93 protein-coding genes, 2 tRNA genes, 1 pseudogene and 1 riboswitch (1 of these 97 running past the window's edge) are annotated in these 106,550 nt (G+C 65.0%); of the genes and pseudogenes, 47 read left to right on the top strand and 49 right to left on the bottom strand.

Annotated elements, in window-relative coordinates; genetic code table 11:
- A partial coding sequence (locus XW59_RS21795; protein WP_137327074.1) for a TetR/AcrR family transcriptional regulator occupies nt 1-552 on the top strand: 552 nt, incomplete at its 5' end.
- A 62-nt stretch (nt 553-614) separates the two neighbouring features.
- Here the strand turns inward: XW59_RS21795 and yidC are convergent.
- Genes yidC through rpmH form a run of 3 tightly spaced genes read right to left on the bottom strand, consistent with a single transcriptional unit; the run spans nt 615 to nt 2,952 of the window.
- On the bottom strand, nt 615-2,441 hold the full coding sequence (gene yidC, locus XW59_RS21790) for a membrane protein insertase YidC (RefSeq protein WP_047147554.1): 1,827 nt from the start codon (nt 2,439-2,441) through the stop codon (nt 615-617).
- Nucleotides 2,442-2,450: 9 nt separating this feature from the next.
- Entirely contained in the window at nt 2,451-2,798 is a 348-nt protein-coding gene (rnpA, locus tag XW59_RS21785) for a ribonuclease P protein component (RefSeq protein WP_047147555.1), read from the bottom strand.
- 19 nt (nt 2,799-2,817) lie between these two features.
- A complete protein-coding gene (gene rpmH / locus XW59_RS21780; RefSeq protein ID WP_047147556.1) occupies nt 2,818-2,952 on the bottom strand; it encodes a 50S ribosomal protein L34 in 135 nt (44 codons plus the stop codon).
- 389 nt (nt 2,953-3,341) lie between these two features.
- On the opposite strand from rpmH, the gene XW59_RS21775 reads away from it, so the two are divergent.
- The 4 genes from XW59_RS21775 to XW59_RS21760 all read left to right on the top strand — a co-directional run bounded on the left by XW59_RS21775 (nt 3,342) and on the right by XW59_RS21760 (nt 7,387).
- Nucleotides 3,342-4,106 carry a TVP38/TMEM64 family protein gene (locus tag XW59_RS21775; protein ID WP_047147557.1) on the top strand — a complete coding sequence of 255 codons (765 nt, stop codon included), beginning with the start codon at nt 3,342-3,344 and terminating at the stop codon, nt 4,104-4,106.
- Nucleotides 4,107-4,157: 51 nt separating this feature from the next.
- Nucleotides 4,158-5,585 carry an FAD-dependent oxidoreductase gene (locus XW59_RS21770; protein ID WP_047147558.1) on the top strand — a complete coding sequence of 476 codons (1,428 nt, stop codon included), beginning with the start codon at nt 4,158-4,160 and terminating at the stop codon, nt 5,583-5,585.
- Between the two features lie 29 nt (nt 5,586-5,614).
- Nucleotides 5,615-7,099, top strand: a complete 1,485-nt coding sequence (locus tag XW59_RS21765; RefSeq protein ID WP_047147768.1) for a HAMP domain-containing sensor histidine kinase — start codon at nt 5,615-5,617, stop codon at nt 7,097-7,099.
- A 211-nt stretch (nt 7,100-7,310) separates the two neighbouring features.
- Nucleotides 7,311-7,387: transfer RNA gene (locus XW59_RS21760), tRNA-Arg, on the top strand.
- Between the two features lie 190 nt (nt 7,388-7,577).
- Here the strand turns inward: XW59_RS21760 and XW59_RS21755 are convergent.
- From XW59_RS21755 to XW59_RS21745, 3 genes are all read right to left on the bottom strand, one after another.
- Complete coding sequence (locus XW59_RS21755) at nt 7,578-8,831, bottom strand: DUF5996 family protein (RefSeq protein ID WP_047147769.1); 1,254 nt, start codon at nt 8,829-8,831, stop codon at nt 7,578-7,580.
- A 97-nt stretch (nt 8,832-8,928) separates the two neighbouring features.
- A complete protein-coding gene (locus tag XW59_RS21750) occupies nt 8,929-9,864 on the bottom strand; it encodes a pirin family protein (protein WP_047147770.1) in 936 nt (311 codons plus the stop codon).
- A 250-nt stretch (nt 9,865-10,114) separates the two neighbouring features.
- Complete coding sequence (locus tag XW59_RS21745; protein WP_047147559.1) at nt 10,115-11,008, bottom strand: LysR family transcriptional regulator; 894 nt, start codon at nt 11,006-11,008, stop codon at nt 10,115-10,117.
- Between the two features lie 150 nt (nt 11,009-11,158).
- Here XW59_RS21745 and XW59_RS21740 point away from each other — a divergent pair, with 150 nt between their 5' ends.
- Nucleotides 11,159-11,803, top strand: coding sequence for a hydrolase (locus XW59_RS21740; RefSeq protein WP_047147560.1), 645 nt, complete (start codon nt 11,159-11,161; stop codon nt 11,801-11,803).
- Between the two features lie 2 nt (nt 11,804-11,805).
- A pseudogene (locus XW59_RS29885) lies at nt 11,806-12,033 on the top strand (hypothetical protein); the annotation flags it as partial.
- Between the two features lie 164 nt (nt 12,034-12,197).
- Here XW59_RS29885 and XW59_RS21730 read toward each other — a convergent pair.
- From XW59_RS21730 to argH, 4 genes are read right to left on the bottom strand one after another with little or no spacing between them, the layout of a single operon-like run.
- Nucleotides 12,198-13,034 (bottom strand): ABC transporter substrate-binding protein, encoded by an 837-nt coding sequence (locus XW59_RS21730; protein ID WP_047147561.1) that lies wholly within the window; start codon nt 13,032-13,034, stop codon nt 12,198-12,200.
- Nucleotides 13,035-13,058: 24 nt separating this feature from the next.
- Nucleotides 13,059-13,835 carry an amino acid ABC transporter ATP-binding protein gene (locus tag XW59_RS21725; protein WP_047147562.1) on the bottom strand — a complete coding sequence of 259 codons (777 nt, stop codon included), beginning with the start codon at nt 13,833-13,835 and terminating at the stop codon, nt 13,059-13,061.
- 3 nt (nt 13,836-13,838) lie between these two features.
- Nucleotides 13,839-14,708: an amino acid ABC transporter permease gene (locus tag XW59_RS21720; protein ID WP_047147563.1), complete on the bottom strand. Its 870-nt coding sequence runs from the start codon at nt 14,706-14,708 to the stop codon at nt 13,839-13,841.
- Nucleotides 14,705-16,144, bottom strand: coding sequence for an argininosuccinate lyase (gene argH / locus XW59_RS21715; RefSeq protein WP_047147564.1), 1,440 nt, complete (start codon nt 16,142-16,144; stop codon nt 14,705-14,707). Before argH ends, XW59_RS21720 begins: the two co-directional genes overlap by 4 nt.
- A 110-nt stretch (nt 16,145-16,254) precedes the next feature.
- Between argH and XW59_RS21710 the strand changes: the two genes are divergently transcribed.
- The 6 genes from XW59_RS21710 (at nt 16,255) to XW59_RS21685 (ending at nt 23,114) form a co-directional block, all read left to right on the top strand.
- A complete protein-coding gene (locus XW59_RS21710; RefSeq protein ID WP_047147565.1) occupies nt 16,255-17,163 on the top strand; it encodes a LysR substrate-binding domain-containing protein in 909 nt (302 codons plus the stop codon).
- A gap of 96 nt (nt 17,164-17,259) precedes the next feature.
- Nucleotides 17,260-17,459, top strand: a riboswitch (cobalamin riboswitch).
- Nucleotides 17,460-17,562: 103 nt separating this feature from the next.
- Complete coding sequence (locus tag XW59_RS21705; RefSeq protein ID WP_082137723.1) at nt 17,563-19,758, top strand: TonB-dependent siderophore receptor; 2,196 nt, start codon at nt 17,563-17,565, stop codon at nt 19,756-19,758.
- Between the two features lie 4 nt (nt 19,759-19,762).
- On the top strand, nt 19,763-20,545 hold the full coding sequence (locus XW59_RS21700) for an ABC transporter ATP-binding protein (protein ID WP_047147566.1): 783 nt from the start codon (nt 19,763-19,765) through the stop codon (nt 20,543-20,545).
- Entirely contained in the window at nt 20,542-21,492 is a 951-nt protein-coding gene (locus XW59_RS21695) for an ABC transporter substrate-binding protein (protein ID WP_052958334.1), read from the top strand. Before XW59_RS21700 ends, XW59_RS21695 begins: the two co-directional genes overlap by 4 nt.
- Nucleotides 21,482-22,555: an iron ABC transporter permease gene (locus tag XW59_RS21690; protein WP_082137724.1), complete on the top strand. Its 1,074-nt coding sequence runs from the start codon at nt 21,482-21,484 to the stop codon at nt 22,553-22,555. The genes XW59_RS21695 and XW59_RS21690 overlap by 11 nt, the downstream gene beginning before the upstream one ends.
- Before the next feature lie 268 nt (nt 22,556-22,823).
- Nucleotides 22,824-23,114, top strand: coding sequence for a DUF982 domain-containing protein (locus tag XW59_RS21685; protein WP_047147567.1), 291 nt, complete (start codon nt 22,824-22,826; stop codon nt 23,112-23,114).
- A gap of 1 nt (nt 23,115) precedes the next feature.
- Here the strand turns inward: XW59_RS21685 and XW59_RS21680 are convergent, their stop codons facing one another.
- The 5 genes from XW59_RS21680 to XW59_RS21660 are packed head-to-tail and all read right to left on the bottom strand — an operon-like array spanning nt 23,116 to nt 28,398.
- Complete coding sequence (locus tag XW59_RS21680) at nt 23,116-23,991, bottom strand: DUF296 domain-containing protein (protein WP_047147568.1); 876 nt, start codon at nt 23,989-23,991, stop codon at nt 23,116-23,118.
- A gap of 4 nt (nt 23,992-23,995) precedes the next feature.
- A complete protein-coding gene (locus tag XW59_RS21675) occupies nt 23,996-24,748 on the bottom strand; it encodes an SDR family oxidoreductase (RefSeq protein ID WP_047147569.1) in 753 nt (250 codons plus the stop codon).
- Nucleotides 24,749-24,767: 19 nt separating this feature from the next.
- A complete protein-coding gene (locus XW59_RS21670) occupies nt 24,768-26,402 on the bottom strand; it encodes an acyl-CoA synthetase (protein WP_047147570.1) in 1,635 nt (544 codons plus the stop codon).
- A complete protein-coding gene (locus XW59_RS21665) occupies nt 26,399-27,568 on the bottom strand; it encodes an acetyl-CoA acetyltransferase (protein WP_047147571.1) in 1,170 nt (389 codons plus the stop codon). Before XW59_RS21665 ends, XW59_RS21670 begins: the two co-directional genes overlap by 4 nt.
- Nucleotides 27,565-28,398: an IclR family transcriptional regulator gene (locus XW59_RS21660; protein ID WP_246666163.1), complete on the bottom strand. Its 834-nt coding sequence runs from the start codon at nt 28,396-28,398 to the stop codon at nt 27,565-27,567. Before XW59_RS21660 ends, XW59_RS21665 begins: the two co-directional genes overlap by 4 nt.
- Nucleotides 28,399-28,612: 214 nt before the next feature.
- On the opposite strand from XW59_RS21660, the gene XW59_RS21655 reads away from it, so the two are divergent.
- The 15 genes from XW59_RS21655 to XW59_RS21585 all read left to right on the top strand — a co-directional run bounded on the left by XW59_RS21655 (nt 28,613) and on the right by XW59_RS21585 (nt 45,416).
- A complete protein-coding gene (locus XW59_RS21655) occupies nt 28,613-29,617 on the top strand; it encodes a DctP family TRAP transporter solute-binding subunit (protein WP_047147573.1) in 1,005 nt (334 codons plus the stop codon).
- Between the two features lie 72 nt (nt 29,618-29,689).
- Complete coding sequence (locus XW59_RS21650) at nt 29,690-30,175, top strand: TRAP transporter small permease (protein ID WP_047147574.1); 486 nt, start codon at nt 29,690-29,692, stop codon at nt 30,173-30,175.
- The gene (locus tag XW59_RS21645) at nt 30,168-31,490 is read left to right on the top strand and encodes a TRAP transporter large permease (RefSeq protein WP_047147575.1); all 1,323 of its coding nucleotides are present in this window, start codon (nt 30,168-30,170) and stop codon (nt 31,488-31,490) included. Before XW59_RS21650 ends, XW59_RS21645 begins: the two co-directional genes overlap by 8 nt.
- Before the next feature lie 355 nt (nt 31,491-31,845).
- Nucleotides 31,846-33,306, top strand: a complete 1,461-nt coding sequence (locus XW59_RS21640) for an SLC13 family permease (RefSeq protein WP_170990197.1) — start codon at nt 31,846-31,848, stop codon at nt 33,304-33,306.
- A 43-nt stretch (nt 33,307-33,349) separates the two neighbouring features.
- Nucleotides 33,350-34,582 carry a glycerate kinase gene (locus XW59_RS21635; protein ID WP_047147576.1) on the top strand — a complete coding sequence of 411 codons (1,233 nt, stop codon included), beginning with the start codon at nt 33,350-33,352 and terminating at the stop codon, nt 34,580-34,582.
- 151 nt (nt 34,583-34,733) lie between these two features.
- Nucleotides 34,734-35,198 (top strand): DUF4126 family protein, encoded by a 465-nt coding sequence (locus XW59_RS21630; RefSeq protein WP_137327073.1) that lies wholly within the window; start codon nt 34,734-34,736, stop codon nt 35,196-35,198.
- Nucleotides 35,195-36,571, top strand: coding sequence for an FAD-containing oxidoreductase (locus XW59_RS21625; protein WP_047147577.1), 1,377 nt, complete (start codon nt 35,195-35,197; stop codon nt 36,569-36,571). Before XW59_RS21630 ends, XW59_RS21625 begins: the two co-directional genes overlap by 4 nt.
- A gap of 120 nt (nt 36,572-36,691) precedes the next feature.
- Nucleotides 36,692-37,888, top strand: coding sequence for an AI-2E family transporter (locus XW59_RS21620; protein ID WP_047147578.1), 1,197 nt, complete (start codon nt 36,692-36,694; stop codon nt 37,886-37,888).
- An 870-nt stretch (nt 37,889-38,758) separates the two neighbouring features.
- A complete protein-coding gene (locus XW59_RS21615; RefSeq protein WP_047147580.1) occupies nt 38,759-41,671 on the top strand; it encodes a monovalent cation/H+ antiporter subunit A in 2,913 nt (970 codons plus the stop codon).
- Nucleotides 41,671-42,009 carry a Na+/H+ antiporter subunit C gene (locus XW59_RS21610; protein ID WP_047147776.1) on the top strand — a complete coding sequence of 113 codons (339 nt, stop codon included), beginning with the start codon at nt 41,671-41,673 and terminating at the stop codon, nt 42,007-42,009. Before XW59_RS21615 ends, XW59_RS21610 begins: the two co-directional genes overlap by 1 nt.
- 1 nt (nt 42,010) lies before the next feature.
- Nucleotides 42,011-43,639 (top strand): monovalent cation/H+ antiporter subunit D, encoded by a 1,629-nt coding sequence (locus tag XW59_RS21605; protein ID WP_047147581.1) that lies wholly within the window; start codon nt 42,011-42,013, stop codon nt 43,637-43,639.
- Complete coding sequence (locus XW59_RS21600; protein WP_047147582.1) at nt 43,636-44,121, top strand: Na+/H+ antiporter subunit E; 486 nt, start codon at nt 43,636-43,638, stop codon at nt 44,119-44,121. Before XW59_RS21605 ends, XW59_RS21600 begins: the two co-directional genes overlap by 4 nt.
- Nucleotides 44,118-44,399 (top strand): K+/H+ antiporter subunit F, encoded by a 282-nt coding sequence (locus tag XW59_RS21595; RefSeq protein ID WP_047147583.1) that lies wholly within the window; start codon nt 44,118-44,120, stop codon nt 44,397-44,399. Before XW59_RS21600 ends, XW59_RS21595 begins: the two co-directional genes overlap by 4 nt.
- Nucleotides 44,396-44,770, top strand: coding sequence for a monovalent cation/H(+) antiporter subunit G (mnhG, locus tag XW59_RS21590; RefSeq protein WP_047147584.1), 375 nt, complete (start codon nt 44,396-44,398; stop codon nt 44,768-44,770). The genes XW59_RS21595 and mnhG overlap by 4 nt, the downstream gene beginning before the upstream one ends.
- 7 nt (nt 44,771-44,777) lie before the next feature.
- Complete coding sequence (locus tag XW59_RS21585; RefSeq protein ID WP_047147585.1) at nt 44,778-45,416, top strand: exopolysaccharide biosynthesis protein; 639 nt, start codon at nt 44,778-44,780, stop codon at nt 45,414-45,416.
- Here the strand turns inward: XW59_RS21585 and XW59_RS21580 are convergent.
- Nucleotides 45,347-46,363, bottom strand: a complete 1,017-nt coding sequence (locus XW59_RS21580; RefSeq protein WP_047147586.1) for a lysylphosphatidylglycerol synthase domain-containing protein — start codon at nt 46,361-46,363, stop codon at nt 45,347-45,349. The genes XW59_RS21585 and XW59_RS21580 overlap by 70 nt on opposite strands.
- A gap of 643 nt (nt 46,364-47,006) precedes the next feature.
- Here XW59_RS21580 and XW59_RS21575 point away from each other — a divergent pair.
- Complete coding sequence (locus tag XW59_RS21575) at nt 47,007-47,396, top strand: hypothetical protein (RefSeq protein WP_052958336.1); 390 nt, start codon at nt 47,007-47,009, stop codon at nt 47,394-47,396.
- A 185-nt stretch (nt 47,397-47,581) separates the two neighbouring features.
- Here the strand turns inward: XW59_RS21575 and XW59_RS21570 are convergent, their stop codons facing one another.
- The gene (locus tag XW59_RS21570) at nt 47,582-50,305 is read right to left on the bottom strand and encodes an autotransporter outer membrane beta-barrel domain-containing protein (RefSeq protein WP_082137726.1); all 2,724 of its coding nucleotides are present in this window, start codon (nt 50,303-50,305) and stop codon (nt 47,582-47,584) included.
- 187 nt (nt 50,306-50,492) lie between these two features.
- Nucleotides 50,493-51,473 (bottom strand): MBL fold metallo-hydrolase, encoded by a 981-nt coding sequence (locus tag XW59_RS21565; RefSeq protein ID WP_047147779.1) that lies wholly within the window; start codon nt 51,471-51,473, stop codon nt 50,493-50,495.
- A gap of 220 nt (nt 51,474-51,693) precedes the next feature.
- Here XW59_RS21565 and XW59_RS21560 point away from each other — a divergent pair, with 220 nt between their 5' ends.
- Nucleotides 51,694-53,106, top strand: coding sequence for an MFS transporter (locus XW59_RS21560; protein WP_047147587.1), 1,413 nt, complete (start codon nt 51,694-51,696; stop codon nt 53,104-53,106).
- A gap of 70 nt (nt 53,107-53,176) precedes the next feature.
- Here XW59_RS21560 and XW59_RS21555 read toward each other — a convergent pair whose 3' ends face one another.
- Together XW59_RS21555 and XW59_RS21550 are read right to left on the bottom strand one after the other, a co-directional pair.
- Nucleotides 53,177-53,905 carry an RlmE family RNA methyltransferase gene (locus XW59_RS21555; RefSeq protein ID WP_047147780.1) on the bottom strand — a complete coding sequence of 243 codons (729 nt, stop codon included), beginning with the start codon at nt 53,903-53,905 and terminating at the stop codon, nt 53,177-53,179.
- Nucleotides 53,902-55,299 carry a Ppx/GppA phosphatase family protein gene (locus XW59_RS21550; protein WP_082137728.1) on the bottom strand — a complete coding sequence of 466 codons (1,398 nt, stop codon included), beginning with the start codon at nt 55,297-55,299 and terminating at the stop codon, nt 53,902-53,904. Before XW59_RS21550 ends, XW59_RS21555 begins: the two co-directional genes overlap by 4 nt.
- A 331-nt stretch (nt 55,300-55,630) precedes the next feature.
- On the opposite strand from XW59_RS21550, the gene XW59_RS21545 reads away from it, so the two are divergent.
- A tRNA-Gln gene (locus XW59_RS21545) sits at nt 55,631-55,704 on the top strand.
- 330 nt (nt 55,705-56,034) lie between these two features.
- Here the strand turns inward: XW59_RS21545 and XW59_RS21540 are convergent.
- Nucleotides 56,035-56,541 carry a reverse transcriptase domain-containing protein gene (locus XW59_RS21540; RefSeq protein ID WP_082137729.1) on the bottom strand — a complete coding sequence of 169 codons (507 nt, stop codon included), beginning with the start codon at nt 56,539-56,541 and terminating at the stop codon, nt 56,035-56,037.
- A gap of 333 nt (nt 56,542-56,874) precedes the next feature.
- Between XW59_RS21540 and XW59_RS21535 the strand changes: the two genes are divergently transcribed.
- Nucleotides 56,875-57,255, top strand: a complete 381-nt coding sequence (locus XW59_RS21535) for a hypothetical protein (protein WP_047147588.1) — start codon at nt 56,875-56,877, stop codon at nt 57,253-57,255.
- Between the two features lie 50 nt (nt 57,256-57,305).
- Here the strand turns inward: XW59_RS21535 and XW59_RS21530 are convergent, their stop codons facing one another.
- Entirely contained in the window at nt 57,306-57,602 is a 297-nt protein-coding gene (locus tag XW59_RS21530) for a hypothetical protein (RefSeq protein ID WP_136068397.1), read from the bottom strand.
- A gap of 239 nt (nt 57,603-57,841) precedes the next feature.
- Here XW59_RS21530 and XW59_RS21525 point away from each other — a divergent pair, with 239 nt between their 5' ends.
- On the top strand, nt 57,842-58,081 hold the full coding sequence (locus XW59_RS21525) for a hypothetical protein (protein WP_047147590.1): 240 nt from the start codon (nt 57,842-57,844) through the stop codon (nt 58,079-58,081).
- A 101-nt stretch (nt 58,082-58,182) separates the two neighbouring features.
- Here XW59_RS21525 and XW59_RS21520 read toward each other — a convergent pair whose 3' ends face one another.
- Nucleotides 58,183-60,198 (bottom strand): bifunctional diguanylate cyclase/phosphodiesterase, encoded by a 2,016-nt coding sequence (locus XW59_RS21520; RefSeq protein WP_246666162.1) that lies wholly within the window; start codon nt 60,196-60,198, stop codon nt 58,183-58,185.
- Between the two features lie 333 nt (nt 60,199-60,531).
- Here XW59_RS21520 and XW59_RS21515 point away from each other — a divergent pair, with 333 nt between their 5' ends.
- Nucleotides 60,532-60,783 carry a GlsB/YeaQ/YmgE family stress response membrane protein gene (locus XW59_RS21515; RefSeq protein WP_047147592.1) on the top strand — a complete coding sequence of 84 codons (252 nt, stop codon included), beginning with the start codon at nt 60,532-60,534 and terminating at the stop codon, nt 60,781-60,783.
- Between the two features lie 151 nt (nt 60,784-60,934).
- Here the strand turns inward: XW59_RS21515 and XW59_RS21510 are convergent, their stop codons facing one another.
- Entirely contained in the window at nt 60,935-62,563 is a 1,629-nt protein-coding gene (locus tag XW59_RS21510; protein ID WP_047147593.1) for an MFS transporter, read from the bottom strand.
- A gap of 150 nt (nt 62,564-62,713) precedes the next feature.
- On the opposite strand from XW59_RS21510, the gene XW59_RS21505 reads away from it, so the two are divergent.
- Nucleotides 62,714-63,187: a hypothetical protein gene (locus XW59_RS21505; protein WP_047147783.1), complete on the top strand. Its 474-nt coding sequence runs from the start codon at nt 62,714-62,716 to the stop codon at nt 63,185-63,187.
- Between the two features lie 19 nt (nt 63,188-63,206).
- On the opposite strand, the gene XW59_RS21500 is transcribed toward XW59_RS21505, so the two are convergent.
- From XW59_RS21500 to XW59_RS21425, 16 genes are all read right to left on the bottom strand, one after another.
- Nucleotides 63,207-64,616, bottom strand: a complete 1,410-nt coding sequence (locus XW59_RS21500) for an HlyD family type I secretion periplasmic adaptor subunit (protein WP_047147594.1) — start codon at nt 64,614-64,616, stop codon at nt 63,207-63,209.
- Entirely contained in the window at nt 64,613-66,763 is a 2,151-nt protein-coding gene (locus XW59_RS21495) for a peptidase domain-containing ABC transporter (RefSeq protein ID WP_047147595.1), read from the bottom strand. The genes XW59_RS21500 and XW59_RS21495 overlap by 4 nt, the downstream gene beginning before the upstream one ends.
- A 31-nt stretch (nt 66,764-66,794) precedes the next feature.
- Nucleotides 66,795-67,103, bottom strand: coding sequence for a hypothetical protein (locus XW59_RS21490; RefSeq protein WP_047147596.1), 309 nt, complete (start codon nt 67,101-67,103; stop codon nt 66,795-66,797).
- Between the two features lie 36 nt (nt 67,104-67,139).
- A complete protein-coding gene (locus XW59_RS21485) occupies nt 67,140-68,366 on the bottom strand; it encodes a GTP-binding protein (protein WP_047147597.1) in 1,227 nt (408 codons plus the stop codon).
- Nucleotides 68,367-68,374: 8 nt separating this feature from the next.
- Nucleotides 68,375-73,726: a DUF4082 domain-containing protein gene (locus XW59_RS21480; protein ID WP_082137742.1), complete on the bottom strand. Its 5,352-nt coding sequence runs from the start codon at nt 73,724-73,726 to the stop codon at nt 68,375-68,377.
- A gap of 535 nt (nt 73,727-74,261) precedes the next feature.
- Entirely contained in the window at nt 74,262-74,717 is a 456-nt protein-coding gene (locus XW59_RS21475; RefSeq protein WP_052958368.1) for a DIP1984 family protein, read from the bottom strand.
- A 136-nt stretch (nt 74,718-74,853) separates the two neighbouring features.
- Nucleotides 74,854-75,858 (bottom strand): N(2)-acetyl-L-2,4-diaminobutanoate deacetylase DoeB, encoded by a 1,005-nt coding sequence (gene doeB / locus XW59_RS21470; RefSeq protein WP_047147599.1) that lies wholly within the window; start codon nt 75,856-75,858, stop codon nt 74,854-74,856.
- Between the two features lie 237 nt (nt 75,859-76,095).
- The gene (gene doeA, locus XW59_RS21465) at nt 76,096-77,277 is read right to left on the bottom strand and encodes an ectoine hydrolase DoeA (protein ID WP_047147600.1); all 1,182 of its coding nucleotides are present in this window, start codon (nt 77,275-77,277) and stop codon (nt 76,096-76,098) included.
- A 39-nt stretch (nt 77,278-77,316) separates the two neighbouring features.
- Nucleotides 77,317-78,309 (bottom strand): ectoine utilization protein EutC, encoded by a 993-nt coding sequence (gene eutC, locus XW59_RS21460; RefSeq protein ID WP_047147601.1) that lies wholly within the window; start codon nt 78,307-78,309, stop codon nt 77,317-77,319.
- Between the two features lie 79 nt (nt 78,310-78,388).
- Nucleotides 78,389-79,366: a hydroxyectoine utilization dehydratase EutB gene (eutB, locus tag XW59_RS21455; protein WP_137327072.1), complete on the bottom strand. Its 978-nt coding sequence runs from the start codon at nt 79,364-79,366 to the stop codon at nt 78,389-78,391.
- Nucleotides 79,367-79,373: 7 nt separating this feature from the next.
- A complete protein-coding gene (gene eutA / locus XW59_RS21450; RefSeq protein ID WP_047147603.1) occupies nt 79,374-80,153 on the bottom strand; it encodes an ectoine utilization protein EutA in 780 nt (259 codons plus the stop codon).
- A complete protein-coding gene (gene ehuD, locus XW59_RS21445; protein WP_047147604.1) occupies nt 80,153-80,812 on the bottom strand; it encodes an ectoine/hydroxyectoine ABC transporter permease subunit EhuD in 660 nt (219 codons plus the stop codon). Before ehuD ends, eutA begins: the two co-directional genes overlap by 1 nt.
- 2 nt (nt 80,813-80,814) lie before the next feature.
- Nucleotides 80,815-81,477, bottom strand: coding sequence for an ectoine/hydroxyectoine ABC transporter permease subunit EhuC (gene ehuC / locus XW59_RS21440; protein ID WP_047147605.1), 663 nt, complete (start codon nt 81,475-81,477; stop codon nt 80,815-80,817).
- Nucleotides 81,478-81,619: 142 nt separating this feature from the next.
- Entirely contained in the window at nt 81,620-82,465 is an 846-nt protein-coding gene (gene ehuB / locus XW59_RS21435; protein ID WP_047147606.1) for an ectoine/hydroxyectoine ABC transporter substrate-binding protein EhuB, read from the bottom strand.
- A 55-nt stretch (nt 82,466-82,520) separates the two neighbouring features.
- A complete protein-coding gene (gene ehuA / locus XW59_RS21430; RefSeq protein ID WP_047147607.1) occupies nt 82,521-83,306 on the bottom strand; it encodes an ectoine/hydroxyectoine ABC transporter ATP-binding protein EhuA in 786 nt (261 codons plus the stop codon).
- A 124-nt stretch (nt 83,307-83,430) separates the two neighbouring features.
- The gene (locus tag XW59_RS21425; RefSeq protein WP_047147608.1) at nt 83,431-84,816 is read right to left on the bottom strand and encodes a PLP-dependent aminotransferase family protein; all 1,386 of its coding nucleotides are present in this window, start codon (nt 84,814-84,816) and stop codon (nt 83,431-83,433) included.
- An 81-nt stretch (nt 84,817-84,897) separates the two neighbouring features.
- On the opposite strand from XW59_RS21425, the gene XW59_RS21420 reads away from it, so the two are divergent.
- The 4 genes from XW59_RS21420 (at nt 84,898) to XW59_RS21405 (ending at nt 89,583) form a co-directional block, all read left to right on the top strand.
- On the top strand, nt 84,898-85,389 hold the full coding sequence (locus tag XW59_RS21420; protein WP_047147609.1) for an Lrp/AsnC family transcriptional regulator: 492 nt from the start codon (nt 84,898-84,900) through the stop codon (nt 85,387-85,389).
- 131 nt (nt 85,390-85,520) lie between these two features.
- Nucleotides 85,521-87,017 (top strand): NAD-dependent succinate-semialdehyde dehydrogenase, encoded by a 1,497-nt coding sequence (locus XW59_RS21415; RefSeq protein WP_047147610.1) that lies wholly within the window; start codon nt 85,521-85,523, stop codon nt 87,015-87,017.
- A 13-nt stretch (nt 87,018-87,030) separates the two neighbouring features.
- Nucleotides 87,031-88,410, top strand: coding sequence for an aspartate aminotransferase family protein (locus tag XW59_RS21410; RefSeq protein ID WP_047147611.1), 1,380 nt, complete (start codon nt 87,031-87,033; stop codon nt 88,408-88,410).
- Nucleotides 88,411-88,473: 63 nt separating this feature from the next.
- Entirely contained in the window at nt 88,474-89,583 is a 1,110-nt protein-coding gene (locus tag XW59_RS21405) for an alcohol dehydrogenase family protein (protein WP_047147612.1), read from the top strand.
- Nucleotides 89,584-89,590: 7 nt separating this feature from the next.
- On the opposite strand, the gene XW59_RS21400 is transcribed toward XW59_RS21405, so the two are convergent.
- The 6 genes from XW59_RS21400 to XW59_RS21375 form a co-directional block, all read right to left on the bottom strand.
- Entirely contained in the window at nt 89,591-91,327 is a 1,737-nt protein-coding gene (locus XW59_RS21400) for an SLC13 family permease (RefSeq protein ID WP_047147613.1), read from the bottom strand.
- 92 nt (nt 91,328-91,419) lie between these two features.
- Nucleotides 91,420-92,493, bottom strand: a complete 1,074-nt coding sequence (locus XW59_RS21395) for a sulfate/molybdate ABC transporter ATP-binding protein (protein WP_047147614.1) — start codon at nt 92,491-92,493, stop codon at nt 91,420-91,422.
- A gap of 10 nt (nt 92,494-92,503) precedes the next feature.
- Entirely contained in the window at nt 92,504-93,376 is an 873-nt protein-coding gene (gene cysW / locus XW59_RS21390) for a sulfate ABC transporter permease subunit CysW (RefSeq protein ID WP_047147615.1), read from the bottom strand.
- A 16-nt stretch (nt 93,377-93,392) separates the two neighbouring features.
- Nucleotides 93,393-94,256, bottom strand: a complete 864-nt coding sequence (gene cysT, locus XW59_RS21385; protein ID WP_047147616.1) for a sulfate ABC transporter permease subunit CysT — start codon at nt 94,254-94,256, stop codon at nt 93,393-93,395.
- Between the two features lie 6 nt (nt 94,257-94,262).
- Nucleotides 94,263-95,285: a sulfate ABC transporter substrate-binding protein gene (locus XW59_RS21380; RefSeq protein WP_206077731.1), complete on the bottom strand. Its 1,023-nt coding sequence runs from the start codon at nt 95,283-95,285 to the stop codon at nt 94,263-94,265.
- 100 nt (nt 95,286-95,385) lie between these two features.
- Nucleotides 95,386-95,865: an Rrf2 family transcriptional regulator gene (locus XW59_RS21375; RefSeq protein WP_047147618.1), complete on the bottom strand. Its 480-nt coding sequence runs from the start codon at nt 95,863-95,865 to the stop codon at nt 95,386-95,388.
- Between the two features lie 342 nt (nt 95,866-96,207).
- Here XW59_RS21375 and XW59_RS21370 point away from each other — a divergent pair, with 342 nt between their 5' ends.
- The 8 genes from XW59_RS21370 to XW59_RS21335 all read left to right on the top strand — a co-directional run bounded on the left by XW59_RS21370 (nt 96,208) and on the right by XW59_RS21335 (nt 104,053).
- The gene (locus XW59_RS21370; RefSeq protein ID WP_047147619.1) at nt 96,208-96,963 is read left to right on the top strand and encodes an ABC transporter ATP-binding protein; all 756 of its coding nucleotides are present in this window, start codon (nt 96,208-96,210) and stop codon (nt 96,961-96,963) included.
- On the top strand, nt 96,956-97,702 hold the full coding sequence (locus tag XW59_RS21365; RefSeq protein ID WP_047147620.1) for an ABC transporter ATP-binding protein: 747 nt from the start codon (nt 96,956-96,958) through the stop codon (nt 97,700-97,702). Before XW59_RS21370 ends, XW59_RS21365 begins: the two co-directional genes overlap by 8 nt.
- Nucleotides 97,703-97,739: 37 nt before the next feature.
- Nucleotides 97,740-98,939, top strand: coding sequence for an ABC transporter substrate-binding protein (locus XW59_RS21360; RefSeq protein WP_047147621.1), 1,200 nt, complete (start codon nt 97,740-97,742; stop codon nt 98,937-98,939).
- A 74-nt stretch (nt 98,940-99,013) separates the two neighbouring features.
- Complete coding sequence (locus tag XW59_RS21355; RefSeq protein WP_047147622.1) at nt 99,014-99,901, top strand: branched-chain amino acid ABC transporter permease; 888 nt, start codon at nt 99,014-99,016, stop codon at nt 99,899-99,901.
- Entirely contained in the window at nt 99,901-100,881 is a 981-nt protein-coding gene (locus tag XW59_RS21350) for a branched-chain amino acid ABC transporter permease (protein ID WP_082137731.1), read from the top strand. The genes XW59_RS21355 and XW59_RS21350 overlap by 1 nt, the downstream gene beginning before the upstream one ends.
- 141 nt (nt 100,882-101,022) lie before the next feature.
- On the top strand, nt 101,023-101,976 hold the full coding sequence (locus XW59_RS21345; RefSeq protein ID WP_047147786.1) for a tripartite tricarboxylate transporter substrate binding protein: 954 nt from the start codon (nt 101,023-101,025) through the stop codon (nt 101,974-101,976).
- Between the two features lie 10 nt (nt 101,977-101,986).
- The gene (locus XW59_RS21340) at nt 101,987-102,511 is read left to right on the top strand and encodes a tripartite tricarboxylate transporter TctB family protein (RefSeq protein ID WP_047147623.1); all 525 of its coding nucleotides are present in this window, start codon (nt 101,987-101,989) and stop codon (nt 102,509-102,511) included.
- Between the two features lie 12 nt (nt 102,512-102,523).
- Nucleotides 102,524-104,053 carry a tripartite tricarboxylate transporter permease gene (locus tag XW59_RS21335; RefSeq protein ID WP_047147624.1) on the top strand — a complete coding sequence of 510 codons (1,530 nt, stop codon included), beginning with the start codon at nt 102,524-102,526 and terminating at the stop codon, nt 104,051-104,053.
- A gap of 162 nt (nt 104,054-104,215) precedes the next feature.
- Here the strand turns inward: XW59_RS21335 and XW59_RS21330 are convergent, their stop codons facing one another.
- The 3 genes from XW59_RS21330 to XW59_RS21320 all read right to left on the bottom strand — a co-directional run.
- A complete protein-coding gene (locus XW59_RS21330) occupies nt 104,216-105,571 on the bottom strand; it encodes an MATE family efflux transporter (protein WP_136068411.1) in 1,356 nt (451 codons plus the stop codon).
- A 142-nt stretch (nt 105,572-105,713) separates the two neighbouring features.
- On the bottom strand, nt 105,714-106,223 hold the full coding sequence (gene msrB / locus XW59_RS21325) for a peptide-methionine (R)-S-oxide reductase MsrB (RefSeq protein ID WP_047147626.1): 510 nt from the start codon (nt 106,221-106,223) through the stop codon (nt 105,714-105,716).
- A 206-nt stretch (nt 106,224-106,429) separates the two neighbouring features.
- A protein-coding gene (locus XW59_RS21320) for a fasciclin domain-containing protein (protein ID WP_047147627.1) crosses the window boundary here: on the bottom strand, nt 106,430-106,550 show its final stretch. It continues 440 nt past the right edge of the window; only the last 121 of its 561 coding nucleotides appear in the window; its start codon lies beyond the right edge, outside the window; its stop codon occupies nt 106,430-106,432.

Here is a 106,550-nt window from a genome sequence, read left to right as displayed (position 1 = left end):
GAGCGGATGCTGCAGGCGGCGTCGGAGCTGATCGCGGAGGGCGGCAGCGATGCGATGAAGATGAGCGACGTGGCCGAGCGCGCCGGCGTACCGATCGGCTCGGTCTACCAGTTCTTTCCCGACAAGGCGGCGATCGTCTGGACGCTGGCCGAGCGCTCCCACGCGGAAAGCCGGAAGTGCATCGAGGAAGGCCTCGCGGCGGCGGCCACGACGGCGGAGTTGCGGGCGGCGTTTTCGGCACTCTTCGACACCTATTACGGCCTCTTCCTCGCCGAGCCGACGATGCGCGATATCTGGACGGCGATGCAGGCCGACAAGGCGCTGAGCGTGCTGGAAATGGCGGAGAGCCGCAAGAACGGCGCGATCCTCGCCGCGGCTCTCGAACGCGTATCTCCCGATGCCGATCCGGTCCGGCTCGAAACCTCGGCCTTCCTGATCATGCATCTCGGCGAAGCGGCGGTGCGCCTTGCAATCTCCGCCCCGCGCGGCGAGGGCGACCGCATCGTCGAGGCATACAAGGCCATGGCCGACAGGGAACTCGCGCGTGCATGAGGCACGCCGGAAATGAAAAGGCCCGCGCGAGCCGGGCCAATTCGATGTCTTCGGAGTGCGGGCTACTCCGCGGGCGTCGGCTTCTTCTTGAAGAGGCCGACCAGATTGTCCCACAGCTCGATCTTGGCGCCCTGGCGCTTCATGATCACGCCCTGCTGGACGATCGACAGGAAGTTGTTCCACGCCCAGTAGATGACCAGTCCGGCCGGGAACGTCGCCAGCATGAAGGTGAAGATCACCGGCATCCAGTTGAAGATCATCGCCTGCGTCGGGTCCGGAGGCGTCGGATTCATGCGCATCTGCAGGAACATGGTGACGCCCATGATGAGCGGCCACACGCCGATCAGAAGGAACGACGGCACGTCGTAGGGCAGAAGGCCGAACAGGTTGAACAGCGACGTCGGATCGGGCGCGGAAAGATCCCTGATCCAGCCGAAGAAGGGCGCATGGCGCATTTCGATCGTGACGTAGAGCACCTTGTAGAGCGCGAAGAAGACCGGAATCTGGATCAGGATCGGCCAGCAGCCCGCCAGCGGATTGATCTTCTCCGTCTTGTAGAGCTCCATCATCGCCTGCTGCTGCTTCATCTTGTCGTCCGCGTATTTCTCGCGGATCTCGAGCAGCTTCGGCTGGACCTTCTTCATGTTCGCCATCGATTTGTACGACTTGTTGGCGAGCGGGAAGAACACCGCCTTCACGACGACGGTCGTGGCGAGGATCGCCAGGCCGAAATTGCCGAGGAAGCGGAACAGCCAGTCGATGAGGTAGAACATCGGCTTGGTGATGAAATAGAACCAGCCCCAGTCGATCAGCAGATCGAACTGGCGGATGCCGCGCGACTCCTCATAGGCGTCGATCTTGGCGGTCTCCTTGGCGCCGGCGAAAACCAGCGTCTCGACCGTCTGCGTCTCTCCCGGCGCGATGGCGATCGGGTTCGTCAGGTAATCGGCCTGGTAGCGTTCGCGACCGTCGGAGAAATAGGCGTAGCGCGGCTGGAACTCCTGGCGCCCGGAAGGCACCATGGCGACGGCCCAGTATTTGTCGGTGATGCCCAGCCAGCCGTCGGCGGACTTGCCCGGCGTGATCTGCTTCTCCTCCTGCAGCGTGGAGTATTTGATCTCCTGCAGGCCTTCCTCGCCGGTCACGCCGATCAGGCCCTCATGCAGGACGTAGATACCCTGCACATGGGGCGTGCCTATGCGCGTGACACGGCCGTAGTTGGAGAGATTGACGGCCTCGCCGCTTTCGTTGGTCACCGCGTCCGAGACGGTGAACATGTAATCGTTGTCGACAGCGATCGTGCGACGGAAGGTCAGGCCGCGGTCGTTGGTGTAGACGAGCGTGACGGGGGTTGCCGGCGTGAGCGCAGCGTCGCCTTCGACTGTCCATACGGTGTCGGGACCTGGAACCGAGCCGGTCGCCTCGCTGCCGACGAAGCCGATTTCGGTGTAATAGCCGTCCTGCAGCGCAGAGGGGTTCAAAAGGTCGATGATCGGCGAATCCGGATCGACCGTCGTGCGATAATCCTTCAGGCGCAGATCGTCGAGGCGCGCGCCGGTGAGATTGATGGAACCGCCGAGACGCGGCGTGTCGATCGGGATGCGCCCGCTCGCCGCGATCGCGGCATCGCGCGTGACCAGCGCGCCGCCGCCGCCGGCGCTGCTTCCCGGCACCGTGGGCGTCGTCGTCGAGGCGCCCGGAAGGTCGCCATGGGCATCGCCCGACTGCGTTCCCTGCTGCTGGGCCTGGGTCTCCTGCGTCCTCTCGGCCTCGATGCGCGCGGTTTCCCTCTGCGTTTCGATCCGGGGGTTCATGTAGAACACCTGCCAGAGCGTCAGGATAACCACCGACAGCGCTATCGTGATAAAGAAGTTGCGATTGTTTTCCATCAGGATCCCTTACCGCGTTCCGCGAATTCTTCGGGAGAGTTCTCGCTTCAATTCGTCGAAGGACGCGCCGAGTACTTCGCGCCGCCCGACGATCACATAGTCTCTGCCGGGCTGCATGTCATCACCGGCATGGACGCGAGCGGCCTCTTTCAGCCGTCTGCGGATGCGGTTTCTTGTCACCGCGTTCCCGACCTTCCTGGTGACGGTGAGGCCCAAACGGGGCGCTTCGTCATCCTTGCGGTCCAGAACCTCAAGCAGAAACAACCGCCCGCGGCGTTTTTCCCCGCTCCGGACGGCCAGAAATTGCGAGCGCTTCTTCAAACGCTCCACTGTCTTGCCCGCTGGCCGGTCGAACAATGTTCCGGCCTTGCCAGGCTCAGGCGGAAAGCCGCTTGCGACCGCGGTTGCGGCGGGCGGCGATCACAGCGCGACCACCCTTGGTGGCCATGCGGGCGCGAAAGCCATGGCGGCGCTTGCGAACGAGTTTGGACGGCTGATAGGTACGCTTCATTTGTTTAAATACCGCGGCGTGCGGCCCTTCTTGATTCTGACTCTTATTGAGCAGGAGCTAGCCGGTCCGTTCCTGAGCGCAAGGTAAACTGCGCCAGACGCGGGGCCCGAGCGTGAGCGGGCTTATAAAAAGAAGGGCTCCGGAAGTCAATCCGCAGCGGTTCGAACGCATTTCCCGCACGAATGGAAGACGTTTCCGCATCACGGCGGGGTGAATCGCGATCGATCGAAGGTCAAAAGGCGGTGATGCCCTCTCCTTCCGCTTGCGGTCGGCGCGCAATCGGCCCATTTCGGTCGGCATGGCTTCCGCACGGGCTCGCGCGCGGCACGGTTCCACGTATATCGATGCAGCCACGCGGAGTCCGTTGAGCTATCATCAGGGGCTTGGCAATGACTGACGACACGGCCGGGAAATTGGCGGAGGAACAGGAAGACGGCAATCAACGGCGCTGCGTGCTGCGCCTGGTGCCGGCGGCGATCGTCGTCGCCGGCCTTGCCTTCGGCTATCTCGCCGGCTGGCACCACTATCTCACGCTCGAATATCTCGGCGAGCAGGGCGACGCGCTGAAGGCGCTGGTCGGGGCGAAGCCTCTCCTTTCGGCCGCCGCCTTCGTTGCCGTCTACGCCGCCGTCGTCGCCTTCGCCTTTCCGGCCGCCTCGGTGCTCACCGTGTTCGGCGGCTTCCTCTTCGGCTGCACGCTCGGTTCCGTGCTGACGGCGTTTGCGGCGACGGCCGGCGCCACCGTGCTTTTCCTCGTGGCAAGAACCGCCTTCGGCGACTTTCTCAAGAACAAGGTCGGCAGCCGCGCCGAACGCCTCGCGAAAGGCTTCGAAAGCAACGCCTTTTCCTATCTGCTCGCCCTTCGGCTCATTCCCCTCTTCCCGTTCTTCCTGGTCAACATCGCCCCGGCGCTGTTCAACGTCCGGCTTCGCACCTTCATCGCGGCGACGTTCCTCGGCATCCTGCCCGGCGTGGTCGCCTATTCCTATCTCGGCGTCGGCGTGGGCAGCGTTCTTGCCGCCGCGCAGCAGGCCGGACGGGAAGCGACGCTCGCCGATCTCGTCACGCCGCAGATCACCATTGCCTTCGCGGCTCTCGCGCTTGTCGCCCTGCTGCCCGTCGTCGTAAAGACGGTCAGGAACCGCGGGAGCTGACGTGCCGACGCTCTCAGGCGGCGCAAGCGATCGCAGGGGGAACGATCCCGTATGACCAGCACGCTCACTCCCGACATCTGCGTGATCGGAGCAGGTTCCGGCGGGCTGTCGGTCGCGGCAGCGGCCGCCTCGTTCGGCGTCTCGGTGGTTCTCGTCGAAAAGGCCAGGATGGGCGGCGACTGTCTCAACTACGGCTGCGTGCCGTCGAAGGCACTGATCGCCGCGGCGCGGCGCGCGGAGGCCATGCGCTCCGCTGGCCCGTTCGGCATTGCCGGCGTCGAGCCTGAAATCGACTTCGCCAAGGTCAATCGCCATGTCCACGGCGTCATCGCCGCCATCGCGCCGAATGATTCCGTCGAGCGCTTCACCGCCCTCGGCGTGCGCGTGATAGAGACGGAGGCGCGCTTCAGGGATGCGCGCACGCTGATCGCCGGCGACCACGAAATTTGCGCCCGCCGCTTCGTCATCGCCACCGGCTCCTCCCCCGCCATCCCGCCGATCCCCGGGCTCGACAAGGTGGAATTCCTGACCAACGAGACGATCTTCGATCTCGCCGACAGACCCGAACGGCTTCTCGTCATCGGCGGCGGCGCCATCGGCACCGAGCTCGCCCAGGCCTTCCGGCGGCTCGGCTCGGAGGTGACGCTGGTCGAGGCCGCGGCGGTCCTCGGCCGCGAGGATCCGGAACTTGCCGCCCATGTCGTCGACCAGCTGCGCGCGGAGGGCGTGAAGATTTTCGAGCATGCGAAGATCTCGAGCGTCGAACGGCGTGACGAGGCCGGCATCCGCGTGAGGATCTCCGGCAAGGACGGCGAACATCTACTCGAGGGAACGCATCTCCTTGTCGCCATCGGGCGGAAACCAGTCACCGCGTCGCTCGGCCTCGACGCGGCGGGCATCGAGCACTCGCCGAGGGGGATCACGGTCGACGCGGGCCTGCGAACGACCAACCGCCGCATCTACGCCATCGGCGACGTCGCCGGGGGGCCGCAATTCACCCATGCCGCGAACTACCATGCCGGCCTCGTCCTGCGCTCGATCCTCTTCCGCATGCCGGTGCGGGAGAACCACGTTGCGATTCCGCGCGTGACCTTCACCGATCCCGAACTCGCCCATGTCGGGCTGTCGGAGGCCGATGCGCGGCAGGCCGGCAAGCGGATTTCCGTCCTGCGCTGGCCCTATTCGGAAAACGATCGCGCGCAGACCGAACGAAAAACCGAAGGGCTCATCAAGCTCATCGTCGGAAGGCGTGGCCGCATTCTCGGCGCCTCCATCGTCGGCGCGGATGCCGGCGAGATGATCAATATGTGGGCGCTGGCGATTTCCCGGCGCATGAAGGTGGGCGCCCTCGCCGGTTATGTCGCGCCATATCCTACGATGAGCGAAATTGGCAAACGCGCCGCCATCACCTATTTTATCAACGCCACGAGAAAGCCGATTGTGCGCCGGTTGGTCCGCTGCCTACGCATTTTCGGCTGACGCTGGCCGGAGCGGCGTTGGAGAAGAATTTGCCGAACACGGCAGCCACAGAAAAGAGCAGCAAGGCGGATGCCGCGAACGTGCCTCTGTCGCGCGGGCTTTCGACCAAGCTGCTGCTTTTGACGATCCTCTTCGTCATGCTGGCGGAAGTGCTGATCTTCGTGCCGTCGATCGCCAATTTCCGCTTGCGCTGGCTGGAGGAGCGGCTGGCGACCGCCGCCGCCGTCGGCATCGTGCTCGTGGAAAGCGATCCGCAAAGCCTGTCGCGGATCGTGCAGGACAACGTGCTGCTGGCGCTCGGCGCCAAGGCGGTGGCGCTGCGCTCGGAGGGCGTGTCGCAGCTTCTCGTCGTCTCCGAAATGCCGCCCGAGGTGGACGCGCATGTCGATCTCGCCAATGCCGGTCCATGGATGGCGATGCGCGACGCGATCGACACCATGCTCTTCGGCGGACGCCGCGTGCTGCGCGTCTTCGGCCCGGTCGGCGAAAGCACGAGCGAATTCGAGCTCATCATCGCCGACAAGAACCTGCGCCAGGCGATGCTCGTCTACGCGCGCAACGTGGCGATCCTGTCGCTCATCATATCGCTGATCACCGCGACGCTGGTCTTCTACGCGATCAACCGGATCATGATCCGGCCGATCCGCGACATGACGCATTCGATGCTCTCCTTCGCCGAGGCGCCGGACGATCCCTCCCGGATCGTGCGTCCCGAACGGCGCGGCGACGAGATCGGCGTCGCCGAACGCGAACTCGCGGCCATGCAGACCAATCTCCAGCGGACGCTGGCCGAGCGCAAGCACCTTGCCGATCTCGGCCTCGCCGTCTCGAAGATCAACCACGACATGCGCAACATGCTCGCGACCGCGCAGCTCATGTCGGACCGCCTGCGCACGGTGAACGATCCCACCGTGCAGAATTTCGTGCCCAAGCTGGTGCGCACGCTCGACCGCGCCGTCTCCTATTCGGAAGGCGTGCTTGCCTATGGCCGCACCCAGGAGGCGCCGCCGTCGCGCCGCCGCGTGCGGCTGAGCCAGCTCGTCGACGACGTCTTCGCGCTGATCGGCATGGACGCGGTCGGCGGCATCGAGCTCCGCAACGATGTCGGCCCGGAGTTCGAGGTGGACGCCGATTCCGACCAGCTTTTCCGCGTGCTTTCCAACCTCGCCCGCAACGCCGCGGAGGCCATGGCGAGCGACAGGGGCGAGGCCGTGGTCAGGCGCCTGACGATCGGCGCCGAGCGGACGGGCAGCGTCAGCCGCATCCTCGTCGAGGATACCGGCCCCGGCCTGCCACAGAAAGCGCGCGAGAACCTGTTTGCCGCGTTCCGCGGTTCGGCGAGAAGCGGCGGCACCGGCCTCGGCCTCGCCATCGCGTTCGAACTGGTGCGCGCGCATGGCGGCTCGATCGAGCTCGTCGAAAGCCGGGGCGGCAGGACCGTCTTCGCCATCACCATACCCGACCAGCCGGTCGATCTCGACAGCGCGCGCGGGACGCTGCGCCGCCCGGCCTGAGGCGTGAAATTCCCCGAACCGCACTCCCGGGCCCGGCGTCCCCGGCAACCATGCCGAACTCTCTCCAGGCGCTTACGGAGCCGGTTTCTTCTTCGACAAAAGATTTCAACACAGCGCTTGCATTTCGCGCGATGAGTGGCTAGGTAACGCCGCACGACATGAGGGCGGCTGCACAAGCTGACCTTCACGGCCTTCCACGAAGGTCCGTTGCGCGCCCGTAGCTCAGCTGGATAGAGCACCAGACTACGAATCTGGGGGTCAGAGGTTCGAATCCTTTCGGGCGCGCCAAATTCCGCCGATTGTCTTCCACAATACGCCATGGCCGCCGAACACTGCGCCCTTGCGAAGAGCGGCAGATGCCTGTGTTTGGAAAAGCGTGGAAACGGCGGCGTTTGGCGGTGAAAAAGTTCGAATCGGCTACGGTGATGGGAACCGGTCGGAGCCGGTACGCTGGCGGGCGGAGGGAGCCACGTCCAGCCTATGGCCGACGCAGCACGTCCTGCCATTCTGGATGACGGTCGATCTGCGCTTTCGCGAAGGGGCAAAGAGGAACGATGGCGATCCCTTCGCGTCGGGCATCCTCAATTGCCTGCCGCACCAGTCGCTCGCCGACCTTGCGGCCGCGCAAGACCGCCGGGACTTCCGTATGATCGATGATGATCAACCCCTTGCCGGCCCGGCTGTAGGTCATCTCGGCTTCAACCCCGTCGACGAGCAGCCGGTAGCGACCCTTCGAGGCACCGTCCTCCCGTTCGACCTTTTCGTCCGTCGAGGGAGAAGCCGGGCCGGACTGCGCGGCGTCATGCGGCCGGGCCTGCCCCCGCCGCCCTTGCATGCACTCCAGCAGATCGCGGTCCCATCCTCCGAGATCGGCCGTGGCCTCGTAGGTCGAGACGAGAAACTCCATGAGCGCCGCATCGGGATCGACGGCCGACTGCACGGCCTCGTAGGGCAGGATGAACTCCGACAGGCCATCATGCCAGAACGCCGCATCCGGCCGGATCGATGCGCCGCGGAAGCCATTCGGCGCGGGATAGGCGTAGGCGTAGAAGGCGGGATAGTCGATGCCGCCGCCTCCCGGCCAGAAGCCCGCCGAGGAGACCTCGCGGTCATAGGCCTCCTGCGTCACGTCGTCCGGCAATGCGGGGATGCCGCCGCCATGGAGAGGCGCACGCCTTCCCGAAAAGCGGGTAACGGCCAGATCCAGGGCGCCCCAGAACAGGTGAACGGGGCTGGACTTGCCGAGAAAGGAGGTCCGGAACGTCTTGAACACGCTGTCCGCCGCCATCAGCGCGCGATGGAAGCGTTGAACGGCCTCGCGGTCATAGGGCCGATCACGGTGATCCTCGCTGAACGGCGCGGGGTCCGGCACTTCGTTCGGCTGGCCGTTGAAGGTCGGCGTACCGCCGACTTCGGAGACCAGCCTGACGAAATTGGCGTGGAACGCCGCGACCGTGGTCGGCCCGAGCGCAAAGGACGCCTTGCGGCCGTCGCCGCTCGTGCCCGTCACCACGTGGTCTCGAAGGTCGAACAGGATCTCGATGCCAGGACCGTCGGGGATCGGCGAGGAGGCCAGGCCGTTGGGCGTGACGTAGAAGGTCGCGTTCCAGGAATGGTTGAGCCAAGGGGTATGAGCCAGCCGATATTTACCGGCAACCTGTAAATAGAGATGCAGCGCGGAACATGTCTCGCGCCAATTGAGGTAGTCGAGGTGGGGCCACCCGTTGCTCATCTTCGCTGTCTCCATCCAACGTTCAACCGGCACGCGACGTCATTCATGCCGTCCTCGACCGCCCGAGCCGCGTCCGGGCGATCACTTGTCAGCGCGGTCAGTCCGGAAGAGGAATGTGCTCATCCCGGTCATCGACCGGGAGATCGAAGCGCCCCTTGCCCCAGTTCTCGGCGCGCCATTCGGCCTTGGCCTCTTCGATGCGCTCCCGCGAAGACGCGACGAAGTTCCACCAGATGTAGCGCGGTCCGCTGAGCGTTGCGCCGCCGAGGATCATCAGCCGCGCGCCTTGGCCGCCGGCCGCGACCGTGATCCGGTCGCCCGGGCGGAAAACCATCATCTGAGGCGCCTCGTAATCCTGGCCGGCGATCGAGATCGAGCCTTCGACGATGTAGATGCCTCGATCCTCATGATCATCCGGCATCGGCAGCCGGCTTCCTGGTTCGAGCTTCACATCGGCGTAGAACGTTTCCGAGAACATCGTCGCGGGAGCCGTCTTGCCATAAGCGTTCCCGAGGATGAGCCGGATCGAGACGCCACGGTCCTCGATAACCGGCAGCGCCTCCTTGCCGTGATGCTCGAACATCGGCGCCATGTCCTCATGGCTCTCGGGTAGTGCCAGCCAGGTCTGAATTCCGAACAGGCTGTTCGGACCGCTTCGGGCGGCCGCGGACGTGCGCTCCGAATGGGTCACACCGCGCCCGGCGACCATCCAGTTCAACTCTCCGGGACGGATGATCTGGTCGGCTCCGGTGCTGTCCCGATGGTGGAAATCGCCGCGAAAAAGGTACGTAACGGTGCCGAGACCGGTATGCGGGTGCGGCCGGACATCGATGCCCTGTCCGGTCAGCAATTCGGCCGGTCCGGCCTGGTCGAAGAAGATGAACGGCCCGACCATCTGCCGCTTCGGCGCCGGCAGGGCGCGCCGAACCTCGAACCCGCCGAGGTCGCGGGAACGCGGAACGATGAGGGTTTCAATCGCGTCGATGCCGACCTCATCGGGGCAGCCGGGTTCGATTGACGGGTTCCAACTCATGCGCGTCATCCTCTCTTGGGCTTCCGGGAGGCCTCGCCTTTGCCAATGCGAAGGCGAAGGCGAAGCGCAGTTTGCGCCAATCTGCACGGCGCGAGCGGGTTGAACAATACCCACCGACGACCGCCCGAACTAGCGAGCAACCGTCTCCTCAGCTAGCCACGCAATGCGCCAAGCTGTGTCGCGGAAAGTGGAACGAGCAGGCAATGTCGCCGAGGTCGGCGTCCGCCAGGGCTTCCCGGATGTCGGTGATTTACCGGTCGAGACCCCAGAGGTGAGGATTTCGTTCGAAATGCTCGATCAGCATTTCGGTGAGTGTCCGTATCTTCCGTGCCGGATGCTGACCCGGGGGGCGGATGACATATGCGCCCGCTGGCGGTGGCGGATAGCGTGTCATGATCGGAACGAGCGCGCCGGAGGCCACATAGTCGTAGGTGATGCAATCGGGGAGCCAGGCGATACCGAGTCCTGCTGCTGCGGCGGCGGCGAGCGCCGCAGCGTTGTCGGCCTTGAACCGGCCCTGCGGCTGAACCGTGACGATCTTGTCGCCATCCATGAGTTGCCAGGCTTCGGTTCCCTGCATGAGGGCCTGATGGGTGGCAAGTTCGCCCGGCGTCTCAGGCGCGCCGTGCGCTTTGATATAGTCCGCACTGGCGACCAGCTTTCCGTAGATCGGCCCGACACGTCTCGCGATCAGGTTGGAGTCCTGAAGGTAGCCGACCCGGATCGCGCAATCGAAACCCTCGGCGATGAGATCGACGAAGCGATCGCTGTAGGAGGTATGGATGTGAAGCTGCGGGTGGCGTCTGGCCATATCCGCGAGCACGGGAGCGAAGTGCGTCGGGCCGAAAGAAAGCGGCATGGCGACTCGCAGGCGGCCGCGAAGATCCCCTGCAGGCAGGATCGTTTCCCTGGCCAAGTCGATCTCGGCGCTGATCCTGGCCGCGTGGTCTCGAAACGTGACCCCGGCCTCCGTGAGAGCTGCGCCGCGGGTGGTTCGTGCAAGGAGCTGGATGCCAAGTTCCGCTTCAAGCCGGAAAAGCCGCCGGCTGACGATCGACTTGGAAACGCCGAGCCGGCGCGCGGCGGCCGAAACACCCTCGGCATCGGCCACTGCCACGAATGTCCGTAAATCTTCGATGTCCAATGCGGACGTTCCTCGTTTCGCGACACAGATTGCCGAAACATAGCACTACCGCATCATTTTTAGGAACAGCAAATTGCGTCCGGGCCGTGCGCAGTCGGCGCATACCTCCCAGCAGACCAACCTCACTCACAACGGCACCAAAGGATAATCATGACCTTTCGCAACGGACTTGATTCGCTTCTCCGTCCCGAAGACTCGGTCCTCGTTCTGATCGATCACCAGCCTTATCAACTCGCAAACCTGAACAGCCACGATCCGCACATGGTGGTCAACAACACGACCGCGCTGGCGAAGCTGGCAAAAGCCTTCGATGTTCCGACCATTCTCACCAGCGTGATCGCGGCGCGCGGTGGACTTCTCTTCAAGCAGATCACCGACGTATTTCCGGGCCAGGAAGTCATCGATCGCACCTGGGTGAACACCTGGCAGGACGAGAATGTGGTGAACGTCGTCAAGGCGACCGGCCGCAAGCAGCTGATCATCGCCGGCCTGTGGACCGAGGTCTGCGTCGCAATGCCTGTGATCCAGGCCGCCGGCGAAGGCTGGGACGTGACCGTGATCACCGACGCGTCGGGCGGGATTTCGAAGGAGTCTCACGAAGTCGCCGTCCAGCGAATGATCGCGGCCGGCGCGAACGTGATGACCGTGATGGCGCTCGCTGGCGAATGGCAACGCGATTGGGCGCGCACCGAGCATGTCGAGGAGCTGACCGAGATTCTCATCCAGCACTTCGGCGGCAGCGGCATCGCGTATCTTTGGGAGCAGCAGCTTCTCAACACGCCAGTAGCCGGCTGATCCCGGCCGGGATGGCGAGCATTTCGGTGAGGGTAGCAATCGATCCGCTTGCCGGCCCTCGCCATCCCTTTCCGCTGATCGGCCCCCGTCATCCCGGAACCTCGCTGGCCAGCAACCGCGCGCAGTTCTTCCGCGACGTCCCATCGTGCCCGTTCTACGGCTTCGACCGGGAGGGCGCGACGGTCCAAGAAGGCGTGATCCAGAACTGGTGGCGGCAGGGCATGAACGGTGAATGTCGACGTGCTGAACGCCGACCTTCTGGAGTTCGTCGCCAGCTGAGATGCCCGAGGGACGGGGCGCCCGGCCCCGTCCCTCGGCGCAAGTCTCCGCAGCGACGGCTATTTCAGTGGAGGAGACATGGGTAGAGGTCTGCACCCAGGACCCGGCGACATCTCTACTCTCCGCCGTTGATCTCAATCGCTTCGAGCGCATTCACCTCGAGCGACCGGGCCGCGAAGATCTCCTGATAGCGGCCGTTCGCCATGAGCCTTTTCAGCGCGCCGGCGACCGCATCGCGGATTTGCTCGCCCTCCTCCGACTTGAGGGTCGGGATACCCGCGAGCGTGCGCGTAAACGGCTCGCCGATGAGAACATAGGTATCGGGCTCGAGATCCTGAAAATAGGGAAGCGTCTCGTTGCCTTGCACCGCCGCGTCGAGGCGCTGGCTCTTGAGCTGGGTTCTCGCATCCGCCGACCCTTCCGTGCCGACCACCTCGATGGCGGGCAGACCGGCACCCGCGCAGTTCTCCTCGCTCCAGGCAGCGATGTCGTTGGGCCAGTTGGTGTTGCGCGAGGCTCCCACCCGCTTGCCGCAGAGATCGGTCGGCGCCGAAATCGCCTCCGCCAGTGTCGTCAGCGTGTAGAATTGCGCACCCGAGTTCATGTAGTCGACGAAATCGACCGTGTCCCGCCGCGAAGGCAGATCCGACATGCCGGCCATGGCGATATCGACGCGGCCCGTTTGCAGGGAAGGCAGCATCTGGATGAACTCCGTCTCCTGCCACTCGATCTCCACGCCGAGTTCCTCCGCGATCGCCTCGCCGAGCTCGATGTCGAGACCCATGATCTCATTCGTCGCCGGATCCTTGTAGACGATGGGCGGATAATTCGGGTTGGTGGCGGCGACGATACGCCCTGCATCGAGAATGCGCTGCGGCAGTTCCTGTGCCAGGGTCGAAGCCGTAAGCGCGGCGAGCGACGCGCCGGCGATCAGAAGGGTGGACGGTTTCATTTCAGTTCCTCTCTCGTTGGCGGCTCAGGACAGGACGGCCGCGATAAAGTCCTTGGTTCGTTGCTCGGAAGGACGGCTGAGCAACTCCTCCGGGGTGCCCGTCTCCACGATGCGCCCGGCATCCATGAAGATGACGCGGTCGGCGACTTCGCGGGCAAATCCAAGCTCGTGCGTGACGACGATCATCGTCATCCCGATGGCGGCGAGGTCGCGCATGACGTTCAGAACCTCGCCGACGAGTTCCGGATCGAGCGCGGAGGTCGGCTCGTCGAACAGCATGAGCTTGGGCTGCATGGCGAGGGCCCTGGCGATGGCGACGCGCTGCTGCTGTCCCCCCGAAAGCTGCGCCGGATAGGCGCCTGCCTTCTCCGATAGGCCGACGCGGTCCAGCAGCTTCAATGCCCCCTTTCGCACTTCTTCCTTACGCCGCCGCAGGACGGTGACGGGTCCCTCCATGATGTTCTGAAGGGCGGTCATGTGGTGGAAGAGGTTGAAGCGCTGGAAAACCATGCCGCAGGCGAGCCTCTGGCGCGCTATCGCGCGATCGTCCAGCTCGAAGAGCACCTCGCCCTTCTGGCGATAGCCGGCGAGGTCGCCGTCTATGCGAATCATGCCGGAATTCGGCTTTTCTATCTGGTTCAGGCAGCGAAGAAGCGTCGACTTTCCCGAACCCGACGGTCCGATGATGCACAGGACCTCTCCGCGCGAAACATCGAGATCGACGCTGTCCAGGGCGCGGTGCGCGCCGAAGATCTTGGTGATGCCCCGCCCCTTAACGAGCGAAGAAGGAGAATTCGACATGGTTCAACGCCTCCCGGTCGCGTAGCCGCGGGAAAAACGCAGCTCCAAGAAGAACTGTCCGATGGAAAGGATGGAAACGACGATGATGTACCAGATGGCCGCGACGATCAGCAGTTCGATGACCCGGCCGTTGGCGAAGTAGATCGTCTGGGCATTGCGCAGGATCTCGGAGAACTGGATGACGGAGGCAAGCGACGTCAGCTTGACCATCGAGATGAATTCGTTGCCGACGGGAGGAATGATGACGCGCATCGCCTGCGGCAGCACGATCCTTCGCAGGATCGTCGGACGAGCCATCCCGATCGCCTGCGCAGCCTCGGTCTGCCCCTGATCGACGGAAAGAATGCCGGCACGCACGACTTCGGCCGTGTATGCGCCCTGGTTGATTCCCAATCCAAGAAGCGTCGCCATGAATGGCGTGATGACGTCGACCGTTCGGAACTCGAAGAGGCCAGGAATGCCGAGTGTCGGGAAAACGAGGGCGAGATTGAACCACAGAAGCAGTTGCAGGATCAGCGGCGTTCCCCGGAAGAACCAGATATAGCCGTTGGCCGAGGCGCGAAGCACCGGATTGGACGACATCACCATGACCGCGAAGAGGACGCCGAGCCCGATGCCCAGCGCCATCGCCACGACGGCCATGACGATCGTGTTGAGGAGCCCGTTCATGATTGAACGCGCCGTCAGGAACTGCGCAACGATGCTCCATTCGATCTGGCCAACGGCGAAAGCACGTATGATCCCGGCGAGCGCGAGCAGGATCAGAGCGGTTGCAAGCCAGCGTCCAAAATGCCGCCGCGGCACGATACGCAGGCCGGTGGATGTCGCGGCGGGATCGCCGGTTCGGTCCGGGGCAGCGCGATCGGTGCTCATTTTTCGTTTCCCTCGTCCAACGCCTGAACGCCGGCATCGACCCAACCCCGCTTGACGTCGAGCGCGGCCTGCAGGCGGTGCAATTGTTCGCGTACCGCGGCGGGCGCCGTGCCGCCAAACGCCGAGCGCGCGGAAAGGGCGGCCTCCACGGACAGACATGCCGCCACCGAAGCGTCCAGCGCCGGATCGATGCTGGCAAATTCGTCCGCGGAAAGGGCTTCGAGGCCGACGCCCTTGTCCTCGCAGTAACGCACGGCCCTTCCCGTGATCTCATGCGCGGCCGAGAAGGGGACGCCACGCCGGGCAAGCCAGTCGGCCATTTCGGTCGCAAGCGTGAATCCATCCGTCGCGGCCCGCCTCATGCGCGCCTCGTCGAAGCGCAGCGTTGCGACGAGCCCCCGCATCGCCGGCAAAACCAGATGCAACGTGTCGACGGCCTCGAACGCCGCGCGCTTGTCCTCGATCAGGTCGCGGTTATAGGCAAAGGGAAGACCTTTCTGCGTCACCAACATTGCATTCAGGCTGCCGATCAGCCTGGCGCTGCGACCGCGCGTCAGCTCGGCGATGTCGGGGTTCTTTTTCTGCGGCATGATCGAGGAGCCGGTTGCGAAGCTGTCGTCGAGCTTTGCCCAGGAAACCGCCTGCGAGCACCAGTAGATGACCTCCTCGCACAGGCGCGAGAGATCGACACCGATCATGGCGGTGACGAACAGGAATTCCGCGACATGATCGCGGCTGCCGACGGCGTCGATGGAATTCTCGCAAGGTCCATCATATCCGAGTTCGGCGGCGCTCAGATCGGGGCGCAGCGCGATGGCGCTTCCGGCGAGAGCGGCCGCTCCCAGCGGGGAACGCGCCGACCGCCTGTCCCAATCCATGAAACGGTCGAGATTGCGCTGAAGCGCCTGCGCGTGCGCCAGAAGCTGATGTCCCAAAACGATGGGTTGCGCGGCCTGAAGATGGGTGAACCCCGGTGCCGCGGTCTCCATATGAGCTTCCGCCTGAGCCGCGAGCGCATCGATCACCTGGAGAAGACCAGCCGCGATCCCGCGCGCCTCGACCCTTAGATATAGCTTGAGATCGTTGGCTGCCTGATCGTTGCGCGAACGACCCGCCCGCAGCTTGCCGCCCACGTCGCCCAGCCGGGAAATCAACAGACGCTCTATGAAGGTGTGGATATCCTCGTCGCCCGGCGAGGGCGCCTCGCGGCCCGCCGCGATGTCCGATTGGATGGCGCCGAGCGTCTCGAGCATCCGCTCCAGTTCACGATCGTCGAGAATGCCCTCCCGATGAAGTTCGCGCGCATGGGCGCAGGAACCGGCGATATCATAAGGCACGAGGCGCAAATGGCTTGCATCGGACCGGGAAAAAGCGGTCAGTGCCGGATCCGGCGCGGCGCGGAAACGGCCGCCCCAAAGTGCTGTTGCCTGGTTCATTCGCAATCCCTCATCATGCACAAGTTTTACGCAAGAATGTCGTTTGACCCTTACTTGGACAAACGACATTATCTCGTAGCGGTATGACGAAAACGACTAGGGCGGATGAAATGGCATCGGTACGGCAGAGACTGCCCTCCACGACGGCGCTGCGGACCCTGCTGGCTGTTGCCGAGCGCGGCTACACTACGGCTGCGGCCGAGAGCCTGAACCTCTCTCAAAGTGCCGTCAGCAAGCAGTTGCTGGGACTTGAGGAGTTGATCGGCGGGCCGGCTTTCGTGCGTACCGGTCAGGGAATGATTCCGACCGAAGCCGGGAAAATCTATCTCCAGCAGGCCCGGATAGCGATCAAGGCCATGGAGGATGCCGCCCTTCAGGTCGCGCGGTTGAAGCCGGATCCGAAAGCGCTTCGCCTGCAGGTGCTGCCGATCTTCGGGGACCGATGGCTGCTGCCGCGCTTCGCCGATTTCACGGGCAAGTTTCCCGACATCGACGTGCAGTTCACCACCTTCGTCTCCGCGACGCAGGCGGAAAATCCGGATGGCATCTTCACGTTCGGCGTCGCGCCTCCCGCCGGTGAAATGAGCAGCTATCTGTTCGGTCGGGAGATCGCCCTGGTCGGCACCGCGGGATATTGGGAGAAGATCGGCTATCCCGACGGGATCAACGATCTGGCCGGCGCCGTCATGCTCGAGCACCCCCAGACCCCTCTGCATTGGTCCGATTTCGCCAGCGCCGCCGGAAGTCCTGACGTGAAGCCCAGGCATACGATCCGGTTCGGCTACTACACGATGGTGATACGAGCAGCCTTGGCCGGACAGGGCATGGCTCTGATTCCGCGAGGCCTGATTGCCGACGACCTGAAAACGGGGCGGCTCGTCAACCCGGCCGGTCTCGGCTATACGAGTGATTTCGCCTACTGGTTCACCGTGCCTTCGGGACCCCGCGTAAGCCCGACCTTACAGATTTTCATCGATTGGCTGCAGACCACCTCCCGAGACCAGTGCGAAACCGCTTAGAGGGGGTGTTATTGGTGATCGGGACTTTCCTTGCCGGCATTTCGGATTGCGGACGGTCTTAAATCCGAACACCGGCTTGACGAATCCATCCAGACCCGCCTAACTGCCGGTGACGGTTCCTCGCAAGAGGATCAAAAGGGAACGCGGTGCGGGCTTCGGCCCAATGCCGTGGCTGCCCCCGCAACTGTAAGCGGTTAGTTTTTCGTCCATACGCCACTGGGCCAGCGGTCCTGGGAAGGCGACGAAAAAACGACGAGCCGCGAGCCAGGAGACCTGCCGTCAGCCGTGGTCACGCGCGTGCACATCGGGCGGGGTGTCCTGATGAAAGGCAGATTTCCGTACTGGATGCGGGAAGGCTGTGTTCGCGGTGACGTGCAACGTAACCGCTGGACCATTTCGATGTCTTCTCATTCCACCACGCGCATTTCGCGCCATATTCTTGATTTCACCTTCCGCCCGCAAGCATCGACCCGCCATGGGACGTTCCTTGCGAGCGCCGCGCTTCTGTCGCTCTCGAGCAGCCTTGCCTTCGCGCAAGCCGTTTCGGACGACACCTCGGCGGACATGCTGCTCGATCCCATCACGGTCACGGCCGAGGGTGGGGGCGGCGGCGTCGGACCCGACCTCGACCGCCCGTCCAACGCCGGCAGCAGGCTCGGCCTGACGGCGCGGGAGACCCCCGCCAGCGTCGAGATCATCGACGGCGAGACGATCCGCCAGCGCGGCCAGACCGACGTGAACCAGGCGATCGTCCGCAACGGCATCGGCATCAACTTCATGGGCGCGCCGGGCAATGGCGGCACCTCGCTCGGCATGCGCGGCTTCACCGGTCATGGCTCGGTGACGCGGCTCTATGACGGCGTGAAGCTCTATCCCGGCTCGGGCACCATCACCTTTCCCTTCGACACCTGGACGGTGGACAGCATCGAGATCCTGCGCGGCCCCGCCTCCGTGCTTTACGGCGAAGGCGCGATCGGCGGCGCGATCAATGTCGTGCCGAAGAAGCCGCTCACCGACAGCCGGCGCAACGAGATGCAGGCCATCATCGGCACAGACGGCCAGAAGGGCCTGGCGCTGGGCAGCGCCGGCCCCATCGACGAGCGCTTCGCCTACAGCTTCGATATCAGCGGCAAGGGGTCCGACGGCTGGATGGACCGCGGCGACGCGTCGAGCCTCGCGGTTTCGGGCGCATTGAGGTGGCAGGCGAGCGACGAGCTGGCGCTGACCTTTTCCCATGATCACGGCTACAACGAGCCGTCGGCCTATTTCGGCACGCCGCTGATCGACGGACGACTCGATGAAAGGCTGCGGCACAAGAACTACAACGTCGCCGATTCCCTCGTGCGCTTCCATGACCATCTCACCCAGATCAAGGCCGAATGGACGCCAAGCGACAATCTGTCGATAAACTCGACCACCTATTACCTTTCGAGCGATCGCGACTGGCGCAATGTCGAAAGTTATCTCTATCGCCCCGAGACCGGCGACATCCGGCGCAGCAGCTACATCGCCATCAACCATCTGCACGAACAGGTCGGCAACCGGACAGACGCGACCTTCGAGAGTCGGTTCGCCGGCATGGAGAACCGCACGGTCGTCGGCTTCGACGTCAACCGCATTCGCTTCCGCAATGCCAACAACTCGCCCTATCCGGGTGAATCGGTGGTCGATCCGATCGATTTCGACCCGGGATTCTTCATCGGGCCCGACCAGTTCCGTTCCACGCTCGACAGCACGACGCTGCAATACTCGCTCTTTGCCGACAACCGGCTGAAGATCAACGACCAATGGTCGGTGGTTGCCGGCCTGCGCTATGACGACCCGCGCCTGGAACGCACCAATCCGCAGACCGGCACGGGCTTCACGCGCAATCTCGATTCGCTCAACTGGCGCGTCGGCGCGGTCTACACGCCGGTCCCGGACCTCGCCTTCTTCGCGCAATATTCACAGGCGTCGGAGCCGATCGGCAGCATCCTGTCGTTGTCGGATGCGCAGCGCGACTATGTGCTGCCGCGCGGCGAGCAATACGAGGCAGGCGTAAAATACAGCTTCCTCGGCGGCCGCGCCGACGCGACGCTCTCCGCCTTTCACATCCGCAAGAAGAACGTGCTTGCGCGTGACCCGGACGACCGCACGATTGTCCGTCAGATCGGCGAGCAATCCTCGCAAGGGATCGAAGCCGCCCTCGGCTTCGATCTCGGTCACGGATGGCGTGTCGAGGCCAACGGCACGATCCTGGATGCCCGCTTCGACGATTACATCCAGGCCGGCGGCGACTTCTCCGGCAACACGCCGCCCAACGTGCCGCAGGAGGCCGCGAATCTGTTCGTGAGCTGGGCTTTCGCGGAAAACTGGCTGGTTCACGGCGGCCTGCATTATGTCGGCAAGGTCTACACCGACGATGCCAACACGAAGACGCGCCCCAGCTACGCCGTCGTCAATGCCGGCCTGCAGTGGCAACCCACCGAGACGGCGACGATAGACCTCAACGTCTACAACCTTTTCGACGAGGTCTACGCCACGTCCGGCGGCGCGACGCAGTGGTATCTGGCGCCGCCGCGCTCGGCGACGCTGTCGGTTCGGCTCACTTTCTGAGACGATGTCGTTCGGCCTCCGGATAAGCCAGCTTGCCTGGGGACCATCCCCGGGCCGGCGCATCATCGAGGACGTCAGCTTCGACGTCGCCCCCGGGTCCGTCACCGCGATCGTCGGGGCGAACGGCGCCGGCAAGTCGACGCTGCTGCGCTGCATCTACAGGATGCACAGGCCGCAGGCCGGGGAGGTTCTGCTCGACGGGGTCGATATCTGGAAAATGCGGCCGCGCGAGGTGGCGCGGAGGATCGCGACGGTGCTTCAGGAGACACCGTCCGATTTCCCCTTCACCGTTCGCGAGGTGATCGCGATGGGACGGACGCCTCATCTCACCGGGCTGTTCGCCGCATCGTCCGGCGACGAGGCCATCGTCGAGGAGACGATCATTCGCCTCGAACTGGAGCATCTGGCCGACAGGCCTTTCGCGGTCATATCGGGCGGCGAGAGACAGCGGACACTTCTTGCCCGCGCCCTTGTGCAGGAGCCGGGGCTTCTCGTGCTCGACGAGCCGACCAACCATCTCGACATCCGCCACCAACTTGAAATCCTGCGCGAGCTGCACGGGCTCCACACCACGATCGTCACCACGCTCCACGATCTGACGCTCGCCGCGTCGATCGCGGACCAGATAATCGTGATGCGCGCCGGCCGCGTTATCGCGGCGGGCACGCCAGCCGGTGTTCTGACCCCATCCGTCATCCATACCGCCTTCGACGTCGACGCGAGCATCGACCGGCAGAATGGCGAGATGCGTTTTTCCTTCCGCCTTCCCGAAAGGAGCCTTTCATGAGGACGCCGGCCGTTTTTCTCTCCATGCCTGCGCTGCTGGTCGCGGCCGCCCTTCCGGCCGCCGCCTTCCCGGTCACGGTCGAAAGCTGCGGCCGGCAGATGACGGTCGAGGCACCGCCGCAGCACGCCGTTTCCTACGGCTCCAACCTGACCGAGATCATGCTCGCGCTCGGCCTCGAAGACAGCATGGCAGGCTTCGTCGGCCAGGGCGACCGGCTACGGGCCTCGGCCGTCGCGGACTTCCCCGCGGTCGCCGGATTGCGCGAGCTGCAGCGCAGCTATCCGTCGCTGGAAATTTTCCTCGAGGAGGAGATCGACTTCTATTTCGCGGGCTGGAGCTACGGCATGCGGGTCGGCGGGGAGGTCACGCCGGAGACGCTGGGTGCCTACGGCATATCGGTCTACGAACTGTCGGAATCCTGCGTCCGGCTGGGTCAGGAGAACCCGCCGACATTCGACTATCTCTATCGTGACCTGGAAAATCTGGCGGCGATCTTCGGCGTTCCCGAGCGTGCCGCTGCCCTTGTGGCCGACTACAAGGAACGTATGGCGACGGTTCAGGCCACCATCGACGGCAAGGAGCGCCCGACCGTCTTCGTCTATGATTCCGGCGAGCGCGTCGCCACCAGCGCCGGCGGCTTTTCCATGCCGCAGGCGATCATCGACGCCGCCGGCGGCGTCAACATCTTCGAGGATTCCGCGTCGAGCTGGATCCGGATCGACTGGGAGACGATGGTCGACCGCAATCCTTCCGCGATCGTCATCGTCGACTATGGCGAGGTGACGGCCGAAGAGAAGATCGCCTTCCTGAAGCGCATGCCGGCCTTTGCCGACGTCAATGCCATCCGCAACGAACAATTCCTCGTGCTCGGCTATGACGATCTGACGCCCGGCCCGCGTAACATCTCGGCCGCCGAGCGGCTGGCGGAGTTCCTGCATGGCGACTGAGGCTGCCTCCGACAACGATGCCGCACGCGCCAAGCCGCTGACGCTGCGTTCCAGGATGGCACTCGTGCTGATTGCCGGCTCCTTGCTGCTCTTCCTGGCGATGAGCCTGTCGGTCAGCCTCGGTTCGGCCCGCATTCCATTCGCAACCGTCTGGTCCATCGCATTGAACCGGATCGCCCCCGATCTGATCGAACCTTTCTGGAGCGCCGGCCGCGAGAACATCGTCTGGAACCTGCGGTTTCCCCGCGCGCTGCTCGCCGCGATCGTGGGAGCAGGGCTCGGGATGGCCGGCGCGGCCATGCAGGGAACGACACGCAACCCGCTCGCCGATCCTCACCTGCTCGGCGTCTCTGCCGGTGCGGCGCTCGGCGCGAACATCGCCATCCTCCTCGTCGGCAACGTCTTCGGTGCCGCAACCGTGCCGCTCTTCGCATTCGCGGGCGCGCTCTTCGCCACCGCGCTGGTGATCGGAGTGGCGGGCCTGTCGCACAGCACCGACAGGACGCAGCTCGTTCTGGCCGGCGTCGCGATCTCCTTCGTGATATCGGCCGCGGCCAACGTGATCATCATGTTCGCCGACCCCCGCGCCATCGCGAGCGTCGTCTTCTGGATGCTCGGCGGCTTCGGCCTTGCGCAATGGAGCAATCTCGTCTTTCCGCTGACGGCGCTGGCCGCCGCCGGCCTCGTCTTCATCGTCAATGCGAGGCCGCTCAATGCACTTGCCATGGGCGACGAAAGCGCGATCACGCTCGGCGTTCCCGTGACGCGACTGCGACTCATCCTGATAATCGCCAGCGCCTTCCTGACCGGCGTGCTCGTAGCCTTCTCCGGCATGATCGGCTTCGTCGGCCTGATGATGCCGCATATCGCGCGGCTTCTGGTGGGCGGCGACAACCGCATCGTCCTGCCGGCAAGCGCGATGCTCGGCGCGATCTTCCTCGTTCTGGCCGACGTCATCGCGCGCACCCTGGCGGCACCGAACGACATACCGATCGGCATCGTCACCGGCTTCATCGGCGGGTTCTTCTTTCTCGTGATGCTCGCCAGACGCCGTTCGCGATGAACTCGAGGCGCCCGCGAAGAGCGCGACACCGCGATTTCTCGGACGATGCACGATGGCCACCACACGGGCGGCACCGGCGTGCAAGCGATACGTTTCCCTGCTCAGGCGGCAGCGGGAGCGCTTGTTCAACACGCGGCAACAAATCTTGTTCGGCGGTTTCGCGCGACTTCGTGCTCTCGTCAAAAATTCGCGGGAACCTGCGATGGCCGACGGCGTTTAAATGCGCCGTTTGTGACGAGCCAGACCGAAACTTGCTAAGGAGAAGGCAATGCATGGCCGCTTTGAAACACCCGTCGAAGTCTATATCGGCCTCGGATTTCCGCGCCAGGTGGAAAGCGCCAGGGAAGCGTATGAGGTGTTGATGGAATGGCCGCGAGAGCGCCGCGGACCGGCGCACGGTGCCGCCATCGAGGCTTGCTTTGCCGCCATGGGCGGAAAACACGATGCCGAATCCGCGCGGAATGCCTTCGAGACGTTCGCGGTCGCCCGGGGGATACTCGCCGAGCCCGCGCTTGCCGCGGCGGTGCAGGACGCCGCGGAGGAATGGCTTCGAGGCTAGCCTATGTTTCTTCGATCACGAGCTCGAACGTGACGCAGACCGGATTCGAGCCGCGGGCGAGCCGCCCTTCGGCGATCTCGCCGTCCATGCCGACGACCGAAATGTCGAGACGGCACGTTCCAGCGGACATCTCACCATTCCCGACGAGCAGTTCTGTCGCGTAGGAAGCGAGGTGCGATCCATCCTCGAAATCCGCTCCCACCAGGCTGCCGATGCCGTGAACAGCGGCGCTGCCAATTCCGTTTTCGCGGCAAAGCCGCTCGATCGCGATGGTGATGTCCTCGTTCGGCCGCACCGTGGCGAGCAGGACACGGCCTGTACCCGCACCGCGCGGAGGCGATGAAAAGGAAGGCGAGCGCGACGTCCCCTCGTGTTCCGCCGAAACCGGTGAAAACAGACGGAAATTGGTCTCCGGATCGTCCCTGACGTCGAAGATGGCGCCGCAAACGCCCCAAGCCTCCGCCTCGACCTCCGCGGCGAACTCGGAATCGAGCGGCAGCAGATGCCCCATGCGGCGCGCGCCATCGGCCTCGCGCCAGATGCCGTGGCAATGCAGGAAAGGCTCGCCGTCGCGCCAGCCGACGATCGCGCCGGCCTCCTCGATCGTGGTCACGCCGGCGGGGCTGCGGGTCGCGCTGTACCAGGCGGCATGGGCGGCATCGGGCGAGGCGGCCGGGATCACGTAGTTCATGGGCGAGACCGGCACATCCTCGAGACGGATGTAGCCACCGGCGAAACCGGCTTCGGCAAAGGCTTCCGCCACAGCCCGGTTGACGCTGCGCCCCGGCTTCAGACGCAGCGTCAGCCGCCTCGCCCTGCCCTGCACGCTTCTTTCCCGCTCCGCCGTAGGCGTGCCGGGATGCCTGATGGACCGCATCGGATCAGTTCGCCAGGCCGGCGGTGACGAAGCCGCCGTCGACGGCAAGTATCTGCCCGTTGACGTAGCTCGCATCGTCGGAGACCAGGAAAGCGACCGCGCCGGCGATTTCCCGCGGCGTGCCGTAGCGGCGCTGCGGCACGCGCTCGTGCCATTGCCGACGCACGTCGTCGGTGTGTACCGAGCGCGCCAGCGGCGTGTCGATCGGCCCCGGCGCGACGGCGTTGACACGGATACCCTCCGGCCCGAGTTCGTTGGCCATCACCAGCGTCAGCAGGTTCTGGCCGCCCTTGGAGGAGCCGTAGGCGCTGCGGCCCTTGTTGCCGCACATGCCGGAGATGGAGGTGATGTTGACGATGCAGCCCGGCGCCTTGCGCGCCAGCCAATGCCGCGCCGCCGCGCGCGAAACGATGAAGGTGCCGGTCAAGTTGACGTCGACGATGCGGCGGAAATCCTCGACGCTGGTCTCGACCGCCGGCCGATCCATGCCGATGCCGGCGCAGTTGACCACCGCCACGATCCCTTCGCCGGTGATATTGCCGAAGGCGGTCTCGACCGCCGCTTCGTCGGAGACGCTGCACGCGATGCCGCGATCGCGCGGTAGGCCGAGCGCGTCGCAGGCCTCGTCCAGTGCTTCTTGCTCGAGGTCGAGGAGGTAGGGTTTCCAGCCGCGCTCCGCCAGCAGACGCGCCGTCTCGAACCCTATGCCGGATGCGCCGCCGGTGACGATGACGGCGCCTTTTTTCGTCTCAGCCATGTTTTCCTCCCTTGGGTTCTCAGACAGCCGGCTTCAGGCCGGCGGCGGCGAGCTCGCCGCGGCGCTCCAGCTCCTCGCGGATCATCTTCTTGGTGATCTTGCCGTAGGCGGATTTCGGCATCTCCCCCCAGAAGAAGAAGCGTTTCGGCAGCTTGTAGCGAGCCATCTTGCCGTCGAGCCAGGCGGCAAGGTCGATCGTTTCCGGCGGAACGCCCGGACGGGCGACGCAGACGGCGACGCCGATCTCGCCCCAGACCGGATCGGGAACACCCAGAACGGCCGTCTCGCTGATGTCGGGATGGGCGAGAATCTTCTCCTCGATCTCGCGCGGATAGATGTTGGACCCACCGGAGATGTACATGTCGGAGGAACGGCCGGTGACGTAGACGAAACCGCGCTCGTCCATGTGGCCGAGGTCGCCGGTGCGGAACCAGCCGTTGCGGAACGCCTTGGCGTTGGCCTCCGGGTTCTCGTAGTAGCCGGCAAACACAGCCGGCCCGATCACGCAGATCTCGCCCGTTTCGCCGGTGCCGACCGCCTCGCCCTCCTCGTTCTGGATCTCGACCTGCATGCCGGTGCGCTCGAAGCCGCAGGTGCCGATGCGCGCATGCGGTCCGTCCTCCAGATCGTGAAAGGCCGGCGGCAGCACTGTGATGTTGCCCGTCACCTCGCCGAGCCCGAAATACTGCACCAGCACCGGTCCGAGCTTTTCCAGCGCGCGCTTCTGGTCGGCCCGGTACATCGGCGCGCCGGCATAGATGACGTAGCGCAGCGAGGAATGATCGAACCGGTCGACCGAAGGATCCTCGATCATCAGCTTCAATATGGTCGGGACGGTGAAGGCGTTGGTCACCTTCCACTTCTCGACGAGCGACCAGACGGTCGCCACTTCCAGCTTCTCGGTCGGCGGCAGGATCGTCTTCACCCCGTGCGCGACCTGGGTGAGCTGATGCACGCCGGCGCCATGCGAGAGCGGCGCGACGACGATCGAGGCGTCGTCGCGGCCGGTGCCCGGCATCAGATCGCAGAGATGGTTGGTGACGACGAAGGCCATCTGCCCATGGGTGAGCACCGCCGCCTTCGGTCGTCCGGTCGTGCCGGAAGTAAAGAAGAACCAGCATGGGTCGTCGCGATCGACCGCCACGCTTTTGACCACCCCGCCATCGTTGCGGGCCACGATCGCGTCGTAGTCCTCGCCGAACTCCGCCTCGCCAATGGCGATGACGAAGTCGAGCGTTTCCGAGGCCTGGCGGCACGCGGCCGCATGACCGGCAAAGCTTGCGCCGCAGATCATGCCGCGCGCGCCGCTCGCCGTGGCCAGATAGGCGACCTCGTCGGGCGACTGCCTGTAGTTGGTCGGGACCCAGACGGCGCCGACGCGCAGGCAGGCGAAGAGCGATTCGAACATCTGGTTGCAATTGGCCGACTGCACGAGGATGCGGTCGCCCTTCCGGACGCCGAACTCGCCGGCGAGGGCGGCCGCCATCGCATTGACGCGGGCCTCCATCCTCGCCCAGGTCCAGGTCTCCTCGCGCCAGACGAAGCCGATGTCGTCCGGGTTGCGGCGCGCCGCCTGCGTCAGGAAACATGAAAGGTTCATCACGCGGGTGGTGGACGGCGCCAGTCCGCCGAGCGGTGCATTGCCGGTCGTCACTTCGCGCGCTCCAGAAGCGAGACATAGTTGGCGACGACCGCGCCGCCCATGTTGAAGACGCCGGCGAGATTGGCGTCCTTGACCTGCATGTCGCCCGCCTCGCCGGCAAGCTGCATGGCGGCCATCACATGCATCGACACACCCGTGGCGCCGATCGGATGCCCCTTGGATTTCAGGCCGCCGGAAGGGTTGACCGGCAGGCGACCGTCCTTGCGCGTCAAGCCCTCGCGCACGACGCGGTGCCCCTCGCCGGGCTTCGCCAGCCCCATCGCTTCGTACTCGATCATCTCGGCGATGGTGAAGCAGTCATGGGTTTCGACGAAGGAGAGATCGGCGAGCGACAGCCCTGCCTCGTCCAGCGCACCAGCCCAGGCGCGACGCGCACCCTCGAAGGCGAGCACGTCGCGGCGTGACAACGCCATGATGTCGTTGACGTGGCGGCGCGCCCGGAAGGCGATGGCGCGCTGCAGCGTCGCCGCCGTCTCGGCGTCTGCGAGCACGAGGGCCGCCGCGCCGTCGGAAATCAGCGAGCAGTCGGTCCGCCGCAAGGGCGGCGCCACATAGGGATTCTTGTCCGAGACCGTGTTGCAGAAGTCGAAGCCGAAATCCTTGCGCATATGGGCGTAAGGGTTCGCCATGCCGTTGGCGTGGTTCTTGGCCGCGATCATCGCGAGCTCCTCGGAACGATCGCCATAGCGCTGGAAATAGGCCTGGGCGATGCGACCGAAGAGGCCGGCGAAGCCACCGTCGACATCCGCCTCCTCGGCTCGGTAGCTGGCGCAGAGCAGGATGTCGCCGACTTCCGCCGTCGGCGTCGCGGTCATCTTCTCCGCGCCCACCACCAGCGCGATGCGGCCGCGCCCCGCCTCGATGAAGTCCATGGCGCTATAGAGCGCCGCCGAGCCGGTCGCGCAGGCGTTCTCCATCCTCGCCGCCGGCGCATGGGCAAGCGCCTCGTTGCTCATGGCGACCAGCGCGCCCTGAAAATCCTGCTTCGAGAAGCCGTTGTTCATCACGCCGACGAAGATGCCGTCGACGTCGCCGGGATCGACGCCCGCATGCGCCAGCGCCGGCGCGGCGACGGAGGCCATCAATTGCTCGGTGTTTTCCAGTTCGGATTTGCCGAAGGGCGAATGCGCCCATCCCACGATCTGTGCCTTCGTCATTTCATCCTCCTCGATTGGGTTCTCGCGGCCGCCTCCGGGCGCTGTTGGTTTCGCGACGCGAACATGCCGGCGAGCTTCTCTTCCACGCGGCGCGCCTCCTGGGTGAGATAGGAGACCAGCTCCGCCTGCCGCGCCTCCTGCATCCTGCTGTCGATCGCCGCGATGCTGAGCGCACCGGCGACCCCGCCGTCGGGTGTCCTCAGCGCCACGCCGACGCCCCAGGAATTGGCGAAGATCAGGCCGGGATTGAGCGAATAACCCTTCTCCCGGGTTGTGCGGACATCCTCGCGGATGCGCTCCGGCGGCAGCATCGGATATTGCGTGCGCAATACCGTCTCGTTGGCGGCGAGCACCGCATCGACCTCGTCGTCCGGAAGCGAGGCGAGCATGGCGAGCGACCCGGCGCCGACGCCGAGCGGATGCTCAAAGCCCGCCTGCAGGGCATGCGTCCTGACCGGATAGGTTCCCTCCTCGCGATAAAGGCACACGGAATAGGTGTCGCGGCGCACCGAAAGGAAGCTCGAATCCTCCGTCTTCCTCGAAAGCCGGATCAGGCTTTCCATTGCCATCTGCAGGAGTCCGAAGCGGCGCGAGGCGAGGCTGCCGAGTACATAGGCCTCCTCGCCGAGATAGTAGCGCCGGCTCTCCTCATCCTGCTCGACCATGCGCGCCCGCATCAGCGCCAGCAGCAGGCGACGCGTCGTCGGCTTGTTGAGCCCGCTTTCCTCGACCAGTTCCGACAGGGAAACGCCTCGATCGGCATGCCTGCCGACCATCGAAAGAAGACCGAGTGCCCGGTCAACGCTTTGTGATCCGCTTAGTTCGGACATATTTCCCCATAGGTCCATAATATGGAACCAATAATTTATCAATCGTCGCCGAAGCTGTAAAGCGGTCGATTTTTGGATTGCGAAGCCATATTTTTCCGCTATTTTGCATCGTCTATTGCGAGAGTGATGTGATCCATCATGTGGATCATTGCTCTGTAGGCAGGTCAGCGGGAGGTTGACTGGCCGATATGCAAGCACAAACGGAGGAGATCCAATGAGATTTGCCAAGCTGGGCGCAACCGCCCTCACATCGCTCATCGCCGGCCTCGCCATGCTGGGGACCGTTTCGGCCGAGACCTTCAGGCTGTCGCACAACACCGGCGACACGACGACCTGGCACAGGGGCGCGGAAAAGTTCAACGAACTGCTGGGCGCGGCAACCGGCGGCGACCTGCAGGTGCGCACCTTCCCGAACGCACAGCTCTCCGGCGGCGACCAGATGAAACAGGCCGAGATGGTCGGCCGCGGCGCGCTCGACTTCGTCATCACCTCGGCGATCAACGTGACGCCGCTGGTGCCCGAGATGGCCGTGTTCTCGCTGCCCTATCTCTACGCCAATTACGAGCAGGTCGACGCCACCACCGACGGCGCGGCGGGCGACAAGATGAAGGAGATCATGCTGGCCCACAACATCGTGGTTCTGGCGTGGGGCGAGAACGGGTTCCGCGAGGTCACCAACAACGCCCGCCCAATCAAGGCTCCGGCGGATCTGCAGGGCCTGAAGATGCGCGTGGCCGGTCCGATGTATATCGACGTCATGAACGCGCTGGGCGCCAACCCGCAGCAGATGCAGTGGAGCGAGACCTTCACCGCGCTCCAGCAGGGCGTGGTCGACGGCCAGGAGAATCCGGTCGGCGCCGTCATCATTCCGCAGCGCGTCTACGAAGTGCAGAAGTACCTGACGACCTGGCACTATTCCTACGACCCCGTCTTCCTCGGCGTGAGCAAGAAGCGCTGGGATTCCTGGGACGACGAGACCAAGGCGAAGGTACAGCAGGCGGCATCCGAGGCCATGGCCTACCAGAAGGAAATCACCCGCGAGGACACCGCCAAGGGCCTGGAATATCTGCGCGAAAAGGGCATGGAAGTCTACGAGCCGAGCGCCGAGGAGCTGCAGGCGTTCCGCGACTCCACCAAGCCCGCCTTCGACACCTGGGCGGCGAAGGTCGGGGACGACCTCGTCAAGTCCTTCCAGGATGCGATCTCCGCATCGAACTAAGCCCGCGTGGCTGGTGGAAGGGCCGGCTTGCCGGTCCTTCCACAATGACCGATCCAGGGGAGGGTCGCCGACATGCAATTCGTCCTTCGCGACGCGGAGAAGATCATCTGCGCCGCCCTGTTTCTCGCGATGACGGTTCTCGGCTTCGTCAATGTCGTCATTCGTTACCTGACCAATTATTCGCTCGCCTCGTCGGAGGAACTGCTGACGAACGGCTTTCTCCTCCTGACCATATTCGGAGCGGCGATCGCGGCGCGCACCGGCGACCATCTCGCCGTCACGCTGATCTATGATCTCCTGCCGCCGCCGGCGCGCAAGGTGCTACTGGCGCTTTCGAGCGCGCTGGCGATCCTGCTGCTCGCGCTTTCGGCCTGGTTCTGCTGGCAGCTCGCCGCCAACCAGATGTCGAGCGGCATACGATCCTACGCGCTGCAGATCCCGGCCTGGTACTACAGCATCGGCCTGCCCCTGGGCTTCGCTTTCGTCATCGTCCGCTACGTCCAATATGCCCGCCATACCTGGCGCGAGCTCGATGTCGAGGAGACCGCCAATGCTTGAGATCGGCGCCGGCACGCAGATGGTCATCGTTTTCTTCGTGCTTCTTTTCCTGCGGTTGCCCGTCGCCTTCGCGCTCGGCCTGTCCGCCATCTATGCGATGTGGGTGCTGGGCTTCGGGCTCGATCTCGCGGGCGACCTCATCGCCACCGGCATCGCGAAGTTCTCGCTGCTCGCCATCCCCTTCTTCATCCTAGCCGGCACGCTGATGGGCACGCTCGGCATCGCCGAGCGGATGATCCGCTTCTTCCGCGTCCTCATCGGCTCGCTGCCCGGCGGCATGGGCGTCGTCGGCACGGTGGTCTGCCTTTTCTGGGGCGCGGTCAGCGGCTCCGGTCCGGCTTCCGTGGCCGCCATCGGGCCGCTGATCATCAAGGGCATGACCGAGGACGGCTATTCGAAAGCCTATGCGGCGGGCCTGGTCTGCACGGGCGCGGCGCTGTCGATCGTCATTCCGCCATCGATCGGCCTCGTCATCTACGGCGTCATCGCGGAAGCGTCCATCTCGCAGCTCTTCATAGCCGCGGTGATCCCCGGCCTGTTCCTCGGCGTGCTCATGCTCCTCACCCTTCCCTTCGCCAAGAAGGAAGCTGCGGTGGAAGGCGCGCCGAGCGTCGAGCGGCTGATGCCGTCACCCTATGAAGGGGTCACCTACGGGCCGCGCCTGTGGCGCTCCTTCCTCGATTCCTTCTGGGGCCTGATGACGCCGGTGGTGATATTGGGCGGCATTTATTCGGGCGCCTTCACGCCCACGGAGGCCGCCATCGTCGCCACCGTCTACGCACTCTTCGTCGGCGGCCTGATCTACCGCACGCTTACCTTGAGCGGCCTCTATCAGTCGCTCGTCGACGCCAGCGCATCATCGGCCGTCGTCATGCTGGTCGTCGCCTATGCCAGCCTCTTCGGCTGGGTCGTCACCGTGGACGACCTCATCGGGCAGTATTCGTCGATCCTGCTCGGGCTCAGCGACAACCAGTGGGTAATCCTTCTGGTGATCATGATCGTGCTGCTGATCGCCGGCATGTTCATGGACGCCATCACGATCATGTTCATCTCGCTGCCGATCTTCCTGCCGGTGGCGCGCGAGCTCGGCTGGGACCCGGTCTGGTTCGGTGTTCTGGTGATGATCAACCTGGCGATCGGGCTCTTCACCCCGCCCGTCGGCATCAATCTCTACGTTGCCGCCAACATCACCCGCCTGCCGCTGGAGCGCATCGCGCAAGGCGCGATCCCGTTCCTGATCACCAGCATCATCGGGCTCGCCATCGTCGCGGCAGTGCCCGAGATGTCGCACTTTCTGGTGAACCTGTTGCGATAGAAGAATGCGGTCGCGGCGCCAGCTGTTGCGGCCCTCGCCATTCCCCCAGCGGCGGCACCCGGTGTGCCGCCGTTTTTTTTGCCCGGGACCCCGCATCCGCAGCGGACAAGAAAAAGCCCTGCCGCCTATGGGGAAGCGGCAGGGCCTATTGCCTGAGACACCCCCTCTCCGGGGTTGCGAGCCTTATAGGTGCAACCACCCGGTGAGGCAACCGCTTTCGCCTTCCGCTGCGGCAGTCGGGCAGCGTGGCGATACCTGTCGAACCCTTTCCGTCAAAAAAGTGTCACACGAACTGGAATAGGCCGCGACCCGAACCGTTAGCCGGCCATCTCAACCGGAGATGGAAGGCGATTCCATGTTGCATAGCGTACCCCAGGCAAGAGCCGCCGAGCTCCAGGACGCCGGAGAACGGCGAGCGTGGCCGCTCCCGCCGGTGCCGCCGGGGCCGGTCATAGGCCTGCTCCTCCTGCTCGTCGGCATTCCCGCAATTCTCTACGGCCTCGACGGCTTGTCCATCGAAGGGCGATTGTCGCTCTCCGTCTTCGCCGGGGCCCTGGTCGCCTGGGTGGTGCTCGAACTGCCCGACATGCCGGTGGCGCTCGCCGGCGCGCTCGCCCTCGTCGTTTCGGGCGCGGTCCAGGAGGAAGCCTTCTTCGCCACGCTCGGCAACGAAATCGTCTGGCTGTTGATCGCCGCTTTCGTCATGGCATCGGTTTTGCGAACGACGGGCATCGCCGAGCGCCTCGCGACCACGGTGCTGGCGCGATGCGGGACGGTATCCGGCCTGTTCTGGAGCGCGACGATCGTCATCGCCCTGACCGCATTCGTCATCCCTTCGACCTCGGCGCGCGCGGCGATCCTCATGCCCGTATTCCTCGGCCTTTCAGGCGCGATCGACCGACCGGGAGTGACCAGAGGGCTGGCACTGCTGTTTCCCTCGGTCATCCTGCTTTCGGCCTGCGCTTCGCTGACCGGGGCCGGCGCGCACCTGATCGCCGCCGATTTCATGAAGCGGATTGGCGGGACGGAAATCGGCTTCGCCCATTGGGCGCTTCTGGGCACGCCCTTCGCGCTCGTCACCAGCTTCCTCGCCTGCGGCCTGATCCTGCTCCTGTTCCTCTCCGCCGAGGACCGCAGGGCCGCATTAGGCACGCTGCCGGCCAGACCTCCTTCCAGTTCGGGCAACGGAGCGGCCGTGCTGGCGATCGTGGGGGCGGCCGTGCTTTTGTGGGCGACAAGCGCGCTCCACGGCCAGAACATGGCAGTCGTCGCCCTCACAGCCGCCATGCTTGCAGCTTCGAAACCCGTTTCCGGGATCTCGCTCAAGGAAGCGCTCAAGGGCGTGGAGTGGAACCTGCTTCTCTTCCTGGCGGCCACGCTCTTGATAGGCGAGGCGCTGCTCACTTCCGGCGCCGCGAACCACCTTGCCGGCCTGGCACTTTCAGCGCTCGACGGTCGCCTGGCCCCGGCTCCCTGGGCTGTCGCCGCGATCGCCGCCCTCATCTCCAGTCTCGCTCACATCTTGATCACGTCGCGCACCGCGCGGGCGAGCGTGCTCATTCCGGCGATCGGCCTGCCGCTCGCCGCGTTCGGCACCGACCCGTCGACGCTGATCTTCATCGTCACCGTCGGCAGCGGCTTCTGCCAGACGCTGATGGTCTCGGCCAAGCCGGTCGTCCTGTTCGGCTCCGGCGAGACGCCGACCTTCTCGCAAGCCGATCTTCTGCGGCTCGCCGCCTTCCTGCTGCCGCTCTTCATCGCGGCGCTCGTCCTCTTCTCCCTGTTCGTCTGGCCGCACCTCGGCCTGCCGCTCTGAACACCTCCCAAGAACCTTCCATAGACCTCGAAAGGAAAACGAAATGTCGATGACGATCCTGATCGCGCCCTCCGGCTTCAAGGAAAGCCTGACCGCCGAGGAAGCGGCGACCTGCATTGCCGCCGGGGTCCTGCGGGCGATGCCGGGCGCCGACATCCTCAAGGCGCCGATGATCGACGGCGGTGAGGGCTTCACCAAAACGCTCGTGGACCTGACCGGCGGCACGCTGCACCACTTGTCCGTCACCGGCCCGGTGGGAGAACCGGTCGGCTCCTTCTTCGGATTCATGGGCGGACAACCCGTTCGCACCGCCGTCCTGGAGATGGCGGCAGCAGCGGGCCTGAGCCTCGTCCCCCGCGATCGCCGCAATCCATGCCTGACGACGAGCTACGGCGTCGGCGAATTGATCCGCGCCGCGCTCGACGCCGGCGCCGAGCGTATCCTGCTCGGCTGCGGCGACAGCGGCATCAACGACGGCGGTGCCGGCATGGCCCAGGCGCTCGGCGTCCGCTTCCTGGACGAGAACGGTCAGCCACTCGCGCGCGGCGGCGCCGCGCTTGGACGTCTTGCTTCGATCGACATGACGGGCATCGATCCTCGCCTTGCCCGGGTCCGCATCGACGCGGCCGTCAACTGGCACAACGTGCTCACCGGTCCCAGAGGCGTGGCCCGCGTGTTCGCTCCACAGAAAGGCGCGACACCGGCCCAGGTGGAGGAGCTCGCCGCGGCGATGGAGACCTATGCGGGAGCGATCGAGCGGACGACCGGCATCCGGGTCGGCAACGCCCCCGGCGCCGGCGCTTCGGGCGGACTCGGAGCGGCGCTGCTCGGCCTTCTGTCGGGACGCCTTCACCCCCGTTACGACATCGTGATGCAATATCTCGACCTCGACACACTGATCGATCGCGCAGATCTGGTGGTCACGGCGGAGGGAAGCCTCGACGGCCAGACGCCCTACGGCAAGGTTCCCGCGGAAGTGGCGCGCCGCGCCAAGGCGCGCGGATTGCCGGTGATCGCCCTTGCCGGCACCATCGGCAAGGGCGTGCGGCTCAATTTCGAGCACGGCATCGACGCCTTCGCCAGCATCCTGAAACGGCCATGCACGCTCGAGGACGCGATCGGCAATGCCGGCAAGCTCCTGACGCGTGCCGCCGAGGACGCCGTGCGCATGGTGGGCGTCGGAATCGCGCTCGGCCGTCCCGGCGCAAAGGGGCGCCGGATCGGCAGCGGTTCCCATCGATCACCGGCCGGCCGCAGCGCCCGTGCGGGGCTGTAGCGCCTTTCGTCGTTTCAACGCCCGCCACCTCCGCCGCGGGTTCCGCATCGCCGCCGCGATACCCCCGCGACCGCCGCCCGACTTTGTGCTAGCCTCGCGGCGGCGGAACCGGACGGAGATGGTTTCGCCTTTCACGACGGAGGGGCCCGGGATGACGGTTCTGCTTTATTCCCTTCTCATCGGCGTCGTTGCCGGCCTGCGCGCGATGATGCCGGCTGCGGCGATCAGCTGGGCCGCCTGGCTCGGCTGGCTGAACCTCGACGGAACCTGGCTCTCCTTCATGGGGCACTGGATCGCGGTCGCGATCTTCACCATACTCGCCATCGTCGAGCTGATAACCGACCAGCTCCCCTCCACGCCGAGCCGCAAGGTGCCGCAGCAATTCGGCGCCCGTATCGTGCTCGGCGGGCTTTCGGGCCTCGCGCTCGCCCTGCCCTCGGGCGCATGGATCGGCGGGCTGATCGCCGGCGTCGTCGGCGCGATCGTCGGCACGCTCGGCGGGGCGGAAGCGCGCAAGCGTTTCGCCGAAGCCTTCGGCCAGGACCGGCCAGCCGCCTTCATCGAGGACGCGGTGGCGATCGCCTGCGCCTTCCTCATCGTGGCGGCGGTGCAATGACCGCCTCCTACGACGCCATCGTCGTCGGTGCCGGCCAGGCCGGGCCGTCGCTCGCCGTCCGCCTTGCCCAGGCGGGCATGAAGACGGCAATCGTCGAGCGCAAGCTGGTCGGCGGCACCTGTGTCAACACCGGCTGCACTCCCACCAAGACGATGGTCGCCAGCGCCTATGTCGCGCATATGGCGCGCCGCGCGGCGGATTACGGCGTCAAGATCGCAGCGCAGGTCGACGTCGACATGGCCGCGGTGAAGACGCGGGCGGACGGCGTCGCCGCCAGGTCGCGCGGCAATCTCGAGGACTGGCTCGGCGGCACCGACAATTGCACGCTGATCCGTGGCCACGCCCGTTTCGCCTCGCCGGCGGAACTCGTGGTCGGCGACACGCGGCTGACGGCGCCGCGCATCTTCCTCAACGTCGGCGGCCGCGCCTTCATTCCCGACTATCCCGGCATCGACCGGATCGACTATCTGACCAATTCCTCGATCCTCCGGCTCGACACCGTCCCGCGTCATCTCGTCGTGGTCGGCGGCGGCTATGTCGGACTCGAATTCGCGCAGATGTTTCGCCGCTTCGGCAGCGAGGTGACGATCGTCGAGCGCGGCGATCGGCTGATCAAGCGCGAGGACGAGGACATTTCCTCCGCGATCCGCGAGATTCTGGAAACCGAGGGCATCCGCCTGCGGCTCGGCGCCGATTGCATCGCCTTCGCGCCGCACGAGGAAGGCGTCGCCGTCAAGGTCGATTGCCGCGAAGGTTCGCCGGAGGTAATCGGCAGCCACGTGCTGCTTGCCATCGGCCGACGGCCCAATACGGACGATCTGGAACTGGACAAGGCTGGCGTCGCGACCGACAAGCATGGCTATGTCGAGACCAACGAGGAGCTGCGCACCAACGTGCCGGGCATCTGGGCGCTGGGCGACTGCAACGGCCGCGGCGCCTTCACACATACGTCCTACAATGATTACGAGATCGTCGCCGAAAACCTGCTCGACGGCGCCGCGCGCAAGGTCTCCGACCGCCACCCCGCCTATGCCCTCTATATCGACCCGCCGCTGGGCCGCGCCGGGATGACCGAGGCGGAAGCGCGCGAAACGGGACGCGAGATCCTCGTCGGCATGCGCCCGATGACACGCGTCAGCCGGGCCGTGGAGAAGGGCGAGGCGCAAGGCCTGATGAAGGTGGTGGTCGACACGGCGAGCGAGCGTCTGCTGGGCGCAGCGATCCTCGGCGTGGGCGGCGACGAGGCCGTGCACAGCGTGCTCGACATGATCTATGCCGACGTTCCCTTCAAGGCCCTGAAACACGCGGTGCACATCCATCCGACCGTCGCCGAGCTCATCCCCACGCTGCTCGGCGAGTTGAAGCCGGGTTGAGCCAGGGGCCCGCCGCGACTTCGCGAGCCGGGCCCAGCGCATTTGTCACAAAAGGAATCCTTGAAACCGCCGGCTTCATGGTCGACAAGTTCTTCAGTGAATTCTCAGAGAAGCCGACACGTGAACGAAATCGAACGATCCGTAACCAGAGACGAGCCGCGATGGCTCGGCCCTTCCGCCCCGTCTCGCATTGGATTGATCCCGCCCCTCTCGGCGGCGAGGTGGCTGCTCGTCCTCATCGCCGCCGCAGGCATCTATTTCTTCCACGGCTTCCTGGTTCCGGTGCTCGCCGCGCTGGTCATCGCGTTCGCGAGCTGGCCGATCTACCGCGACCTGCAGCGCAACACCGGCGGCAACAGGACCGTGGCGGCGACGCTCGCCATCTTGCTCATCCTCATCTTCCTGATCGTCCCGGTGGTGATCGCCATCACCTACACGATCAACGAGGTACGCGAATGGTTCTACTGGGCGGTCGAGACCAACAGGGTCGGGGCGCCGACGCCCGAATGGATCGTCGCCCTGCCCAGCGTCGGCCCCTGGTTCGACGAGCAATGGGAAAAATATATCGGCCATCCCGGCGCGATCGGCGAACTGATCCAGATCGTCAGCGGCGCCAATATCGGCAACATCTATCGCGGCGTGCTCGCCGCCGGCGGCGGCCTCTTCGACCTGTTCCTCACGTTGCTCTTCATGCTTATCGCGCTGTTCTTCGTCTATCGCGACGGCGAGTATTTCGCCGGCCAGGTCGACCGGCTGGGCGAGCGCATCCTGCCGGCGCGATGGGAGCGCATCTCGCGCGTCGTGCCGGCCACCATCTCCTCGACGGTCACCGGCATGACGCTGATCGCGATCGGCGAGGGCATCGTGCTCGGCATCGCCTACTGGGTCGCCGGCGTGCCCTCCCCCGTCACGCTCGGCGTCTTGACCGGCGTCATGGCGCTGATTCCCGGCGGTGCGCCGCTGTCGTTCACGCTCGTCTCGATCTATCTGGTGGCGAGCGGCTCTCCGGTCGCGGGCGTCGCCCTGTTCGCCTGGGGCAGCATCGAGCTCTTCATCGTCGACAAGACGCTGCGCCCCAAACTGGTCGGCGGTCCGATCAAGCTTCCCTTCCTTCCGACCTTCTTCGGGCTGATCGGCGGCGTGAAAACGATGGGCTTCCTCGGCCTCTTCATCGGCCCGGTCCTGATGGCGCTTCTGGTCGCGATCTGGCGCGAATGGCTGCGCGAAGTGGATCTCACCGACGCACAAAGACGGGAGATCGAACTCGCCAACACCGCCGAGACACGGCCGCCCGACCGCGCACCCGACCAGGAATGACGGTCCCGGCCGCATAAATTTGCAAATTTTGCGCGCCTGCGGCGATTTCCGCACCTTACCGCGCTGGACTTCACCTCGGCGCACGACATAAAGTGTCGTCCAAATCAGATTCAATTTGCGAGGTCGTTGCGGCGGCTCTTTCTCCACCGGAGGTACATTCTTGATCCGAGCGGCAACACTTTGCAATTGCGGACGGCGATCCGCGCACTGTGTTTCCCTCCTTCTGGGCTGCCTGTTTTTCCTGACCAGCCTGCAGACGTCGGCCGCAGCCTCCGGAACCAGAATCCACATCCTCCAAGACAACCCGCAGGCGCTGGGATCCAAGCAAAAGCTCAGGGATTGGCGCTATCAGGGCGAGTTCCGCAATCGCGACCTCGATGCGCCCGATCATATCGCCGGCTCCGACATCCCGGCCATCGTCGCCGATGGAGCGCTTGTCGTCAGCAGATATCGGCTCCGCAGCATGCCGGCCCGCTCGGGCCTTCCCGTCATAACAGCGTTGCACCTTGTATCCGCTCCGAGAGGTCCGCCTTGCGGCTCGGCACACGAGGTTGCTGCGCGCCTCACCGCGTAAGCGTAAGCAAGGACTTTCCTTGGCCGCGGTCGCGGAAAGCCCCCTGCCAAATGCAAGCCCAAGCGGCCTTGCATCGGGTCGGAAAGGAATCGGCTTTTGCGGCGTTCCACCCAGTCGCGAAAGCACACCGCTTGCCGGTGGTTCAATTCGACTGTGGCGCGCACGCAGATCGGCGCAGCCGCCGCAAACGCGACAAATCCGCTCCCGCCCTTCCGGCTGGGAGATTACATCTCGACGAACGATCCGGGAGTCCGTCTCCCGTCTCTTGGTCCCAACCCAAGGTAACCTGAAACTAGATGGCTGACGAAAACCTACTTCTGCTTCTGCTTGCGCTGCCTTTCCTGGGAAGCATCCTGGCGGGAGCGTTCCGTTCGAACGCGCGCAACGCGGAGGCGTGGCTGGCGGGAGCGGTGGCGCTCTGTGGCCTGGCCATCACGATCTATCTCTATCCGGCGGTCGACGACGGCGGGGTGGTGCGGCGCCAGATCGAATGGATTCCCTCGCTCGGCCTCGGCTTCACGCTGAGAATGGACGGCTTTGCCTGGATGTTCGCCATGCTCATCACGGGCATCGGCTTCCTCGTCGTGCTCTACGCGCGCTACTACATGTCGCCGGCGGACCCGGTTCCGCGTTTCTTCTCCTTCCTGCTCGCCTTCATGGGCGCCATGCTCGGCATGGTCATTTCCGGCGACCTGATCCTGCTTGCCGTCTTCTGGGAGCTGACCAGCATCTTCTCCTTCCTGCTGATCGGCTATTGGTACCACAACGCCGCGGCACGCGACGGCGCGCGCATGGCGCTGACGATCACCGGCGTCGGCGGCCTGTGCCTTCTCGTCGGCCTGATGATCATCGGCCACATCGCCGGAAGCTACGATCTCGACGTCGTTCTCGCCGCGGGCGACAAGATCCGCGCGCACGATCTCTACCTGCCGGCACTGATCCTCATCTGCATGGGCGCGCTGACCAAGAGCGCCCAGTTCCCGTTCCACTTCTGGCTGCCCAACGCGATGGCCGCGCCGACGCCGGTGTCGGCCTATCTGCACTCGGCGACCATGGTGAAGGCCGGCGTCTTCCTCCTCGCCCGCTTCTTCCCGGTTCTGGCGGGCACCTATGAATGGTTCATCATCCTCGCATTCGCGGGCATGATCACGCTGACGCTCGGCGCCTATTTCGCGATCTTCCAGCAAGACCTGAAGGGCCTTCTCGCCTATTCGACGATCAGCCATCTCGGACTGATCACCACGCTGCTCAGCCTCGGAAGCCCGCTCGCCGCCGTCGCAGCGATCTTCCACATGATGAACCACGCCACCTTCAAGGCATCGCTGTTCATGGCGGCCGGCATCATCGACCACGAAACCGGCACCCGCGACATGCGGCGATTGAGCGGCCTGTTCGCCTTCATGCCGATCACAGCCACGCTCGCCATGGTGGCGAGCGCGGCGATGGCCGGCGTGCCGCTGCTCAACGGCTTCCTGTCGAAGGAGATGTTCTTCGCCGAAGCGATCGAGACGCATGCGGATTCCTTCCTCGACCGCGCCCTGCCCTATGTCGCGACGGTCGCCGGCGCCTTCAGCGTCGTCTATTCGCTGCGCTTCATCCACACCGTGTTCTTCGGACCCAAGCCGGTCGACCTGCCGCACGAACCGCACGAGCCGCCGCACTGGATGCGCTTCCCGATCGAGTTCCTGGTTCTCGCCTGCCTCGTGGTCGGCGTCATTCCCGGCCTGACGGTAGGCCCCTACCTCCACACCGCCGTGGTGGCCGTTCTCGGCGACGCCACGCCGCAATACAGCCTCGCCGTCTGGCACGGCCTGAACGTTCCGCTGATCATGAGCGTCATCGCCCTCATCGGCGGCACCGTGCTCTACATGCTGCTCAAGCGTTACCTGTCGCGCTGCGAGGAGGGTCCGCCGATCTTCCGCAGGCTCAAGGGCCAGCGCATCTTCGAGCGCATCCTGGTGACGCTGTCGTGGCGGTGGGCGCGCTTCGTCGAGGGCAATCTCGGAACGCGGCGGCTGCAGCCGCAGCTTCGCCTGCTCGTCGTCGTGGCTTTCCTCGCCGCGCTCTGGCCGCTGTTCAGCGCCGGCTTCAATCCCGGCCTGCCGTCGTTCGACGGGCTCGACCCGGTCTTCGGGATGATGTGGGCGGTCGGCATCGTCTGCGCGCTCGCGGCCGCTTATCAGGCCAAGTACCACCGCCTCGCGGCGCTGATTCTCGTGGGCGGCGCCGGCATCGTCACCTGCCTGACATTCGTCTGGCTTTCCGCGCCGGACCTCGCACTGACCCAGCTCCTGGTCGAAATCGTCACCACCGTCCTCATCCTGCTCGGTCTCAGATGGCTGCCCAAGCGGGTCGAGGAGATCGACGCCGTGGGCGTCACCATCACGGCCCGTCTGCGGCGCCACCGCGACTTCGCGATCGCCACGCTCTGCGGCGCGGGCATCGCCATGATCGCCTATGCGGTGATGACCAGGCCGGTGGTCGACACGATCGGCGACTACTTCCTCGAGCACGCCTATTCGGGAGGCGGCGGCACGAACGTCGTCAACGTCATCCTGGTCGACTTCCGCAGTTTCGACACGATGGGCGAGATCGCCGTGCTCGGCGTCGTCGCGCTCACCGTGTTCGCCCTGCTCCGCCGCTTCCGTCCGGCGGCCGACAGCATCGAGACGCCGGAACAGCAGCGCATCCAGAACGCCTATGACGACGCGCAGCCCGATCGCGAGACCGGGGATACGGCCCGCGAATACATCATGGTTCCGTCGATCATCATGAACTGGATGTTCCCGGTGATCATCGTGCTCGCGGCCTATCTCTTCCTGCGCGGCCACGACCTGCCGGGCGGCGGCTTCGCGGCCGGCATCACCATGGCGATCGGCTTCCTGCTGCAATATCTGGCCGGTGGGACGCGCTGGGTCGAGGAGCGCCTGCGCATCCTGCCCGTCCGCTGGATCGGCTTCGGCCTGCTGATGGCGGCCGCAACCGGCATGGGTTCGTGGTTCCTCGGCTACCCCTTCCTCACAACCTATTTCCAATATCTGGAGGTTCCGCTGATCGGAAAAGTTCCCGCAGCAACCGCATTGCTGTTCGACCTCGGCGTCTTCTCGCTCGTCGTCGGCGCCGTCGTCCTGGTGCTCATCGCGCTCGCCCACCAATCGATCCGCAGCTATCGCGTCCGCGAAGCCGCGAAGGCGACGGAGGAGGCGTGATGGAACTGGTTCTCGCGATCGGCATAGGCGTGATGACGGGTTCGGGCGTGTGGCTGCTCCTGCGGCCGCGCACGTACCAGGTCATCATCGGCCTGCTGCTGCTTTCCTACGCGGTCAATCTCTTCATCTTCGGCATGGGCCGGCTGAGAATGAACGTTCCGCCGGTGGTCGAGCCCGGCGTGCCGGTGGACCCGGCCGCCTTCACCGACCCGATCCCGCAGGCCCTCGTGCTCACCGCGATCGTCATCGGCTTCGCCACCACGGCGTTGTTCCTCGTGGTGCTGCTCGCCTCGCGCGGCCTGACCGGCACCGATCATGTCGACGGACGGGAGCAGTGAGATGAGCTACTGGTCTCCCCACCTCGTCATAGCACCGATCATCATTCCGCTGGTCGCCGGCGCGCTGATGCTCTTCCTCGACGAGCGGCAGCGCTTCGGCAAGGCGATGATTTCGATCGTCTCGGTCCTGCTGCTGCTCGTCGTTTCGATCGCGCTGGTCCGCCATGCCGGCGCCGACACGACACGCGACAGCGTCTATCTCCTCGGCAACTGGCCGTCGCCCTTCGCCATCGTGCTCGTGCTCGATCGATTGTCGGCGCTGATGCTGCTGCTTTCGAGCGTGCTGGGCATAGCCGCCCTCGTCTTCGCGCTCGCGCGCTGGGCCAAGGCGGGTCCACACTTCCACACCATGTTCCAGCTCCTGCTGATGGGCATAAACGGCGCCTTCCTGACCGGCGACCTGTTCAACCTGTTCGTCTTCTTCGAGGTCATGCTCGCCGCGTCCTACGGCCTCGTGCTGCATGGTTCGGGCCCGGTGCGCGTCAAGGCGGGGCTGCACTATATCGCCATCAACCTTGCCGCATCGCTGCTCTTCCTCATCGGCGTCAGCCTGATCTACGGCGTCACCGGCACGCTGAACATGGCCGACCTCGCCGCCCGGATCCCCGAGGTGACGGACGGTGATCGGATGCTGCTCGAGGCAGGCGCCGCCGTGCTCGGCGTCGCCTTCCTCGTCAAGGCGGGCATGTGGCCGCTGAGCTTCTGGCTGCCGACGACCTACACGGCCGCCGCCGCCCCGATCGCCGCGATCTTCGCCATCATGAGCAAGGTCGGCATCTACGTCCTCCTGCGGCTTTCGCTGTTGCTGTTCGGTGGCGCGGCGGCCGCCTCCGCGGGCTTCGGTTCCCAGGTGCTGCTGTTCGGCGGGCTGGCGACGGTGACCTTCGGGCTGATCGGCGTTCTCGCCTCGCAGGCGCTCGGAAGGCTCGCGGGCTATTCGGTGCTCGTATCGTCGGGCACGCTGCTGGCGGCGATCGGCCTCGGCAACGTCGGGGTGACAGCGGGTGCGCTGTTCTACCTGGTCAGTTCAACGCTCACCATCAGCGCCTTCTTCCTGCTCATCGAGCTCGTCGAGCGCGGGCAGGATGCCGCCGCCAGCGTTCTCGCGGTGACGGCGGAAGCCTTCGGCGACGCCGACGAGGAGGAGGAAGAGGACGAGGTCGGCGTGGCGATCCCCGGCACCCTCGCCGTGCTCGGCATAAGCTTCGCCGCCTGCGGCATCCTCCTGGCGGGACTTCCACCGCTTTCGGGCTTCGTCGCGAAGTTCACCATGTTCACGGCGATGTTCAATCCCGAGGGCCTCGGAAACGGAGGAGCCATCAGCAGCGCCTCGTGGTGGGTCGTCATGCTGCTCATCCTTTCAGGCCTGTCGGCGCTGATCGCCATGACACGCTCGGGCATCCACACCTTCTGGGCCCCGATCGAGGCGACGGTGCCGCGCGTCCTCCTGATCGAGATCGCGCCGGTCGCCATCCTGCTTTTCCTCTGCCTGATGCTCACCGTGCAGGCCGGCCCGGTGATGCGGTACATGGAGGCCACCGCCCAGGCGCTCTACGCACCGCAGGCCTATGTCGAAGGGGTGTTCGAAGCGCCACGCGCCGGCGTGCCGAACGGGGAGGCGCAGCAATGAGCCGGGTTCTGCCCTATCCGCTATTGTCCGCCTCGCTCCTGGTGATGTGGCTGCTGCTCAACCGGTTCTCGCTCGGCCATCTCGTGCTGGGGGCCGTCATCGCGCTCTTCGCCGCGCAGGGCCTCGCCGCGCTTCACCCGGCCAAGCCGAGACTGCGCCGCTGGGACCTGATCCCGAAGCTGATCGGCATCGTCCTCTACGATATCATCCGGTCGAACGTCGCCGTGTCGAGGATCATCCTGCAGGGGAAACGTCGGGAACGCAGATCCGGCTTCATCACGATCCCGCTCGATCTGCGCGACAATACCGGGTTGGCGATCCTGGCGGTCATCATCACCAGCACGCCGGGCACGGCCTGGCTCGACTACAACACCTCGAACGGATCGTTGCTCATCCACGTCTTCGACCTCGTCGACGAGAGCGAATGGGTCGAGCTTATCAAGAACCGTTACGAATACCTCTTGATGGAGATTTTCGAATGAGCGCCCTCATCCTCACCTGGGCCGTCAACATCGCCCAGGTCGCGCTGGCGATAGCGATGGGGCTTGCAGCCTACCGCATGCTGGTGGGCCCCCGCGCCCAGGACCGCGTGCTCGGGCTCGACACGCTCTATGTCAATTCGACGCTGCTTCTGCTCACCTTCGGCATCAGGACGGCAAGCACGGTCTATTTCGAGGCCGCGCTCATCATCGGCGTCGTCGGCTTCGTCGCCACGGTGGCGCTCGCCAAATTCATCATGCGCGGCGAGGTGATCGAATGAGCCACGCCGTCGACCTGCCGCTCTGGATCGCCCTCATCGTCGCCTTCTTCCTGCTTCTCGGCGCCGGGCTCGCCCTGACGGGATCGATCGGTCTCGCGCGGCTCAACAGCTTCTACGACCGCATCCATGCGCCGACGCTCGGCTCGAGCTGGGGCCTTGCCGGCGTCGTCATGGCCTCGATGATCTTCTTCACGGCCCTCGAACTGAGGCTGGTGGTGCACGAGATCATCGTCGGCATCTTCATCACGGTGACGACGCCCGTCACATTGATGCTGCTTGGGCGCGCGACACTCTATCGCGACCGTTCCGAGGGAAATGAAAACGCCCCGGAATCGGACATTCTCGAAGACGCTAACGACATCGGAAGATAGAAGGCGCATGCCGCTCCAATTCAAGGACACGCCGGACAGGCTGAGCGCCACCTTGGCGAACGCGATCGATTCCATCGAGGGCGACACCGTGACGTTGAGACGGCTCCTCGAGCTGGTCGGAGAGCAGGGCCTGCTCCTCCTGTGCGCCCTCTTGACCATCCCGTTCCTGCTGCCGGTGTCGATTCCCGGTGTCAGCACGGTCTTCGGCGCCGCGATCATCCTCATCAGCATCGGCATCGTGATGAACCGCCTGCCGTGGTTCCCGCGCCGGCTGCTCGACAGGGAGATCGAGGCGAGCAAGCTGGTTCCGGTCTTGAACAAGGGCCTGCAGACAGTGCATCGCATCGACCGGGTGATCCGCCCGCGCATCTCCGCCTTCACCGAGGGCGCCTTCGTGAACCGGCTGAACGGCCTCGCCTTGTGCCTTGGCGGCGTGCTGCTGCTTTTCCCGCTTGGGCTGGTGCCGTTCTCCAACACCCTGCCTGCGCTCGGCATCCTCTTCATGGCCGCCGGCATATCGCAGCGCGACGGCATATTCGTCCTGCTCGGCTATGTGATGTTCGTCGCCACCATCATCTATTTCTCGGTGCTCGCCTGGCTCGCATTCTCGGCCGGGCGCGGCATCTCCTCGCTGTTCGGTTCCTGATTCCCCCTCAGAAGCTGTTTCTCGGAGCGCGAAAGCTGCGAGCGCTCGAAGAAGAGGATGACGAAAAGGGCGACGACGAACGGGATGATCAGATAGAACAGCCGGAAAACCACCAGCGCGGCGAGCACGTCCACCGGCTCCATGTCCGGCAGGCCGGTGAGGAAGACCAGCTCGAGCACCCCGAGGCCGCCAGGCGCATGCGAGATCAGCGCCACCGAGAACGAAACCAGGAAGATGCCGAGCACGATGATGAAGCCCGGATTCCCGGCTTCCGGAAGCGCGAAATAGACGATCGCCGCAGCGCCGACCAGTTCCAGCGGACCGATGATCAATTGCCGGGCGACGATCGGCAGACGCGGATATTGAAGCTCGAAGGAGCCGATCTTCAGCGGCTTGAAGCCCAGCCAGCTTCCCAGCACGTAGAGCGCGACCAGCCCCAGCAGAAGATAGCCGGTCGTCGCCGAGGCCTCCACGGGAAGAATATCCACGAAACGCTCGGTGATCTCGGGCTGGATCACCAGCACCAGGCCGGTGAGCAGGATCGTTCCCAGCGCGAAGGTGAAGGAGCAGAAGGCGACGAGGATGCCGACCTCGCGCGCGCTCAAACCCTGCGAGGTGTAGGCGCGGTAGCGCACCACGGCGCCGGAAAAGACGGAGGCGCCGATATTGTGCGAAAGCGCATATGTGGTGAAGGAACAGACGGTGATGAAGAGCCAATGGACCCGCTTACGCAGGTGCAGGAGGGCTATGTGATCATATCCGGCAAGCGCGCCATAGGCGACGAGGGTCGCGAGGGCGGACAGTACCCAGTTGTGAGTCGGGATCGCCGAGAGGCTGTCCATGACCTCGTCGAGCGATAGTCCACGCAGCTCGTGATAAAGCAGCCAGATGGAGAAGGCGACGGCACACAGCCCGACCACGGGCCAGATATACTTCTTGAACGCCATCAAGATCCTTTCATCGGTGTTTGCTCCTGTTCCCGCCAGTGCGGTCCAAGTCGTAGAAATCCACTTTGGCGAGATGGCGACGAACGGTCAGGCTCGTCGCGATACCCTCTAATTGCCGAATGTCTGGGCGTGGCGGCATGTCGCGGCAGCCCGCGCCGGAACGCCCTGGCGGTCGCGCGAGCAAACGGCCGCCGCCGATCCGCCGCTGGAGAAAACAATAGACTTGCTGTGCGGGCGGCTTTGGCGCCGCCGCTGATTTTCCCACGCCCCATGGGTCTAAAAAAGCTCATTGTCCCCGCCATGTCGAGGAGAAGTGTCGTCATCCCGAATTTTATTGAAGCCTGCTTGCCTGTGCCCCGCGGATTGCGGAGGTGACGCGTCATGCGCCGGCGGCCCGGATCGTCTTTAGTAGATCGCGGATGGCAATGGCGGAAGGGCGTCATGCGCGACGCACCGTCGCGGTGCGAATCGAGCGGCATCGCCCCTACGCCCCACGCGGCCATGGGCGATGAAATCGCTGGATAATCGTCAAGGCGCCATTCGCGGCCTCGTTGCAGGCTGGGGAAATCGCGGCTAGGTTGTGCGCGGTGGGGCTCGGCCAACCACGAGGATTATGATGTCTCCCCGATTTCGACGTACAGCCTTGGCTACCACCATCGCGCTCCTGGGCAGCGTTTCGCATTCCTCGGCGAACCTGTCATGCAAGGGTGTCGACACCGCGCTCACCCCTGAGCGCAAGGCAACCTACTCAACGCTCGTTGCCCATTCGCTCGACGCGAAGGTCGCCGCATCGAAGGTGGAAATCCATACCTTCATGGAAGCTGCTTCATGGAGCGTCGTGTACGCGGATGTGCCGATCGCCGATCCTGGCTATTTCTTCTTCAAAATCGTGGACGGGAAACCAAGGTTCGAAGAGGTCTGGGGCGGCATGGCCGACGAGAGCGAAACTCCCGAACTGGTCCGGTGGGCCGAAAAGCTCGGCACGCCAAGGTCGGTGGCCGAGTGCTTTGCCAAGGCGGCGGTCAGCGAATAGCGACGAAATCCTAAGGGAAGGACCGCTCCGAGCCGGCGGCACGGCATCTTTTCCTGTTGGAGAGGATGACCGAACAAGGCCAAAAAGCAGACCGGGATTGTCTTCAATGCAGGCCCTACGGACGGAAATGGATCGGCCATCCGCCGAGAGGCTGGCTCCGGCCCGGAGGCCGGAGCCAGCTCAGATCACCATTTGACCGAGAGGCCGACATTGCCCTCGAACACCCGCGTCTTCTCGCCACCGAGATTGGTGGTGTAGTCCGCGGTCGCGAAAAGGCTGACGTTCTCGCTCAGCTTGGCGATGACGCCGCCGCCGAACTCGAGCGAGGTTCCGCCCATTTCGGTCAGAATTGGATCGCCGTCGAAGTTGATCGTCTGGTCGGAAGAGAAATTGTGCCAGAGATTCGCCTTCAGATAGGGCTGGAAGGTATCGTAATTGCCCTGCAATCGCAGCCCGACCCGACCAGTCACCGCGTCGTCTGCATCGAAGGAGATCGACGAGAAGCTGTCGGCGGTGTCATCGAGCGACAGGTGCTGCCAGATCAGTTGCGCCTGCGGCTCCAGCACCCATTGCGGCGAGAGCTGGAACGGATAGCCGCCCTCGAGCGACAGCGTCACGCCGGTGCCGTCGATGTCGATGCTCTGCCCGGAGCTCGACGTCGCATCGCCCCCGAACCAGGTTGCCATCGCAACGCCATCCAGATACCAGCCCTGCGGTCCGATATGGGTCCAGTAGCCGCCGAAGCTGGTGCCGTGGATGTCGAGATCGCCGACGGCGAGATTGTTCCAGCCGAGCGCCTGCCCCTTGATGTCGCCGCTCATGCTCGTATAGGCGACGAACAGGCCGGCCCGGTCGAAATGGCCACCGTCGGACTCCCAACCGTAGATATCCTGCCCGGCCTGGAAGCCGAAGAGGTTGCCGTCGAACCCGGGGGCGACGGTTCCTTCCCACTCCATCTCGATGTCCTGACCGAAGATGCGACCCCAGCTCGTCGGCAGGTAGCCGGCGGCGCCGTTGAGCAGCGACTGCTCGCCACGGCGCTCGTGGAAGGTGCCGAGCGTCGCCAGGCCGAGGTGATGAGCCACAGGCGGCACGGCCGAATAGACCGGCACCTCGACGCGGTAGAGGGGCACCACCTCGGCGACGACCGGCGTCGCGCCCGGCGTCGGCGGGGTCGTCGCACTGCCCGGCAGAGGCGCCGGAGCGGTCGGCACGTCCGGCGGAGGCGGCGGCGGGCTGGCCGGATCGGCCGGCGGTGCCGGCGGTGGAGCTTCCGGCTCCGGATCGGTCACCTCGACGCCGTCGGGGGAGGTCTGAGGATCCGGATCGTCCGGATCAACCTCCAGCGGCGGCGGATCCTGCGCGGGCGGCGGCGGTGGCGCCACTGTCTCCGGCTCCTCCGGCTGAGGCTCGGGAGGGGTTGGCGTCACCGGGTCCGGCGCAGGAGCGGCGGTGGTGTCGGGCACCAGCGTCGAGCGCAGGTACCAATTTTCCTCGGTGTTGTCGGAGACGCCGCCCTTGAAGAGATAGTACTCGAAAGCTCCCGCGGCCACGCGGCTGTTGAGGGCGAAGGCGCCGCCGGCGGTGGTTCCACCATTGACCGTTTCGACGACCATGATGCCGTCCTGCGTGGTCGCGGCGCCCGCGCCGCCGGCATTGATGACGCTCAGCCCGGTCGTTCCGGAAGCCGCGCCGCCGTCGATCACCAGCTTGTCGGAGGCCGAGGAATCGTCGCCAAGCACGGTGTTGAGGAACAGGAGGCCGTTGTCGCCGGTGTAGTTGCCGGCGATCGTGAAGGTGTCGGAGGTGCTGTCGCCACCATTGGTCAGGTCGATGCGGCCCGAATTGAACACTTCGGCCAGCTGGCCGGCGTCGAAGGCCGAGATCCCGCCATTCGCGCCGCCGCCATAGATCGTGCTCGCGGCATCCACCGTCAGCGTGCCCGTTCCGGTGCCGCTGTCGCCTAGAACCAGCGTGTCGTCGAATGTGAGCCGCGTGTCGTTGGTGAGATCGATCGTCTCCCAATTGTCGAAACGGCCTACGCCGCCGGTCTTGACGTTTTCGAGCGTCAAGGCGTCGGTACCGAGCCCGCCATTGACCGTCTTGGTCGCGCCGATATGGGCGTCGGTCAAATTGCTGAGCGACGCGGTGTCGTTGTCGCCACCCAGATCGACATTGCCGTAGATGATGCCGCCGCCGTCCCAGGTGAAGCTGTCCTCGCCGAAGCTCATCAGGACGTCGCCGCCGATCGAGCCGCCGGTCACGGTCACGGTATCGTTGCCGCCGCTGACGCTGATGTTGCCGCCGATCGTGCCGCCGGAGATGATGATCGTATCTTCATCGAAGCCGGTCACCAGGTTGCGATCGATCGTGCCGCCCGACATGTTGAAGTAGTTCTTGTCGAGCTTCATGTTGACGCGGCCGATGCGACCGCCGGTCATGACGGCGCGGTCGCCGTCGTCGAAGAAGTCGACGATGCGACCACCCGACATCAGGAAGGTGTCCAGCGCATCGCCCTGGTTCAGCGACTGGATCTGACCGCCGGTCATCTGGAAATCGTCGATGCCGGCGCCCTGCTGGACATTGCCGTTGATGGTGCCGGAATGGATTATGACCGTGTCGGCGCCCGGACCAAAGACGACGTTTCCATCGATCGTGCCGCTGCCGCTTTCGGGCATGGTCAGGCTGTTGTTGCCATCCAGATCCGTCAGTGCGCCGCTGGTGCCGCTGTCGCAGATATAGACGCTGTTGCCGGCTGTCGGCGTCAGGTCGCAGGCGGCCAACGCCTGCGAGGCAGGCAAAGCGGGAACGATCAGCGCTGCCGAAGCCAGCAGCGCTTTTTTGAACGAACGAAAATTTTCTCTCGAATGCCGATTGGGCACTGCGGGAGCTTGAGCGACAAGCCGCATCGTTGACCTCTCTACAACCGACATCGCAATGTGATGTCGATCCACAAACCCCGTGCCCGCCGCAATATGGTCACAATCAAAAGAGGGCTGCAACTGCGCAGCGCGCAAACGGCACGGCGCGACTGCGACGTTCCGGCGCAGGTGTGTCCCGCGTGCAACGCAACGTTTCCCGCCTAAAAGGTTGCAATCAGAGCATCAATTGGTAGCTGACCGGCACGAAACGATAGCCGACGTCGAGCTTCTCGGCATAGCCGACCGCCGGAAACGGCATGTGATAGCCGATGAAGGGAATACGCTCCGAGGCGATCATGTCGAAGACCTGCTTGCGGGTTGCGGCGGCCGCCTCCTTGTCGGCGTCGAAGGCCACGTGCCAGTCCGGCCGCTGCAGCGATGCGACGTAGTGGTTCGCCGTGTCGGCGGTGAGCACCAGCGAACGACCACCGGACTCGAGCCGGAAGATCATGTGTCCCGGCGTGTGGCCGGCCGCAAGTATTCCGGTCACGCCGGTAACCACCTCGTCGCCGTCGCCGATGAACGTCGTCTTCTCCGCCAGCGGCACCACATTGGCCTGCACCGCCCGCGCGGCGTTTTCCGTCGCGCCCGAGAGGCGTTCCTCCGCGGTCCAGAAGTCGTACTCGGCCTGGCCGGTCACGTAGCGCGCATTGGCGAAGGCGGGCTGGCCGTCCTCCATCAGCCCGCCGATATGATCGCCGTGGAAATGGGTGACGACGACGACCGAAACGTCATCCGGGCCGTAGCCTGACGCCTCAATTCTCGCGCGCAGCCGGCCCATGCCGCCCTCGCGCGCACCGGCGCCAAGGCCGGTATCGAACAGGATGAGTTCGGCGCCCGTATTGACCAGAACCGGCGTGAAGGAATTCACGAACCGGCCGGCCGGCAGGAAATTCTGCTCCAGAAGCTCGGCGACGTTCTCCGGGCTCTGGTCCGCCCCGAAGGTAGGATGCGGGCCATCGCCAGGGCGTAGTCCGTCGAGAATGGACGTGACCTCGAACTCTCCGAGCTTGAAGCGATAGAACCCGGGATTTTCGACCTCCGACATGGGAACCTCGGCGTGGGCGGCGCGCACCATGATCCGCGGAGCGGCAAGCCCGAAACCGCCGAGCACTCCAAGCTTCATCATGGTCCTGCGATTCGTGGACGATGTCATCTCTGTCTCTCCCATCTGGCTCTTTCGTCTTGCCTGCAACTTGCAATGCCAAATGGCGGCGGACCAGCCGGAGACAAGCATTTCACGCCATTGTGACGGGGCGCCGAACCGGCTCGCGCGACAATCCGCGATTGTGGCGGCGCGCGCGCCATGCTAACCGGCTGGCCATGCCGTCCACAGCCCTGCCGCAGCCCTTGCTGGCAAGAACAAGGCCAGCAAATTGAACCGCGCCGTCCCGCTCGTCCTTGCCGTCGCCCTGTTCATGGAACAGATGGACTCGACGGTGATCGCGACCTCCCTGCCGGCGATCGCCGCCGATATCGGCACCAGCCCGATCACGCTCAAGCTCGCGCTCACCGCCTATCTCGTCGCTCTCGCGATCTTCATTCCCGTCAGCGGCTGGATGGCCGACCGGTTCGGCGCCAAACGCGTGTTCCGCATCGCCATCGCCATCTTCATGCTCGGCTCGATCGCAAGCGCTGCCTCCGGCTCGCTCGGCGAGTTCGTGATGGCGCGCTTCCTCCAGGGCATGGGTGGAGCGATGATGACGCCCGTGGGGCGGCTGGTGCTGGTCCGCTCGACGCCGCGAAACCAGCTCGTCGCCGCCATGGCCTGGCTCACCGTCCCGGCCCTGGTCGGCCCGCTCGTCGGACCGCCGGTCGGCGGCTTCATCACCACGTTCTTCACCTGGCACTGGATCTTCCTCATCAACATCCCGATCGGGCTGATCGGCATCGTCGTCGCCGGCCGCATCCTGCCGGACATGCCGGGCGGCGGCGCGGCGCCGCTCGACGCGCGCGGCCTGGCGCTTGCGGCGATCGCCGCGGCAGGCATCGTCTTCGGCCTGTCGGTGGTGAGCCTGCCGGCGCTGCCGCCGGCCGTCGGCATCGCCACCCTCGCGCTCGGAGCGGTCGCGGCGGTCGCCTATGTCCGCCATGCGCACCGCACGGCCAATCCGATCCTCGACCTCAGGCTGCTCGACAACCCGGTGCCGCGCATCGCCATCCTCAGCGGCTCGATCTTCCGCATCGGCATCGGCGCGATCCCGTTCCTCCTGCCGCTGATGTTCCAGCTGGCATTCGGGCTGACGCCCTTCGAATCCGGAATGCTCACCTTCGCCAGCGCCATGGGCGCCATATCGCTGAAATTCTTCGCCACCACCTTTCTGAAGGCGATCGGCTTCCGCAACGTCCTGCTCTTCGCCTCGCTCGCCGGCGCTCTGCTGATGGCGGCGAACGCCTTCTTCAACCCGCAGACGCCGCATTGGACCATCATCGTGATACTGGTGGCGGCCGGCTTCCTGCGCTCCTTGTTCTTCACCTCGAACAACGCGCTCGTCTTCGCCGAGATCGACGACCGGCAGGCGAGCCAGGCGACCGCAATCGCGGCCGTTTCGCAGCAGATCAGCATCGCGCTCGGCGTCGCGGTGGCCGGCATGCTGCTCGAGGGGCATCATTTCGTGACGGGAGAGCCCATCGGGCTCGCCGCCTTCTCCTTCGCCTTCCTCGTCATCGCGCTGATCGCTGCAATGTCGGCGCTGCCGATCCTCAGGCTCGCACCCGATGCCGGCATGTCGGTGTCCGGCCATCTGCGAAAGAAGGCTAGCGAGGAGGAGCCGCCCTCGGTCATGTGAGGGCGCGCGGTTTCAGGGCAACGAAGCTGTCGACGACCTCGACGGAACAAGCCGGACTGTTCCGGCAACCTCACTCCGCCCCGGCATCGTCCTTCCTGCCCTTGAAATCCTTGGCAAGAATGTAGAGCTCGACGGATTCGTCGCGCGAGGCCGGCGGCTTGACGTGGTGGACCGTGCGGAAGTTTCGCTTGAGCAGGTCGAGCAGATCGGCCTCCGTGCCGCCCTGGAAGGTCTTGGCGAGGAAATGGCCGCCCGGCTTCAGCACCGAGACGGCGAAATCGGCGGCGACCTCGCACAGATGCATCGTGCGGATATGATCGGTGCGGCGATGGCCGGTCGTCGGCGCGGCCATGTCGGACATGACGATGTCCGGCTCTCCGCCCAGCGTATCGATGAGCTTTTCCGGCGCATCCGGGTCGAGGAAATCCATCTGCAGGATCGTCGCGCCCGGCACCGCGTCCATCTCCAGATAGTCGATGCCGACGATCGCCGGTTTGTCGTCGGGCGACTTGGCGCGCGCGGCCGCCACCTGCAGCCAACCGCCGGGGGCGGCGCCGAGGTCGATCACCCGCATGCCCGGCTTCAGCAATTTGTGCTTGTCGTCGATCTCGATCAGCTTGTAGGCGGCACGCGAGCGATAGCCTTCCGCCTTCGAGCGATGCACATAGGGATCGTTCAGATGACGCTCGAGCCAGCGCCGCGACGAGTTCTTCAACCCGCTCTTCTTCTTGATGCGCGTCTTCAGCGCCCGCGCGCCCGCGCCGGACTTCGCCGATTTCGTTCCGCCCGGCTTCTTCACGACCGCTGCCCTCCGCGCCTGCGGCCACGCCGCCACACACCATCGTCCGCCATCAGTTCCGAGAGCATGCCCTCGCGCAGGCCGCGGTCGGCCACGCGCAACTTCTCGCTCGGCCAATGGCGGCGGATCGCTTCCAGTATCGCGCAGCCGGCCAGCACGAGGTCCGCCCGGTCGGCGCCGATGCAGGGATTGGCCACCCTCTGCTCGAACTCCCAGCCCAGGAGCTTGTCGATCATCGCGTCGACCATGCCGTTTTCCATCCACAGACCGTCGACGCGGCGGCGGTCATAGCGTTCGAGGCCGAGATGCACGCCTGCGAGCGTCGTCACCGTGCCGGACGTGCCGAGCAGGTGAAAGCGTTCGCCGGAGGACACATGCGCGAGTCGCCCCCTGCCCTCGAAGCTGTCGAGCAGCCGGGTGACCTCGTCGACCATCGCCTTGAAGATGTCGCGCGTGACATGGCGTCCGCCGAACCGCTCGGCAAGCGAAACCACGCCCACCGGCAACGACGTCCACGAGACGATGTGGTTGGCGAGCCGCGGCGAACGCTGGCCGGAGACGTCGATCAAGGCGATCTCGGAGGAGCCGCCGCCGATGTCGAACAGCACCACACCGTCGGTGTCCCGCTCGACCAGCGACCCGCAGCCCGAGACGGCGAGCCGCGCCTCGGTCTTGCGGTCGATGATCTCCAGCGCGAGTCCCGTCTCGCGCTTCACGCGATCGACAAATTCCTCGCCGTTGTCGGCGGAGCGGCAGGCCTCGGTGGCGATCAGCCGCGCGCGGCGCACCTTGCGCGAGCGCAGCTTGTCGGCGCAGACGGCGAGGGCCTGGACCGCGCGGTCCATGGCCGCCTCGCCGAGCCGACCGCTGGACGAAAGCCCCTCGCCCAGTCGCACGATGCGCGAGAAGGCGTCGACGACGCGAAACTGCCCGGGCCGGCCCGGCATGGCTACCAGCAGGCGGCAATTGTTGGTGCCGAGGTCGAGCGCGGCATAGAGCGGCGGCTCCTCGCCCATCGAAGGGCGGTAGCGGGCGGGCGGCGGAAATTGCGGCCGGTGCTCGGGTTGCGGCGCGCGGACGGCATTTGCGGAAGCGCCGGCGCGGCCGCTATTGGCAGCCGGCTTGGCGGCACCGTTTCCCGTCGGCCGCGGCCCTTCGGCACCGTCCGGCCGTTGCGGCGCCTCGCGCGCGAAGACCTTTCGCCCACGCCGGCGCTTGCGCCTTTTCTTGTGGCCCTGCTTCGGGGGTTCGCCCGGCTGCGGGCGGTCGGCTCCAGGCTCGGCGCCGGCACCGTTTCCCGCTTTGGCCTTCCGGTGCGTTCCGTCGCCCGGCGACGGAAAAATCCCGGATTCCCCCCCGTCCGACGCATCCGCGCCGTTTACGGGATATTTCAAGGGTCTCGTCCTTTCAGCGCCGCGCGCACCGAAAGGACGCTGCAGGCACTCAGATATTTTAGGTTGCGATCAAGGTAGCAGCCCCCGCGGTAATTACCAAGCGGCAAACGGAGACACGGCGGCGGCGGCATGGGATGGCGGGTTCCCGGATATGACCCGGAAGAGCACGGCTTGCCGCCACCGCCCGGCGCACGACGCGGACGAACGGAATGCCGGCCGACGCATCCGAACTGGGAATCATCTGCGCGCCGACCTACTTTCATGGTTGACTATTTCGAGCGGGCGGATAAAACGCCCGTCATTGTCGGACGCGCAACGCGCTCCACGGTCTTGGGGAATAGGTTAACGGTAGACCCACGGACTCTGACTCCGTTAGTCCTGGTTCGAATCCAGGTTCCCCAGCCACACCTCTTTTTTCAATAAAAACAAGCACTTAGGCGAAACGAAAAAATCGCAACCGGAACAGTTTTCCGGGTCATAAAACCGGATCATTGGACAGGGGTGCGGGTGCTACGTTGCCCTGCTCGACAGTGCCGCAATATCTCTCGAATGCTACCGCACTCGCGGCGGAAGGGTCGGCTTCATAAAATTCAGCCCTTCGATCCTCTCGCACCACGGTTTCGCCGGGTGCTAGATCGCAATTGAAAACGTCCATCGCCGGGCCGGGCTGGCGTGTCTTCTCATCATTGATCTGGAAACCGGACTGCTCAAGCACTGCGAGCAAGCCGTTGAACGCTACGGTGACGCCTCAACGCTGTCTCCCGACAACGCTATGTCATCCATGTAGACCGACTTCGTTAGATCGGGCGGTAGGCCGCGAAGGTAGTTGCCGACGGGCGATGTCATCAAGACAAGGCTTGCCAGAATCGGCGACTGCACAAAGCCGTAGGGCAAGGCGTAGTTCGGTTCCCCGTAGGGGTTCTTGACCGTGGACCACCTTGCATAGTGGTTAGCGCGCTCAATCCCGATGTCACGCAAAGCGCGAACGACGCGGTTTCTGCCGATGCCGTAAAAGAATGTTTCTATGTCGATACGGGAGAAAATCGCCCGGTTTCGATGCGCGTGAAGCGCGCCCACGTGTCCGCCCGGTCGAAAGTGATAAACGAAAGGGTCGAACGCATATGCTTCTTCGACCTTGCCCTTGATGTCGTAGCCGATTTCCTTGCCGCGAGGGCCAGGCACAAAGACCGGCTTCCCTTTTCGGAGGTATGAATATTCGAAGCTTTGAAATCGAACTGGCATAGTTCGACGACCTTATTCACAAGATCAATCACCTGATTGGTTAACTCAAGAATGAGTATAACCACCGGCAGATACTTGCAAACAAGGCCAGCGAGTGTGGATTTTTTCACCATGCTCACCTCCATTGCTAGCCGCCGGCAACCTGCAACTCCGTCGCATTGGAGTTGTCAACTGAGAGAACCCTATGGGTCTCGATACAGGTTACACAAGGTCATCCCGAAGGATTAGTCAGGGTAACATGCAAGGTGAATTGCGGGCTATCGCCGACAGCGGTTCGAGATGTAGTCTCGATCAAGAGATATTACAAGTCGTCGGAACCAGTGAATCTAGCTGGTGAAGTTAATCGACAAGGGGGACATGATGTTCGGGTGGCTCACGAAGAAACGTATCAGGGAACAAATCAAGCTAGTTGCCCAAAACCAAGGCGCGCTCGATCTCTTAACAGGCTGGGCCGAAGGCAGCGGCGACGGTGAACTTGGCCAGCGGCTTGACGCACTTCGGCTCAAGAATACCGATTGCGCACGAAAGTTGCCGGGAAACAAGCCTGCGGACGCGACCACATTGCAGGAATTGCTGGATATCAATTCCGCCGTTCGTCGCCTTTTCGACTTGACGGCAATGCGGCACGCTCACAGCTTCGACAAGGCAACGGAACCGTCGATGGGCTGGCGGGCCTATCTCAATATGCGGCAACAGATGGCAGAGGAAGGATGAAGCCCGCCGGGTGATCGGCGGGCTTCGGGTAGGTTGGCGGTGATCGGCGGCTATTCGTAGTAGCTGCGCGAGCTTTCCGGGGCAATCCGGCCAACGTCCAGCAAGGCGAACTGAATCGCCTTGTCGCGCGCCTCGTCATCCTGTTCGTTGATTTCCTTCAGCCGATCAATGAGCGCGTTGAAGCGGTCGCTCGGGATGAAGGTATCGGGAACCGGGCGGAACTTCGCCTTTGCTTCGGCGACCATTTCAGGGATTGCGGGATTGAGCGCCCTATGAGTTGGTTGCAACATTTCAGGGTATAGCGGGGGGATGATGGCACTGCACATCATCCTGCCATCTGCTGCCATCTAGCTCGCGGGCGCGAAACGCTGCGAGGCTTCCCGGCAGTGGTCGGGCACAACGTTGCCGATCTCGACGAGGATTTCGGCGATGACACTCCTGAGGTCCGGTTGCCCGATGGTCGGCGTGGTGTTCGCCAACGTGGCGGAGAAACACCCGTAACGGTTCTCAGCCAGAAAGACCGCCCAGCCTTGCCGCACGCGGCGAACTCTGCTTTCCTCAATGCATTCAACATGGAGGAGATGGAATGGCCAAGGTTGCGGTGGCCTGTCCGATCTGCAAGGGCAAGGCGAAACATCCGAAGCCCGCGAGCGGTCATTATCTCGAAATCGACTGCGCCTCGTGCGGTCATTTTCAGATATCCGACAGCGTCCGGCAGGTCGTGTCCAAGCTCTCCGCGACCGTGAGGCGGCAGTCGCATGAGCGGGCGCGGCTGCGCGCCCCTTACGGTTCGCTGCCGATCATCACCTCCTACGATCTTCCTTGAGCACGGCAAACGGCGTACGGCGATCGCAACTCCGGCCCCGGGCGACGCGGGATGCTCGATCGATCCAGCCGCGAGATTTTCCCGCCGTGTCGACGCTGCTTCTATCCGGCTCTGCGCCCGACGCGAAGGTGCGGAACGCGGCCGGAGAACGCCGATAGTGCCTCGCTGCCGGCGACGCTGCCATCCTGGAATATCTGCCCAACGGGCTTGGGGCGGCCAAGGAAGAAGCCCTGCGCTTCGTCGCAGCCTTCCGCCCGGAGGATCGCAAGCTGATCGTCGGTCTCGACGCCTTCGGCGAGCACGGGAATATGGAGGCTCCTGCCGAGCGTCAGCACCGCGCGGACGATCGCCTTCGCCTCGACGCTTTCCTCGACCTCGTTCATGAAGGAGCGGTCGAGCTTGATCTTGTCGAAGGGGAATGAGCGCAAGGTGTCGAGCGACGAATATCCCGTGCCGAAATCGTCGATGGCGATGGTCGCGCCGAGCGCCCTGATCTGGCGGAGCGCGTGGAGCGTGCGGGTCTTGTCGGCAATGATGGTGGATTCGGTGATCTCGAGCTCCAGCCGACCGGGCGACAAGCCGGTTTCCAGCAATATCTCGTGCACGAGCCGCGCCAGATCCGCGTGAGCGAACTGGACCGGCGAGAGATTGACCGCGATCTTGTAGGGCTTTTCCCACGCCGACGCCTCGCGGCACGCTGAACGCAGCACCCATTCGCCGATGGCGAGGATCGTGCCCGTTTCCTCGGCGATCGGAATGAATTCCGACGGCGGCACCTGGCCGCGCTCGGGATGGTTCCAGCGCGCGAGCACCTCGTACCCCCGCACCTCGCCGGTGGAGACAGACGTCTGCACCTGGTAGTGCAGCTCGAGCTGGTCGAGGTCGACCGCGCGGCGCAGATCCTGCGCCAGCGTGCGGCGCGTGCGCGCGCTCTCGTCCATCCGGGATTCGTAGAAACAGACGGCACGCGTCACGTCGGTCTTGGCGCGGTACATCGCGAGATCCGCGTTGCTGACGAGGCGCTCCCGCTCCGTGCCGTCCTCAGGATAGACGGCGACGCCTATGCTGGCGCCGGTCGCCGTCTCGAAATCGTCGATGCGGATCGGCTCGAACAGGGTCTTTTCCAGGCGCGAGACGAAATCGAGCAGATCGTTCTGCCTTTCGACGCGCTTGACGGCGCTGAATTCGTCGCCGCCGACGCGGGCGACGAATTCGCCGTCCTTCAAAAGCCGCGCAAGCCTCCGGCCGACCGCTTTCAGCGCCAGGTCGCCCGCCTTGTGGCCGCGAAGATCGTTGATCTCCTTGAAACGGTCGAGGTCGATGCCGATGACGGCAAGCTTCGCGCCGTCGTCATTTGCCCGCTCCAGCTCGTTGTCGAGATAGTCGGCAAAGCTCACGCGGTTGGGCAGGCCGGTGAGCGAATCGTTCAGCGCCATGTGCTGCAGCCGCTGGATCGATTCCTGCGTGGCGCGCGCGTCGATCATGTAGCTGGCGATACCGGTGCCGACGATCAGCAGGCCGACGCCGGCGACCACGATCGCCATGGCCTCCAGCACGTCGGGGTCGGTGCCGGCGGCGCCCGTCTCCATCGGCGTCACAGAAACGGCGGCCATGCCCGTGAAATGAAGCGCGACGACCGCGAGAACGAAAAGTCCGTGCGCGAGATGAAGCGAATGGCGCGACGGACGGCGGATGGCCTGCCCGACGGCGACGGCCGCGAGAATCACGGCCAGCGCGATCGAATTGAATACGTAATCGGCGTCCCACGCTACGACGCCGTCGACCCTATAGGCCGTCATGCCGACATAATGCATCGCCGCGATCGCGAAGCCGATGCCCGCGCCACCGAGTTCGGGCATGAAGCGGAACCCGCGCTGCAGGGCGACCGCGAAGCCGTAGGCGGAGCCGGCCACGGCGATCAGAAGCGACACCATGGTGAGGACCGGATCGAAAGTGATCGGCGCGCCGGCGTCATAGGCGAGCATGGCTATGAAATGGGTGCACCACACGGAGGAACCGGCCGCCACTGCGGTCAGGAACACCCAACCGCCACGCTGGAGATTGTGCGTCTTCTCCGCTCGCCGGAAAAGGCCGAAGGTGATCCACCCACCGCTCACGCAAACAAAGGCCGCAAGAAGGACGAGCCACGGATTGTGCTCCGTGGCGAGACAAGAAATGACCCGCACGCAATGACCCCGAAAGAATTCGGCAGATGCAGCCTGACGGCCGAATTCTGCCCCCGCTATCGAGGCATTTAAGCAAAAGGTGATAAAAACACGTTAAAGGCGAATAGTGACTTTGCCTCAAGTAATACGGGCGTCGGGGAACCTGCCGCCGCTTCGCCCGTGCAGGCAGCGCGGTATCGAGGAGACACGCCACGCAACCGCTACCCTTGCCATTTCGTTCGCGCCATGGATCAATGGTTAGGTCCCAAATCGAAGGAGGACCCCATGGACGATCAGGGCGTAGGCTGGATCGCGGCAATCATCATCGGCGGCGTCGCCGGATGGCTGGCAAAGCAGTTCATGAACACCGACACCGGTCTGCTCATGAACATCCTGCTCGGCATAGTAGGCGCGGCAATCGCCAGCGCCATCCTCGGCATGGTCGGCGTCACCTTCGCCGGCTGGGTCGGCTATCTGATCGCCGGTTTCATCGGTGCCTGCATACTCATAGCGCTGGGCCGGATGGTCAGGTCCTAGAGCACGTCTCCCGAAAGTGGCTCCCGGTTGTTTCGGGACATGCGTAGGACAAAGACCTGAAGCGCGGTCGGCGAATCCGAAAGATCGCGTCGGGCTCTAGAGCAAGGAGCCCTGCCTCCAGGCCGACGGCAAGGCCGGGCGCCGTCGCGCCTCAGGTCATGTCGAACGTGCTCTTGGGAGCCTCGTGATGACGAGGACCGGTGGTCGGACGCTCGATCATGCGGCTCACGCGCGGGGGCTCGCTTCCCCGATGCATCTCGCGGATACGGTCGAACACGCCCGCGTCGGCCTGGGTGCGGCGCTGGTTGTAGCGCACATATTCCGTCCAGGTCGGCGTGTGGTAGCTTTCGGTCCAGACTCTCGGATTCTCGAGGTCGCGCATCAGTGCCCAATGTCCCGCGCCGTCGCGGATGCGAATACGCCGCCGCTCGTTCATCGCGGTCAGGAATTCCGGCACGTCCTCCTCGTCGATGACATATTCGATCATGATGACGATCGGCCCGCTTCTCGGCGTGAGGTCGAGCGACAGCGACGGCTCGCTGAACCTGTTGAGCGGGCTCAGATTGAGCGCGACGAACTCGGGCAGCGCATAACGGAGGCCGAAAACGATGCCGAAGAGCATCACCACGCTTGAGGCAAGCAGCGCCCGCTCCGCGCCGAACTCCTCGGCGAGCGCGCCCCACAGCCAGCTTCCCCCGGCGATGCCGGCGAAGGTCATGGTCTGGTAGAGCGAGAGCGAGCGGCCCACCACCCATCTCGGCGAGGAAAGCTGCACCGTCGTGTTGAAGAGCGACAGGGCGAGCACCCAGTTGGCGCCTGCGATCAGGAGGATCGCGCAGGTCAAGAGCGCGCTGGTGCTCAACGCGGTGACCGCCGCGCTCACGGCGAAGCCGGCAAAGGCCCAACGCACGGTCGCCTCGCTGGTCATCGCCTCGCGGAGCCTGGCGCTCAGGAGTGCGCCGCCGACCGCGCCGATGCCGAAGGAGCCCAGCATCGCGCCATAGACGATCGGCCCGCCGGCGACCAGGTCGCGCGCGACCAGCGGCAGAAGCGCCAGGATGGCGCTGGCGGAAAGGCCGAAGACGAAGCTGCGCAGCAGCACCTTCACGATGTTCGGCGACATCGCCACATAGCGGATGCCGGCGAAGATCGCCCGGCCGAGCGTCTCGCGCGGCAACTGGCTGACCGTTTCCGGCGGCTTCCAACGCGACAGGACGACAAGCAGCGGAAGATAGCTCAGCGTGTTGATGGCGAAGGCGGCCGCCGCGCCTGCCGCGGCCACGATGGCGCCACCAATCGCCGGGCCGACGCTGCGGGTTATGTTGAAGCCCATGCTGTTGAGCGCAACGGCCGCCGGGATCTCGTCGCGCGGGACGATGTCGCCGACCGAGGCCTGCCAGGACGGGTTGTTCAGCGCCGTGCCGCAGCCGATGAGGAAGGTGAAAAACAGGAGCAGCCACGGCGTTATGATGCCGAGATAGGCGCAGGTGGTGAGGATCGCCGACGTCACCAGCATGAAGCACTGCGCGGTGAGCATGATACGGCGGCGATTGAAATTGTCGGCGAGCGCGCCTGACACCATCGAGAACAGCATGATCGGCAGCGCGGTCGATGCCTGCACCAGCGCCACCATGTTCACCGAGTCGGAGATCGCGGTCATCATCCACGCCGCGCCGACCGCCTGGATGAGACCACCGAAATTGGACGATACGCTTGCCAGCCAGATGTTGCGGAAAGTGTCCTGCTTGAACGGGGCGAGAGGGGAAATTCTGTCCGGCACCGGTAAGCCTTACCCAGCAGTGCTCTTGATTTTGCGATTCTTGCAGGTTGTGATTTGAACAGGCTGAACGAGGCCAAGGCAAGGGATTTCCTCGGCCGCCGGACGCCGCTGCACTATATTTCCAAGGGTCGCACCGAAAGGAGAAAGACGATGCAGGAAAGCACGGTCGACTATCTCGCCCATTTCCGCCGCTACGCCGATGCCTACGAGCGCTCGCTCGGCGACCGCGTCGAGGCCGATCTCATCCGCTCCTTCTTCGCCGACGATTTCCTTGCCCTGTCGATCGCCGGCGGCGTGTCGCATGGCGCGAACGACGAAAATTTCGCGAAGGTCCTCGAGGAAGGGTACCGCTTCTACAAGGCGATCGGGACGCGGGGCATGAAGGTGGAAGGCGTCGAGACCCGGCCGATCGCCGACATGCACGACCGCGTGCGGGTCTACTACCGTGCCGAATATCAAAAGCCGGACGGCGCGCCGGCGTCGATCGATTTCGACGTCACCTATCTCGTGCAACGTACGAAGGAAGGAGCGAAGATCTTCGCCTTCATCGCCGGTGACGAGATGGCGCTCTACCGCAAGCACGGCCTTGTCGACGAGGACGGAAAGCCGGCGCGGCGCGGCTGAAGCACGCCGCCGTCCCGCCTCAGGGCTCGCGTATGCTTTCGTTCAGCCCCCGGATCAACGGATAGAGGAAATAGGAGATCACCGTCCGCTGGCCGACCTTGATCTCCGCCGTCACGGTCATGCCCGGCAACAGCCTCACCGGTTCTCCCGAACCGCGCAGCTTGGTGTCGGCGAGACTGACCCGCGCCTTGAAAAAGGGCGCGGCTTCGGCGCCCTGCGCGGCCTCCTGCTGCTCCGGATTGAACGCGTCGCGACTGATCGTGCGGATCTCGCCCGCCGCAGTGCCGAATTTCTGGAAGGGATAGGCATCGAACTTGATGCGGACTTCCTCGCCCGCCGAGACGCGGCCGATGTCGCGCGACTGCACCGAAACCTCCGCCTCGAGCGGCACGTTGAGCGGCACCAGCGTGACGATCGGCTCCGCCTCCCGCACCACCGAGCCGATCGAGCGCTGGGCAAGGTCGAGCACCACCGCGTCGGAGGGCGCGGTCAACGCCACCATATCGCGGCGCAGCTCCATCTTCTTCAGCTCCTCGCCGGCCGTGTCGCGCTGGCCCCTCAACTCGACGAGCTGTTCCATGGAGGCGCGGCGGAAATCCTCGATGAAGGCCTGGCGGTCGGCACGCAGCTTCGCCAGCGCATGCTCGGCTTCCACCGCCGAGCCGCGCAACTGGGCGAGGCTCGCATCGACATCGAGCCGCGCGTCGCGCGAGCCGAGCAGGTTCAGAAGCGAACCTGTCTCCTGCTTGTAGAGCGTGGCGCGCGCGTCCTCGATCTGGGCGAGCGTGTCGCGCCGATCGACGAGCACGGCCTCCTGGTTCCTGCTGGTGTCGATGACCGAGGCCTGGCCGGCGATCTGCTGGTCGAAATTCTGGATCTGCGCCATGTAGAAGGCCTGCCGCTGGCCGAAGAGCGCGACCTGCAGCATCTCGTCGGGGGTCGTGCCCGCGAGCTTCGAATAGTCGTGGCCTTCCAGCTCCGCCTCGATGCGCCTCACCTGCGCGTCGAGGGCCGCGAAACGCGCACGTTGCTGGTCGACATCGGACTGGCTGAAGGTCGCATCGAGCGTGGCGAGCGTCTGGCCGGCATGAACCACGTCGCCTGTCGAAACGTCGATGGAGCGGATGATCGAGGTTTCCAGAGGCTGGACCATGATCGTCGGCTTGGTCGTGATCAGCCTGCCCTGCGCCACCACGATCTCGTCGATCGAGGATACGGAAGCCCAGGTGACCGCCGCCGCGATCAGGGCCGTGACGCCGTAGAGCGTCAGCCTGGCGATCTTCGGCGGAACACGTTCCTCGAGTTCGACGGCATCGGGCTGGAATTCCGCGATGACCGGCGGCAGCGTCCGCTTGACCACGATTTCCTGGCCGGCCTTGGCAACCGGAACAGACAGGTTCCCGCCCGGTTTCTGCGCGCGCGCGTTCATGCCACTTGCCTCGTCTGCTGCGACCAGAGATGGCGGTAGGTCATGCAGCGCGACACGAGCTGGTCGTGCTTGCCGATGTCGGCGATCTTGCCGCGCTCCACGACGAGGATCGCGTCGGCGTCGACAAGGGTCGAAAGCCGGTGCGAGACGATGATGACCGTGCGGCCGGCGGCGATCTGATGCAAGTTCTGGCGTATGATCGCCTCGCTGTCCGGGTCGAGCGCGCTGGTCGCCTCATCGAGGATCAGCAGGCGCGGATCGGTGATGAGCGCGCGCGCGATCGCGAGCCGCTGCTTCTGGCCGCCGGAAAGATTGGATGCGTTCTCCTCGAGCATGGTTTCCAGTCCGCGCGGAAGCCGCTCGATGAACTCGTCGGCGCCCGCCATGCGCGCGGCGGCCGCGATCTCCTCGATGCTGGCATCGGGCTTGGCGACCGAAATGTTCTCGCGCACCGTGCCTCGGAAAAGGAAGCTGTCCTGCAACACCACGCCGATGCTCTTGCGCAGGTGAACGAGGTCGATCTCGCGGCTGTCGTAGCCGTCCATGCGCACGATGCCCTGCTGGATCGGGTAGAGCCCCTGGATCAGCCGCGTCACCGTCGTCTTGCCCGAGCCGCTCTTGCCGACGATGCCGAAGACCGCGCCTTCGGGGACGGTGAAGGAAACGTTGTCGAGCGCCGGTGGTCCGTCCGGACCGTAGCGGAAGGAGACACTCTCGAATTCGATGCGGCCCTTGAGTTGCGGGCGCACGCCCCTGCCGCGGCCATACTGTTCCGGCCGCTGGTTCATCACCTCGCCGAGCATGCGCACCGAAAGCGCCACTTCCTGATATTCGTGGATCATGGTGACAATCTGGACCAGCGGTCCGGAAACGCGGCCGGCCAGCATGTTGAAGGCAACGAGCGCGCCGATCGTCATCGTTCCGCTGAACACATCGAGTGCCCCAAGCCCGATGATCGCGACGCTCATCAGCTTTTCCAGAAGCCCGGTGAGCGCCTGCGCGACGGTCGAGATCTTGTCGACGCGGAAGCGCACCGAGATCGACTGCGCCGACTTGTCGTCCCAGACCTGGCGCTGCCGCGGCTCGAGCGCGAGCGACTTGACCGTGCGCATGCCGTGGACGGTCTCGACCAGCAGCGCCTGCCGCTCGCCTTCCGCCTGATAGAGCGCCTGGAGCCGTCGCTGGAATGGCCCGACGAGCATCATCACCACCAGCCCGACGAGGCCGGCGAAGCCCAGCACCACGAATGTGAGCTTGACGCTGTAGAGGAAGAGGATCGGCAGGAAGACGAGCAGCGACATGCCGTCGAGCAGCGTCAGGAACAGGCGCCCCGTCAGGAACTCGCGGATGCGCCCGGTCTGTTGCATGTGCTTGACGAGCACGCCGGCCGAGGCCTGCTCGAACAGCGCGATCGGCAGGTTGAGCAGATGACCGAAGGTGCGCGTCGCGACGCGGATGTCGATCTTGTTCGTCGCGTAGAGGAGGAGATAGCGCCTGAGGAAGCCGAAGGCGGCATCGAATATCAGCGCGATGGCGATGCCGATCGTCAGAACCGTCAGCGTCGCGTAGCTTTCATGGACGAGCACCTTGTCGATGACGAGCTGGAAGAAGATCGGCGTTGCGAGCCCGAGCCCGTACAGCACGAAGGCGGCGAGCGCGACATCCGCGAACAGGCTGCGCTGGCGCACCAGTTCCGGCACGAACCAGCGAAAGCCGAAAGGCTGGTCGTCGTCGGAAAGCCGAAAGGCGCGCTTTAAAAGCACCACCGAGCCGCGCCAGCGCCGCGCGAACTGCTCCTCGGTCAGCATCAGCACTTCCGGCCGCTTGGCGAGCGGATCGAGGACCCGCACCATGTGCTGGTCGCCGTTCTCGCTGAAGACCGGGTTGGCGATCACCACCCAGTTGCCGTTCTCCAGCTCGGCAAGCGCCGGATATGCCTCGCCGAGCCGCATCAGCCCCTGCCAGTCGAGCTGGAGGTGACGGGCGCGCAGGCCGGCATCCTTGGCCATGCGCAGGAGCTGGCGGACCGGCACCGCCTCCTCCCCGATATTGTATTCGTGCACCAGGCGTTCCGGCGAAAGGTCGACGCCGTAATGGCGGGCGACCAGCGCCAGGCACTGCAGATTCGTGTGCGGATACCCACCCATGGCGTTGCCTGAACCCCGATAAAAAAGCCCGTCAGTTGAAGTTCGGCGAGGAGTTCGAGGCAGGCGCGCCGTTCTGCGCGGCCTCCGCTCCAGGCAGCTTCTGGACGTCGCCGATGCGGCGCACCGCGCCCGCCTCGACCAGTCCGCCGAGCGCCTTCTGCATCAAGTCGACGGCGTTGGCGAAAGCGTCCACCGGCATGATCACCCTCTGTCGGAAAATCGGCTTCGGATTGTTCTTGTCGTCCTTTTCGGTGGCCGACAGGCTCATGAAATCGATCCTGACGATCGTTCCGGTGACGGTGATTTCGCCGATGCCGTCTGCGTAGAGTTCCTGGGTCATTGTCTTCTCCGTTGTGCTTGCAGGTTTCAGTGTCGGTCAGGCCGCGTGTGCGTGCTGCCATTGCGGGAACGGATCGCGCAGAGACTGCGCGAGCTCGGGATCGAATTTCGTTTCGGATCCGAAAAGGCATCCGTCGAGCATGGAGCGGATTTCACCTTCGGCCATGCCCGCGCCGATGAAGACGAGCTCCTGGCGCCGGTCGCCCCAGACCTCGCTCCAGTGCCGGTCGAGAAGCGTCCGGAACTGCGGATGGCGCGGCCAGTGCGATTGCGGCACGGCCGCCCACCACATTCCCTTCGCGTCGGCCTTGCGCTGCGCGCCGGCGATCGAAAGCAGGCCCACCCAGTCGGGGCGCGTGGCGAGCCAGAAATGCCCCTTGGCGCGGATCAGGCCCGGCCATGGCGTTTCGAGAAATTCGTGGAACTTCGCTGGATCGAAGGGCCGCCGCGCACGGTAGACGAAGCTCGAAATGCCGTATTCCTCGGTTTCGGGCACATGCCCGGCCGCGCCGTAGAGTTCCTTGTGCCAGAGCGGATGCGTCGCCGCCTTCGCCTCGTCGAAACGGCCCGTGTCGAGGATCGCGTCGAGCGGCAGGCGACCGAAATCGGTATCGACCATGACGGCATCCGGATTGAGCGCGGCGATGATGCGGCGGATCGTGTCGCGCGCTTCCGGCGTCACATCCGAAACCTTGTTGACCACCACGACGTCGGCGAACTCGATCTGCTCGACCAGAAGGTCGACGAGCGTGCGCTGGTCGGCATCGTCGCGCGTCTCGCCACGGTCGCGAAGGAAATCGGCGCTCGAATAGTCAGCAAGAAGGTTCGCCGCGTCGACCACGGTGACCATCGTGTCGAGCCGGGCGATGTCGGCAAGGGCTGCCCCCGCCTGGTCGCGGAAGGAGAAGGTCGCCGCGACCGGAAGCGGCTCGGCAATGCCGGTTCCCTCGATCAGCAGATAGTCGAAGCGTCTTTCGCGGGCGAGCCGCCGGACCTCCGAAAGCAGGTCGTCACGGAGCGTGCAGCAGATGCAGCCATTGGTCAGCTCGACAAGCGTCTCGTTGGTACGGGAAAGATCGGCACCGCCGTCGCGAACGAGATCGGCGTCGATATTGACCTCGCTCATGTCGTTGACGATGACCGCGACGCGTCGCCCTTCGCGGTTCCGCAGCACGTGGTTGAGCAGCGTCGTCTTGCCCGCCCCGAGAAAGCCGGTGAGCACCGTCACCGGCAAGCGATCGTCGCGCGTCCCCCTCCACCCCATCTCGACACCTAAGCCGCAAGCTGCGGTCTGAACGCGACGTCCACATAGTAGTTGGACTTGTTGAACGACGAGGTCGGGAACAGGCCGCTATCGCCATAGGCGAAGACGCCGTTGCCACCGCTGAGTCCGTCGGCGAGGGCATGCAGATTGTTGTTCGAATGCTCCGCTCCGAAATAGTTTGTCGTCATCGAATAGAAGCCGTTCGTATGGTACGAGACGACGTAGGTGGTGTTCGCCTCGATCGCGACTTCCTCGTCGAGCCGCACGGTCTGCCAGCCGCTCGCCGTCTCGTTGGTGAAGGTCGCGCTGGCAAGCAGCGTCCCGTTGGCGGTCCACAGATGGGCCTCATGGGGGCCGGTGTTCTGCGGTCCCTTGTAGAAGCGGAAGCCGGTGATCCACCCCGCCACGTCGGCCTGGAACTTCATGCCGAGATTGACCGAGTTCGGGTCGTTCGCGGTGACCGTCGTCGGCGTGTCGCTCGCAGTAAAGAGGTTCTGCTCGGCATCGGGCGGCGAGACCGTCAGCGATACCTGGGCGGAGGCCGTGCCGCCACGCCCGTCGGAGATCGTGTAGCTGAAGCTGGCGCCGCCGACATGGTTCGCCGTCGGCGTGAAGGTCACGGCATTCGTCTGGCTGTCGAAAGCCACCGTACCGTTCACCGCGCCGCCGACGCCGGTGATAACCAGCGGATCGCCGTTGGGATCGTTGTCGTTGGCGAGCAGGCTCGACGCCTGGAAGACGAGCGGCGTGTTGTAGGTCGAAGAGAAGCCGCTGTCGTTGTTGGCGATCGGCGCGATGTTCTGCGACGACTGCTCGTAGAGCACGTCGACCCAGTAGTTGGTCGAATTGTAGCTCGATGACGGGAACACGCTCGTCGAGCCGTAGGCGTAGACGCCGTTGGCGCCGGCCGGAGCGCTGAGCGGTCCGTTCGTATGGGTGCTGGTGAAATAGTTCGGGCTTGCCGCATAGAAACCGTTGGAATGATAGCTCGCGACATAGCTCGTGCCCGCCGTGACGGCGATCGGCTCGGCAAAGGTGACGGTCTGCCAGCCGCTTGCCGTCTCGTTGGTGAAGGTCGCCCGCGCCAGCAGCGTGCCGGTGCTGGTCCACAGCGAACCGGTATGCGTGCCGGTGTCCTGCGCGCTTTTGTAGTAGCGCAACCCGGTGATCATCCCGCTGGCGGACACGGTGAACCTTACACCGAGTTCGACGGAACCCGGATCGTTCACGGCCGCGACGCTCGGCGTGGCATTGGGCGCGAACAGGCCGACCGCGTTCGACGGCGGCGTCACCGTCAGGCTGACGGTTGCCGAATCCGTGCCGCCATGGCCGTCCGAGATGGTGTAGGTGAAGCTGGCCGGACCGGTATAGCCGCCGGTCGGCGTGAAGCTGATCAAGCCGGTCTGGCTGTTGAGCGAAACGGTTCCGTTCGTCGCGTTGCCCACGCCGGTGATCGTCAACTGGTCGCCGTCCGCATCGGTGTCGTTGGCCAGCAGCATCGCCGAGGAGAGCGAGAGGATGCCGTCGCGGGTCACGGTGAAACCGTTGTCGTTGTTGGCGATCGGCGCGCTGCTGCCGGTCGACTGCTTGAAGACGACATCGACCCAGTAGTTCGTCGCCTGGTAGCTGGACGTCGGGAACACGCTGGTGGCGGAATAGGCATAGACGCCATTGCCGCCGCTGATCGTCGACGAGGGCGCGCTGATCGGCCCGTTCGTATAGGTCTGTTCGAAGAAGTTCTTCGTCGCCGCATAGGCTCCGGTCGTGTGATAGGAGGCGACGTAGGTGGTGCCGGCGGTGACCTGGATAGGATTGGAGAAGATCGCCGTCTGCCAGCCGCTCGGCGTCTCGCTGGTGAAGGTCACGGTGGCGAGCAGCGACCCGGTCGCCGACCAGATCGAACCCGTATGCGGTCCGGTGTCGCCGGAGACCTTGTAGAAGCGCATGCCGGTGATCGTGCCGCTGGCCGATACCGTGAACTTCATGCCGAGTTCGAGCGCGTTGTTGTCGTTGCTGCCGGGACCGGTCGGCCCGTCGGTCGGATTGAACAGCGACACGCCCTCGGGTCCCTGCTGGACGTTGAGGCTGACGGTCGCCTGATCGGTGCCGCCGCGCCCGTCGGAAAGCGTGTAGGTGAAGCTGGCCGGTCCGATGTAGCCGGCATTGGGCGTGAAGATCACGTTGCCGGTCTGCGTGTTCAGCGTAACCGTTCCGTTGACCGCATTGCCCACCGCGCTGATCGTCAGCGCATCGCCGTCCGGATCCATGTCGTTGGCGATGAGCGAGGAGATCGGAATGGCGATCAACGCATCCTTGAAGACCGAATAGCCGCTGTCGTCCGTCGCCACGGGCACCGTGTTCGGTCCGGCATTGAAGACCACGTCGACCCAATAGTTCTCCGTCGAGCTGTTGCCCGGGAAGGTCGAGGTGGAACCGTAGGCGTAGACGCCGCCGTTCTGCTGCACGCGCAGCGGACCGTTGGCATAGGCGTTGCTGAAGTAGCCCTGCGTCGTCGAGTAGAAACCGCCGGTATGATAGGAGGCGATATAGGTCGTTCCGGCAACGATATGAACCGGGCTGGAGAAGGTTACCGTCTGCCAGCCGGAGAGCGACTCGCCGGTGGAGGTGCCGGTCGCCAGCAGCGTACCGTCGGCGGTCCACAAGCTCACCTTGTGCGCGCCGATATTGTAGAAGCCCTTGTAGAACTTGATGCCTTCGACCGTGCCGGCGATCGTCGTCTGGAAGCGCACGCCGACCTCGACGGGATCGCGGTCGAGCACCGTCTCCTCCGCCGGTTTGCTGGCAAAGGTCCACAGGCTGGCCGTTTCGGGCAACGACACCGTCACCTGCTTGCCCGTGCCCGGCGTTTCCAGGTTCAGGCTGTCGTCCACCGCGCGCGACATGATCGTGTAGGTGGCGCTCGCCTGCGCGATCCAGCTATAGGTCCAGTTCTCGCGACCGGTCGCCTTGAACCAGCTCTGGCCGCCGTCGGTGGAGACTTCCACGCCGGCGATGACGCCGCCGCCGAAATCGACGGCCGTGCCGGTGATCGTCACCCGCTGCCCCTCGACGAAGCTCGCGCCGAAAATCGGCGAGGTGATCGTGGAGGTCGGCTTCGCGGCATCGGTCGATTGCGACGCCAGGATCAGGCTCGCGTCCAGCGTCGTCGGCTGGATGCCCATGTCGGCGAACATGTTGACCATGGCCTGCTGAACATTGCGGTCGGTCGGCGTCTCGGCGCCCTCGTGCTCGGCGTCGAGGCCCCACGACCAGAACACGGTGCCCGCGCCGAAGACCAGCGCGCCGCTTTCGGCGCGGTACATGGTCAGGCTGTGGGTCGCATCCGCGGAGCCGATCGTCGTGCCGTAATCACGCAGATAGGTGTTCACCGAGACCGTCGACAGCGACATGTTGATGAGGCCGGCGGGCCGGAAGCCGTTCTCGACGTCGGAATCCCATTCGTAGCCCAGGAGGTTCTGCACCAGCGAATGGGTCTCGCCCGGCTGCAGTTCGGCGACGTCCGTGTTGCGCCAGAACCTGAGGTTCGAATAGTCGTAGGGGATCGTGATCGTATCGAGCCGGTAGGAATCGACGGTGAACATCGTTCCGGTCAGCGAATTTTCCGGCTCCTGTCCCGGCTCGCGGAAGCGCGGGTCGCGCCAGGTTCCCGTGGTGGTGTCGCTCGGGTCGATGCTGACGCCGGCCCAGGTCTCCTTGTAGCAGACCATGGTTCGATAGGGCGTGCCGTTGCCGTCGATGCTGGTTTCCCAACGCACCTTCCAATAGCACTCGTTACCGCTCCAGAAAGCGAGATTGACGCCCGCATCGCGCGCGGCCTCGACATTGGCGCGTTGCTCGGCCGACCAGTATTCGTCATGGCCGACGGAGAGATAGGCCTGATGGTTCAGGAGCAGGTTGCCGGAGCGCGTCGCGTCCACGCCGGAAATGTAGCTGACGTCGTAACCGTTCTGCTCGAGCCAGCGGATCGCCGAATGCTCGGCGCCGAAGATGAAGTCGTGCGTGCCGCCCCACGGGCTCGAATTGGTGATGAACGGGCGATTGTAGCTGACGGCATAGGCGCGCCCGATCGCGGTGACGCCGCAACTGCAGTTGGGCGGCATGTAGGCGATCATGTCCTCGGGGTTCATCGGCACTTCGCCGTAATAAAGGCTGGCGCCGCCCCAGGCATTGTAGGCCTGCCATGTCGTGTCGGACGTCTGGAAGACGATGTCGCTGGTCGAATTGTCGTCGCGCACGATGAACGGAATGTGGCTCGCGCCCTCGCTTCCATCCTCGCGGATGAGCTTGGCGACGTAGACACCCGAAACCGCGTCCTGCGGAATCTGCCAGCTCGCCGAGACACCCCAATTGCCGCAGTCGATCAGGCCGATCGACATGTCGACGATCGGATGCGGCTGCACCTGCGCCGTCGCCAGATCGATGTCGATGGTGTCGACACGGCGCGCGCCGTCGCCGCCATAATAGCCCAGGCGGTAGATCTCGATGCGGTAGTTGGTGGAATCCGTGGCGATCTTGAAATCGACCGTGCCGCCGATATTGGTGCTGATCTCGGTGGCGAAGCCCTGGATGCTGGGGTCGCCGTCGCCGTCGATGCCCCATTCACTCTGTGGATTGCCCTGTTTCATGTTTTCCAGGGCGATCTTGTTGGGTGTCGCGGCGGCGTTCGCCTGCGGCGTGGAGCCACCACCCGCCTCGGTATTGATGTCCGGCGTCGGGCCTGCATTCGGGGCGGTCGTCCCGGGGCCCGACGATGGCGCACCGCCCGCCGAGCTGCCTGCGCCACCGGGAACCGGCGACGCGCCGCCATCCAAGGAACCGGTGCCGCCCGGAGCGCCTGCACCGGTGCCCGCGCCGGTCGACGGCGCGGTGGTGCCCGGAGACGACACCCCGTCGCCGGTGTCGGTGCCCGAGGCTTCCGGGGATGTCGCCAGTCGCGAAAGGCTGGACGTCGCCGAGAACGAGGTTCCGCCACTCGCCGCGGCGGGGTCCGATTTCACGCTCCAGGAGGAAGCGTTCGCGGCGGGCGCATCGACGGACGGCGTCGCCGCGCCGGAGCCTGCGGCATCGAGCGAAGCGGAATAGGACGATACCGGCATGGCGCCCGAACCGTCATGAGCGTCGCCCGGCTTGCAGGAAGTCGAATAGGTCTGCGCTTTTGCCGCCTGGAAGACGCCGGCGACCGCCGAAAAACCAAGCTGGCAGACCTTGTCCATCGCGGAAAGAACATCGGGGTCCGCGACATAGGCCGGCTTGCGTGCCGCGAGCGGCTGGGACGAATTGCCCGGCGTGCCGCCGATCGCGCTCAGAAATTCATTGTTCCGATCATAGGTCTTGAACATGGTCCCCCAGCCTTCCTGCATCCGTACGGACTGGGCGCATGGCGCCGCATCATCCGCCGATCCTGCCACGTTTTGCGGGCCGGCAAAGGACGCCAATCGGGTGGAGCAGGCTTCAAAAAGGGGTAGCCGGAAGGCGGGGCCGATCCGTCGATGGGATTATGTCGGCGGCGGCGGAGAAGGAGTGCGAGCGCGGCTTTCCAGGCTGGGCAAAGCCTCGGCCGTTCCCAATACCCTGGCTTCTCCCGTCAGAAAGGAAGTTCAAACGCCGGCAGCCGTCGACGAGCTTTCCTCGCTCCGTCGACCGGCGATTAGCGCAGTTCCGGGCCTCATCGATTTGCGACGAAGACCGGCCCCTATCCCACACCTCTCCGATGATCGAACCAATACGTGGTGATGAAGCGTTACAGTTACTATGCTGGTGTCGACGTGCTGGGCTTGCATGGTAAGGAAACGCGTCGCCCCTGACGCGACAGAACCGGCTTTGCCCCGCCGGAAGGGGTCGTATTCGCTTTCAACCGCCGGATACCGACTGCGCTTAGTCCAAAAGGCTGGTCAGCCAGTTAGCCTCCTGAATTCGGGAATCGAGCTTGCGAAGATCCTGAGCAAGATCATCCGCCTTCCTCTGGATGTCGGAAACCTGGACGGTCGGGCGGAAGCGGACTTCCGTCCGCGTGCCGATCATCTGAACCACGGTCGCCTCCTCGGCCAGATCACGATACGCTGCCTGACGCAGGCGCAGCACGTCACGCTCCGCCAGCGCGTCGGTCAGCGTTCCTTTGGCGAAGCTGGTGGCACTGTTGGTCCGGTTGATGCTGGCGATCAAACGCCGCAATTCCGAGGCCAGCCGATCATATTCGGCCAGGAGATCCTGCGGGCTCTCGGCAGGTTCGTCGCCTTCCTGCACCTTCGCATTGCGCAGGACGCGGCCCTTGACCTGTTCCAGGCGCTTCATGAGATCGCCGCGAAGAACAAGTGCTTCAGCTAGTTTCATCTTCATCCCTCAGATCGCGGCTTCAATGCTAGACGAACCTCGAATGAGCGACAAGCACGCGGGACGGGCTCCGCGAACAATCACCGCCGGGGATACCCTCACCGGGTGGAAAAGCATCAACGGTCTCGGCGGCGGATCAGTCCGTGAGCACGGCGACGACGCCGGCGCAGTCACCGGCCTTGACCAAACCAGGAAAATGCCGGGCGGCAAGGATGCCGGACATCTTCGCCCTGATTTCCCGGGGCGCCATGCCCGTGCGCCCGACGGGATAGATACGGGCGAGCACGTCGCCCTGTCTCACCGCCTCACCTAGATCGATCATCGTCTCGATCATGCCATCGTCCTCGGCGAAGGCGAAGCAATCGCCGGAGGGCATGTCGAGCCACCGCGTCGGCTGCTTCTCGACCGCGCCTTCGACAATGCCGGCATGACGCAGCACGTTCAGCACGCCGCGCCTGGCGATCCTCACCGTCCCGGCCCGCGCTGTGCCGCCGCCGCCGAGCTCGGTCGTCACGAAGACCTTGCCGAGGTTCTCGGCAGCCGTGTCGAACATGCCGACTGCGTCGATCTCCAGCATCCGCGTCGAGTAGGGAGCGGAAAAGGCCTCGACCGCCGCGAAGGCCTTCTCCTCCTGCTCCTTGTCGGGCAGGATGTGGGCCGCACAGAACGGGACGAAGTCGAGCGTACGGCCGCCCGAATGGAAATCGAGCACGATATCGGCGCGCGGCAACAGATAACGTTGAAAATAGTCGGCTATCTTTTCCGTTACCGTGCCGTCCGGCCGGCCGGGAAAGCTGCGGTTGAGATTGCCCCTGTCGATCGGCGAAGTGCGGGTGCCGGCGCGAAACGCGGGATAGTTCATAGCCGGCACAATAATCACGGTTCCGGCGACGTCTTCCTGCCTCAACGACCTGGCGAGATCGAAGAGCGCGATCGGCCCTTCATATTCGTCGCCGTGATTGCCGCCGGTCAGCAGCGCCGTTGGACCGCCGCCATTGCGGATCACGGTGATCGGGATCATCACCGAGCCCCAGGCGGAATCGTCGCGGCTGTAAGGCAGCCGCAGGAAGCCGTGCTGGGTTCCATCCCTGTCGAAATCCACGGTGGGCGCAAATGGCGAGGGGCGACTAACTTCGGTCATGGTACGTACTCTGTGGAGGTTGCGGTTTATGGCTTCAGTGCGTCCGTCGAGGCCCCCTTCGCCCCTTCGACAAGCTCAGGGCCCGAATTCGCATCCGTAGCTCTGGGCAGGCGATCCGTCGAAACACGAGAGGAGCAAGGAACACGCGGCTTCGAGATACGGCCCTGAGCCCTGAGCTTGTCGAAGGGGCGAAGGGGAGCCATGAAGGATGTCCGGAACGGCTAACCGGCCATCGTCTCAGTCCTTTACGAACAGCTTGCGCGGAACGTCGGAGAGGCATTCCACGCCGGTCTCGGTGATCAGGATGGATTCGGTAATCTCCAGTCCCATCGTGTCCAGCCACAGGCCGGTCATGAAGTGGAAGGTCATGCCCGGCTTCAACTCGGTGCGGTCGCCGGGACGCAGGCTCATCGTGCGCTCGCCCCAGTCCGGCGGATAGGAAAGCCCGATCGGATAGCCCGTGCGGTTGTCCTTGACGATGCCGTATTTCTTCAGGACCGCGAAGAAGGCGTTGGCGATGTCCTCGCAGGTGTTGCCGGGCTTGGCCGCCGCCAACCCCGCCTCCATGCCTTCCAGTGTCGCCTTCTCGGCGTCGAGGAATTCCTGCGTCGGCTTGCCGAGGAAAAGCGTGCGCGAAAGCGGCACGTGATAGCGGTTGTAGCAGCCGGCGATCTCGAAGAAGGTTCCTTCGCCGCGCTGCATCGGCTTGTCGTCCCAGGTTAGATGAGGCGCGGACGCATCCGCCCCCGACGGCAGCAGCGGCACGATCGCCGGATAGTCGCCGCCGAATTCCGGCGTGCCGCGAATGCCGGCGTCGTAGATCTCGGCGACGAGATCGCTCTTGCGCATGCCGATTTCGGCTTTTTCCACGATCCGCTCATGCATGAGCTCGACGATGCGGCCGGCCTTGCGCATGTAGTCGATCTCGGTCGGGCTCTTCACCGCCCGTTGCCAGTTCACCAGCGCGGTCGCGTCGACGAAGCGGGCATTGGGCAGGTGCTTCTGAAGCGAGGCGAAGGCGGCTGCGGAGAACCAGTAATTGTCCATCTCCACGCCGACGGTGAGCCGGTCCCAACCGCGCTCGGCGATCACCTGCGAGAGATAGTCCATCGGATGCCGCTCGGTGGACTGCACGTAATGGTCGGCATAGCCGATGATGTTGTCGTGGGAGAGGTAGGCGGTGCGCTTCGCACCGTTCGCATCCTGCCCGCGACCGTACCAGACCGGCTCGCCCTGAGGCGGCACGAGAACGGCCTGGTGCACATAGAACGACCAGCCGTCATAGCCGGTCAGCCAGGCCATGTTGGACGGGTCGCTGACGATCAGGAGATCGACGCCCTTCGCCTCCATGGCGCGCCGCGTCTTGGCCAGCCGCTCGGCATATTCCGCGCGCGAAAATTTCAGGTTTGGTTCAACCATGATGCTCTTCCTCGTATGTCCCGCATGGCGGCGGGTACGTCAGCTTTCGAAAATCGTCCCCGCCCCGGCGGCCCTGGCGCGCTCGCTCGCCAGCGTCGCGATGGCGGTATCCTGCACGCCGGTTCCGGTGAGGTCGGCAATCGTGATGTCGGCGGCGGCGCGCCGGCCATGCCTTTCACCGGCTATGATCTGGCCGAGTTCCGTCACCTCCGCGTCGGCGGCCATCACTCCGGCCTCGATGGCGTGGTGCAGCTCGCCCAGCCGGCGCGTCTGCTTCGCGTTGTCGGCGACGTAGAGATCGGCCATGCGGATCACCGCAGGCTGGATCTCGTTCTTGTGCTCGGCGTCCGAGCCCATGGCGGTGATGTGCTGCCCCGCCGAGACGAAGCCCGCCTTGATCAGCGGCTCGGTCGCCGGCGTCGTCGTCACGATCACCTCCGCGCCGAAAGCCGCCTTTTCCGCATCCGGCTCGGCGCGGACGTCGATGCCCAGCCGGTCCGAGAGGTCGGCGGCGGCCGCCTCCGCTTTCGCGCCGTCGCGCGCCCAGATGCGCGCCTCGCGAATCGGACGGACGAGCGTCAGCGCCTCGAGCTGGAGCCCTGCCTGCACGCCGGCGCCAAAGACGGCGGCGACGGCGGCATCCTCGCAGGCAAGGTGCTTCGCCGCGACCGCGCCGGCCGCGGCCGTCCGCACATCGGTGAGATATCCGTTGTCGAGCAGCAGCGCCTCGACCAGGCCCGTCTTCGACGAGAGCAGCACCATCATGCCGTTGACGCTCGGCAGGCCGAGCCTCGGATTGTCGAAGAAGCCGGGACTGATCTTGATTGCGAAGCCGTCGATGCCCGGCACATAGGCCGTCTTCACGTCGACCTCGCCATTGGCCTCCGGGATGTCGAGCCGCAGGATCGGCGGCATCGCGACCGCCTGGGTCGCAAGCGCGCGGAAAGCGTTTTCCACGCAGGCGACGGCGTCGAGATCGAGGCGTACGATTCCGCGCAGCTCGGCTTCGGTTAGAATGGTCATGCGAGGCATGGGCGGGCCTCCTGCTCGTGGTGCGAGGAAAACGGGGGCGAGACCACGCCGGCGATACGCGGCACCGAAAGAATCTTCATCACCGTCCCTCCCCGCAAACCACCTTGCGGTGCAACGCCATGTCGATGTTGGCGCCGGAGAGGATGAGCACGGTCGGCCCGGCGGGCTTGACCTTTCGGGCCAGCAACGCGCCGAGGCCGACCGCCCCCGCCCCTTCGACGATCTCGCGCTCGGCCGCATAGGCATGGCGGATGCCGGCGGCGATCTCTTCCTCCGAAAGCAGCACGACGTCGTCGAGGAGATCGCGGCACATGGCGAAGGTCAGTCTGTTGTCGAGCCCGATGCCGCCGCCGAGCGAATCCGCCAGCGTCGGCAGCTCCTCGACCTGCACCGGCCGGCCGGCGTCGAGGCTCGCCTTCATCGCGGCGCCCCGCTCCATCGAGACGCCGACGACACGCGCGCGCGGATTGACGGCCTTGACCGCGGCGGCAATGCCTGCCGCCAGCCCGCCACCGGAGAGCTGCACCAGCACCGTCGCGACATCCGGCACCGCCTCCATGATCTCCAGCCCCAGCGTTCCCTGACCGGCAATCACCGCCGGATGGTCGAAGGGCGGCACGGCAATCATGCCCTCCTCGGCGACGAGCCGGTCCACCTCAGCCTGCGCATCGTCCTGGCTGTTGCCGACGATCCGGATTTCGGCGCCCAGCCGCCTGATCTCGGAGAGTTTGTTTTCAGGCACCAGCTTCGACATGCAGATGACCGCGCGCGCGCCTTCGAGCCTGGCGGCATGGGCAAGCGCACGGCCGTGATTGCCGGTCGAGGCGGTGGTCACGCCGCGCTTCCTCTCCTCCGCGGAGAGCAGGGCTACCGCGTTCGACGCGCCGCGCAGCTTGAAGGCGCCGGTCGTCTGGCGATGCTCGAGCTTGAGGTGCACCGGTACGCCGGCAAGCTCGCTCAGGATGGGCGAAAGCACGACCGGCGTCGATTGGATTTTTCCGGCGATGCAATCGCGTGCCGCGCGAATGTCGTCGATCGTGACCGGTGGCGTTGACATTACCCGTTCATCCCCTGGGCAGCGGCAGCGCCATCAGCCGCCCGAGTTCCGGCCGCGCCGTCTCGTCACCACACAGCCGCAGACAGGTCCAGGCGGAGGCAAGATTGCTCGAAACCATCGGCCGTCCGGTTCGCCTCTCGATCCCTGCGGCAACGCCTGCCGCCCGTACCGCGGTGCAGGAGATGAACAGCGCGTCGGCCTCCGGTGCTGTCGCCTCGGCAGCGATCTCCACCAGCGAAGCGGGCGAGATGCGCGCCATCTCCCTGTCGTCGCTGAAGCCGAGGCAGGTAAAGCTCGCGATCTCGAATCCGTGCCGTGCGAAATAATCCGCCATCGGCCGGCTGGTTTCGACCGTATAGGGCGTGAGCACGCTGATGCGGCGCGCACCGAGCGCCTTGAGGCCACGCACGCCGGCCAGCGGTGGCGTCACCACAGGCACGCCGGGTTTCGCCTCCTGAATCGCGGCCTCGATCTCGTCGTCGCCGATGACCACCGAGGCGGATGTGCAGGAATAGCAGACCGCATCGAGTTCCTCGCCGGGCAGAATCAGCCCCGCCGCCTCGGTCAGGGACGGCTGCATGGCGCGCAGGTTTTCCGGCGTCACCGGATTGGCGAAGGGAATGCGCGCGACATAGACGCCGATCTCCGCGCTCGCCACCATGCGCTGGTAGTCCGGCTCCGTCGTGTGGTCGGTTGCAAGGATGACCAGCCCAACCCGTTTCCTCAGCGGCCTCGGATCGAGGGCCGGGCGCGCATGGCGAAGCTTGATGTCGACCGGTGCGGCCATCAACTCTCGATCCTCCCGTACCGCCGCTCCAGCCAGCGCAGCAGAAACACCGAGCAAAGGCTGATGACGAGAAAGAAGGCACCGACCAGCGTGATCGGCTCGATATAGCGGTAGTTCGAATTGGCGATGCTTTTCGCCTGGTTCATCAGCTCGAGCACGGTGATTGCCGACAGCAGCGGCGTTTCCTTGAACATGGCGATGAAATAGTTGGCGAGCGCCGGGATCATCGGCGGGATCGCCTGCGGCATGATGATGTGCGTCCAGGTCTGCGTCGGGCCGAGATTGCAGGCCTTCGCCGCCTCCCACTGGCCGCGCGGCACGTTGTCGATGCCGGCGCGGTAGACCTCGGCCGTATAGGTACCGTAATGGAGTCCGAGCCCGATGACGCCAGCCACGAGCGGCGAAAGCAGGATGCCGATATCGGGCAACACGTAGAAGATGAAGTAGAGCTGGACGAGCAGCGGCGTGCCGCGGATGAACTCGGCGGCGAAGCCGACCGAGCGCGACACGATGCGGTTGGGCGAGCGGCGCAACAGCGCGATGACGAGACCGATGACGGCGGCAAGCGCGGAGCCGAGCAGCGTGGCGATGATGGTGATCTTCACGCCCTGCAGCATTGTGGGCATGATCTGCCAGACGAAGTTCCAGTCCCATTCCATGATCAGGTCGCCCTCACGCCGTCGAGGCCGCGCGCCATGCGGCGTTCGAGGCCGCGCACGGCCCAGGAAATGCAAAGCGCCATCAGGAAGTAGAGCACCAGGATGGTCGCAAACGGGATCAGCGTGTTGCCGGTCTGCGCCCGCACCACCTGCGCCTGGAAGGTCATGTCGGCAAGCGAGATGAGCGAGACCACGGCGGTGGCCTTGAGCAGCTCGATGGCATTGTTGCCGAAGGTCGGCAGCATGAGAAGCAATGCCTGCGGCAATATGATGTGGCGCATGCACTGCCAGCGGCCGAGGTTGAGCGCCACGCACGCCTCGTACTGCTCCTTGCCGATCGACTGGATCGCGCCGCGCACCACCTCCGCGCCATAGGCGCCGACATTGAGGCCGAGCGCCAGCACGCCCGCCTGCAGCGGCGTCAGCGAGATGCCCATGAAGGGCAGCACGAAATAGGCCCAGAACAATTGCACGAAGATCGAGGTGCCGCGGAAGAATTCGATATAGGCCGTGGCAATCGCGCGCACCGCGAAGAAGCGCGACAACCTGCCGAGCCCCGCCAGGAAGGCCATGACCAATGCCAGCGCCGAGCCCATCAGCGTCAGCTGGACGGTGACGACCGCGCCCTGCAGGATCAAGCCTAGATATCCGGACCAGTTGTCCATGAAACTCTTATGGTCGCTGTTGGAATTGTTCCCTCACCCGGTAGCCCCTCCCGTCGGGGAGAGGCTATGGCCGATCTTTTCGCAGCCTCCCACCCGAACGGAAGGAACCGGCCGCGAAGCCGTCGACCTAGGGAGAAGTTTCTTACTGAGCCGCGCAGAGCTTCTCGCGCGTCGTCGACATCGCGGCAGCGGCCGAAAAGCCGTAAGGCTCGATGAGCTTGGCGAACTCGCCCGACTCCTTCAGCTTCGCCAGTTCCACGTCGAAGGCGTCGCGAAGCGCCTCGTCGCCCTTCTTGAACGCCGCGCCGTCGCAATAGACCGGCGCGCCCTCGACCGGGGCGATCACTTCGAGATTCGGATCGTTCGCCTGCTGGACGAGCGCGTTGATCGACAGCACCGGCAGCGAATAGGCGTCGATGCGTCCGTCCTGGACCATCTTCAGGCCGCTCTGGCCGTCCGGCACCACGATGACGCGGTCACGCGGCACGCCGGCATCGAGCGCGAGCTTCTCCTCGGTGCCGCCGCCCGGCGCGCCGACCGTCGCGGTCTGGTCGTTGGCGATGTCCTGGTAGCTCTTGAAGCCCTTGGGATTGCCCTTCTTCACCAGCAGCGCCTCGGCATCGCACAGCACCGGCTCCGAATAGGCGACAGCGGCGCAGCGTTCCGGCTTCATGAAGAGCCCCGCGGTCACCACGTCGTGGCGGCCGGCCTGCAGACCGGGGATCATCGCGCCATATTCGGAGATCGAGGCGACGATGTCCTCGACGCCGAGGCGCTTGAACACCTCGCGCGCCACGTCCGGCGCCGCACCCGACACCTTGCCGTCGGCCGCGACCGCCGTGAAGGGCGGCTCGTTGGCGATCGCGACGCGGGCGAAGCCCTGCGCCTTCAGATCCTCGAGCTTGTCGGCCGAAGCCGGCACGGCTGCGGCGAAGGATGCGAGCATTGCAAGGCCGGCCGTGCCGGCGATCAGGCGTTTGACGTTCATGTTCCCAACTCCTCTGGTTGTTTTTCTGCGGCTCCTGCCGTTGGCCCACGTGTCCTCACACGCGATGGCCGGCGGCGATGATCTTCCTGAGAAAGGTCTGCGTGCGCTCCTGCTTGGGATGGCGGAAAATGTCGTCGGGCTTGCCCTCCTCCACGATCCGGCCCCGGTCGAAGAAAAGTACGCGGTCTGCGAAGTCGTGGGCGAAGCCCATCTCGTGGGTGACCAGCAGCATCGTCATGTCGGTCTCTTCCGCGAGCCTGCGCATCACGTTCAGCACCTCCTCGACAAGCTCGGGATCGAGCGCGGAGGTGACCTCGTCGAACAGCATGATCTTCGGCGAAAGGGCGAGCGCGCGGGCGATCGCGACGCGCTGCTTCTGGCCGCCGGAAAGCTGTGACGGCATGGACTTGGCCTTGTCGGCCATGCCGACCATGTCGAGCAGCTCCATCGCGCGCTTTTCGGCCGCCGCGCGTGCCACGCCCTTGGTCAGCATCGGCGCCAACGTCACGTTGTCGATCACTGACTTATGCGGAAAGAGATTGAAAAGCTGGAAGACCATGCCGATCTTCTGGCGCATCTTGGCCAGATGCCGCTCGTCGGCCGGCACCAGGTCGTCGCCGCGCGTCACATGATAGAGCTGCTCGCCCTCGACATGGATGTGGCCGCCGTCGATGCGCTCCAGCGTCATCAATATGCGCAGGATCGTGGTCTTGCCGGAGCCGGAAGGGCCGATCAGCGCCAGCTTCTCACCGGGCATCACCTTCATCGACAGCCCGTCCAGCACCTTGAAGGAGCCGAAACTCTTGGTGATCCCGTCGATCTCGATGATAGGCGCGGACATGCAATGCCTCCGGTTTCGGGAGAAGCCGATGCCCTTGACGATGAGGAAGTTATCAAATCATGTCAATTAGGAAAATAATATCATGACAATATTTCATTTCCCGCACAATTATTCGGCATGAGGGCTATATTGCGAGCAGCAGCAGCTCCGGATCCCCCATCAGCAGCTTGGCGATGACGCCGAGCCCGGAGCGCAGTTCCGCCTCGTCGGTGGAGCCGAGCGAAATGCGCACCGCCGGGCTCCATGGCGCATCGGACGTGCGGAAGGACGAACCCGGCGCGATCGCCACGCCCTGCAGCCGCGCCTGCGACACGAAACTCTCCTCCGACCGGTTCTCAGGCAATGGAAGCCATACGTGCAGACCGTCGCGATGGGCGCGAAAAGAGGTGCCGGCAAGCAGCTCGGCGGCGATCGCGTGCCGGCGGTGAAGTGCGGCGCGCTGCCAATTCACGAGTTCCAGCGCGGTGCCGTCGGCAACCCATTTCGAGGCGATCTCGGCCACCATCGGCGTCGCCATCCAGTTCGAGACCAGATGGCGGTTGGCGACGGCGGCGACATAGCGATCGGGCGCGACGAGATAGCCGATGCGCAGGCCGGGAATGACGATCTTGGTGAAGCTCGTGACATAGAGCGTGCGTTCAGGCGCATAGGCAGCCACCGGCGGCGCGCGCTCCTCCACCAGCGGGCCGAGCACGTCGTTCTCGATGATGGCGATGTCGTGCTTGCGGGCAACCGCGGCGATCGCCTCGCGCCGCCCGGCGTTCATCAGCGTCGCAGTCGGGTTGATCACCGAGGGCTGCACGAACACGGCCCTGATGTCGCTCTGCCGGCAGGCCTCGTCGAGCGCTTCGGGGACCAGCCCGTCATCGTCGATCGGCAGGCCTTCGAGGTTGAAGCCCAGATAGGTCGCGAGCGGCCGCAGTGTGTGATGGCCGATCGCCTCGGTCGCGACCGTCGATCCGGGCGGCGCGACGCTCATCAGCGCGACCGTCATGCCGGCGGTCGCGCCGTTGGTCAGGCTGACGTTTTGAGGCGAGACGGAAAGGCCACAGCGTCTCAGCCATTCGACCGCCACCGCCCGATGCCTGGGGAAGACGACGTTCGGACGAAACGACAGCGCCGCGCCGGAGGAAATGTTCTCCGACAGCCAGGCGAGCGCCTGCTTCATGCGCTCCAGATGCATCGGCTCGCAGACCGGCTTCAGGATCGACAGGTCGATCACCTCTCCCAGGCGTTCCGGCAGATAGGGAGGCTCCGGCTCGCGGCGCTGCGTCTGCACGAAAGTGCCGCGGCCGATCTCGCCCGAGACCAGGCCGCGCCGGATCAGCTCCTCATAGGCGCGGCTGACGGTCTGCACCGAAAGATGCAATTCGTCGGCAAGCTGCCGATGGGTGGGCAATCTGGCCCCGTTTTCCAGCCGCCCGTCATGAATCGCGCGCGCAAACTGATCCGCAAGGGAAAGGTAAGCAGGACGCCTTATAAGGGCGGGATCGGGACGCCAGAATGTCATGACTTATTAGAGATCGAAATCAGTGCAATTGACAATCGAAATAATGCCCCTGCATGGTGTTGCCAACACGGATGTTCACGCATGACGGCACTCAAGCTCGACCCCATCGATCTCAGGATCCTCGACGCCATCCAGCGCGACGGGCGGATCACCAAGCTCGCGCTCGCCGAGAAGGTCGGTCTTTCGCCCACGCCGTGCTGGATGCGGCTGAGAAAGCTGGAGCGGGCCGGCATCGTCAGCGGCTACCATGCCAAGGTGGCGATGCGCACCATCGCGCCGATCGCGACCGTGCTGGTGGAGGTGACCCTCGGCAGTCACCGGCAGGCCGATTTCGACCGCTTCGAGCGCGCCATCCGCGACATCAGCGGCATCGTCGCGTGCTGGTCGGTCGGCGGCGGGGTCGATTACGTGCTCAAGGTCGTCACCCGCGACATCGACGCCTACCAGCGCCTCATCGACGACCTGCTCCAGCGCGAGATCGGCATCGACCGCTATTTCACCTACATCGTGACGAAGACGGTCAAGGAAGAACCGGCCCTGCCGGTCGCCGACCTGCTGCCGCAGCCAGGCTGAGCGGCAGAGGATTTGTCTGCCTCCCGCCGGCAGGAAAGACGATCTCTCTGCGAAGAGCGCGCAAAACAGCGCCTTTCTCGCAAGTCGGCCGCTAGTCTCTTGGGCATTCTTCGAACCGGAGCGCCCGAAAGATGTCGGCACATTTCGCCCCCCTCATACGCCATGAAGCGCTGGCCCGCCTGTCGGATCGCCGGCTCCTGCGCGAGCTCGCCTATGTCGGCGGCAACTGGACCGCCGGCGCGGCCGGACATGGCTTCGAGGTGACCGATCCGGCGACGGGCGCGAGCCTCGCCTGGGTGGCTGCGCTGGACGCCGACCAGACGAAGACGGCGATCGACGCCGCGGCGGCGGCCTTTCCCGCCTGGCGCGCCAAGCTGCCGCAAGAGCGCGCAGCGATCCTGCGGCGCTGGTTCGATCTCATCGTCGCCGCGAAGGACGACCTCGCGCTGCTGATGACGCTGGAACAGGGCAAGCCGCTGAAGGAATCGCTCGGCGAGATCGACTACGCGGCATCCTTCGTCGAATGGTATGCCGAGGAGGCGAAACGGCTCAACGCAGAGGGCGTAACCAGCCATCTTCCCGGCGCACAGATGATCGTGCAGCGGGAGCCGCTCGGCGTCGTCGGCGTCGTCACGCCGTGGAACTTCCCCTCCGCCATGCTGACGCGCAAGGCCGCGGCCGCCCTTGCCGCCGGCTGCACCATCGTCGCCCACCCGTCTTCCGAGACGCCGCTTTCCGCGCTCGCCCTGGCCGAGCTCGGCGAACGGGCCGGCCTGCCGGCCGGCGCCCTCAATATCGTCACCGGCAGTGCGGCTACGATCGTCGGCGCGTTCTGCGAGGATGCGCGGGTACGGGCGCTGAGCTTCACCGGGTCGACCGAGATCGGCAGGCTGATCGCCGGGCAATGCGCGCCTACGATGAAGCGCCTTGTCATGGAGCTCGGCGGCCACGCCCCGCTCATCGTCTTCGACGACGCCGATGTCGAGCGCGCGGCCGACATCGCCATCGATGCGAAGTTCGCCACCTCCGGCCAGGATTGCCTCGCCGCCAATCGCATCTATGTGCAGCGCGCGGTCTACGACGCCTTCTGCAAGGCCTTCGCGAAGCGGGTCGCCGCGCTTCGGGTCGGCAACGGTCTCGACGACGGCATGTCGATCGGCCCGCTGATGCACGAGCGCGCCGTTGCCAAGGTCGAGGAACAGGTCGCCGACGCGCTCGCCAAGGGCGCGCGCAGCCTCGCCGGCGGCAGGCGGCACGAGGTCGGCGAGCTCTTCTTCCAGCCGACATTGCTGGCCGACGTCTCCGACGACGCGCTGATCATGCGCGAGGAAACCTTCGGACCGGTTGGCGCCGTCGCCCCCTTCGACACCGAGGAAGAGGTGATCGCCCGCGCCAACGATACCGAATACGGCCTCGTCGCCTATGTCGTCACCGATAACGGTGCGCGCCAGCTTCGCATGGGCAATGCGCTCGACTACGGCATGGTCGCGATCAACCGCGTCAAGATCACCGGCGCGCCGGTGCCGTTCGGCGGCGTCAAGCAGTCCGGCCTCGGCAGGGAAGGCTCGCGCCACGGCATCGAGGCCTTCACCGAACTCAAATATCTCTGCATCGACACGAACGCATAAGGAGCTCAAAATCATGCTCGATCGATCCAACGAACTCGCCGCCTGGGACCGCGACCATTTCTTCCATCCCTCGACCCATATGGGCACGCATGCGCGCGGCGAATCCCCCAACCGCGTGATCGCCGGCGGCGAAGGCGTCTACATCACCGACACCAACGGCAAGTCCAGCCTCGACGCCTTTGCCGGGCTCTATTGCGTGAATGTCGGCTACGGCCGCCAGAAGATCGCGGATGCGATTGCAAACCAGGCGAAGGACCTCGCCTACTACCACGCCTATGTCGGCCACGGCACCGAAGCCTCGATCCGGCTGGCGAAGATGATCATCGACCGCGCGCCGGAAGGCATGAGCCGCGTCTATTTCGGCCTCTCCGGCTCCGACGCCAACGAGACCAACATCAAGCTGATCTGGTACTACAACAACGTGCTCGGCCGGCCGGAAAAGAAGAAGATCATCTCGCGCTGGCGCGGCTACCACGGCTCGGGCGTCATGACGGGTTCGCTCACCGGCCTCGAACTCTTCCACAACGCCTTCGACCTGCCGCGCGCGCCGATCCTCCATACCGAAGCGCCCTATTACTTCCGCCGCGAGGATCGCTCGATGAGCGAGGAGCAATTCTCGCAACACTGCGCCGACAAGCTGGAAGAGATGATCCTCGCCGAAGGACCGGACACCGTCGCGGCCTTCATCGGCGAGCCGATCCTCGGCACCGGCGGCATCGTGCCGCCGCCCGCCGGCTACTGGGAAAAGATCCAGGCGGTTCTGAAGAAGTACGACGTCCTTCTCGTCGCCGACGAGGTCGTGACCGGCTTCGGCCGCCTCGGAACCATGTTCGGCTCCGACCATTACGGCATGAAGCCCGACCTGATCACCATCGCCAAGGGGCTCACCTCGGCCTACGCGCCGCTGTCGGGCGTCATCGTTTCCGACAGGGTCTGGAAGGTGCTGGTCGACGGCTCCGACAAGCTCGGCTCGCTCGGCCATGGCTGGACCTATTCCGCCCATCCGATCTGCGCGGCGGCCGGCATCGCCAATCTCGAACTGATCGACGAGATGGATCTGGTGAAGAATGCCGGAGAGGTCGGCGCCTATTTCCGCCAGGGCCTGGAAACGGCTGTCGGCGGCCACAAGCATGTCGGCGAGGTGCGCGGCGACGGACTTATGGCGGCGGTGGAATTCGTCGACGACAAGGACGATCGCGTCTTCTTCGACGCGGCGCAGAAAATTGGCCCGCAGGTGGCGACCGCCCTCGCGGAGCGCGGCGTCACCGGCCGCGCCATGCCGCAAGGCGACATTCTCGGCTTCGCGCCGCCGCTTTGCCTCACCCGCGAGGAGGCCGACATCGTCATCGAGAAGACGGCGGATGCGGTGAAGGCGGTGTTTGCCAATAGCTGAGTTCAAATACAAGCACCCCCGCTCCGAAGCGGGGGTGCTCTTCGACCAAGCGAGAAGAACGAAATGCCGACCAACCCCAGCCTACCCTCCACCATGGCGGCAATGCTGCTTACCGGCCATGGCGGGCTCGACAAGCTCGTCTACCGCACCGACGTGCCGGTGCCGGTTCCCGCGCCGGGCGAAGTCCTGATCGAGGTTACCGCCTGCGGCATGAACAACACCGACGTGTGGGTGCGTGAAGGCGCCTACGGCACGGAAGAAGACGCGGCCGCCGTCTCCACCTGGCGCCGGCAGGGCAACACGCTCACCTTCCCGCGCATCCAGGGCGCCGATACGGTCGGCAACATCGTCGCCGTCGGCGAGGGCGTGCCGTCCTCGCGCATCGGCGAGCGGGTGATGGTCGACTTCTCAATCTACAATCGCGACGACGACAGCCTCGCCGACATCGACTACATGGGCCACGGGCGCGACGGCGGCTATGCCGAATACCAGGCGCTGCCGGCCGAGAACGCCCATCTCGTCGACACGGACCTCACCGATGTCGAGCTCGCCACCTTCTGCTGCGCCTATCTGACCGGCGAGCAGATGCTGGAGCGCGCCGCGCTGAAGGCCGGCGAGCGCGTTCTCGTCACCGGCGCCTCCGGCGGCGTCGGCTCGGGCATCGTACAGCTCGCCCGCGCCCGCGGCGCCATTCCCTACGCGGTCGTCGGCAAGGGCAAGGAACAGGCCCTTCTCGACATCGGCGCCGAAGCCGTCATCACCCGCGATGCGGGCGACCTCGCAACGGCCGTCAACGACGCGACCGGCGGCGCGCCGGTCGACGTGGTCGCCGATCTGGTCGGCGGCGCGATCTTCAACGACCTGCTGCGCATCCTGCGCCCCGAGGGACGCTACACCACCGCCGGCGCGATCGCCGGGCCGGTCGTTCAGCTCGACCTGCGCACCATGTATCTCAAGCAGCTCCAGCTCCACGGTTCGAGCCAGGGCACGCGCGGCGATTTCAAGCGCATCGTCCGCTATATCGAGGAGGGCAGGATCAAGCCGCTCGTCGGCGGCGTCTATCCGCTTTCCGATTTCCACCGGGCGCAGACGGAGTTCATGGCCAAACAGTTCGTCGGCAAGCTGGTTGTCGTGCCGGACCGGATGATGGCGGCAAGAGGCGCCGCCGCCTGAGCGGCGGTCACAGCCAGAACAGCGCGATCGCCGAGAGCCCGGCGGCGAACGCCACCAGCGTCACCGGCCAGCCGACCTTTGGGAAATCGGCGAAGCGGTAGCCGCCGAGACCCATGATCAGCATGTTGTTGTGGTGGCCGAAGGGCGTGAGGAAGTCGATCGAAGCGCCCAGCGCCACAGCAATCAGGAACGGCTCCGGCGGCAGCGAGGCCGCCGCCGCGATGCCGATCGCGATCGGGCTCAACACGATCGCCGTCGAGGCATTGTTGACGAAGGGCGTTATCAGCACCGCCACCGCCAGCACCGCTCCGACCAGAAACACGGGTTGTTGCGAGGGCATCGCATCGAGGAGCGCCGAGGCCAGCACCCCCGCCGTGCCCGTCGTCTCGACCGCGAAGCCGAGGGGGATCATCGCGGCGAGCACGATGAGTATCGGCCAGTCGAGATCGCCGAGCGACCGGCGCAGGTTGAGTTCGCCCATGGCCGCGAGCACGAGCACCACGAGGCCGAAGGCGATCTCCGGCGCGGCGAGGCCGAAGCCGGCGATCGCGATGCCCGCCGCGAAGACCGCCAGCGGCAACCACGACACCGCCGCCGTCCGCACGGCCCGCTGCGACGGCGCCAGCGACAGCGCCTCCGTCTCGGCGAGCGCCTCCGCGATCGCCTGCCGGTCGCCGTCGAGATAGAGGATGTCGCCGATGCTGAGCTGGAGATCGGCCAGATTCGGCTCGACGCGCGAAGTCTGCGGCGCAACCGCGACGACCCGCACGCCCCTCCGCTCGAACGGCGTGAGCAGGCCCACGCGCGAGCCGATCAGCGTACTCTCCGGCATCACCACCGCCTCGACGCAGCCCGGCGGAGGGAAAGCGCCCGCGCCAACGGCAAGCCTGAGCGAACCGCCGTTTATCGCGACGTCGAGCGCGACGGTATCCGCCTCCACGAGCAGCACGTCGTTCGCGGAAAGAACGGTCGACTGCTCGGGAACGAAAGGCGCATGCCCCGCCCGCCGCACCGCGCGCAGACCCAGCGGAAAGTCGGCCACCTCGACATTCTCGAACACCGAGCCGGACGGCACGACGAGCTCGGCGACGACGCGGCGGGAAAAGCCGCCGGTCTGCGGCTCGACCGGCTCATCCTCGAAGTGCAGCGTCGCGCGTGCCCAGAACACCAGCACGGCAAGCCCGGCGAGCGCGGCCGGCACGCCCGCATAGGCGAAGTCGAAGAAGGCGAAGCCGCTGCCTGACTGCAGCGCGAGCTGATGACTCACGATCAGGTTGGCCGGCGTGCCGATGACCGAGCAAACCCCGCCGAGAAGCGCGGCGAAGGAAACCGGCATCAGCGCCAGCCTGGGATCGACCCGATGCGCCCGGCAAACGCTGAAGACGACCGGGATCATCAGCGCCAGCGCGCCTATATTGTTCATGAAGACAGACAGCGTAGCGGTCAGGGCGCAGAGCACGGCAAGCACACCGGCGTCGCCCATGCGCGCCGACGACATTCCGGAGGCCAGCCGGTCGAGCAGCCTGGAGCGCCCCAGCGCCTGGACGATCAGCAATATCTCGATCACCGTGATGACCGCCGGATTGGCAAAGCCGGAAAAGACCTGAGCGAAAGGCACGAGCCCAAATGCCGCGCCGAGGGCGAGCCCGCCCAGCGCGACGATTTCCATGCGAATGCGGTCGAGGGCGAAGACGACGAGCATGCCGCAAAGCAGGATGACGATGGCGGCCTGCTCGAATGTCATTCCAGGTCGGCTCCCGTCGTCGGTTCCTTCGCGCGATCATGAATTTAGCACGCGTGCGACGACTGTCACACCCGGAGACACATGGGACCGCCTCAGGCGGCCCTGGGCAGGTGCGCGCCAGACCTGCCCGCGATCGGAAACAGCTTCCACCGTTTCGGCCGGAAGGCGATGCGCGATTTCTCCGCCGCCGCCTGCTCGGTCGGCAGCTCGAGCTCGACCCGGTGACGCGAACCACCCACCTCGAGCTCGACGCGCCGCATGCCGGCGACACGGCGGCTCGCAGCCACCGTTCCCGCCACGCAGCCGCCGCAGCCGTCGAGCAGCTCTATGTCGTGCGGCCGGAAATAGAGCAGTGCCTCTCCGTCCGACACGCCGCTCGCATCGAGCCCTATGGCGCGGTCCTCGAGCCATACCTGGCCGTTCTCGACCTTCACCGGCAACTCGCTGGAATCGCCGATGAAGCCGTAGACGAAGGGCGAGGTCGGATCGTCGTAGATCTGGTCGGGCGTGCCGACCTGTTCGATACCGCCCTGGCTCATCACCACGACGCGGTCGGCGAGTTCCAGCGCCTCTTCCTGGTCATGGGTGACGAAGACCGTGGTGTGCCCGGTCGAATCGTGGATCTCGCGCAGCCAGCGCCGCAGTTCGCGCCGCACCTGCGCGTCGAGCGCGCCGAACGGCTCGTCGAGCAGCAGGACACGCGGCTCGATCGCCAGCGCGCGGGCCAGCGCCACGCGCTGACGCTGGCCGCCCGAAAGCTGCGAGGGGTAGCGTCCTTCCAGCCCCGAAAGCTGGACGAGGTCCAGCAGCTCCGATGCGCGCCTGCGGATCTCGCTCCTGGGCGGACGCGTCGCGGATGGCCGGACCTTGAGGCCGAAGCCGATATTCTCCGCGACCGTCATGTGCCGGAAGAGCGCGTAGTGCTGGAAGACGAAGCCTATATTGCGCTCCTGCACGGTCTTGCGCGAGGCTTCCTCGTCGCCGAAATAGATCGCGCCGCTCGTCGGAAAATCGAGCCCGGCGATCAACCGCAGCAGCGTCGTCTTGCCGGATCCCGAAGGGCCGAGCAGGGCGATCAGCTCGCCGGAACGAATGTCCAGCGACACGTCGTTCAACGCCGCGAAGCGATCGAACTCCTTGCGCACATTGTCGATACGCACATCCATGGTTTGACTCCTAATGTCTTGCCGTGGCGGCGTGGTCGCGTCCGTAGACGCGCTCCAGAAGCGCCTTCAGCACCAACGTCACCAGCGCCAGCAAGGCCAGCAGCGAGGCGACGGCGAAGGCGGCCACGAAATTATATTCATTGTAGAGGATTTCGACCTGCAGCGGCATGGTGATCGTCTCGCCGCGCAGGCGTCCGGAGACGACCGAGACGGCGCCGAACTCGCCCATCGCGCGCGCATTGCAGAGCAGGACGCCGTAGAGCAGGCCCCATTTGATGTTGGGCAGCGTGACGTACCAGAAAGCCTGCCAGCCGCTCGCGCCCAGCGAGATCGCCGCCTCCTCGTCGCCGGTTCCCTGATCCTGCATCAGCGGGATCAGTTCGCGCGCGACGAAGGGGAAGGTGACGAATATCGTCGCCAGAACCACGCCCGGAACCGCGAAGAGCACCTGCAGGCCCCAGGAATTGAGCAGCGGGCCGAGGAAGCTGCCGGTGCCGAACAGGAGGATGTAGACCAGTCCCGCGATCACCGGCGACACGGAGAAAGGCAGATCTATCAGCGTCGTCAGGAAGGTCTTGCCCTTGAACTCGAACTTGGCGATGGCCCAGGCCGCCGCCACGCCGAAGATGCAGTTGAGCGGCACCGCTATGGCGGCGATCAGCAGCGTCAGCTTGACCGCGGCGATCGCGTCGGGCTCGGAGATCGCCGTGAAGGCAACCTGCCAGCCGCGGCGCAGCGCCTCGCTGAACACCGCGAAGAGCGGCAGGAACAGCACCATCGCCAGAAAGACGAGCGCGATCGAGATCAGCACCCACTTCGCGACGGGCAGTTCCGACGTCGGATCGCGGAAGCGGACGGCGGACGCATTTCGCGCTCCCGCCATGCGCAAGGTGGTCGCGCTAGATGCCATAGCCGAACCTCCGCCTGCTCCAGGCCTGGATGAGATTGATCGTCAGGAGCACGATGAAGGCCAGGATCAGCATGATCGCCCCGATGGCGGTCGCGGCGGGATAGTTGAACTCCTCCAGCCTGATATAGATCAGCAGCGGCGCGATTTCCGAGACGTAGGGGATGTTGCCCGCGATGAAGATGACCGAGCCGTATTCGCCGACCGCCCGTCCGAACGCCAGCGCGAAGCCGGTGAGGATAGCGGGCGTCAGCCCCGGCAGGATAACGCGAAAGACGGTCTGAAAACGGCTCGCGCCCAGCGTGGCGGCGGCTTCCTCGACCTCGCGGCTGATCTCCTCCATCACGGGCTGCACGGTGCGCACCATGAATGGCAGGCTGATGAAGACGAGCGCGATGACGATGCCGATGGGCGAGTAGGCTATGCGGATGCCATAGGGCTGGAAGAACGAGCCCAGCATGCCGTTGGGAGCGTAGATCGCCGTGAGCGCGATGCCCGCGACCGCGGTCGGGAGTGCGAAGGGCAGGTCCACGGCGGCATCCACGATGCGCCGGCCGGGGAAATTGTAGCGCACGAGCACCCAGGCGACGAGGACCCCGAAAACGGCGTTGATGGCGGCGGCCACGAAGGAGGTCCAGAAACTCGTTCGCAGGGCCGCAAGCAGGCGCGGATCCAGCGCAAGGCGCCAGAATTCGGCCCAGCCGAGGGAAGCGGAGCGCCAGCCGACGCCTGCAAGCGGGATCAGAACGATCAGGCTCAGGTAAAAGATGGCGAAGCCGAATGTCAGCCCGAAACCCGGGATGACACTCGGCTGCTTCCACTGCCAGCGTGTGGCAGATGTGGCGGCTAGGCTCATATCGCGTTACTGGCCCGGCTGGTAGATCTGGTCGAATATGCCTCCGTCGCCGAAGAATTCCGGCTGAACCTTCGCCCAGCCGCCGAAATCGTCGATCGTGACGAGCTCGAGATCGGGAAAACGCTCCAGCTCCGCGGGATCGACCGCCTCGGGATTGGAGGGGCGATAATAGTGCTTGGCGGCGATGTTCTGGCCGACATCCGAATAGAGATATTCGAGATAGGCCGTCGCGACCTCCCGCGTGCCTTTCGCATCGACATTGCCGTCGACGAGAGCCACGGGAGGCTCCGCCAGAATGGAGAGCGACGGAACGACGATGTCGAACGCGTCCGGGCCAAGCTCCTCGATCGCCAGGAACGCCTCGTTCTCCCATGCCAGGAGAACGTCGCCGATGCCGCGCTGCACGAAGGTGGTCGTCGAGCCGCGCGCGCCGGTGTCGAGCACGGGCACGTGCTTGTAGAGCTCGGTGACGTATTCGCGCGTCTTCTGCTCGTCGCCGCCGAATTGCTTCAGCGCCCAGCCCCAGGCCGCGAGCAGGTTCCAGCGGGCGCCGCCGGACGATTTCGGATTGGGCGTGATGACCTCGACGCCGTCCTTGATCAGGTCGCCCCAGTCGTTGAGGCCCTTGGGATTGCCCTTGCGGACGAGGAACACGATCGTCGAGGTGTAGGGCGAGTTGTTGTTGGCGAGCGTGCCACGCCAGTTCTCCGGGATTTTGCCGGTCTGCTTGGCGATCGCGTCGATATCTGGCTGGAGCGCCAGCGTCACCACATCGGCTTCGAGGCCGTCGATGACCGCGCGGGCCTGCTGGCCCGAGCCGCTATGCGTGTTCTGGATCGTGACCGTCTCGCCCTTCTCCTTCTGCCAGTGTTCGGCGAAGGCCTGGTTGAACTCGCGATAGAGTTCCCGCGTCGGGTCGTAGGAAACGTTGATGATGGTCTGCTGCGCGAAGGCGAATCCAAGGCCCCCGAACTGCACGGATGCGGCAAGAATGATTGCGAACAGACGGGAATGACGATGGTGTCCCATGACTACCTCCATGACAAAGCATGAAAACCCTATAGGCCTGGTCGTCTTTTGAAACGCAATCCAATCTCAAAATGAACCCGTTCGACGGAATTTGGTTCCGTCAGCCCGCGAATAGCCGGAAGCGATTTTTAGTTCTTGCTACTAGACCTTCCGCCGGCGCGGCGTCCTCCGTCAGGCTGTCCGCCAGCGTGGTGCCGTCGAGGATCGCCCGCGTCGTCTCCGCCACACGGGCAAAGACATGCCGCACCTCGCAAGCCGCCTCGTTCTCGCAATCCTCGCAGCGCCGGTAGGCGGTCTTGCTGAGGCAGGGCAATTGCGCCAGGGGTCCGTCGACGATCCGCATCACTTCGCCGTAGGTGATTTCGTCCGGCCGCTTCAAAAGCATGTAGCCGCCCGCCTTGCCGCGGCGGCTCGCGACGATGCCGTGATGCTTCAGGTCGAGCAGGATCTGCTCCAGGAATTTCTTCGGAATCCGCTGCTTTTCGGCGATGTCGGAGATCATGACGACGTCGTTCGGATCGCGCGTCTTGGCCAGGGCCAGGAGAGCACGAAGGGCGTATTTGGCTTTTTGCGAGATCATGGCGAGGCACAGTGCTGGTATCGTTCGAGGCGTCCGGCTGACCCTGTCCCCAAAACCCTTCCACAGTCAATGTGGCGATACCGCGCCCGCCATCCATGGATCATACTTTAGTCTAGGCAGATACGGCGAAACATACGCTCGGTTCACGCGGACGCTCCTTTCCGGCTCTCGGCGCATTGCGGGCAGCTTGCGTATCACGCAGGGTTGTGCATGCTTGACCGACGGGCGGCGACAGACCGCCCATGGGAACGGAAATAAAGGGAACCTCGGGGGGAGGATCTCACAACGTCGATGGGCGCGTCGCTCTCGAGCCCCGCGCCTCATTGTGAGCATGAGGTATCGATGAGTGACGGCGTCATTCTGGCCGCTGAGAATTTAACCAAGGAATTCAAAGGGTTCTTCGCCGTCAACGGCGTCGGACTGAATGTGAGGGAAGGTTCGATCCACGCCCTGATCGGACCGAACGGCGCCGGCAAGACGACGTGCTTCAACCTCCTGACGAAATTCCTCTCGCCGACGCGGGGAACGATCACCTACAAGGGCAAGGACATCACGGCGATGTCGCCCGCCGACATCGCCCGGCTCGGCCTCGTGCGTTCCTTCCAGATCTCGGCGGTGTTTCCGCATCTGACCGCGCTGGAGAACGTGCGCATCGCGCTGCAGCGGCGACGCGGCGATTCGTTCGATTTCTGGCGCTCGCAGAAAGTGCTCGCAGAGTTCGACGACGAGGCGCGCGCGCTGCTCGCCGATGTCGGCCTTTCCGAATTCGAGAAGGTGAATGCGAGCGAGCTCTCCTACGGCCGCAAGCGTGCGCTGGAGATCGCCACCACGCTGGCGCTCAATCCGGAAATGCTGCTGCTCGACGAGCCGATGGCCGGCATGAGCCATGAGGACGTCGACCGCATTTCAGCTCTGATCAAGCGGATTTCCAAGAACCGGACCATCCTGATGGTCGAGCACAACCTGTCGGTGGTGGCCTCGCTCTCCGACACGATCACCGTGCTCGCCCGCGGCAAGGTGCTGGCGGAGGGCGACTACGCCACCGTTTCCAAGGACGAGCGGGTCGTCGAAGCCTATATCGGAGCCGGACATGGCTGACGCCGCACTCGCCACCGCACCGCGCACGAAGGCGGGCGATGCCCCCCTTCTCGTCGTCAAGGACCTCCAGGCCTGGTATGGCGAGAGCCATGTGCTGCACGGCATAAATTTCGACGTGCGCCAAGGCGAGGTCGTCACGCTGCTCGGGCGCAACGGCGCGGGCAAGTCCACCACGATGAAGGCGATCATGGGCATATTGCCCAAGCGAAAGGGCTCCGTCGTCTTCGAGGGCAACGAACTGATGCACCTGCCGGCACGCTGGGTGGCGCGCACGGGCATCGCCTTCTGCCCGGAGGAACGCGGCATCTTCTCTTCCCTGTCGGTGGAGGAGAATTTGATGCTGCCGCCGCAGGTGCGGCCCGGCGGGCTCTCCGTCGAGCAGATATTCGAGCTCTTTCCGAACCTGAAGGAACGGCTTTCCAGCCAGGGCACCAAGCTTTCCGGCGGCGAGCAGCAGATGCTGGCGATCGGGCGCATATTGCGCACCGGCGCGAAGCTGCTCCTGCTCGACGAGCCGACCGAGGGACTCGCCCCCGTCATCGTCCAGCAGATCGGCCATACGATCGCGCGGCTGAAGCGCGAGGGCTTCACCATCGTGCTCGTCGAGCAGAACTTCCGCTTCGCATCGTCGGTGGCCGACAGGCACTTCGTCGTCGAGCAGGGCAAGGTCGTCGACATGATCCCCAACGAGGAACTCGAGGCGAACATCGAGAAACTCCACAACTATCTGGGTGTGTGAGGAACCGGCGCAAAGCGCCGCTTAGGAGGAGAAGGAAATGAGGAAGACCGGATTTCTTTTGGCATCTCTCGCCGCCTCGCTGATCGCGACGACGGCGCTGGCCGACACGGCCGTCAAGATCGGCGTGCTCAACGATCGCTCGGGCATCTATGCCGACGTCGCCGGCGAAGGCTCCGTGATCGCCGCGCGCATGGCGGTCGAGGATTTCGGCGCAGCCGACAAGGGCATCACCGTGGAGATCGTCTCGGCGGATCACCAGAACAAACCGGACGTGGGCGTCAACATCGCCCGCCAATGGTACGACCAGGACGGTGTCGACCTCATCGTCGACGTGCCGACGTCCTCGGTGGCTCTGGCGGTCAACGAGATCACCCGCGAGAAGAACAAGATCTTCATGAATTCAGGCGCGGCGACGTCCGACCTGACCGGCGCGCAATGCTCGCCCAACACCATCCATTGGACCTACGATACATGGCAGCTCGCGCATGGCACGGGCAGCGCCATGGTTGAGAACGGCGGCAAGAGCTGGTTCTTCGTCACCGCCGACTACGCCTTCGGCCATGCGCTCGAACGCGACACGTCCGAGGTGGTCAAGGCCGCCGGCGGCGAGGTGGTCGGCAGCGTGCGCACGCCCTTCCCCGGCACCGACTTCTCGTCCTTCCTGCTCCAGGCGCAATCCTCGGGAGCGCAGGTGATCGGCCTTGCGAACGCCGGCGGCGACACGATCAACTCGATCAAGCAGGCGTCGGAATTTGGCATCACGCAGGGCGGACAGGCGCTTGCCGGCCTGCTCGTCTTCATCAGCGACATCCACGCGCTCGGCCTGCAGACGGCACAGGGCCTGGTCCTCACCGAGAGCTTCTACTGGGATCTCAGCGACCAGACCCGCGAATGGTCGCAGCGCTTCGGCGAGAAGAACGGCGGCAAGATGCCGACCATGGTCCAGGCCGGCGTCTACTCCTCGGTGCTGCACTATCTCAAGGCAGTGGAGGCTACCGGCGGCAAGGAGACCGAGGCGCTGATGGCCAAGATGAAGGAGATGCCGACCGACGACCCGCTCTTCGGCAAGGGCGTGGTGCGCGCCGACGGCCGCAAGACGCATGATTCCTACCTTTTCCGGGTCAAGAAGCCGGAAGATTCCAAGGGTCCGTGGGACTATTACGAGACGGTCTCCACCATTCCCGCCGACAAGGCCTTCCGCCCGCTCGACCAGGGCGAGTGCCCGCTGGTCAAGTGACCGGCTGACCGCGAACCGACATGCCGGGCGTGTCCCGGCGTGTCGTCCGATGTCGATACGGAGCAGGAAATCGTATGTTCGAGCTCTTGGGAATACCGCCGCAGGCATTGTTCGGGCAGTTGCTGCTCGGGCTGATCAATGGAGCCTTCTATGCGATGCTGTCGCTCGGCCTGGCGATCATCTTCGGCCTTCTGAACATCATCAATTTCACCCATGGCGCGCAATATATGATGGGCGCTTTCGTGGCCTGGATGCTGCTCAACTATCTCGGCATCAACTACTGGTGGGCGCTGCTATTGGTGCCGATCATCGTCGGCGCCTTCGGCATCGTCATCGAGCGGCTGCTGATCTCGCGGCTCTACCATCTCGACCATCTCTACGGCCTGCTCCTGACCTTCGGCCTCGCGCTCATCATCCAGGGCCTGTTCCGCAATTATTACGGCATTTCCGGCCTGCCCTATTCCATTCCGCCGCAGCTTGCCGGCGGCCAGAATCTGGGCTTCATGTTCCTGCCCAACTATCGCGGCTGGGTGGTCGCGGCCTCGCTGGTCGTGTGCATCGGAACCTGGTTCGTCATAGAGAAGACGCGGCTCGGCGCGTATCTGCGCGCCGCCACCGAGAACCCGACGCTGGTCGGCGCCTTCGGCATCAACGTGCCGCGCATGATCACGCTGACCTACGGCTTCGGCGTCGGACTGGCAGCCTTCGCCGGCGTGCTGGCCGCACCGATCTACTCGGTCAACCCCAATATGGGCGCCGACCTGATCATCGTCGTCTTCGCGGTGGTGGTGATCGGCGGCATGGGCTCGATCCTCGGCGCCATCGTCACCGGTTTCGGGCTCGGTCTCGTCGAGGGCCTTACCCGCGTCTTCTACCCCGAGGGGTCGGCCGTCGTCATCTTCGTCATCATGGCGATCGTGCTGCTGATCAAGCCCGCCGGACTGTTCGGGAGAACCGCGTGATGACCACAGTCACCGAGACTTCCTCGCCCATCCTCGTCCAGCAGAGCGCCGGCGCGATGCCGCGCCACCACGTGCTGATCTTCGCCGGTCTGCTCGCGCTGTCGCTGGCCGCACCCTTCTTCCTCTATCCGATCTTCCTGATGAAGGTGCTGTGCTTCGCGCTCTTCGCCTGCGCCTTCAACCTCCTGCTCGGCTTCGGCGGCCTGCTCTCCTTCGGCCATGCCGCCTATTTCGGCGCCGCGAGCTACATCTCCGCGCACGCAGCCAAGGTATGGGGCCTGTCGCCCGAACTAGCGATACTTTCAGGCACGGCGGCGGCGACCATACTCGGCGCCGCGATCGGCTCGCTCGCCATCCGCAGGCAGGGCATCTACTTCGCCATGGTCACGCTGGCCTTCGCGCAGATGGTCTATTTCTTCTCGTTGCAGGCTCCGTTCACCGGCGGCGAGGACGGCATCCAGAACGTACCGCGCGGCAACCTTTTCGGTCTTTTCAGCCTGCGTTCCGACTTCACTCTCTATTTCGTCGTGCTCGCCATCAGTTTCGCCGGCCTGCTCGTCATCTACCGCATCATCCACTCGCCCTTCGGCCAGGTGCTGAAGGCGATCCGCGAGAACGAGCCGCGCGCCGTCTCGCTCGGCTACCGCGTCAATCGCTACAAGCTTGCCGTCTTCGTCCTGTCGGCAGCGCTTGCCGGCTTGGCCGGAGCCACCAAGGCGATCGTATTCCAGCTCGCCTCGCTCACCGACGTGCACTGGTCGATGTCCGGCGAAGTGGTTCTGATGACGCTCATAGGCGGCATGGGAACGGTGTTCGGCCCGATCGTCGGCGCTGCCATCATCGTCACCATGCAGAACTACCTCGCGACCTTCGGGGCGTGGGTCACCGTCATCCAGGGCGTGATCTTCGTCATCGCCGTCCTCCTCTTCCGCGAGGGCGTCGTCGGCGTCATCGGAAAATGGATCAGGAAGCCGCTGTAGAAGCCCCTTCGCCGGGATTTACGGTTGCCGCCGTTACTGTAGACTTCAGCAGGATCGCATGGCGGCTCGCCCTGCATGCAGGAATTGGGATCAACGTTCATCGCCGGCCCGCGCCGGCCAACCATCGTCTGGGAGGACACAATGAGAAGAATCGCACTCGCCACCGCCGCGGCGCTTTTTTCGGCGACCGGCGCCTTCGCGCAGATGGCCGAGTTGAAGATCATGGCGCCCGCCGGTCCCGGCGGAGGCTGGGACCAGACGGCCCGCACGATCCAGTCGACCCTGCAGGCGGAAAACCTCGCCAAGAACATTCAGGTCGAAAACGTCGCCGGTGCCGGCGGTACGATCGGCCTGCAGCAATTCGTCAACAATTCCAAGGGCGATGCCGGCGCGACCATCGTCGGCGGCTACGTCATGGTCGGCGCCATCATCGCCAACGATTCGCCCGTGAGCCTGGCCGACGTCACGCCGATCGCGCGGCTGACGGGCGAATATGTCGTCGTCGTCGTGCCGGCGGCGAGCGAGATCAAGGATGCCAAGCAGCTCGCCGAGGCGATCAAGGCCGATCCGGGCTCGGTGACTTGGGCCGGCGGCTCTGCCGGCGGCGTCGACCACATCGCCGCAGGCATGTTCGTCAAGGCGGCCGGCGTCGCGCCGGAGGAGATCAACTACATCCCCTATTCGGGCGGCGGTGAGGCGCTGGCGGCGCTTCTCGGCAACCAGGTCACGGTCGGCATCTCCGGCTACAGCGAATTCGCCTCGCAGATCGAGGCCGGCGCGCTGCGCGTCATCGGCATCACCGCGCCGGAGCGCCAGGACTATCTCGACGCACCGACCTTCGTCGAGCAGGGCTATGACGTGGACGTTCAGAACTGGCGCATGATCGCCGGCGCGCCCGGCCTCAGCGACGAGCAGCGCGAGGAACTCACCACGACGATCCGCACGATGGCCGAATCCGAGACCTGGAACAAGGAGCTCGAAACCAAGGGATGGGTGAACACCTATCTCGACGGCGCCGATTTCCAGACCTATCTCGAAGACGAGATCGAACAGACGGCCGCCATCCTCGCCGAACTCGGCATCAGCCAGCAATAGGACGGGGTCCGTGGCTTCCGAAACCCGGGAGGTCGGCGAAAGCCGGCCTCCGCACGAACCGGGCACGCCGGATTTCGGTGGCCTCGCCATCGCGATCGGCCTCGCCGCGATGGCGGCCCTGATCTGGTGGGACGCATCCAGCTATCCGGTGCGACGCAGTTACGCCCAGTTCGGCCCCGAGATATTCCCCTTCCTCGTCGCCGCCGGCCTCGCCGTCTTCGCCGTCGCCACCGTCTTCCTGGCGGTTCGGCGGCGATTTCCGCCGCGCGAGGAGATGACCTATCCGCCGGTCATCTGGGTCGCGGGCGCGGTCCTGGCGGAGATCGCCATCCTCACCTTCGGGCTCGGCTTCATCCTGGCATCCGGCACGCTGTTCGGCTTCGCCGCGCGCGGCATGGGCCGGAAGCCGCTATGGCTGACCGTCATCGTCGGCATTCTCTTTTCCGCCGTCCTCTACATCCTTTTCCGCCTCGGTCTCGGCCTCTCGCTGCCCACCGGACCGGTTGAAAGGACGCTCGTCGGCCTCTTCCGCTAGGGACCATCAGCCATGGATACGTTCTCCCTGCTTCTCGACGGCCTCGCGGTCGCGGCCCAGCCGATGAACCTGCTCTTCGCGCTGATCGGCGTCGTCCTCGGCACCGCCGTGGGCGTCATGCCGGGCATCGGTCCGGCGCTCACCGTGGCGCTGCTGCTGCCGGTCAGCCTCTCCTTCGGCGCCACCGGCTCGATGATCATGTTCGCCGGCATCTATTACGGCGGCATGTATGGCGGCGCGATCTCGTCGATCCTGCTCAACACGCCGGGCGAGACGGCGTCGATCATGACCGCGGTGGAAGGCAACCGCATGGCCCGCGACGGGCGCGGCGGCAAGGCGCTGGCGGCGTCGGCGATCGGCTCGTTCTTCGGCGGGACCGTCGCCACCTTCGGCCTGGCACTCGTCGCTCCCTTCATGGTCATGGTGGCGCTCTCCTTCGGGCCGGCCGAATATTTCGCGCTGATGGTTCTTTCCTTCATGACCGTCTCGGCGGCCTTCGGCGGCTCCGTCGCACGCGGGCTCACCGCGCTCTTTCTCGGCCTCGCCATCGGACTCGTCGGCATCGACAAGCTCACCGGCCAGGCCCGCCTCGCCTTCGGCGTTCCCGAACTGCGCGACAACATCTCGATCGCGGTCATCGCCGTCGGCCTCTTCGCCATCGGCGAGACGCTCTACATCGCCTCGCAGAAATTCGACGTGAACGAGAAGGTCGAGGCGGTCAAAGGCTCGGTCTGGCTCACCTGGCAGGATCTGAAACGCTGCATCAAGCCCTATCTGCGCGGCACGATCCTCGGCTTCGGCTTCGGCCCGCTGCCGACCGGCGGCGCGGAGATCCCGACCTTCCTTTCCTACTCCGCCGAGCGCAAACTGGCGAAGGGCGTCGCCCGGGAGGAATTCGACAACGGCAAGGGCGCGATCGAGGGCGTCGCCGGCCCGGAATCCGCCAACAACGCGTCTGCGGCGGGAACGCTGATCCCGCTGCTCACCCTCGGCCTGCCGACGTCTGCCACCGCCGCGATCATGCTCGCCGGCTTCCAGCAATACGGCCTGCAGCCGGGACCGCTCCTCTTCACCAACAATCCGGACCTCGTCTGGGGCCTGGTGGCGAGCCTCTTCATCGCGAATTTCATGTTGCTGATCCTCAACCTGCCTTTCGTCGGCATCTGGGTGAAGCTCCTGATGATCCCGCGGCCATGGCTCTATGCCGGCATCCTCACCTTCGCCACGCTCGGCATCGTCGGCGCGGAAGGCTCGGTCTTCTCGCTGATCCTGCTTCTGATCTTCGGACTGATCGGTTTCGTCATGCGGCGCTTCGGCTATCCGCTCGCGCCGGTTCTCGTCGGCGCGATTCTCGGCCCGCTCGCCGAGGAACAGCTGCGCAGGGGCCTGATGATCAATCGCGGCGACTGGACGTTCCTGTTCAACTCGCCGATCGCGCTGACGATCTACGCGATCGCGATCGCCGCCGTTCTCGGTCCGGTGATCTGGCGCGCTCTGGCACCCAAGGGAGCCAACACCGCCTTCGCGATGGATGGCGACTGAGAGCGGAGCGCGAAGCAGGCACACTCCACCGTGAACGGGGAGGATCCAGATTGCTGACGGCCGCCGTGCCGGCTCCTCCCCTGAGAAGCAGGGAAAGAGGGTCGCCGAAGACGGTGGAGGGAAGCGGAATTGCGGGAGTACCGGCAAAAGCGGGGAAGCCCCTCAGTGTACCGCGACCGTCGGCTGCCGCATCGACTTGCGCATCAATCGGTCACGCCGCAGCCAGCGCGCGATCAGCAGCACCGCCACCACGGCGAGCCCGGTGGACAGTCCGATCCAGATGCCGACACCGTCGAGACCTGCCCGGAAGGCGAGCCAGACGCCAAGCGGCAGGCCGACGCCCCAATAGCCGAATGCGGCGTAGATCATCGGTATGGTGGTGTCCTGCAACCCGCGCAGCATGCCGCTGCCCACCGCCTGCGCGCCGTCGACGATCTGGAACAGCGCGGCGAGCGCGAGGAAGGTCGCCGCCAGCTCTATCACCGGAAAATTCAGCGGATCGGAAAGGTCGATGAAGGCCATGATGAGCAGGCGCGGCTGGAACAGCATCACCAGCGCCATCGCCGCCATGAAGCCCACGCCCATGACAAAGGCCGTCCAGCCGGCACGCGTAATGCCCTCACGATTGCCGGCGCCATAGGCGCGCCCCACCCGCACGGTCGCCGCCTGCCCCATCCCCATCGGCACCATGAAGGCGATCGAGGCGATCTGGATCGCGATCGCGTGGGCGGCCAGCGAGACCGTGTCGATCAGCCCCATCAGAAGCGCGGCCGCGTTGAAGATCGTCACCTCGAAGACGAGGATGCCGGCGATCGGCAGGCCGAGCCGCAGCAATTCGCGGAAGCGTGGCCAGTCCGGCCGCCAGAAGCGGCCGAATATGTGGTAGCGGCGGAATTTCCTCTCCAGCACGACCACGCCCGCCAGCCCGGCGAACATCAGGAAGCTCGAAAGCGACGTCGCGATCCCCGAGCCCACGATGCCGAGCGCCGGAAAGCCGAGATTGCCGAACATCAGGCACCAGTTGGCGAAGACGTTGAAGGCGACGCAGGCAAAGACAATGACGAGCGCCCAGCCCGGCCGCTCCAGCGCCGAGATGAAGGAGCGCAGCACGATGTACCAGTAGAAGGGCAGGAGCGCCCATTGCATCGCACGCACATAGGAGCCGGCCATCGCCGACAGCCCGGGGTCCTGCCCCATCGCCCGGAGGATATGCTCCGCGTTCCACAAGAGCAGCCAGATCGGCAGGGCCGCGAACATGGCGACCCACATGCCCTGGCGCACCGTGCGGCGCACGTCGCGGACCGAATGGCGCTTGCGGCCGATCTCGAAGGAGACCATCGGCGAGGTGGCGAGGATGAGGCCCATGCCGAAGATCATCGGCGAGAAATAGAGGTTGGCACCCAGCGTGCCTGCCGCCAGCGCGTCCGGGCTGAGGCGCCCCATCATCATCACGTCGGTCGCCGTCATCGCGGTCTGGCCGAGATTGGTCAGGATCATCGGCCAGGCAAGCAGCAGCATGGCGCGTATTTCGGCGCGCCATGGTTTCGGCTCCGCCGCGGTCGTTGCAGCAAATTCAGACATGCTCCGCTCATTAGGGAGCGGCTGCGAGGATGTAAGAACCAGCGCCGACCTTGTCTTGGCTCAGCCGGACAGGCCGGTCCTACGCCGTGGCCGGTTTGAAGGTCATCGCCACGCCGTTGATGCAATGGCGCAGCCCCGTCGGCTGCGGGCCGTCGTCGAAAATGTGGCCGAGATGACCGCCGCAGCGGCGGCAATGGCATTCGTTGCGCGTCATGAAAAAGGAGTTGTCCTCCCTCATGCCGACGGCATGGGGCTCGGCATCCCAGAAGCTCGGCCAGCCGGTTCCGGAATCATACTTCTTTTCCGACGAATAGACCGGCAGGTCGCAGCCCGCGCAATGAAACACGCCCTTGCGCTTCTCGTCGTTCAGCGGACTGGTGAAGGCGCGTTCTGTTCCTTCCTCGCGCAGCACCTCGAACTGGGCGTCCGAGAGGAGCGCACGCCATTCCTCGTCCGTTTTGGTGATCTCGAAAACCTCGGCCGAAGCGGCAAGCGCGGCGCGCGGCGAACGCAGCGACCACAGTGCGCCGCCAGCGCCGGCAAGAACGACGGCGCCCGCGCCGCCAAACAGAACTTCTCGACGTCTCATTGTCGGATCTCCCGAATATCCCGCACGAAACATACACTCTGTCGCAGCCCACGACGCAATCAATTGGAATTGAAGATTGCGCCGCTTCGCCTCACGGCCCGAAAAAGGCCCCGCCTCGCTCACCGTACCCGAAGAGGAAGCGGGCGGGGCGAGACGGCCGGCACGGCAGGAGCTTCGCGCCGCGCCGGCCGGTTGCCCGGACGGTCCTAGGCCTTGGGAAGAAGGACCTTGTCGATCACATGAATGACGCCGTTCGACTGGTCGACATCGGCAATCGTCACCGTCGCCGTGCCGCCGGTCTCGTCCGTCAGCATGATCTTGTCGCCG

Origin of the sequence: Aquamicrobium sp. LC103, assembly GCF_001014615.2 — a bacterium.
GTDB lineage: Bacteria > Pseudomonadota > Alphaproteobacteria > Rhizobiales > Rhizobiaceae > LBCQ02.
This window is presented reverse-complemented; position numbering and strand designations above follow the sequence as displayed.

Bases quoted from the DNA above. Each gene is read 5' to 3' on its own strand.
- XW59_RS21640 (WP_170990197.1), top strand. From the start codon at position 31,846: ATGTTGCATAGCGTACCCCAGGCAAGAGCCGCCGAGCTCCAGGACGCC.
- XW59_RS21515 (WP_047147592.1), top strand. From the start codon at position 60,532: ATGGACGATCAGGGCGTAGGCTGGATCGCGGCAATCATCATCGGCGGC.
- XW59_RS21505 (WP_047147783.1), top strand. From the start codon at position 62,714: ATGCAGGAAAGCACGGTCGACTATCTCGCCCATTTCCGCCGCTACGCC.
- XW59_RS21710 (WP_047147565.1), top strand. From the start codon at position 16,255: ATGGCATCGGTACGGCAGAGACTGCCCTCCACGACGGCGCTGCGGACC.
- XW59_RS21480 (WP_082137742.1), bottom strand. From the start codon at position 73,726: ATGTTCAAGACCTATGATCGGAACAATGAATTTCTGAGCGCGATCGGC.
- XW59_RS21405 (WP_047147612.1), top strand. From the start codon at position 88,474: ATGCCGACCAACCCCAGCCTACCCTCCACCATGGCGGCAATGCTGCTT.
- XW59_RS21775 (WP_047147557.1), top strand. From the start codon at position 3,342: ATGACTGACGACACGGCCGGGAAATTGGCGGAGGAACAGGAAGACGGC.
- XW59_RS21605 (WP_047147581.1), top strand. From the start codon at position 42,011: ATGAGCTACTGGTCTCCCCACCTCGTCATAGCACCGATCATCATTCCG.
- XW59_RS21615 (WP_047147580.1), top strand. From the start codon at position 38,759: ATGGCTGACGAAAACCTACTTCTGCTTCTGCTTGCGCTGCCTTTCCTG.
- XW59_RS21730 (WP_047147561.1), bottom strand. From the start codon at position 13,034: ATGAAACCGTCCACCCTTCTGATCGCCGGCGCGTCGCTCGCCGCGCTT.
- eutA (WP_047147603.1), bottom strand. From the start codon at position 80,153: ATGGCCGCACCGGTCGACATCAAGCTTCGCCATGCGCGCCCGGCCCTC.
- rpmH (WP_047147556.1), bottom strand. From the start codon at position 2,952: ATGAAGCGTACCTATCAGCCGTCCAAACTCGTTCGCAAGCGCCGCCAT.
- XW59_RS21355 (WP_047147622.1), top strand. From the start codon at position 99,014: ATGTTCGAGCTCTTGGGAATACCGCCGCAGGCATTGTTCGGGCAGTTG.
- XW59_RS21360 (WP_047147621.1), top strand. From the start codon at position 97,740: ATGAGGAAGACCGGATTTCTTTTGGCATCTCTCGCCGCCTCGCTGATC.
- doeA (WP_047147600.1), bottom strand. From the start codon at position 77,277: ATGGTTGAACCAAACCTGAAATTTTCGCGCGCGGAATATGCCGAGCGG.
- XW59_RS21585 (WP_047147585.1), top strand. From the start codon at position 44,778: ATGCCGCTCCAATTCAAGGACACGCCGGACAGGCTGAGCGCCACCTTG.
- eutB (WP_137327072.1), bottom strand. From the start codon at position 79,366: ATGTCAACGCCACCGGTCACGATCGACGACATTCGCGCGGCACGCGAT.
- XW59_RS21365 (WP_047147620.1), top strand. From the start codon at position 96,956: ATGGCTGACGCCGCACTCGCCACCGCACCGCGCACGAAGGCGGGCGAT.
- XW59_RS21400 (WP_047147613.1), bottom strand. From the start codon at position 91,327: ATGACATTCGAGCAGGCCGCCATCGTCATCCTGCTTTGCGGCATGCTC.
- XW59_RS21630 (WP_137327073.1), top strand. From the start codon at position 34,734: ATGACGGTTCTGCTTTATTCCCTTCTCATCGGCGTCGTTGCCGGCCTG.
- XW59_RS21540 (WP_082137729.1), bottom strand. From the start codon at position 56,541: ATGCCAGTTCGATTTCAAAGCTTCGAATATTCATACCTCCGAAAAGGG.
- mnhG (WP_047147584.1), top strand. From the start codon at position 44,396: ATGAGCCACGCCGTCGACCTGCCGCTCTGGATCGCCCTCATCGTCGCC.
- ehuA (WP_047147607.1), bottom strand. From the start codon at position 83,306: ATGTCCGCGCCTATCATCGAGATCGACGGGATCACCAAGAGTTTCGGC.
- XW59_RS21595 (WP_047147583.1), top strand. From the start codon at position 44,118: ATGAGCGCCCTCATCCTCACCTGGGCCGTCAACATCGCCCAGGTCGCG.
- XW59_RS21625 (WP_047147577.1), top strand. From the start codon at position 35,195: ATGACCGCCTCCTACGACGCCATCGTCGTCGGTGCCGGCCAGGCCGGG.
- XW59_RS21420 (WP_047147609.1), top strand. From the start codon at position 84,898: ATGACGGCACTCAAGCTCGACCCCATCGATCTCAGGATCCTCGACGCC.
- XW59_RS21495 (WP_047147595.1), bottom strand. From the start codon at position 66,763: ATGGGTGGGTATCCGCACACGAATCTGCAGTGCCTGGCGCTGGTCGCC.
- XW59_RS21695 (WP_052958334.1), top strand. From the start codon at position 20,542: ATGAGGACGCCGGCCGTTTTTCTCTCCATGCCTGCGCTGCTGGTCGCG.
- XW59_RS21635 (WP_047147576.1), top strand. From the start codon at position 33,350: ATGTCGATGACGATCCTGATCGCGCCCTCCGGCTTCAAGGAAAGCCTG.
- XW59_RS21750 (WP_047147770.1), bottom strand. From the start codon at position 9,864: ATGAGTTGGAACCCGTCAATCGAACCCGGCTGCCCCGATGAGGTCGGC.
- XW59_RS21425 (WP_047147608.1), bottom strand. From the start codon at position 84,816: ATGACATTCTGGCGTCCCGATCCCGCCCTTATAAGGCGTCCTGCTTAC.
- argH (WP_047147564.1), bottom strand. From the start codon at position 16,144: ATGAACCAGGCAACAGCACTTTGGGGCGGCCGTTTCCGCGCCGCGCCG.
- XW59_RS21600 (WP_047147582.1), top strand. From the start codon at position 43,636: ATGAGCCGGGTTCTGCCCTATCCGCTATTGTCCGCCTCGCTCCTGGTG.
- cysT (WP_047147616.1), bottom strand. From the start codon at position 94,256: ATGAGCCTAGCCGCCACATCTGCCACACGCTGGCAGTGGAAGCAGCCG.
- XW59_RS21720 (WP_047147563.1), bottom strand. From the start codon at position 14,708: ATGAGCACCGATCGCGCTGCCCCGGACCGAACCGGCGATCCCGCCGCG.
- XW59_RS21350 (WP_082137731.1), top strand. From the start codon at position 99,901: ATGACCACAGTCACCGAGACTTCCTCGCCCATCCTCGTCCAGCAGAGC.
- ehuD (WP_047147604.1), bottom strand. From the start codon at position 80,812: ATGGAATGGGACTGGAACTTCGTCTGGCAGATCATGCCCACAATGCTG.
- XW59_RS21370 (WP_047147619.1), top strand. From the start codon at position 96,208: ATGAGTGACGGCGTCATTCTGGCCGCTGAGAATTTAACCAAGGAATTC.
- XW59_RS21375 (WP_047147618.1), bottom strand. From the start codon at position 95,865: ATGATCTCGCAAAAAGCCAAATACGCCCTTCGTGCTCTCCTGGCCCTG.
- XW59_RS21705 (WP_082137723.1), top strand. From the start codon at position 17,563: ATGTCTTCTCATTCCACCACGCGCATTTCGCGCCATATTCTTGATTTC.
- ehuB (WP_047147606.1), bottom strand. From the start codon at position 82,465: ATGAACGTCAAACGCCTGATCGCCGGCACGGCCGGCCTTGCAATGCTC.
- cysW (WP_047147615.1), bottom strand. From the start codon at position 93,376: ATGGCGGGAGCGCGAAATGCGTCCGCCGTCCGCTTCCGCGATCCGACG.
- XW59_RS21700 (WP_047147566.1), top strand. From the start codon at position 19,763: ATGTCGTTCGGCCTCCGGATAAGCCAGCTTGCCTGGGGACCATCCCCG.
- doeB (WP_047147599.1), bottom strand. From the start codon at position 75,858: ATGACCGAAGTTAGTCGCCCCTCGCCATTTGCGCCCACCGTGGATTTC.
- XW59_RS21740 (WP_047147560.1), top strand. From the start codon at position 11,159: ATGACCTTTCGCAACGGACTTGATTCGCTTCTCCGTCCCGAAGACTCG.
- XW59_RS21580 (WP_047147586.1), bottom strand. From the start codon at position 46,363: ATGGCGTTCAAGAAGTATATCTGGCCCGTGGTCGGGCTGTGTGCCGTC.
- XW59_RS21330 (WP_136068411.1), bottom strand. From the start codon at position 105,571: ATGCTGCTGCTTGCCTGGCCGATGATCCTGACCAATCTCGGCCAGACC.
- XW59_RS21490 (WP_047147596.1), bottom strand. From the start codon at position 67,103: ATGACCCAGGAACTCTACGCAGACGGCATCGGCGAAATCACCGTCACC.
- eutC (WP_047147601.1), bottom strand. From the start codon at position 78,309: ATGCCTCGCATGACCATTCTAACCGAAGCCGAGCTGCGCGGAATCGTA.
- XW59_RS21570 (WP_082137726.1), bottom strand. From the start codon at position 50,305: ATGCGGCTTGTCGCTCAAGCTCCCGCAGTGCCCAATCGGCATTCGAGA.
- XW59_RS21690 (WP_082137724.1), top strand. From the start codon at position 21,482: ATGGCGACTGAGGCTGCCTCCGACAACGATGCCGCACGCGCCAAGCCG.
- XW59_RS21485 (WP_047147597.1), bottom strand. From the start codon at position 68,366: ATGGGGTGGAGGGGGACGCGCGACGATCGCTTGCCGGTGACGGTGCTC.
- XW59_RS21650 (WP_047147574.1), top strand. From the start codon at position 29,690: ATGCAATTCGTCCTTCGCGACGCGGAGAAGATCATCTGCGCCGCCCTG.
- XW59_RS21565 (WP_047147779.1), bottom strand. From the start codon at position 51,473: ATGACATCGTCCACGAATCGCAGGACCATGATGAAGCTTGGAGTGCTC.
- XW59_RS21770 (WP_047147558.1), top strand. From the start codon at position 4,158: ATGACCAGCACGCTCACTCCCGACATCTGCGTGATCGGAGCAGGTTCC.
- XW59_RS21380 (WP_206077731.1), bottom strand. From the start codon at position 95,285: ATGGGACACCATCGTCATTCCCGTCTGTTCGCAATCATTCTTGCCGCA.
- XW59_RS21680 (WP_047147568.1), bottom strand. From the start codon at position 23,991: ATGCGGTCCATCAGGCATCCCGGCACGCCTACGGCGGAGCGGGAAAGA.
- XW59_RS21645 (WP_047147575.1), top strand. From the start codon at position 30,168: ATGCTTGAGATCGGCGCCGGCACGCAGATGGTCATCGTTTTCTTCGTG.
- XW59_RS21610 (WP_047147776.1), top strand. From the start codon at position 41,671: ATGGAACTGGTTCTCGCGATCGGCATAGGCGTGATGACGGGTTCGGGC.
- XW59_RS21415 (WP_047147610.1), top strand. From the start codon at position 85,521: ATGTCGGCACATTTCGCCCCCCTCATACGCCATGAAGCGCTGGCCCGC.
- XW59_RS21525 (WP_047147590.1), top strand. From the start codon at position 57,842: ATGGCCAAGGTTGCGGTGGCCTGTCCGATCTGCAAGGGCAAGGCGAAA.
- ehuC (WP_047147605.1), bottom strand. From the start codon at position 81,477: ATGGACAACTGGTCCGGATATCTAGGCTTGATCCTGCAGGGCGCGGTC.
- msrB (WP_047147626.1), bottom strand. From the start codon at position 106,223: ATGAGACGTCGAGAAGTTCTGTTTGGCGGCGCGGGCGCCGTCGTTCTT.
- XW59_RS21685 (WP_047147567.1), top strand. From the start codon at position 22,824: ATGCATGGCCGCTTTGAAACACCCGTCGAAGTCTATATCGGCCTCGGA.
- XW59_RS21500 (WP_047147594.1), bottom strand. From the start codon at position 64,616: ATGAACGCGCGCGCGCAGAAACCGGGCGGGAACCTGTCTGTTCCGGTT.
- yidC (WP_047147554.1), bottom strand. From the start codon at position 2,441: ATGGAAAACAATCGCAACTTCTTTATCACGATAGCGCTGTCGGTGGTT.
- XW59_RS21660 (WP_246666163.1), bottom strand. From the start codon at position 28,398: ATGTCCGAACTAAGCGGATCACAAAGCGTTGACCGGGCACTCGGTCTT.
- XW59_RS21410 (WP_047147611.1), top strand. From the start codon at position 87,031: ATGCTCGATCGATCCAACGAACTCGCCGCCTGGGACCGCGACCATTTC.
- XW59_RS21665 (WP_047147571.1), bottom strand. From the start codon at position 27,568: ATGACGAAGGCACAGATCGTGGGATGGGCGCATTCGCCCTTCGGCAAA.
- XW59_RS21530 (WP_136068397.1), bottom strand. From the start codon at position 57,602: ATGGCAGCAGATGGCAGGATGATGTGCAGTGCCATCATCCCCCCGCTA.
- XW59_RS21725 (WP_047147562.1), bottom strand. From the start codon at position 13,835: ATGTCGAATTCTCCTTCTTCGCTCGTTAAGGGGCGGGGCATCACCAAG.
- XW59_RS21655 (WP_047147573.1), top strand. From the start codon at position 28,613: ATGAGATTTGCCAAGCTGGGCGCAACCGCCCTCACATCGCTCATCGCC.
- XW59_RS21345 (WP_047147786.1), top strand. From the start codon at position 101,023: ATGAGAAGAATCGCACTCGCCACCGCCGCGGCGCTTTTTTCGGCGACC.
- XW59_RS21335 (WP_047147624.1), top strand. From the start codon at position 102,524: ATGGATACGTTCTCCCTGCTTCTCGACGGCCTCGCGGTCGCGGCCCAG.
- XW59_RS21395 (WP_047147614.1), bottom strand. From the start codon at position 92,493: ATGGATGTGCGTATCGACAATGTGCGCAAGGAGTTCGATCGCTTCGCG.
- XW59_RS21755 (WP_047147769.1), bottom strand. From the start codon at position 8,831: ATGAGCAACGGGTGGCCCCACCTCGACTACCTCAATTGGCGCGAGACA.
- XW59_RS21675 (WP_047147569.1), bottom strand. From the start codon at position 24,748: ATGGCTGAGACGAAAAAAGGCGCCGTCATCGTCACCGGCGGCGCATCC.
- XW59_RS21475 (WP_052958368.1), bottom strand. From the start codon at position 74,717: ATGAAACTAGCTGAAGCACTTGTTCTTCGCGGCGATCTCATGAAGCGC.